This is a genomic window from Glycomyces sp. NPDC050141 (assembly GCF_055586545.1).
The window spans coordinates 1-80,784 of the sequence record NZ_JBVJHZ010000025.1 but is presented as its reverse complement, the minus strand read 5'-3'; the positions used below and the strand labels follow the sequence as shown (position 1 = coordinate 80,784).

Below are 80,784 nucleotides of genomic sequence, written 5' to 3'. Positions count from 1 at the left end.
CCCCCCCCCCCCCCCCCCCCCCCCCCCCCCCCCCCCCCCCCCCCCCCCCCCCCCCCCCCCCCCCCCCCCCCCCCCCCCCCCCCCCCCCCCCGCGCCCGCCCCGGGCGCCCGCCGCCGACAAGGCGCATCCCGTTGGACCGCAATCGGGTTCGCCGCGCCGCTCCTCGCCTACCTGCTCGTGTTCTACGCGTACCCGCTGTGGCGCAACATCGAGCTGAGCGCCCACGACTACACGGTGCGGGCCTTCGTGCAGGGCAACCCCGAGTTCGCGGGCCTCAGCAAGTACGCGGAGGTCTTCGGGTCGGAGTCCTTCGGCACCGCTGTGCTGAACACGGCGCTGTTCACGGTCGTCTCCATCGCGTTCCAGTACGCGATCGGGCTCGCGCTCGCGGTGTTCTTCCGCAACAACTTCCGGCTCTCCGGTGTGCTGCGCGCGCTGTTCCTCGTGCCGTGGCTCCTGCCGCTCATCGTCTCCTCGTCCACGTGGGCGTGGATGCTCAACAGCGAGAACGGGATCATCAACTCCGTGATCGAGGCGTTCGGCGGCGAGCAGGTCAACTGGCTCACCTCGCCGGACACCGCGCTCACCGCCGTCATCATCGCCAACATCTGGCTCGGCATCCCGTTCAACCTCGTGATCCTCTACTCAGGACTCCAGCAGATCCCGCAGGAGACCTACGAGGCCGCCTCCCTGGACGGCGCGAGCGCGCGCGAGCAGTTCTGGCACATCACGCTGCCGCTCCTGCGCCCCGTCTCCGCGATCACGCTGCTGCTCGGCTTCATCTACACGCTCAAAGTCGTCGACGTCATCTGGATCATGACCACCGGCGGGCCCGGCGACGCCTCGCTCACCCTCGCCGTGTGGTCGTACCGCGAAGCGTTCGGGACCGGGCAGCCCGACTTCTCGCCCGCCGCCGCGATCGGCAACCTGCTCATCGTCATCGCGCTCGTCTTCGGCTTCGTCCACCTGCGCATCCAGCGGAACGGAGAACGCCGATGACCGCCTCGAGGACATGGTGGAAGACCGGCCTCGGCGTCGTCTTCACCGCGATCATGCTGTTCCCCGTCTACTGGATGGTGAACGTCTCGCTCACGCCGACAAACGAACTGCGCCAGACCAACTGGTTCCCGGCGCACCCGACGTTCGAGGGGTTCGAGTCGGCGCTCGCGCAGCAGCTCCCGGCGCTCGGCACCAGCCTCGCCATCGGCGCGGGCTGCGTCCTGCTCACCGTCGTGATCGCCGCACCCGCCGGGTACGCGCTCGCAATCCTCAACCTGCGCGGCGGGCGGGCCCTCAACTTCCTGCTGCTGGTGGCGCAGATGATCCCCGCGGTCGTCATGGCCATGGGCTTCTACGCGATCTACGTGCGCCTGGGGATGCTGAACACGGTGTGGGGCCTCGTCATCGCGGACTCGACGATCGCCGTCCCCTTTGGAGTCCTGCTCTACACCACCTTCATGGCGGGCATCCCCAAGGAGCTCATCCAGGCCGCCCGCGTCGACGGCGCCGGGGCCTGGGGCACGTTCACCAAGATCATCCTGCCGGTGAGCCGCAACTCGACGCTCACGGTGTCGCTCTTCGCGTTCCTGTGGGCCTGGTCGGACTTCATCTTCGCCTCGACCCTCAGCCGCTCCAGCGAGTACGTGCCGATCACCCTCGGGATCTACCAGTACATCGGCAACAACACGACACAGTGGAACGCGATCATGGCTACCGCCGTCGTCGCTTCGCTCCCCGCGGCGATCCTCCTGGTCGTCGCCCAACGATATGTGGCCGCCGGTGTGACCGCCGGTGCCGTGAAGGACTGAACCAGTGCGAGACAACATCGTCCCCGTCGACCCTCCCGGCGGCCTGCGGGGGCTCGGCCTCGGCGAGTTCCGCCTCGACGGCGGGTTCTGGGGCGGCCTCCAGGCCGTCAACACCGCCGCCACGCTCCAGCACTGTCTGGAGTGGATGGAACGCCTCGGCTGGATCGCGAACTTCGACCGCGTCGCCCGAGGCGACACCGGCGGGGAGCGGCCCGGCTGGCAGTTCTCCGACTCGGAGATCTACAAGCTGATGGAGGCCCTGGCCTGGGAGCACGGGCGGACCGGCGCCGAGTGGGCCGAGGAGGCGTTCACGGCGCTGACCGAACGCGTCGCCGCCGCCCAGGACGACGACGGCTACCTGAACACCTGCTACGGCCATGCGGGACAGGCGGAACGGTACAGCGACCTGTCTTCGGGGCACGAGCTGTACTGCACGGGCCATCTGCTGCAAGCCGCGGTCGCGCGGGTCCGCACGGTCGGAGAAGACAAGCTCGTCGAGGTCGCGCGGCGGGCCGCGGACGAGGTCTGCCGGACCTTCGGCGCCGAGGGCCGGGACGGCATCTGCGGGCACCCCGAGATCGAAGTCGGCCTCGCTGAACTGGGGCGGGCGCTCGACGAGCCCCGCTACACCGAGCAGGCGCGACTCTTCGTCGAGCGGCGCGGCCGGGGCACGCTGAAGCCCGTCACGCTGCTTGATGCCTCCTACTTCCAGGACGACATCCCGGTCCGCGACGCCGACGCCTGGCGCGGTCACGCGGTGCGGGCGCTCTACCTGGCCGCCGGAGCGGTTGACGTCGCCGTCGACACGCAGGACACGGAGCTGTTCGAAGCCGTTGCGCGCCAATGGGGGAGGAGCGTCGAGCGGCGCACGTACCTCACCGGCGGCATGGGCTCGCGCCACCAGGACGAGGGCTTCGGCGAGGACTGGGAGCTCCCGCCCGACCGCGCCTACTGCGAGACCTGCGCCGGGATCGCCTCGAACATGGTGTCGTGGCGCCTCTACCTTGCGACCGGCGACGTGCGCTACGCCGACCTCATGGAACGCACCTTCTACAACGTCATCGCGGCGTCCCCGGCGGAAGACGGCAGGGCGTTCTTCTACGCCAACCCGCTCCACCAGCGCAGCGCCGCAGCCGATGTCCGCCCCAACGAGGTCAACCCGCGCGCCGAAGGCGGCGTCCGCGCCCCCTGGTTCGACGTCTCGTGCTGCCCCACAAACCTGGCCCGGACCCTCGCGAGCTGGCAGGCCTACGCCGCATCGGTCGACGGCGACCGGGTCTCGCTGCTCCAGTACGCGAACGGCGACATGCGGATCGAGGTCGGCGGCGAGGCCTTGGCGCTCCGGATTTCCACCGAGTACCCGCGCGAAGGCGCGATCCGGATTGAGGTCCTGGAAGCTCCCTGCGCCGGAGTAGAACTGCGCCTTCGGGTTCCGGACTGGGCCGAGGGCGCGAGCCTCGCCAACGAGTCGGCGGCGTACGCGGTCGAACCGGGCTGGGCCGAGGTGCGGGGCCCGCTGGAACCCGGCCGGGTCATCGAGTTGAACCTGCCCGTGGAACCCCGGTTCACCTGGCCTGATGAGCGGATCGACGCCGTGCGGGGCTGCGTGGCCGTGGAACGCGGGCCGCTTGTCCTGTGCGTCGAGTCGACCGACCTGCCTGAGGGACACGTGATCGAGACCCTCCGCGTCGACCCCGCGCACCCGCCTCAGTCTGAATCGGACGGAGCGGTCGTCCAGGCCAGCTCGTCGCCAGCGCCGACGGCCCCGAACCCGGGTGTGCCGTACCGTTCCACCCTGCAGTGGAACACCGAGACGCCCACTGCCGAACTCCAGCTGATCCCGTACCACCGCTGGGCCCAAAGGGGCAGCGCGACCATGCGCGTGTTCCTCCCAACGCTGTAAGCAAGCGGCCCTTGGCAAACCCCTTGGCCAAGGGCCGCCGCATCCGCCCGAATTGACCGCTACTCCCGGGCCGCCGCCCGGTAGCTTTCGAGGATTGCTACCGCGCGCTGCAGGGACTTCGGGCGGCCGAACCAGTGCAGGCACTTCAGGGCGCTCGGGCGGTGGTTTCCGGTGGCCGTCTGGATCTCGACCTCCCAGGTGTGTTCGTCGCCGCCGGTCTGGATCGCGGTGATGTCGTTCCAGGCCACGCGGATCTCGCCGATGCTCTGGACGAAGGTGACGCCCTCCGCGTCGATGATCATCCTGCAGCGCAGGCCGAACGCATTGCCGATCGTGCCCGCGACGATCACCAGGTACAGGCAGCCGCCGAGCAGCGTCTCGATGATGCCTTCATTGTTGCCCTTCATGACCAGGTAGACCGGCACCGCGACCGAGAAGTACCCGAGCAGGACCACGCCCAGGAGCTTCCGGGCGACCGCCGCGCGGCACCGCAGGGTGCGAGGTTCGTTCACGGGACCCGAGCCTAGGGGCCCGACGTGAACACCAGAAGCCGCCGACCGCATCTCGCGGTCGGCGGCTTCAGCCCCCTTGCTACACGTCGGAGCGCTTGAGCCGCAACGCCGCCGCTCCGACCACCGCGACCACGTACCCGAGGAACACCGTCAGCCCCGCCCAGGGCGACAGCGCGTCACTCGCCTGCGTGACCGAAGTAAAGGCACCGGCCGCGCTCGACGGCAGGTACTGCACGACATCGCTCCAGCTGTCCGGGACCAGCAGTGCGGCGACCCCGCTGAGCAGGAACATGACGCCGAAGAGCGTGGTGATCGCGCCGGGCGTCGAGCGCATCAGCGCACCGAGCCCGATGCCGAGCAGGCCGGAGCCTGTGAGGACGACCGCCGTCCCGATCACGGCCCGCGCCACGCCCTCGTCCGACCAGGAGGCGCCGCCGTCGCCGATGATCGCCTGGCCCGCGGTGAACGCGATGGCCGCGCCAGCGAGGGCCACGGTGAAGACCACCGCGACGAAGACCGCGATCTTCGCCCACAGCACCGGCAGCCGCTTCGGCACGGCTGCAAGCGAAGAGCGGATCATGCCCGTGCTGTACTCGCCTGCCATGAGCAGCACGCCGAGCGTGCCGAACGCGAGCATCGCGAAGTTCGTGCCGGTCAGGCTCGCGCCGACCACGTTGGTGGGCTCGTTGCCGGGAGGGCCCTGCGGGTCCGAGCCGTCGCCGAACATCGACGAGGCGAGCAGGCCGAACCCGACGAGCAGCAGCACCGCGACGACCAAGGTGATCACGGTGGAGCGCACGGACCAGAACTTGATCCACTCGCTCTTGACGACGCGGGCCAGGCTGACCCGCTTGCGCGCCCGGGTCTCGCGGGCCGCGACCGGTTCGAGGGTTGCCGTGGTCATCGTGCTTCTCCGATCAAGGTGGACTGGTATTCGACGGCGTCCTTGGTGAGCTCCATGAACGCCTCCTCCAGCGAGGGGCGAACGACGTGGAGCTCGTGGATCGCTATCCCTGCGGCGGCAGCGCGGTCGCCGATGTCCTCGGCGGACATCCCGGTGACCTCGAACAGGCCCCGGTCGACGCTGAGGACGGTGGTCCCAGGCCCGGCGATGAGGTCGTGCAGCGCGTTCGCGTGCGGCGACCGCACCCGGACGCTCTCGTTGGCGGCGGTCTCGATGAAGCCGGCCACCGAGGTGTCGGCGATCATGCGGCCCTTGCCGATCACGATCAGGTGCTCGGCTGTGAGCGCCATTTCGCTCATCAGGTGTGAAGAGACGAACACGGTGCGTCCTTGTGAAGCGAGATCACGCATCAGGTTCCTGATCCACAGCACACCCTCGGGGTCGAGGCCGTTCGTCGGCTCGTCCAGGATCACCACGTCGGGGTCGCCGAGCAGCGCGGAGGCGATGCCCAGGCGCTGGCCCATGCCGAGCGAGAACCCGCCGACCCGCTTGCGGGCCACTTGATGGAGGCCCACGATGTCGATCACCTCGTCGACGCGGGACTTCGGGATGCCCGTGGTCGCGGCCATCGCGTGCAGGTGCCGGTACGCGGTGCGCCCGGTGTGGACGGCCTTCGCGTCGAGCAGCGCGCCCGCCTGGTGGAGCGGGTCCAGGTGGTCCTCGTACGGCCGCCCGTTGACGGTGGCGGTCCCGGCGGTGGGCCGGTCGAGGCCGAGGATCATCCGCATGGTGGTGGACTTCCCGGCGCCGTTGGGGCCGAGGAAGCCGGTGACGATGCCGGGCTTGACGGTGAAGGTGAGACCGTCGACGGCGGTGTGGTCGCCGTATCGCTTGGTGAGGTCGTGTACTTCGATCATGCGGTCAAGTCTCGGTTCCGGCGGCCGTAGTCGTCGTCCTCCAGCCATGGGCGGTTGGGGTACTGCAACGGCGGTAGGCGGCGCGTTCACCGCTACTGCGAGTGGACGATGACCTGGGAACTCGTTCGCGCGTACGATTCCGGCATGGCATGGGGGACGACTCGGGCGTGGACGCGGAGGCACGCGACGCTCATCGACACGCTCTTCGCGGTCGCGTTCGTCGGGCTGTTCTTCACGGGCTTCTTCTTCGGCGACGGACACGGCCCCGCCGCCCGCGCCGACTTCACCATCGCCGACTCGGCCCCCGCGCACGTCATCGCCGGAGCCACCGCGCTGTTCGCCCTGGCGGCCCGGCGGCACTGGCCCGAGCGGCTGCTCGTCCTCGACACCGCGGTCTCGGTCGGCATCATGATCGCCACCGGGTACCGCCATCCGCTCTTGATCGTGACCTGGCTGATCGTCGCCTACACGTTCGCGCGGCGCACGAGCCGGCGCCGGGCGTGGCTCGTCGCGGGCGCCTGCATCGCGGCCATGTTCCTCGCCTCGGGCCTGTTCGGCGACGGCGGCTGGACCGCCCCGGACAACTTCGGCGTCACCGCCTGGTCGATCGCCGCCGTTGCGATCGGCGACGCGACCCGCAGCCGCCGCGCCTACATCGAGGAGGTCGAGGACCGCGCCCGCCGCGCGGAGGAGACCCGCGAGGAGGAGGCCCGGCGCCGGGTCGCCGAGGAGCGGCTGCGAATCGCCCGGGAGCTGCACGACGTTGTGGCCCACCACATCGCGGTGATCAACGTGCAGGCCGGCGCGGCCGCGCACGTGCTCCAGACGCGCCCGGAGGCGGTCGGTCCTGCGCTGGCGCACATCCGGCGGGCGGCGGACACGGTGATGCAGGAGCTCGCCTCGGTCGTGGGCGTGCTGCGCAGCCCCGAGGAGCCGGGGGACGACAAGCCGACCGAACCGACCCGCGGCCTGGCGCGACTTTCGGAACTGCTGGACTCGTTTGCGGCGGCCGGGCTGCGGGTCGAGCACCGGCAGCGGGGTAACGCGCGCGACCTGCCCGCGGTGGTGGACCTGGCCGCGTACCGGATCGTGCAGGAGTCGCTGACGAACGCGCAGAAGTACGGGACCGGCCGCGCCGAGCTGGCGATCGAGTACGGGCCGGAGTCGGTCCAGATCGACGTCGTGAACGCGATCGCCAAGGGCGCCAAAGCGACCGGCTCGGGCTACGGTCTGGTCGGGATGCGCGAGCGGGCCGCCGCGACGGGCGGTACCGTCACCGCCGGGGTCGTGGACGGGCGGTTCGCCGTGCACGCCGAGCTGCCCGCAACCGCTAAGGAGACGCCGTGACCATCCGGGTCCTGCTGGCCGACGACCAGGCGCTCATCCGCGCGGGTTTCGCCATGATCATCGGTTCCGAGCCCGATCTCGAGGTGGTCGGGGAGGCCGCGAACGGCCGCGAGGCGGTCGAGCTGGCCCGTTCCGAGCGGGCCGACGTGGTGCTCATGGACATCCGCATGCCGGAGGTCGACGGCATCGAGGCGACGAAGCGGATCGCGGCCGACGACGATCTCGCGGGCGTGCGCATCCTCGTGCTCACGACGTTCGAGAACGACGACAACGTGGTCCTCGCGCTGCGCGCTGGCGCGAGCGGGTTCCTCGGCAAGGGCGTCGAGCCCGCCGACCTGGTGCGCGCCATCCGGGTCGTCGCCTCGGGCGAGGCGCTTCTATCGCCGAAGGCGACGCGCAGCATGATCGGCCGCTTCCTCAGCCAGAACGAGCCCGGCCCGCTGCCGAGCCCCGAACCGCTTGCGGCCCTGACCGAACGCGAGCGTGAAGTCCTCGCGCTCGCCGCGCACGGCTTGTCGAACGACGACATCGCCGCGAAACTCTACCTCTCGCCGCTGACCGCGAAGACCCACGTCAACCGGGCGATGACGAAGCTCGGAGTGCGCGACCGCGCGCAGCTGGTGGTCATCGCGTACCAGACCGGCCTGGTCAGGCCCGGGGACCCGCTCCCGTAAACATCACTTTGTTCATTCGAACAAGATCATGTTAGATTCGGGGCATGGGTACCGCCGACCGCCTCGACCTGACGCTCCGCCTCGTCCAGGGCGCCGACCGCGTCTCCGTCGCCGAGCTCGCGCAGCGCCTCGGCGTCTCCGAGATGACCGTCCGCCGCGACCTCGACGAGCTCGAGCAGCGCGGCTTCGTGCGCCGCGTGCGCGGCGGGGCCGTCGCCACCCGCGCGATCGAGGAGGACGACGGGTACGCCGTGCGCGCGACCTGGCAGGCCGCGACGAAGGACCGGCTCGGCGCGGCCACCGCCGCCCTGGTCGAACCCGGGTCGCGGGTACTGCTCGACGCCGGGACGACCACCGTGCACGTCGCCGAGCACCTGGCCGCGCGCGGCCCGCTCACCGTCGCCGTGCTCAGCCTCCAGGCCGCCGCGGTCCTCGCCGACCGGCCCGGGATCGAACTCCTCGTCATCGGCGGCCGCTCCCGCCCCGGCGAACGGTCCCTCGTCGGGCCGCTCGCCCTGCGCACCTTGGCGTCCCTGACCTTTGACCGGTTCATCATGTCGATCGGCGGCGTCCACGCCGACCACGGCTGGTCCGAGTTCTCCCTCGACGACGCGGCCGTCAAGCAGGTCGGGCTCGAACAGGCCGCCCGCACCGTCGCGGTCGCCGACGCCACCAAGCTCGGCGTCCGCGCCTTCAGCCGCGTCGCCCCGCTCGAAGCGGTGCACCAGTTCGTGACCGACGCGGCCGCAGGCGACGACGCCACCCACCCGGGCGGCCCCGCCACCCTGCGCGCGCTCCGCGAATCGGGCGTCGACACCCGTCTCGCCTGAGCCCATCTCATTTAGGGAGACAACATGACCGATACGCCGCGCCCGCTGATGATCCTCGTCGCCGGGCCCTACCGCTCCGGCACCGGCGACGACCCGGTCAAGCTGGAGGCCAACGTCAGGGCGATGAACGAGACCGCCCTCGACCTCTTCCGCGCCGGGCACCTGCCCGTCACCGGCGAAGCCCTCGCCCTGCCGCTCTTGGCGACCGCGGGCGGCGCACGGCCGGGAGACGCGCTGTTCGACGAGATCTTCCACCCGATCGCCGAACTGCTCCTCACCCGCTGCGACGCGGTCCTGCGCATCGGCGGCCCCTCGGCGGGCGCCGACATGATGTGCAACCAAGCCCGCGAGCAGGGCAAAGCCGTCTACACCGGCCGCGACGAGATCCCGGCCGCCCGATGACCGCGGGCATCGACACCCCCGACCGCCGCGGCCGCACCGGTCTCGACCGGCACGGGCGCGACCTCGACGGCAATGCGCGCGTTCGCATCCGCGACGTCGAACTGCTCTCCAGCGACTGGTACGTGCTGCGCAAGACCACGTTCGACTACCAGCACGGCGACGGCCACTGGAGCCGCGAGCAGCGCGAGACCTACGACCGCGGCGACGGCGCGACCCTCCTCCTGTACGACGTGAAACGCCGGACTGTCCTGCTCACCAGGCAGTTCCGGCTCCCCGCGTACGTCAACGGCCACCCCGACGGGATGCTCCTGGAGACCGCCGCAGGGCTCCTGGACGACGACGACCCCGAGACCGCGATCCGCCGCGAGGCCGCCGAGGAGACCGGGCACCAGGTCGGCGAGGTCGAGCACGTCTTCGCGGTCTACATGAGCCCTGGCTCGGTCACCGAACGCGTCCACTTCTTCGCCGCGCCCTACGAGGCCGCATTGGACGAGACCTCGCACGGCGTCGCCGCCGAAGGCGAGGACATCACCACCGTCGAGCTGCCATTCGACAAGGCCCGCAACATGATCCTCACCGGCGAGATCGCCGATGCGAAGACCGTCATGCTCCTGCAGTGGGCCGCCCTCGACGGGCCCTTCGCTCAGGGCCCGCCGAAGGCGCCGTACTAGGCGGCCGCAAGGGCGGGCTCCTCCTGGGGCGCTTCGGCTTTCGCGCCCCGCAGGTTGAACGCCCCGATCACCACCGCGATCACCGCCGCCGCGAGCGGCACCAGGAACGCGGCCCGGTAGCCGTCGAGCAGCGCGCCCGGCTCGCCCGACGCGGTCGCCGCGACGTTCACGGCCGCGACACCGGCGAGGCCGAGGGCCGCGCCGAACTGAAACGAGGTGTACAAGAGCCCGCCCGCGAGCCCCTGCTCCGACTCGTCGATCCCGTTGGTGGCGATGATGGTCAGCGGCCCGTACGCCAGGGTGAACGCCAGGCCCATCGCGACCAGGCTCGGCAGCATCCCGACATAGGACGTGTCCGCACCGGCGGTCTGGAAGAGCGCGAACGCGAGCGCCGCGAACCCCAGCCCGGCGAGCAGCACCTTCGCGTTCCCGAAACGCTGCACCAGCTTCGGCGTCACCGTCGGTGCCAGCGCCACGTCGATCCCGATGACGAGCATCGCAAGGCTCGCCTCGATCGTCGACCAGCCGCGCAGCTCCTGCAGGTACAGCGCCACCAGGAACTGGAAGCCGAAGAACCCGGCCATGAACAGCATCCCGATCAGGTTGGCGCGCACCAGCGACCCCGACCGCAGAATCCCGAGGCGCACCAGCGGCGCCGGGTGCCGCCGCTCGACGACCCAGAACAGCGCGAACAGCAAGAAGCTCAACGCGACCGTCACTATCGTCCATACCAGACTCACGTGCGAGGCGCGCTCGACGCCGAGCACGAGCAGCACGACCGCCGCCGTGATCGTCAGGCCCCCGAGGAGGTCGAAACGCTGGCCGCTCCGCTCGGGGCGCGGCGACTTCGGGATGAGGACGAGCGCCGCGACCAGCAGGACCAGCGTCAGGCCCACCGGCATGAAGAACACCCAGCGCCAGTCCAGCGCGGTCAGCAGGCCGCCGATGACCATGCCGAGCGTGAACCCGCCCGCGCCGATCGCGCCGTAGACCATCAGGGCGCGATCGCGTTTCGGTCCTTCCTCGAACCCGGTGGTGATGATCGAGAGTCCGGCGGGGGTCATGAACGCGGCGGCGAAGCCGGTGATGAACCGCGCCGCGATGAGCGTGGCCCCGTTCTCGGCGAGCCCGCCGAGGCCTGAGAACAGCAGGAAGACGACGAGCGCGGTCAGGAACACCTGGCGGCGGCCGAGGATGTCGGCGGCCCGGCCGCCCAGCAGCATGAAGCCGCCGTAGCCGAGGACGTACGCGCTCACGACCCACTGCAGCGACCCGGTCGAGAGGCCGAGGTCGGTGCGGATCGAGGGCAGGGCGATGTTGAGCATGGCGATGTCGATGCCCTCCAGGAAAATGGCTCCTGAAAGGACGAGCAGCACACCCCATTCGCGGGCTTTCATCGTGGCTCCTTGGGAAGTGGTGGATTCCTTGGCCCGGCAATCATCGATCCGGACGCCGCCGGGAACAACGGCGAAGAACGCAACGTTCGGTAAGTCAGACTTACCGATACGGAGGAGCCCGATGGAACGCGACGAGCTCGAGTGCTTCCTGATCCTGGCCGAGGAACTGCACTTCGGCCGCACGGCAGTGCGGATGCGGCTCTCCCGCGCCCGCGTCTCCCAGCTCGTCCAGCGCCTCGAACGCCGCCTCGGCGCGCCCCTGTTCGAGCGCACCAGCCGCTCAGTCGCCCTCACCGAGCTGGGCGCGCGCTTCCGCGAGGAGGTCGAACCCCACCACCGCGCCATCGAACGCGCCCTCGCCCGCACCGCCGCGGCCGCGCGCGGCATCGGCGGGACCCTCCGCGTCGGCTTCGCCGACTCGCTCACCGGCGAGATCGCGATCCGCGCGGCCGACGACCTCCGCGCCGCCTACCCCGAACTGGCCGTTGAGATCTGCGAGATGTCGTACACCGACCCGTTCACGCAGCTGCGCGACCGGTACTACGACGTGCAGTTCATGGAGCTCCCCGTCCGCGAAGACGACCTCGGCAAGGGCCCGACGCTGCTCACCGAGGCCCGCGTCCTGGCCGTCCCCACCGGCCACCCGTTCGCGTCCCGGCCCTGGCTCACCTTGGACGACCTCGCCGAGACCGCCCTCCTCGCCATCGAAGGCGACGTCCCCGACTACCGCCGCCCACCCCGCGCCACCCCGGACGGCCGCCCGATCCCCGCCGGGCCCGGCACCACCAGCCTCCAGGAAGCGCTCATGCTCGTCGCCGCAGGCAAGGGCGCCCTGCTCACCGGCGCCCACACCGCCGCCCACCAGCCCCGGCCCGGCATCGCCTACCTCCAGATCCTCGACGCCCCGCCCGTCCGCTACGGCCTGGCCTGGCGCGCCGACGAACGCACCGCCGCCGTCGAGGCCTTCGCCGCCCGCGTCGACACCGCCATCGAAGCGCGCGAACAACTCGACGTCCCCCGCGACCTCTCGGTGGCCGCCGCCTAGACCACGCCGCCCGTTTCGCGAAGAACGCGCATTGACTTCATATTGATTGAAATCTATACTTTCTCTCGTGTGAGCGCTACCACACCTCACGTACCGAAAGGGTTGGGATTCAAGCAAACGCAAGCGAATTGACGGGTGACCTATGCCTGAAATCGACTACACACAGCCATCGTTCAACTACCGAAAGAGCGGTACGCCGCTCCTGGAGAAACCCGGCAGGACGTCCTCACTGGACGAACGGGACGCGCGCCTGTTCCGCCGGTTCGGATGGGGCCCCTCCCGCGACGTCCCGCGAACGGCAATCCACCGCGTCATCGAGAGCCACTCGGCCGCAAGGCCATCGGCGACCGCCGCCGAACACCAGGGTGGGCGCCTCACCTACGGCGAGCTGGAACGCCACGCCAACCGGCTCGCCGCGCGACTCGTCCGCGAAGGCGTGCGCCCCGGCGACCGCGTCGCGCTCGTCGTCCGCCGCGGCCTCCCCATGCTGGTCGGCATCCTCGCGATCCTCAAGACCGGCGCGGCCTACGTGCCCCAAGACGCCAAGATGGTCCGGACCCCGGCACTCCGGCACCTCCTCGACGTCTCGGGCTGCCGCATCGTCCTCACGCAAACCGATGCGCCCGTGGCACTCCCGCCCGGGCTCCTCGGCATCGACATCGACGAGACGATGCGCGAACGCACCGAAGCGGCGCCGCCGCGCGTCCACACCGACCCCGGGAGCGCCTGCTACATCCTGTTCACATCGGGCACCACCGGTACACCCAACGGGGTCGCGGTCACCCACGCCAACGTCGCGAACCTCCTGCTCACCGAGCCGGGCGACCTCGGCATCCGGCCCGGCACCACCGTGGGCCAGATCCTCAACATCGCGTTCGACATGGCCGCCTGGGAGATCCTCGGCTGCCTCGTCCACGGCGGCACGCTGCACATCCGCGGCGACGATATCGCCGCGGCCGCAAGGAACGTCGAAGTCCTCATCGCGACCCCGACGATCCTCTCTCGTATCGATCCCGAAGCGTGCCAACGCATCCGCACTGTCGCCGTCGCAGGCGAGCCGTGCCCGCCCGCGCTCGCCGACCGCTGGGCCGCGCGCGCCGTCTTCTACAACGGCTGCGGCCCGACGGAGACGACCATCGTGAACACGATGCAGCGCCACCGTCCCGGGGGCCGCCTCACGATCGGCCGGCCCACCCCCAACAACACGGTCTACATCCTCGACGAGCACCGGAACCCCTGCCCGGTAGGCGAAGTCGGCGAGATGTGGGCGGGCGGCGACGGGGTCTCGGCGGGCTACCTGGCCAATCCAGGGCTGAACGCCGAGCGGTACGCGCCCGACCCGTTCCTGGGCGGCGGCCGCGCGATGTTCCGCACCCGAGACCTCGGCCGCTGGACCCCCGACGGCGAGCTCGAACACCTCGGGCGCACCGACGACCAGGTCAAGGTCCGCGGCTTCCGGGTCGAACTCGACGCCGTATCCGCTGTGCTGGAAGGGGTTCCGGGCTGCGTCCGGGCTGCCACGGTGAAGCTCGACGACCGCACGCTCGCGGCGTTCGTCCAGCCCGCCGCGGTCGACCCAGTGCTCGCTCGCAAGGCGGTCGCCGAAGCGCTGCCGTACTACTGCGTCCCTGACGTGATCCACGTTATGGAAGCGCTCCCGCTCACGGATCGGGGCAAGATCGACAAACCGCGGCTCCTGCGCCTCGCCCGCATCGGACGGGAGGCGACAGCATGACACAGCTCAAGACCGACCGGATCGACGACGTCGAACTCCCGCCGCTCCTCCCACTCGCACGGCGCGCCTTCAAACACCCGGCGCTCATGCACTTCAACCGCCTCGCCGCCGCCGTCATCATCGTGAACCTCGTGGTCCTGTTCACGACCGACATCACGGCCGAGACCGCTTCGCGCGCAGCGCTGTGCAACTTCGCCCTCGCGATCCTCATCCGCCGCCAGCGCCTCATCAACCTGCTGTTCCGCCTTGCGACCGCCGCGCCGGTGACGTGGCCGCTCAAGATCCGGTGGACGCTCGCGAAGGTCTACCACTTCGGCGGCCTGCACGTGGGCGGCGCGCTCGCGGGCTCGCTGTGGTTCGGCGCCTTCACCGTACTGGCCACAGTGGAGCGCGTCGGTTCGCCGATCCTCGTCCCGGCCTACGCCCTCGTGGCGCTGTTCGGGGCGATGCTGGTGACGACGATCCCGAAGCTGCGGGCCAAGAACCACAACCGATTCGAGCTGGTCCACCGCTTCGGCGGCTGGCTCTCGCTCGTCCTCTTGTGGGCCATGACGATCGCGCAGATCCGGTCTGGCGGCGAACCCGCCCTCGCGGTCCTGGAGTTCTGGGTCCTGGCGGCCATCACGATCGCGGTCATAGCGCCGTGGACACGCCTGCGCCGCGTCCCGGTCGACATCAAACGGCCGTCGTCGCACGTGGCGATCGCGCGGTTCACCCACGGCCGCAAGCCGTTCGCGGGGTCCTCGACCGCGATCAGCCGGTCGCCGCTGCTCGAATGGCACTCGTTCGCGAACATCCCGTCGCCCGACGAGCACGGCTTCCGGCTGACGATCTCGCGAGCGGGGGACTGGACGGGCCGGTTCATCGACGACCTGCCGTCGCACGTGTGGGTCAAGGGCATCACGACCGCTGGCGTGGCGAACATCGAAGTCCTGTTCCGCAAGGTCGTCTACGTCGCCACGGGCAGCGGCATCGGGCCGTGCCTGCCGCACCTGCTCGCGCAGGAGGTCCCGGCGCTGCTGGTGTGGTCGACGCGTGCGCCGCGTGACACGTTCGGCGACGAGCTCGTCGACGAGATCCTTGCGGTGCAACCGGACGCGCGGATCTGGGACACCGCGCGGCACGGCAAGCCCGACATGATCCGGCTCGCGTGCGCCGCCTACCGCGACTTCGGCGCCGAAGCCGTCATCTGCATCTCGAACAAGAAGCTCACCTGGCAGGTCGTCCACGGCCTCGAACGCCGGGGCATCCCCGCGTACGGCGCCATCTGGGACTCCTAGGAAGGAAGCGAAAGTGCGACTCAAGATCGAACGTGAAGGCCGGGTCGTGCTGGTGCGCCTGCACCGGCCCGAGGTCCTCAACGCCCTCGACACCGAACTCATGACCGAACTGGTCGGTGAACTGACCACGCTCGACGCCGACCCCGGCATCGGCTGCTTCGTGATCACCGGCTCCGAGCGGGCGTTCGCCGCGGGCGCCGACATCACCGAGATGGCCGGGAAAACCGCCGCCGACATGATCGCCGAGGACTACTTCGCGGGCTGGGAGTCCTTCGCGGCCTTGCGGACACCGAAGCTCGCCGCCGTCTCCGGGTACGCGCTCGGCGGCGGCTGCGAACTCGCGATGATGTGCGACATGATCATCGCGGCCGACAACGCGAAGTTCGGCCAGCCCGAGATCACCCTCGGCGTCATCCCCGGCATCGGCGGCACGCAGCGGCTCACCCGGCTCGTCGGCAAGGCCAAGGCGATGGACATGATCCTCACCGGCCGCCTCATCGACGCGCATGAGGCCGAGCGCATCGGCCTCGTCTCCCGCGTCGTGCCCGCCGACCGCCTTGCGGCCGAAGCGAACGCCGTCGCCAAGCAGATCGCCTGGTACGGGAAGCTCGCCGCGATGGCCGCCCGCGACTGCGTCGACCAGGCCCTGGAGACCGGGCTCGCCGAAGGCATCCGCTACGAACGCAAGGTCTTCCACGGGCTCTTCGGCACCGAGGACCAGAAGGAAGGGATGCGGGCGTTCAAGGAGAAACGCGAAGCCGAGTTCACCGGCCGCTAGGCACCGGCGCCTGGTCGAGCGCCCTCACCCGTTGAGGAACCGCTCGACCAGGCCCCAGCGCTGCAACTGCGCGACCTGCAGACGCGACCACGGCGACAGGTCCGAGTCCTCCCGCTCGGCCCGGGCGACGTACTCGGCCCAGTCGACCCAGCCGAACTCGCCGACCTCCGCCGCGTCGGGCTCGGGCTCGCCCGCGACCCAGCCCAGGAACACCGGGCAGATCTCGTTCTCCACGACCCCGTTCGACTCGGCCCGGTACCGGAACGTCGGCAGCGCGCACACCAGCCCGACAGCCCTGATCCCCAGCTCCGAGTCCAACCGCCGCGCGACCGCCGCCTCCATGAACTCGCCGGGCCCGGGGTGCCCGCAGCACGTGTTCGTCCAGACCCCCGGGAACGCCCGCTTCGAATCGGCGCGCCGCGTCACCAGCAGGCGCCCTTCGGCATCGAACCCGTAGCAGGAGAACGCGAGGTGCAGGGGCGTCGCCGCCCCGTGCACCCGGTCCTTGCGTTCCGTCCCGACCGGCGTGCCGTCCTCCCCGAGCAGCACGACCGTCTCCGCCGCTTCCCCCACACGAGCCCCCCGTAGTCGATCGGGCACCGATGGTATCGCTCGGGCGGCGCCCTGCCACGGGCGCGGCGCTACCATTGGCTGACTTGCCCCGATTTCCGCCCGCCTAAGGAAACGCCCATGCGCCGCCTGTTCAGCTTCCCCAACCCCGTGAACGAGGTCTCCGCCCGACTCGTGGCCGCAGGCGTGGTCGCCATGAGCGCCGCCGCGCTCGCGTTCCAGCTCGAATGGCTCGTCGCCGTGATCGCGCTCGGCTTCATCGCCCGCGTCGCGACCGGCCCGACCCTCAGCGTCCTCGGCCAGCTCGTCACCCGCGTCGTCACCCCGCGCCTGCCCGCCGCCGAGAAGCCCGTCCCCGGCCCGCCCAAGCGCTTCGCCCAGGGCATCGGCGCGGCCTTCTCCATCACCGCCGCGATCCTGCTCTTCTCCGGGCTCGAGCTCGCCGGGTGGATCGTCCTGGCCGCCCTCATGACGGCCGCCGCCCTCGAGGCGTTCTTCGCGTTCTGCCTGGGCTGCAAGATCTTCGCCCTGCTCACCCGCGTCGGCCTCATCCCCGACAGCGTCTGCGAGGCCTGCAACAACATCCAGGCCCGCACCGACGCCGCCCTCGAACGCGCCTGATCCCACCTGGGCGATGCCCTTGACCCGACGCCGATACATTGACAAACTCCGATGTAACATCTGGGAGCGCTTCCCCAGATACCGGCAACCGAAGGGCAGACCATGCAAGCGAACCGAAGGCGAAAGCTGACGGCGATCATCGGCACGGCCGTAGCGGCGCTCAGCGCCGGTGCGATCACGATCGTCGCGTCCCAGGGCGCGAACGCCGCGCCCGGCTGCGAAGTCGACTACAACGTCGTCAGCAGCTGGGGCTCCGGCTTCCAGGCCAACATCAGCATCACCACCGCCCAAGCGGTCGACGACTGGACCGTCGAATGGGACTTCACCAGCGCTGTCTCCGGCATCAGCGCCTGGAACGTCACCAACCCGACCCTCAGCGGCTCCCACTTCACCGGCTCCGACGCCGGCTGGAACGCCACCATCGCCGCAGGCCAGACCCGCGAGGTCTTCGGCTTCACCGCCAACGGCACCCCCGGTGACATCGCGAACGCCGAACTCAACGGCGCCCTCTGCGGCGAAGGCGGCGGCGAGCAGACCACCGAGCCCGAACCCACCGAACCCACCGAGGAACCGACCGACCCCGCCCCCGCGGGCACCCCCGTCGAAGCACACGGCAAGCTCCAAGTCTGCGGCACCAAGATGTGCGACGAATCCGGTGCGGCCGTCCAGCTCAAGGGCGTCTCGAGCATGTGGCTGCACTGGCAGACCCAGCCGTACGCGCAGAACCTCTCCGCGCTCGAATGGATGCGCGACAACTGGAACATCGAGGTCTTCCGCGTTGCCATGGGCGTCGAACCCGAAGGCGCGTACCTCTCCGACCCCGAAGGCTGGAAGGCCGAGGTCGAGACCGTCATCAACAACGCCGCGACCGCGGGCGTCTACGTCATCGTCGACTTCCACGCCCATGCCGCGCACCAGCACACGGCCGAATCAGTCGCGTTCTTCAGCGACCTCGCCGACCGCTACGGCCACCTCCCGAACATCATCTGGGAGACCTACAACGAGCCCGAGCAGGTCTCCTGGAGCGGCACCGTGAAGCCGTACCACCAGGCTGTCACCGCCGCGATCCGCGAGCACGACCCCGACAACATCATCGTCCTCGGCACCCCCACCTGGTCCCAGGACGTCGACGTCGCCGCCGCCGACCCCGTGGCGGGCACCAACCTCATGTACACCCTCCACTTCTACTCCTGCACCCACTCCCAGTGGAACCGCGACAAAGCCGACGCCGCTATCGACGCCGGCCTCGCCCTCTTCGTCACCGAATGGGGCGCCAGCGCCGCCGACGGCGGCCTTGACGGCCGCACCTGCCTCACCGAAGCCCAGACCTGGATCGACTGGATGGCCGCCAACGGCATCTCCTGGACCGCCTGGAAACTCGACGTCGGCACCGACTCCACCAACCTCCTGAGCACCGGAGCCCCCCTCACCGGAGGCTGGGACAACTACCTGCACGGCCACGCCCCCTTCGTCATCCAAAACCTCGACTAGCCGAAATCAAAGCGGCCCAGGCCTTTCAGCCTGGGCCGCCTACCCTTGGGGGTCCCCCTATTCGGTGGCGGCGAAGCCGAAAAGGACAGTAGTGTGAGCGGTGCCGACCGCGGGACTCTGGTGCGACTCCCGGATCCGTCTGTTCAACGCCAATTCGCCTTCGTGCCACTCATTCCCCGGTCGGCGCCCCCACCTCTCGAGACCCCGGACGCCCCAATGGAACTCGTCGCCGACCGCACCGCCGCTGAAGACGTGCTGCTGTTCGTCAGCGCCGCCATCGCCTCGACCGGCCAGCGCGAGTTCCATTCCGACGCGGACGCCCAGCAGTGGTCCATGGAGTTCCTGCACGAGTACATGCTCGTCAACTACCGGGACCTGTACGCGGCCACGCTCACGCTCGGCGTCAACGACCGCAACGCCGCAGCGATCGTCATGCGGCTCCTGCAGACCGGACGAGACGCGAGCGAAGACCAGCGGGCGGTCGAAGGCCGGCTCATCGCCAAGTCGCTCGCCCGCATGCCGACGAACCGGGTCTACCACCTGTTCACGGCGTTGCGGAAGGCCCGGGTCAACAACCGGCGCACCCGCGCGGTCATGCGCGAATGGCTCACCGCCCGCCCCGACCCCGCCTTCGAGGCCGTCAAGTACCGGTCCGCGTTCCTCGGTGCGGTCCGCCACGCGCACTTGAAGATCGACGACCTGCCAGGCGGGGAGCTGGACGCGTTCCTGTTCCGATGGCATGCGGCAGGGCGGTTCAGCACCCCGCTGTTCGAATCCTGGCGGCGCGCGCACTTCGACCGGCGGGCCGTGTTCGAGCTGCCGTACACGGTGGCCGAAGGCTTCGCCGCCAAGCACCGGATCGGTCGCCCCGAGTTCCTGGAGAAGATCGCGCCGCAGCTCACGCGCGGTGAACGGCTGCGGCTCCAGCGGTCGGCCGCCCGGATCGGAGCGAGCCATCTCGTCTCGGGTGTCGCCGACCTCTCCCGGATGCCGCTCACCAGGCTCGCCGGTTATGTGCTCGCGCTGCCAGTGAAGGAACGCGAGGAGCGGCGGCTGGAGCTCACCGACGCGCTCCGCGCGGCGGCCCTCCGCGTTGCGGGCCTGCGGGCCGGGACCTGGGGCCGGGTCGCGGCGGTGCTCGACGACAGCTATTCGGCGAGCGGGTCGAGCGAGAAGCGTCGGCGGCCGCTCGTCGCAGCGCTCGCGGCGCACTTCCTGCTGCGGGAACTCGCCCGCGACTATCGTCCTTTGTGGTTGTCGGGCAACGACGACCCGCTGATGGTCCGCGCCCGCGGCGTCACCGCGCTCGGGGAGCGGATCCTCGACGGGCTCGAGACGCGTCCCGACCTGCTGGTGGTCGTCTCCGACGGCTGGGACAACGCGCCCGCCGGCATGGCCGCCGAAGTGCTGCGCGTGTGGGAGCAGCGGCTCGACCCCGAGGGGAAGACCGCTGTGGCCCATCTGAACCCGGTGTTCGACGCCGCGGGACTGGAGGTGCGCCGCCTCGCGCCCACCACACCCACCGTGGGCATCCGCGACGCCGAGGACCTGCCCGAACTCGTCGCGTTCGCCCGCTTCTCCACCGGCCGCACCGGGCTCGCCGAGCTGCGGGCGCACATCGGGACGCGGGTCGAACGCTGGCTCGGCGAGGAGACGCCATGCAGCGCTTGACCCTCGACGGCCTCCAGACCCGCCCCGGCCAGGTCTGGGGCGGCATCCGACTCGTACCGCTCGTCCGCCCGGAGCCGATCACCTCACTGCGGCTGCACCCCAACGGGTTCTCCGACGAACCTGCCCGTGCGTACGAGCCGCGCTGCTGCTACTCGCCGCACGGCCTCGTCGCCGAATGGACCGACGACGGCACCGCCGTCCCCGCCCTCGGCACCGCGTTGCGCATGCCCTCCAAGACGGTGCGCAAATCCCTGCGGCCGAAGGCGAAACCCGAACGGCGGACCCGCGTGCGCTTCGTCCCGCACCAGACCGCGCTGGAGGCCTTCCTGCCGCTCACCTTCCCGGCCATCGCCTGGAAGGAATGGTCCACGCGGGCGTTCCGCCGGGCGCTCCCGCAGCATCGGGAAGGCCTGTACGCGGGCTACGACGTGGAAGGGCTCGCCGACGCACTGCGCATCTTCGAGATCCACCATGGACAGTGCGGCGTCCTGCTGTACGTGGCCGACGCACTCGCCGCCGCCGTCGTCACCCCGCACCCGGACGACTACCGGGCACTGCACCCGACCCTCATCGAGGACGGGTTCGGCGAACTCGTCTGGCGGTACGCGCACCTCCACGGCGACAGCCCGGACTACCGCGTGCGCCTCGACGCGGACGCCGTCGGCACGCCCGCCGACCTGCGCGCCGCGATGGACACCGCCCACCGCGAATGGACCGGCTTCCACGACGGCGTCATGGCCGCCGGGCTCCTCGACGCCGACTACGTCTTCACCGCCAAATACCAGATGGAGCGGTACACCCTCCAGCGGTTCCGTCCGCGCTTCGAACCAGGCCGCGAAACCCATGTGGGCGAAGCGATCACCGACGACGACGGCCGCCTCGCCTACCTCCGCACGTTCCGGCTCTCCGAAGCCCAGTCCCGCCGGGGCCGCCTCCTGCAGACCCTCTCGGAACACGGCTGGAACCTGGAGGCGTCGGCCGCCGCCATGGGCATCGTGGTCCCGGCCCTGGCCGCACGCCTCGACGCTTCCGGCTACGGCCTGCTCCTCCGCCAGGACCACCTCGACCACTACCTCTCGATGGACCGAAAAGGCACGCGATGACCGACCCGAAGACCCTGACCCTGTGGCGTCCCTGCGGCCCGGCCGAGCTCGCGCTCGTCCGCGAATCCGGTTGGACCGCATGGCCTCCGCGCCTGCCCGACCAGCCGATCTTCTACCCGGTCCTCAATAAGGAGTACGCGGCCAAGATCGCCCGCGACTGGAACGCCCCGCGCGACGGCGTCGGGTACGTGACCCGCTTCCAGCTCGACGGCGCCTTCGCCGAGCGCTACCCCGTCCAGCAGGTCGGCGGCAGCACGATACTCGAACTGTGGGTCCCCGCCGAAGAACTCGACGCCTTCAACCGGCACCTCCTCGGCCCCATCGAACTCGTCGCCGAATACCGGGCATGAACGGGCGGCCCGCGAGGGCCGCCCGGTCATCTACATGGTGGTTCGATTAGGTGAGGGTCCAGCGCTGGTTGGTGGCGCCGGTGCAGGTCCAGAGTTGGACCTTCGTGGCGTTGGTGGTGGCGAGGCCCGCGACGTCCAGGCACTTGCCGGAGGCGGCGTTGGTGATGGAGCCGTTGGCGTTCAGGGTCCACTTCTGGTTCGATCCGCCGTGGCACGACCAGATGATCGCGGCGGTCCCGTTCGCGGTGCCTCCGCCCGAGGCGTCAAGGCACTTCTTCGAGGAACCGGAGTAGACCGAGATCTCGCCGTTCGCGTACGTCCACTGCTGGTTCGCGCCGCTCCAGCAGTCGTAGATCTGCAGTTGCGTGCCGTTGGTCGTGGACTGGTTCGGCACATCGAGGCAGCGGCCGGAGCCGGTGCCGCGCAACTGGCCCGAGTCGCTCCCGCCGCCGCTGCCGCCGCAGTCCGCGGTGGGGTTGGTGTTGGTCAGGAGGCCGAGGCGGTACGGCAGCTGCGAGTACTCGCCGCCGATGTTGGGATTCCTTCCCTGGTAGAGGTACTGCATATTGCAGGGGTCGATTTCCATGGTCTGGTTGCCGTCGACGCGGACCATCTCGCCGTGGCTGATGTCGTTCGTCCACGATCCGCCGGGGAATGAGACGTTGGCGGACCCGGCGAACGGGTTGGACTGGGTGTCGGCCAGCGGGGTCCACTGCGAGAAGTTCGCGTCGAGCCGAGTGGAGGTCCAGGACCGGAAGTAGCGGACGCCGTTCGAGCCGATGCCCTCGACGATGAGCATGTACAGGCCCGAGTCGCCGACCTTGTAGACGTTGGTGGCCTCGAACAGGCTCTGGTTGGGGGCCTCCATGAACAGCTCGACGTCGCCGAAGCCGTTCGGGAACTCCGCCACGGTCGTCTTGGCGCGGTAGAACTTCTGCTTGTCGTTGTTGAAGTACAGGTAGCAGTTCACCTCGTCGCAGGCGACCCAGTAGTCGAGGATGTACGACGACCCGGCGTCGGCGATGCCGTGGTTGCTCATGAAGTTCTTCGGCGCCGAGACGCTCTGCGGCTGCGACGGGTGCGACAGGGTCGAGAACGACGGCAGGCCCGTCTGGTAGATCAGGTACCACTGGTTGTCGGGCTCGAAGTAGAACACCTGCGGGGCGGCCCGGTAGCCGCCGCCGATCGGGGTCTGGGACAGGTGGTACTGCTGCGCCTGCCCGGCCTGGGACCAGTCGGTGAACCCGCCGAACGAGGTCAGGGACCAGCCGCCGTTGGTGTCGGCGGTGGTGGCGTACACGTAGTACTTGCCGTCCTCCTTGACCACCGACGGGTCCTTGATCGACACGAGGGTCCGGCCGGGGGCCGTCTGCTGCGGGGCGACCAGCGGGCCGGTCGAGCTCCATTGGAAGGGTGCGGGCAGCGGTGCGGCCTGTGCCGGGGCTGCGCTCAAGGTCGCCGCTGCGAGCGTGCCTGCCAGCGTCGCCGCCAGCAGCGCGATCCACGATCGCCATCGAGTCGGGTGTCTCATGGGTTGCCTCTCTGATCAGGACCCCTGGTGGTTATCGCTAACAACTCCAGGGGTCTTCGAAAGTTTCGGTCGTCTTACCGAACGCTAGGCGTGCACTCAGGATAGACATCAGGTTCGTCATATGTAAATAGTTCGATGTCATCGGACGGCCGTCGAACCGCCCGGATGCACCGCTTGACGAGACATCGAACTATATCTATAGTTCAAATCACTTAAGTTTCGAGGTTCATCCGGAAACTTTCGACGCCTCGGAGGGCGTGCGCGCGGCAGTCCCGGTATCGCCGGCCGCACCGCCTCCTGAGCACCTGAAACCACAGGGAGCACCATGACCGACAATCCAACGAGGCGACGGCACCGCGTCTGGTCCACAGTCGCCGCAGTCGCGACCGCGAGCCTCGCCGCCACGACCGCCCTCGTGCTGTCCTCCGGGACCGCACACGCCGCGACCACCCTCGGCGCCTCAGCCGCCGAGAGCGGCCGCTACTTCGGCGCGGCCGTCGCGGGCAACCGCCTCAGCGAGGCCGCCTACGCGAACACGCTCGCGGCCGAGTTCAACTCCGTCGTCGCCGAGAACGCCATGAAGTGGGACGCGACCGAGCCGAACCCCGGCCAATTCAACTTCTCCGGAGGCGACCAGATCGTCTCCTGGGCGCAGGCCCGCGGCATGAAGGTCCGCGGCCACACCCTCGTCTGGCATGCGCAGCAACCGGGTTGGGCCCAAAACCTCACCGGCCAGAACCTGCGCAACGCCATGCTCAACCACATCGCCGGCGTCGCCAACCACTACGAAGGCGACGTCTTCGCCTGGGACGTAGTGAACGAGGCCTTCGAGTGGGACGGCTCGCGCCGCCAGTCCAACCTCCAACAGCAGCTCGGCAACGGCTGGATCGAGGAGGCCTTCCGCGCCGCCGACGCCGCCGACCCCAACGCCCGGCTCTGCTACAACGACTACGGTACCGACGCCATCAACGCCAAGAGCACCGCGATCTACAACATGGTCCGCGACTTCAAGGCCCGCGGCGTCCCGATCGACTGCGTCGGCTTCCAGTCCCACCTCGCCCACAACGAGAACCTGTCCAGCTACCAGGCCAACCTCCAGCGCTTCGCCGACCTCGGCGTCGCCGTCGAGATCACCGAACTCGACGTCGGCCAGGGCACCGGCCAGGCCGCCACCTTCGAGACGGTCACCAAGGCCTGCATGGCGATCGCCCGCTGCACCGGCATCACCGTCTGGGGCGTCACCGACAAGTACTCCTGGCGCACCGACAACCCGCTCCTCTTCGACGGCAACTACCAGAAGAAGCCGGCCTACCACTCCGTCCTCGCGGCCCTGAACAACGGCACCCCCGGCGGCGGCGACACCGGCCCCGTCGTCTCCGCCGCGTCCAACCGCTGCCTGGACGTCCCCAACCAGTCGACGACCAACGGCACCCAACTCCAGATCTACGACTGCTGGAGCGGCGCCAACCAGCAATGGACCTACGCCAACGGCGAACTCTCCGTCTACACCGGCACCTCCAAGAAGTGCCTCGACGCCTCCGGAGGCGGCACCGCCAACGGCACCGCCGCCATCATCTGGACCTGCCACGGCGGCACCAACCAGAAGTGGAACCTCAACTCCAACGGCACCATCACGAACGCCGCCTCAGGCCTCTGCCTCGACGTAGCAGGAGCCGCCACCGCCAACGCCACCAAAGTCCAACTCTGGACCTGCACCGGGGCCACCAACCAACGCTGGGCCCTCTAACACCCATCCCCAATAAGAAAGCAAGGCCCGGATCTTCAGATCCGGGCCTTCCTTCGTCTTGCAGCGCTGCTCTGACGTAGTACGGCGCCCTGGGCACGTCGGGCGTGTCAAACCTTCAGTCGTCCCGCTTTGTGTCAAACTCCAGCCTGGCTTACGGCTCTGGCGGAAGGTGACCTGTTCCAGAGCCCCTCATGACTTCGAGGTCCATGCCCTGGTTATGGGCTTCATCAGAAGGCAAGATGTGCCGAGCATCACCAAGGTCCTTGACGGAGGCTTGCGAGACTATGAAAGAATTTCGTGTGCAAGGTTCATTGCAAGGCAAAGACGGAGACGACATGGTGAATGAGCGCGTCACTGAGGACTTGGTAAATGGCTGGCTGCGGGAGCTCGGCTACTTTGAGGATGAAGAATCAATTGTTGTCGAGAAGCAGCAATCCGCAATCAAGGCGATTCGTTCCGCGCTTTCGAAGGCATCTAAGACCGGCAAAGGCGGCATTGGTTATCCGGAATTCATTATCACTGCCCCGGATACCCCTGATATGGTGGTGGTAATTGAATGCAAGGCTGCGGTTGGCAAGCATGAATCGCGGAACAGGGATAAGCCTGCTGAATATGCCGTAGATGGCGTGCTTCATTATGCCGGGCATTTGTCTGCCGAGTACACCGTAATCGCGATTGCGGTAAGCGGTGATTCCAAATCACACAGGGCTTCATTCTTTCTTGTGCCGAAAGGTGAATTCGAGGGCAAGGTCTTGGTCGCCCCTACTGGCGCGGAAGTGAACCAGATGATCGGCATGGAAGATCTCATCCGGGCTGCTTCTTTTGATCAGGTGGTCCACAAGCAGCGAGAGCGCGACCTCATTCAATTCTCGCAAGAAATGCATGCATTTATGCGCGATGAGGCTGAGATGAGTGAGCAGGAGAAGCCGCTTGCGGTGGCCGGTACACTAATCGCGCTTAGCAACGAAGTCTTCGCCAAGACTTATGACCATTACCCGGCACATGAGCTTCCAGGGTACTGGATGCAGACTATTAAGAATGAAACCAAGAAAGCCAAGATTCCGACGCCAAAAGTCGACAATATGACCCAGCCGTTCACAAATATTGAGGTCCATCCAGAACTGAGGAAGCCGACGAAGGGCTACCCAAAAGGGCTGCTGAATGAGATTGTGCGGCTTCTGGCTGACCGTGTCTTGCCTTTCATGACGATCTATCGGGACTACGATGTAGTCGGTCAATTCTATGGTGAATTTCTTAAGTACACCGGCGGCGATGGCAAGGGTCTTGGAATCGTTCTTACGCCGAAACATGCAACTGAACTGTTTGCGCTCATTGCAAATGTTACGAAGGATGATGTGGTTCTCGACCCCTGTGCTGGCACAGGTGGTTTCCTGATCTCTGCAATGATGCAAATGACAAAGACTGCCACGACGCAAATTGAGATCGATTCCATTAAGCGCGATAGGCTAATTGGTGTCGAGCAGCGAGCAAGTATGTATGCGCTAGCGGCCTCTAATATGATTCTCCGCGGAGACGGCAAAACAAACCTGTACCAGGGATCTTGTTTTGACTCAGCAATCATAGAAGCGGTGCGTGGTCATAAGGGCGGTAAAGGTAAGTCCCTCCAGCCAAATATCGGCTTTGTGAATCCTCCCTATGCTAAGTCAAATCAAGATCTCTCGGAACTGCGTTTCGTTGAGAACATGCTTGACATGCTCAAACGTGGTGGAACTGGAGTTGCGATTGTCCCCGTATCCTGCGCAACCAAGAACTCATCCGAAAAGTTCGACATCCTTTCAAAACACACCCTTGAAGCAGTAATGTCCATGCCGCCGGAAATCTTTCATCCGGTCGGCGTCGTCACGTGTATTATGGTCTTTACTGCAGGAATACCGCACTCACAGTCAAACAAGAAGACCTGGTTTGGCTACTGGCGTGACGATGGTTTTGTGAAGGTTAAGAACCTTGGTCGAGTTGATCGTGAGCATGCGTGGACAAGCATTCGCGATCGATGGGTGGAATCCTGGCGAAATCGTGAGGTACATCCAGGCGAATCGGTTACTGCAGCGGTGGGCCCGGATGATGAGTGGGTTGCTGAATCTTACATGGAAACAGCCTATGACTCACTTTCCCGAGTGGCATTCCATGAATCATTGCGCGACTATTCTCTCTTCGCAATGAAAGAGGCTCAACCTACTGTCGACGCGGTCGTGCCCACTCAAACTTGGGCTGACTTTACCCTTGGGGATCTGTTCCTCATTCAAAAAGGGCAACGTGTTACCAAAGCGGACCGGAATCCTGGCGCTACCCGTTTCATCGGAGCTACAGAGAAGAACAATGGCGTGACCGATATGGCTGATCTGAAGCCTAACTTCCAAGGTCACTGCCTAACTGTTGTTTATAATGGTAATAGTGTAGGGAATGCATTTTACCAGGATCGACCATTCTTCGCCTGCGATGATGTCAACGTACTCATACCCAGGGAGCAGATTTCGCGATTCTGCATGTTGTTCATTGCTGCCATTATCAAACATGGTCGCAGCAGATTTACGTATGGATACAAATGGACTCTCGCCCGTATGGTGTCCACCTCCGTAAGGCTTCCAGCGAATTCTGAGGGTCTACCTGACTGGCAGGCAATGGAGAATCTCATGAAGGAACTCCCATTTGCCACCGCGGTTGACAGTCTTACCTGAAGGTCAGTGCCGACCAGGTCTCGTCGCCGTTCACGCCGCCGCTGCCCGAACACCGCAGTCATTTGGGGCCCGAAGTGCCGAACACCGGGCCGTATATAACGGCCCGGTGTTCGGATAATGCTGCAGATTTGGCACAGTCCCTGCTGCTACGCCTGGCTACCGTTGAGAAGCGTCCGACGGTTGCCAGCTTCGTCCCCTTCACGTGGCGACCCGTCTTCCGGATGCTCGTTTTGGTTACGGTGACTCGGGAGTGCGAAGCAACTCGATCACATTCCGAAGTGCGGTAGCAGTGTCGAATGTAGAGGAAGTAAGTAGGTCATCTGGAATCGATACATTGAATGCGTCTTCGAGTTCGATGAGGAGCCCCACGGTTCCCATCGAATCTAGGCCCAGGTCAGACAGCCGGTCGTTTGGATCCAGCGGTACTCTGGGGTCGAGGAGCGGGAGGTAGGGGCGGATCATCTGGTCGTACTCATTCATCCATTCGTTCAAGTTGTTTGCTCCTGTGTGTTAGTTGGGGTACTGGGGTTTCAAATGACGGTCACTGCGCGGTCCAGTAGGCTGAGAGCCCCGGTCGCAGTGAGCAATCGATCGTTCGCATAGTTGAGGCTTGCGGAGCGCAGATCACGGAGGCGTCGTTCGAGTGCCAGTGCCGAACCCCTGCGGTATCCGAGCGAGAGACCGGCGAGTTGGACGAGCCTGTCGACCGAACGGTAGGTCAGCTCGGATCCCGCGACCTTCAGCGTGTTGATGTGAATCTGGGTCTGCGGCGTGTCGACGCTCGCGCCCTGTCGCCGGAGCTCGAGCACTTCGTCGACCACCCGATGGAGGTAGGCACCGACGAGCTCCAGGTCGATTCGGATCCTCGCCAGCCGTTCTCTGAACAGATCAGAAGAGACGTCGATGCTTCGCGGCCTGCCAGATGAACGCAGCAGCGAGGTGAAATCCGACGTGGCCGCCCGCGCTGCTCCCAGCCAACAAGAAGCCCAGGCGATGTGCCCGGTCGGTGCCATCGACTCAACGGCGATCGGACGAAATCCGCCGGGAGGACCCACGACCTGAGCGTCGGGGACGGCTCCAGTGAGCGAGATCCCCAGGCTCTCCGTGCCGCGCATGCCGAGGGTGTCCCAGTCGCCCGTCTGTTCGACGGTCAGCTGGGACCGGTCGGCGTAGATCAGGCTGACGCTGTGATCGGCGGCTGTAGCCGAGGATCGCATCGTGATGAGGAACCCGTCGGCGTGCACTGCCCCGGTCACGATGGGCGCGTCGCGGTGAACGACGAGGTTTTCCCCCGCCTTCTGTACCGGTGAGGAATTGGACAGAAGCGTGCTGCCTGCGGGACCGGTGGTCACTGAGCCGAGGTAGAGGCTGCCCTGGACGATACGTGGGAGCAGCGTCTCGGCCAGGCCCTTCGATGCATGCCGAACGAGCACATCGACTTGCTGGCAGTGCATCGCCCAAGCCATGGCCGTGGACAGGCAGCCAGCAGCGAGGACCTGTGCGACCTCCGCGAGATCCGCGAGGTCGCCGCCCATCCCGCCGAACTGCTCCGGCACCAAGAGCCCGAGTAGCCCGTTGTCGCGTAGTCGTTGCATGCTTGCCGCGGGGAACACAGCGGCGCGGTCCGCCTCGGCGGCATGCTCAGCGAGGACTTCCACCGACTCCCGTGCCAGCTCCACCGGTTTCCGAACCTCACGCCCGTTCATGGCCCGCCTGTTCTGCATCACGTGCTTTTCTGAGTGCGCTTCTGCTGCAATGTGTCCGAGTCGCTGACACGATCATGTCGCGTTCGAGCACGATCTCCGGGGGCGCCGACCGGCTAAGGAACGAATGGAGACTGGCGCTGAGCCCGTAGGCGCCGGTATTGGGGAACATCAGCAGGTCGCCCGGTGCGATGAGTGGAAGTTCGACGTTGAGACCGAGGACATCCGCTGGCGTGCACAGCGGGCCGACCAGGGTGGCTGTCTGCACAGGGTCGCCGCTCGGCTCGGGCACGGCGCTCGGGCGGAGGAGTCTGCCGAGGCCGGCCATGCCGCCGAGGTGATTGATACCCCCGTCGAGCACGACGAACGTACGCGTGCCGGAGTACTTGACGTCCATGACCGTGGCGGCATAGCTGCCGCAGTCGCCGACGAGGTAGCGGCCGGATTCGAAGGCGATCCGTGGCCGGCCGCTGCGCCATTCCGGCAGGTGTTCGTCGAGGGTCGCTTCGAGTGCGGGTTTGAGCGTGCGGTACACAGGGCGGTCACCCGGCGTCGCGTACGGCGCCGCGAAGCCGCCGCCGAGGTCGAGCATCTCGAGCTCTACGCCCAGTGCGTCCGCCGCGGTGCACGCGTGCCGAACGCTGCCGACAAAGGCCTCCAAGAGGCTCTCCTCGTCGCGGGCATTGCTGACCGGGAAGAGGTGGAAGCCCGTGACGAGTGTGTGATCGGTTGCGGCGAAAGCGTTCCGAAGCTCCTTGATGTCGTCGAGTTCTACACCGAACTGCGATGCGGTGCCGCTCATGCGCAGGCCCGTGGCTCCCGAGGGGTGGCCGTTCAATCGGACGAGACATTCGGCACGGATGCCCGCAGCGGCCGCTGCCTGCCCGACCCGGAGGTAGTCCTGCACCGACTCGACCGAGAAGCGGCGCACGCCCTTCTTTGCTGCATAGGCGATCTCGTGCTGGGATTTTCCCGGGCCCGTGTAGAGGCATTCATGTGCAGGCGCTCCGCCGTCGAGTGCGGCGTCGAGTTCGCCAGGGGAGCTGATCTCCGGCCTGGCGCCGAGCCCGATCAGCGTCCTCACAAGATCTGGGTGCGGGTTGGCCTTCAGCGAATAATGGAGCAGCGAGGGCGCGGGCAGCGCGGCCGTCAGATCCCGCCAAGCCTCGACGACGTTCTCGAGTCGGTAGATGTACAGCGGGGTCCCATATTGCGCCGCCAAGGACGCGGCCTCGTGAGTGGTCATCCGCGCACCTGCTCGGCAAGGCGCGCGCGGTCCACTTTTCCGTTGGAGGTCAGGGGAAGCGATGCGAACACTATGCACACACGCGGAACCTTCGCCGGCTCCAGCGCTTCTCGGAGGCGTTGCAGTACCGCCTCCGAGCGAAGGTCCGAGACCACGCACAACACCGCTTCGTCAGCCCCGCGAGGCGGCAGCACCACCGCTCGGCGGACGCCGGGGACGGTGTTCGCCGCCTGCTCGATCTCGGTGGCGCTAGTACGCACGCCGCGAGATTTAAACTGGTCGTCCCGACGGCCGCTCAGATAGACGAAGCCCTCGGCGTCGAGGTGCCCCCAGTCGCCGGTATGCAGCCTGACAAGGCCGTCGTCTCCGCTGCGGAACACCTCTCGCGTACGATCCGGCTCCCGCCAGTACCCGGCCATGACATGCGGGCCCGTGACCACGAGTTCGCCGGTCTCAAACGGTGCCAACACCCTTCCTGTGGGATCGATTGCGGTCACGGTGGTCCCGTCAAGAGGGAGGCCTACCGAGCCCGGCCGTGAGAGGTCGCCGTCGGGCAACCCGATGGTGACGCGCTTGCATTCGGTGAGACCGTACATGAGCTGCACTGCGGCCCTGGGAAAGCATTTCCTCAGCGAGATGAGGCGGTCGGGGTCCAGCCGCTCGCCGGTGTTGGTGAACAGGCGGACGGTCCTGTCGGCGCCTCTGCGACGGGCGAGCATGATCAGCATGTCCGCGAGCGCGGGGACCAACGGCACGACAGTGGCTCCGACAGACTCGATGTCCTTGAGGAGCATGGCATCGGACCCGGGGGACGCGAGGGCGATCGCCGCTCCGGCTTCCGCGCAGAGGAAGACCTGGTACAGCCCGTAGTCAAAGGACATCGGCAGGCGTGTGAACACGACGTCGTCAGGGCGGTAACCCAAGCGGGAGGCGATAGCGGCGACGGCGAACGCCACCTGCTCATGTCGGCAGAGCACGCCCTTGGGCTGTGAAGTGCTGCCCGACGTGTAGATGAGTATCGCGGGATCGGTGTGGTCAGCGATCGACCGATCGAATGCGAGCGGCGACGCGGGGAGGCTGCCCCATACCTTTCGAGGGGAGAAGGTGCTCCGCTCATAGGTGGTCGGCGGGTGTTGATCAGAGACGGCAAGAGCGGGCCCGGCGTCGCCGAGCAGGTAATCGCGCTCCGGAGCCGTGAGTGAGGCGGAGACTGGAACGCACACGGCGCCGATGGCGAGGCAGCCGTATAGCATCGCGGCGAACCGGCGATCGGGCAGTGCGTCCACTGCGATCCGATCCCCCTTTTCGACGCCGCGGTCAAGCAGCCATTGCGAGAAGCGCCCGGCTTCATGGAGCAGTTCGGCGTACGTGAAGGAGCCCTCTCCATCGAACAAGGCGACAGCCTTCGGACCGCGTCTCGCAGCGGTCGCCAGTAGCCTGTGCACCAGCGCAGGTCGCTTTTCCGACGAAAGGCCCCCTTGATCGGAGCCGTCGATTGCGGCCACGTCCATCGATCACCCGCCTTGAAAAGTTTGCCGGAGCGTCATGTGGTCTGAACGGCAATGACCGTACACGCGATGCTTGCTTAGGGACAGATTCGCAACTGAGACATGAATACGCGACACTGCCGGCCTGGACCGTTGAACGCCGGGTCTGTAACTTCGATCAGGCGTCGCGATGAATGGCCTGGCGCTGCCCGACACGATGCCTGCTCACAAGGAGATCGTTCGCATGGTTGTGGAGTCAGAGTCCTTCCGCAGTGCCATCTCACGTGTGCCGTTTCCAGTCGCGATCGTCACCGCGCTCGGTGCGGACGGCGGACCGGTCGGATTCACCGCGAGCTCAATTTGCTCTTTGAGCGTGTCACCGCCCTCATTGCTCGTATGCGTCGACCACACGACCCGGTCATGCGGCGTGATGCGCGACTGCGAGGAATTCGGAGTCGACTACCTCTCGACCGAGCACCGGGCCGTCGCGCGGCTCTTCGCCACCAGCGGCGCGGACAAGTTCGGTTCACCGCACGTTGTCGCCGGTGACGACGACCGACCGCGCATCGCGGCGTCGCTGCTGCACTTGCGGTGCAAGGTCGAGCGGCGATTCGACAGTTTCGACCACTTGGTTGTGATCGGCAGCGTCCACTCGGTCAAGGAGCACGACGGCCGGCCGCTCCTGATCGAACGTCGAGCATTCACATCCCCGGAGACCGTCGACAGGACCCCGCCGAACGTCAGGCGATTACGGGACAGGTGTGGCATACGGGATGCGCGTAGATTGCATCGCACGCGTCTGCGCAATGCGACACAGCAAATCCGAAGGAGAGGTCGACATCGGATGCAGGTTTTCTCAGTAACTCCAAAATCCGTTGCTCCACTGCAGACCGGGTTTGCCAAGCAGATGGCAGAAACCGCAAGGAAATGCGACGATGCGGGCTGGACTGGGCTCCTTGTCCCGCACAACCTGCATGAAGTGGATCCGTGGCTGGTCGCCGGGCATCTGGGCTTGCTGTCGGACTCGCTCATCCCTCTAGTCGCAGTTCAGCCTTCGTCCCTCCCGCCGCATACGGCTGCGGCGGCGGCTGCGGCCTTCGCGAGTTTGTACGGGCGGCCGCTCAACTTCAACCTGGTCGCCGGAGCGCGGGAGGACGAGCTCAGAGCGACAGGTGACGGGCTGTCCCATGACGAGCGGTACGACCGGCTCCTGGAGTACGGCCGGGTCCTGCGTGCATTGGTGCGCGGCGAACGCGTGGACCACCGCGGCCGCTTCTACCGGTACGAGGGGTATCGGATGTCGCCGTGTCCGGACGTCCTCGCCCAGTGCAAGTTCTTCGTCGCCGGCTCGTCGGCGAAGGGTCTCGGTGTCGCCATGGAGATCGCCGATGTGGTGGTCACGCATCCGGGTCCTGTCGACGAATGGCGTCGCAAGTTCCTGGACCCGCTGCGTTCGGCCGGCTACACCGGCGAGATCGGCATCAGGATCGGTGTCGTCGCCAGACCCAATCGACCTGAGGCGTGGGCCACGGCGCTCGAACGCTATCCGGAGACCCGCAAGGGAAAAATGGAGACGGTGCTGAAGGCGCGGTCGTCGAACGCATGGGCAAGGCAGCTCGCGGAGAGCGCGATCCGCGGTGACGCACAACAGGATGGCGTGTACTGGCTGGGAGCCTTCAAGAGTGGACGTGTCAGCGCGCCGTTCTTCGTGGGCTCATATGAGGAGGTTGCCGCCCTCATTGGAAAATATCGTCAGTCCGGGGTGGGCCATGTTCTGCTGAGCGGCAGCGAAAGCGTCGATGACTTCGCGCATATCAACGCCGCACTCGGTAAGACTGGTGCAGACCGGTTCGAGAAGCCCGGTTCCTGAGCAGCGAGACCATCAGCGCGCGGCGCATCGACTCCCGACGAGCGGATCGCGGGACAAGCCATTTTGTCTTCAAACTTCATGGTCTGCATAACACTGGAGGTCAGTTACACCTGTCCATTGAATGCGGGACATGCGTATTCGGCAAAATGACTGATAGCTTTCTGGATAGACATTCAGTGGTGTCGCTCCTGATTGGTGCGGCGGGGATTTTGGCGCATGGAGGCAAATGTGGAAGCTTACCAAGAACGAGTCGTCGACTATTTCGCCGGCAAGGCCGAGGCCTATGACGATGTCATTCATCAGGACTACTGGCGGTTGTCGGACGGTCTGCTGTGGGAATGCATCGAGACTGAGGTGATCGACGACCGCGGCTCCAAGCTGCGGTTGCTCGACGCCGGAGGCGGGACGGGTCGATGGTCGGAGAAATTCCTCACCGCACTGCCCGAGTCTCACGCAGTCGTCTACGACTTGAGCCCCGACATGCGCATGCAAGCAGCGAAGCGAGCCGAGCGGCCCGAACTCGAAGGCCGATTGAGCGTGGAGGCCGGCGATCTCGATTCGCTGGACGAGGCCTATGGCGCGGATGAATTCGACGTCGTGTTCTGCTTCCATAACGTCCTGGGATTCGTCGCCGATCCGCAGCGCGTGCTTCGGCATTTCAGCCGCGTGCTGCGGCCAGGCGGCAAGCTCGTGATGGTGGTACCCAACGTTTACCACATGGCGTACTTCTCGCTAGCCATTGGCGATGTGGACGGAGCGGAGCAGATCGCGGCGGAGGGCCGGGGCAGATTCACCGCGGAGATGCCGACGATCACCGCGTTCAAGCCAGCGCAGTTGCGCGCGATGGCCGAGCATGCGGAATTCGGCGTCGACCGGATGATCGGGTTCCCCGTGGCGATCTATCCGGGATATCAGGAGACGCAACTGCATGGGAACACCGAGCAGCTCGGGGACTTGCTCAGCGACCCTGACCGATTTGAGCGAATCAAGCAGATCGAGAGCCGCCTGATCAGAGAACCTGAAACGGTCGAACGCGGCAACAACCTCCTGATGATCGCCACTCGGTAGCAACGCTCGGACGCGGTTCGCGGACTCGGAAGAAAGGACAGGAAGCACCTATGAACGACAAGCGATACGCGGGCGTCGTCGCGCCTCGCACCTGGGGGAAGCCCTCTGAGCATTTCGTGTCGGCCATCGAATCCGACTGGTACATCGGACTTACCCGAATCTACGCGGCCATCGTGCAGTCGACGTTTGAGTTCTACGAGAGCCGTAGCATCGATCCGGTCTTGATGCCGGTCACGGTGGGATCGGTGTCCAGCCCGATGGGACGAGGAAGCGACAGCCTCCCGGTGAAGATCGACCTGCTGGGCACGCCGACTTACCTAGCGGACTCGATGCAGTTCCAGCTCGAGTTCATGCTGCGGCACGGTTTGACAGGCGCGTACTACATCATGCCGACATTCCGGGGGGAAGCGGCCGACGAGACGCACTTGAACCAGTTCTTCCACTCGGAGGCCGAGGTTCTCGGCGGTCTCGATACGGTCATGCACCTGGTCGAATCCTATGTTTCGGCCTTGGGGCAGGGTTTGCTGAATAGCAAAGAAGCCGGCCGGTTCGAGCAGATGGCGGGTGGACTCGACCATGTAGTCCGTCTTGTGGAGCAGGATGAGATCCCGCGGGTCACCTTCGAGGAGGCGCGAAAGCAGCTCGGCGATTCCGCCTTCACGGAGCTCGAGCCGGGCGTTCCGGGCATCACTCGGGAAGGCGAGCTGCGCCTCATCGAGCAGTATGGCGGCGCGGTCTGGCTCTCTCGTCCTCCGAGCCTCTCTGTGCCGTTCTACCAGCGGATCGACGCGGACGGCAACGCTGAATGCGCAGATCTGCTTCTCGGAATCGGCGAAGTCGTAGGCTGCGGGGCGCGGCATCGCGATGGGTCGGACGTGCGGGAAGCGCTGCGCGCACACATGGTCGACGAGCAGGAGTATGAGTGGTATGTCCGGATGAAGGACGAATACCCAATGGAGACCGCGGGCTTCGGGCTGGGGATCGAACGGTTCGTAGCCTGGGCGCTGCGGCACGACGACGTCCGAGATCTTCATGTCATGCCCCGCATCCGCGGCGTCGAGTCCTGGGTCTAGCTATGAGCGATGCGGTGGAGGGTGTCCGGCCGAAGCTCCGTGGACGCCCGCTTCGTCCCGGCGACGTTATCCAATTGGTGTCGCCGGCCATCGACGGTCCCTCGCAGTTTCCGACCCCTTACGGCAGGGGCGTCGAACAGCTTCGCGCACATGGATACACGGTAAAAGAGTCTCCGGGCGGCGCGGCGACGCCCGAGGCACGCGCAACGCAGATCAACCTGGCGTTTGCCGACCCGGACGTGCGCGCCGTCATCTGCACCATCGGCGGGACGACGAGCGCGGAGACTCTCGATCTCCTCGACTACGAGACCATCCGCCGCAACCCCAAGATCTTCTGCGGATACTCCGATATCACCAGTGTTCACCTCGCCCTACGCCAGCGATCGGGCCTAGTTACGTTCTACGGTCCGGCGGTCATTCCGCAGTGGGGTGTCGTCGGCGGTCCGCTGAGTTATATGGTTGCGCACTTCCGATCGGTCCTGGACAGTTCGGCGTCCTATCCGTTCGCCGTCCCGACCTCCGACTTCGCGGTGCACGACAGCGACTTCGGGCGAGCCGAAACCACCGGAACGCCCCTTCGTCCGACCTTCGGGCAACACCGAGCGGTGCTCAGACAGGGACGTGGCACAGGAGAGCTCATACCGGTCTGCCTTCCCACCTTGGCGAGCCTGATCGGCACACGGTGGGAACCGGACTGGCATGGAGGGATCCTCCTGCTGGACATCCCCGAATTTCCGTACACATTGGATGAAATACGCTCCGATCTCGGCCTGCTGCGCGGAGTCGGCGCGTTCGACCGGTTGTCCGGGTTGGTGATGGGTCGACTGCGAATGCGCTCACCCGATGAAACCGAGTGCGTCCACAGTCTGATCCTGGAATACGTCGAGGGTGGTGACTACCCGGTTCTGGCGGATTTCGAAGGCGGCCATACTGATCCGCTACCAACCCTACCGATCGGAGTGGAAGCGGTATTGGATGGTGCGGCGCTGATCCTGGCGGAATCGGGAACCATGGACTTATAGCTCCCACTCGATGGGTACCGAACGAAGAAGGTCGAGGAGACGATGACGAACCGAATGAAGCGCAACGCAGTCCGCGTACTACTAGCCAATCCCGCCAAGGAGATCCTGCTCGTCCACGGCCGGTCCCTGGTGGACGCGAGTGCGGGCCGCTGGTGGTTTCCGGTGGGCGGAGGGATCGAACCCGGCGAATCTGTGGAAGAGGCGGCCAAGCGCGAAGTCTTGGAGGAGACCGGTATCGCCGACCTCGAACTCGGCGCCACCGTGGGTTTCCGGACCTCGACTTTCCCCTACCTCGAGGACACGCTGCTCGAACAGTACGAGACCTACATCGTCGCCACGACAACCGCCACTGACCTTGACTACAGACGCTGGACCGACATCGAACGCGAGCAGCTCCTGGAGATGCGCTGGTGGTCGAGCGATGCGCTCCTCAAGACCGACGAGCGCATCGTGCCCGATCGGCTCCCGGAACTCTGGGCCGACCTCAAAGACGGCCGCTACCCCGACCAGTTGATCGACATAGGTGAATGAAGAAAGCAGGCTGATGATGACACAGACTGAGCGGGACCGGATGGTGTACGACCGGATCTGGCAGTCGCCTCCGAACTCACGACCCTCGGACACGGCGGTGCTTATGATCGATCGCCTGCTTGCTTCAGCCTCCGGGGGGAAGGCAGAAATTGCCGACCTCGGCTGTGGCAGCGGCAGACACGCCCTCTACGCGGCCGGTCAGGGTGTCGTGGTGCACGCGGTTGACCATAACGCAGTCGCGATCGAGCACCTGGAATCGGTTGCGAAAGCGCTTCCGGTCAACGCCGTCCAAGCGGACCTGCGAGCCTGGCTCGACTCCGCAGAACCCGATTCACTCGATGGCATCATCTGCTTTGACGCGATGCACCACACCGACGGCGATTACGACAACCAGGTCCACCTGCTCAGCCGCATGGCCGAGGTGACCCGGCCGAAGGGCCTAGTGCTCATGACATATCTGGCCGACATCTCGTTCTCAACCGGTGAAAGGCCCGCACACCGCGTCGAACTCGACCAGGAAACGGCCACACGGCTGCTCGACACCTTGATCGCACAGGCGAGACCGCTGGTGCAGAAGACCAAACGAATCCGTCGCCCTCAGGCGATGAGCCGCGACGATGCAACCGGCAGTCTCGTACCCGCCGTCTACGAAGCCACGAGGGTCCTCAGACTGTTCGAGATCGACAGGTGATCCATTGAGCGGCGAGATGGTACAAGTTCCCGGGTGCCGAGCAGTGGTGGACCTGGGGGGCCTGCGGGTAGCCGCTGGGGCGACGACGCGGTGGGGCGTCCTTTTCCGCAGCGACCGGAGTAGGAACGTCGACGAGTCCTCCGCCGACGCGCTGGTGCGGATCGGTGTGGAGGCAGTAATTGACCTCCGAACCGAAGAGGAGGCCAGGAAGCGCCCGGCGCTTTTGGCGGGCGCCCCTGGCATCAGCCATGTTCGCATCGAACTCGGAAGCGAACTCCAGGCTCCCGGCCTCGGAGACATCGACTCGCTCAGTCCGCTGTACCGGGCCCTGATCGACGACCGCGCGGAGCACTTCGTCCGGGTCGCCGAGGCGGTGGCCGCGATGGAGGGGCGGCCGACGCTGTTCCATTGCACCGCCGGCCGGGACCGGACCGGTCTGACGGCGGCAGTCCTGCTTGAGGTACTGGGCGTGGCGCGGCGTGAGGTCATCCGCCAGCAGCGGATGGTCTGCGAGGCGATCGCGCCCGACGTCGCTGAGCGCCGTCGCCGGTGGATCGAGAAGGGACGATCCGCCGAGGAGTTCGACCGGTTCAATGACGGCGAGATGCACGCGCTGGCGATGGCGCTCAACCGCATCGATGAGCGATACGGATCGGCGACCGAGATGCTGCTGCGGCACGGTGCCTCCCCGGATCTGCCGCTGCGCCTGCGTTCAGGCTTGCTGGCTGCGGGCCACGGATCCCAGCAACTCCATACAGGATCTCCCGCCTGATTGGCCGACGCCGGCAAACGCCTGAAAGGACAAAGAATGGACGCATCCCGGAATTTGCACGCGACTTGGCTCTTCTTGAAGCAAAGCAGTGTCGCAGCCTCGGACGCCCGCCGCCAAGAATCGGCTCTCCAGCTTCTGGATGACGGTGACTTTGACCCTGATCTACTGATCGGACTCGCGGCCCGGCAGGGGCTCGTGCCGTCGCTGGCATCCTTCTTCGGCGATATTGACCGATCGATTCGATTGCCGCACAAGACAAGACAGATGCTGCGCGATGCATTGCTGTTCAACCGGTTGAAGGCCCGCGAATACCTTGCCGAGGCCTCCCGGATTGGTGAGGCGCTCGCCGAGGCCGGTGTGCCGTTCGCATTCACAAAGGGCATCGTCGCGCAACTCGAACTGTACGACGAGATCGGGCAACGCACATTCAACGACATCGATGTCATGGCCGTCCCTTCCGACGGGGACCGGATCCACGAGGTCCTTCAGGGCCTCGGTTACGTCGACGACCGTTGGTACGACGACGTGCACCGGGAATGGCACGCCGTGCCGCGATCGAAGCAGCTCATCTACTCCCTGTACCGGGACCACCTGCAGCACCATTACCGGGTCGACGACCGTTCGCCGGTCAGCTTCTGTGTCGACGTGGCCTTCACCTTCACATGGGCGCGGAGCGAATGGGACGTCCCGCTGGGGCCTGCTCTTGAGAACTATCGTGAGGTCGTCCACGACGATCTCGGCAGCATGGGTCCGTTGCGAGCGCTTCCAAAGGCGCATGACCTGCTGTTCCACATGCTGCACTTGTTCCGTGAGGGATGGTTCGAGCGCACGATCAAGTCCAAGGACCTGCGTTTGGCGCAGTTTGTCGACATCGTCTTCGCTTGGGAGGCCATGAGCCCGGACGAGCAGCGCGCGCTGCGCGAGCTCATCGCGGATCGCGGGGTCGGCCTGCCCGCAGCGTGGGTCGCTTTCCATACCGACGCACTTTTCGGGACCGGGCTCGTCGAGGAGCTGGGACTCGCGCATCTCGCGGTCGAGGAATGGACCAACAGTGCATCCGGCGCCAATTCCTATCTTCGTTGGGAGGGCACCATGGAGGAACGGCTGCGTGGCCGGTGCACGCACCTCGAGAGGATCGACGATGTCGGATTCTTGAAGGAGCTCGGCTTGGGTGCGGGTGCATCTGCGTGATGAGCGGGACCGGTGACAGCGAACCCGAGATGGTTCTCGGCGAGCAGGCGGCGAGCAGCCCCGGCGGTAACGACCAGACGCGCCCCCCCAGCCGCATGCTCGACTGGCTGCGATCGGTCATCGGAGACCGGTTCGAGATCAAATTGATCTCGAGCTCGAACAATCCGGTCTGGTCGGTGGACGTGGACGGCGAACGATTCGTCGCGAAGTGGCTGAGGGACACCTCCAGCGACCTTGAACTGGAACATCGCGTCCTCACATCGCTGACGCCGCTGAGGCAGTCACGTGATGCCGGCAGCGTTCGAGTGCACGTCGACAGGACCGGCTACCTGCTTGCCGAGCTGGTCGAAGGCGTCTCGCTTGACGCTGTGCTGCAGAAGGGGGACCCGAGCCCGGAGGAGGCCCGGTCGTGGTTCGCCGACTGGCAGGGACTGCTGGACGCAATCGCAGCGATCCCAGTGCACGGCTTCGGGAAAGCCGACGTTGACGGGCGAGCCCCGGAGAGGACTTGGACCGGTTTCCTCAGGAACTACCTTCAGTCTCAGCACATCAAGGGCCCGCGGATGCACTCACTCCGGGGACGTCAACTGGAACGGGCACTCGACGAAGTCGCCAACGAACTCGACTTGCGGACGCTGGTCCCGAAACTGATCCCGGCGGACGTGAACAACCGGAATTTCATCGTCACCCCTGACAGTGTCCTCGTCAACATCAACCTGCCCGTCCATTGGAACGGCGACCCTCTGAAACCGTTTGGTGAGGCGCTGATCCATTGGGAAGGAACGTCACTCGGGCTCGAAGCGAAAAAGCAGGCCCCCGGTCCCGAGCGCCTGCTGCACTTCTACGCGGCCTATCACGCGTACGTGATCCTCGTTTTCGTTGAGCGGTTCAGCCCGGTTCCGGTCGAGGAAGCGACTCCGTGGGGTCGGCCCACCCCGGTCCTGGAGTTGCTCGACCGGCATTTGCATTCGATGAGAGGACAGTCATCATGACCAGCGACGTCATAAGTGCCGTGCTCGGCCACCGACGCAACGCCGCCCGGGTGCGCGTCTCCGGAAACGCGGCGCAATTCCGTACGCTCGTAGAAGCATGCGCCCCATGGATCACCGTATGCGACGACCGCGACTCGCCATTCCACATCTCCATGCGTCCCGAGTTCGCGACCGCGGACCGGCACACGACTCTCGACTTCAGCGCCGAGGGCGAACCCGTGCGGCGGGTGCGCGTCTCGGACCGGGGTGAGATCGTCGTCGACGCACAGGACGACGCCTGGATCGTCCTCCAGACCCTCAGAGCCGTCCGCAACCTCCTTCGATGGCAGACCTTCACGAAGGACACTTTGTTCCTGCACGGGGGCATGACCGTGTTCGACGGAAGGGGCGTTGCCTTCGTCGGTGCCAAGCGCGCAGGCAAGACCTCTTCGATCCTCGGCTCGCTATGCGCGGGAGCGGATTTCGTCGTGAACGACGACCTCACGGTCGTCGAGGACGCAGGCGAGTTCGTCGGTTACGGTTGGCCGCGTTCTATCGGCATTCGCGGCGACTCGATCACGAGCCTGCGCGAGGGGTTCCCCGAGCTGATAGCCGGATACCGGTCCAGCGACCACCCTGCCAACCGGTTCGGTCGCGCCGACGCTCCCGACGATATACCCGACCTGATATCGCTGCGGCCATCCGAACTCGCCGCTGCGGCACGCGCTGAACTGCTGGTCGACGCACGGCTCCGGATGATCGTTCTGCCCCGCTTCGAGGACGGGCCGCGGCCGGGTTTGGTCCGGTTCACACCAGAGGAGGCGTTCGAGCGGCTGCTGCCGCATGTCGAGCACGAGCCGGTGAAATACGACCCGTTCATGCGGGACTGGTTCCCTTCGACGCTTGCCCCCGATCCGGTCCGCTGGCTGGAGGCCATCACCGGGCGCCTACCGGTCTATGCCCTCACTCAGAGCATGGACCAGCTTGAACACGCGGCGAACCTGGTCAAGAAGGCCGTCGCTTCGCTGGACGAGGAGTGACAGGTCATGCCTGTGAAACGCAAGCCGGCGATGCTCGGGTACTTCAACTTCGACGAACGGAATCTGGCCCTCATCGGAGCGAAGTACGGACTCGACGCCCTCGATTCGTTCTTGCCGTTCCTCATCGACGGGGAGACCTGCACTCTGCTCGAGGTGCGGTCTGAGACGAGCCGGAAAGCCGTGATCGAGGGCGGAGGTGAGCGTTACTTCCTCAAGCAGATCCCGTGGTACGCCGATGACGACCGGATCCTTCGCACCAGCCATGCCATCCAGAACGGCCTGCTGAACGGCGCGATGCCCACCGCGCGAATCGTCCCCACACTCGACGGCGGCACCTGGGTCGCCATGGACGGGGTCAAATACGTGCTGTTCGAGTTCATCACGGGTCGGCGCTACAACGGCAGCGCGCGACACCGGGACGCCGTCGCTTCGACACTGCCGCATCTGCACGGCCTCGACGTCGAACTCCCCGAGGCGCTCCGCGAGGACTGGCTCACTCTTGTCGGCGACCACCTGGCCCTGGGCATGGACGTGCGTGGAGCAGATGACGACGCACGGGCGCTTCTCGAAGACCTTGCGGACTTCCACCGGGAATCTACGGCGATGGCACTCGAGATCGGCTGGAAGGAACTGCCGGACGTGCCTGTGCACGGCGACATCAACCCGTGGAACTTCGTGTTCCAGGAAAACGGGGAGATCGCGGCCGTGATCGACTTCGACAACTGCGATCTCGGCAAGCGGGTTCGCGACGTGGCGGAGGGCGTCTTCACCTTCTGCGGTCTCCAGTACGCGAACGACAGCACGACCTTCGGCGCGCCGTACCGTGCCGAGCTGGAGGTGCCCGAGGCGAGGCGCTTCATCGAATCCTATGAGCACGCAGCGAGTTCGCGCTTCGAAGGGAACGAGATTCGCGCCCTCGACCTCGGGCTCCGTCTGGTGTTCACCGAGCTGACCTCCTTGGGCATCATCCGCGGCGACATCTCGCCCGATCGCGACGGCGACTACGTGCGCAAGAAGACGGCGGAGTTCCCGCTGTTGAGCCGAATTCTGGGAGGTGTGCGTTGAAGTCGAAGGCCAGGGTGGCCGACCGAACCGTGCTGGTTGCGGGCGGCAAAGGCGGGGTGGGTAAGACGACGATCGCCGCCGGCATCGCTGATATGCACGCTGAACGCCATAGCGTCGGCGTCATGGACTCGGATATCTCCGGGCCGAGCATCGCAACACTCTACGGGCTCTCTGAACCTCCGAAAGTGCGGGACGGACGCATCGTTCCGAAAGCGAGCAACGGTGTCAACGTGGTTTCCACGGGCATGTTCGGCGCTGCGGACAAGGCATTCGCGTGGACCGGGCCGCTGCTCCGCGGCGCGCTCCGCCAGCTCATCCATGACGTGGACTGGGGCTCACCCGACTTCCTTGTGATCGACACTCCGCCGGGAACCAACGAGGTGCATCTAGAACTGTTGCGGCTCTTGGAGATCGACCAGGTGATCATGGTGACCGGGGTCGATCCGCTCGCTGCTGCCGACACACAGCGCTGCCTTCGTTTCTACAGCGAGGCCGAGCTGCAAGTCGATCTGGTCGTAGAGAACATGACGACACGGTCCTGCGCCGAGTGCGGGAGCGTGATGGAACTCGGCAACGGAACCGGCGTGTGGGACGGACCAACGATGCGCCTACGCCACCATCGGCGCGCTGGCTCGATGGACCTGGTGAAGGCCGTTTCGCAGGAGATGGCGGACCGGCCGGAATCTGAGCTCCTTCGATGACGTGCACGTCGACGACAGGGGGTCGTGGGCGAAATGGCTGACCGCCGATTCGCGTCCCCGCCGCATACCGGCACGCAGGATGGCAGCCTGCTCAATCAGGTCGCCGAGCGGCTCTGTCGCAACATCGAGGCGCTCAAGGTACTGAGAGCGCTCCGAGCGACTGGTCAGGCTGCGACTCTGCCGGAACGCGACGTGCTTGCGAAGTGGACGTCATGGGGCGGCATGACACCGGTATTCATGCCGAAGCTGCCAGCGGTCGAACGGGCGGCCGGCCAATTCGATGAGCAGCGAGCCGAGCTCCGGTCCCTGCTGACCGAGCAGGAGTGGCGGCGAGCCCGCAGCAGCGTCGCCGACGCGTATTTCACGGACGCCTCATACGCGCAAGCGATCTGGGCGGGCATCGGTTCAGGAACCGCAGATCGAGCCCTTGAGCCCGGCTGCGGCATCGGCACGTTCATCGGCTGTGCGCCTGGCGGCATCGACATGACGGGGGTCGAGATCGACCCGGTCACGGCGGAGATCTGCTCCTGCCTCCACCGGGACGCGCTTGTGCTCAACGAGGACTTCTGCAGGTCCGCACTCCCAGGGGAGCCATTCGATTTGGTGGTGGGCAATGTCCCATTCGGCAGGAAGCTGGTCGGGAGCGCCAATGGAGCGACCGGAAGGCATCCGCTGCACGACTTCTTCATCATCAAGGCCCTGACGCTCACTCGACCGGGAGGACTCGTCGCGGTCATCACCTCCCGCCGCACGCTCGACCAACCGGACCCGGCCTCGCGGGACGACATGGCGGGTCTAGGCGAGTTCCTGGGTGCTGTCCGATTGCCGACTGGAGCCCATTTCGACACCGCCGGGACCGATGTGGTGTCCGACATCGTCGTGCTCCGCAGACACCGCGAGGGCCGCCGCATCACTGACGATCCCGGCTGGCACGACGTTCGCCAGATTCAGACGGCGTCCGGAAATCCGCTGTTTATCAACCGATACTTCGACACGTTCCCGGAGCACATCATCGGCGAAGTCTACAGCGGAATAAAGGTCAACGGCAGTCCGTATCTGGGCGTGGCGAATCCGCATGGGACGACCCATCTCGCCACCCGGATCCAGGAGCTCATGTCGCAGTTTGTCCGCAACTCGCTGTTACCGCTTGTACGCGATACGCCATAAGGTGAAAGGAAACGACGGGCACTATGGGCAGATCGATACTAGTGCTGGGGACCGGCGCGAACGCGGGGAAGACCGTACTCAGCGTCGGGCTCAGTCGGACACTTATGCGACGAGGGCTGAAAGTCAAGCCCTTCAAGGCGGTCGCGATCGCCCGGCCTCGGCCGACGATGCCGTCGATCGGACGGTTCGAGATCGGGATCCCACACCATTTCCAGGCGACCGAGCAGGACTTCGCCTTCGAGATGAACCCAGTACTCATCATGCCGCAGGACGCGCGCACCGGGGAGCTGTATATCAAAGGCGAGCCCGCGGGGATGGTGCGTTACGGCAACAAGGATGTCGCACTGCTCGGCGATCTCGGAGCCGCGACACTGCGGCGGGTCATGGCCGCGATCGAGGACAGCTACGACGCCTTGGCGCGATCCAGCGATGTCGTGGTGATCGAGGGCGCCGCGAGCCCGGTGGAGTTCGATCCCGAGGCGGATGTCCCGAACATCGCCGTCGCCCGGTACTCGGAGGCCGCGGTGCTGCTCTGCGGCCAAGGCGTTAGCGGAGCATCGGCGGCCATGATCGGCACTATCGACTGCCTCCCAGAGGAGGTACGGTCGAGGCTGGCGGGCTTTGTGCTCACGAACTGCGCCGATTTCGACCTCGCGAGCCGTGCGAGCGCGTTCGTCGAGCGGCGCACAGGCGTGCTTTCGCTCGGCATGCTGGCGCACCTCGACCTCTGGGACGGCCCGGTGGCCACGCATCCGAGCGGCGAGGCTGCGTACACGCCGTGGGCCGCCGAGATCGAGCGGGGCATCGGCGAGTGGATCGGGCGGATCCTTGAGGAGGAAAGGGCGGCAGGGGGTGCGCTCGCCTCGGCGTCGGACAAATGTCAGCGCCCACCGGGCCTCAGGATCGACCTCAGAGCGCTCGAATCCTCTGGGAAGCAGAGCGAATAAGGGCGTTGCCCACACAGGCTCGGCGAGATGCGCAGACCGCGGTCGGCTGGTTGAGCTCGACACCCTCGGGTCCGGGCCGGGTCCCTTGAGCCGGCGATCGTTTCCAAGTACTCGCGGTGCATCGGCGGGATCGGCGAAGCCGTGGTCTCCCTTTAGGCCAAGGCTTAACGTCCGGTGAGATTCAGGCTGACTCGGCCGATGCCCACGGCTCCGAGGTTTCGTGGGACACCGCCTCCGAGCTCGACAAGTGGCGCTCATGGCTCCTGGAGCGGGTCTCGGCAATCGGCGAACGCCTCCCAGATGATCTTGAAAGACTATGTGTCCGCCTCTACAAGTACACCCGGCACCATTGCACTTCTCCAGATGGGCAACGCTTCCAGGCAGTTCATCCGCACTTCTTCGAGATTTGAAACGGTCCGGATCTTCGGGATACGAGCGGTGAGTTCGGCGCGGCCGTCCGGCCGCTGAACCACAGCGACTTCGACCGCCGCAGCCCCTGCCGCCGCTGCCACCATCGTCTGTGTAGAGGCCAGGTTCACCCAACAGTTGTCGATGTAGGCCCATCCGTCGTCAGTGGTCAGCTGAGCGCGCCCACTACGTGTCTCGGACACATTGAAGTCCCGCTGCGCGCCTTCGACGATGAGTTTCTCGATTGCCCGCAGCGTGGGCTCGAACTGCTCCGGCGCAAAGAATTTCGTGTCGGCCGTGATGGAGAGCTTGTTATTCCTCAACCCGAAATAGAGGGCCAGGCCCCGGTCGGCGCTGTTGTTCCAGGAGAACACGCTCGGCGGAGCATCTGCAGGGTTCTGCCCGAGTCGGGCCTGGCTCTGGAGTTCAGGCCCGGTGGCCCACCATCGCGGGTTGTACACGCAGTCTTCCAGGATGCTGATTCCCCGGCTGTTTCCCACCTCGGTCCTCGTCGCCCACTGTTTGTCGGGCGGGTACGCGGCGTACCGATAGGCGTTGAGCATTGCCAGGTGTGTGGTCTTCAGCAGTTCCCAGAACGTTCCGCCCCGCAGGTCGATCCTGATAGGTACGGTCTGCGAGTAGTTAGCGACCGAGGAGGCGTTTCGCCGGGTCCTGTTCGAGTAGATCAGGAACATGCAGTTGGAGTCGTGCCGCGTCAGGTTCGCGATGACGACCGAGAAGGCCGCGAAAGCCGCCGCAGAGGGATTCACTTGGTGGTCCGCGTACATCTTGGAGACCGCTGGGAGCAGCGAAGGGGCGTCCAGCGTCCCGGACCAGTATCTCGGGTGTTCCGTCCGTTCGCACCGCTGCCAGAACATCGTGGAAGGAAAGCGACTGTACTGCTCGGCGAAGTACTTCAGGGACCGCTCGCCATGGCTGATCGCTTCAGGTGTGCTTTCGAACCGGACCTGGTCGCTGGGCTGCCAGGTGTCGTGAGCCGGGTCCCCTGGGCCCGCACCGGACGGATCCATCGAACCAGCGAGTTCGCCCCGCACGATCTGCAGCCCCCCGCCGTCGGCGACCATGTGGGACAACCCCATCGCCAGTAGTCTCGGCCGATCCTCCTGCATGGCGATCACGGCCTTGAGAAGTGGTCCGCGAGCGAGGTCGTAGCGATGTTCCCTAAGCTCCCGGACAGCGCCGTCCGACCAGGACGCCAGATCGGTGCCCGTTGCTTCTCGGACGTAAACGCGGAACGTTCCCTCGCTCACGAGCCTCTGCGTCGGCCTGCCGGAGTCATCGGTACCGAATTGGGTTCTCAGCGACTCATGACGGTTCACCAGTGCCTCGAGTGCTCGGAATACTGATTCCAGATCTGCCGACTCCGGCACCGGCTGCAACCAAATCTGGTTCAGGTGCTGGTCGACGGGTTCGACACGCTTGATGCTTTCGCGCATAAACCACTGTCCCCAGGGAAGGACTGAGGGTGCAGACGCGGCGCCGGAAAAAGAGAGATCCACGCTGTAATCGCCCCGCGGAGCCTCGGGCTCTGGTATTGACTGCACGCCTGCCCCTGTCACCGACGACTTTTCGCCGTCAACCCATATCGAACCTGATCCGAACCAGCCTATAGGGATTACGACCGAGCGAGCGCCGCTCGGTTGAGGCGTAAAACCGTGGCACCGCGGCCCGCAGGACCCTGCTACCTCAAGGATGAACGAACGCCGATGTAGTCCTGATCACCGCAATAGAAACATTGACACCGTTGCATCTAGTAACTAAGCTCTGAAAATATCGGAAACTTTCCGATAATATTAGATTTCGTTTCCGGAACACTTGTGCTGAAACCCCCGGCCCTGTCTCCGAGCCTGCTCGCCCCTGGGCGAACTTCCCGGCATCTCGGCAGACGGCACCCCCGTGCAAAGGAGATTGAAAGTGATCACCGTGTCGATCGCCGAACCCCATGCTGTCCAGCGAATCGGCCTCAAGGCCCTGCTGGACAGCCACCCCGCACTGAGCGTGACCAGCGCGACGGAGGACCCGCGCCACATCAACCCCCGGGCCTCGGACGTGATGGTCTTCAGCTACTGCGCAGTCTGCGATCTGCCCCCCGTCGCGACCGTCGATGCGCTCGCATCCGAATGCCGGCTCGTGTTGTACTCAGGAAAGGAGTCACCGCTTTCGCTGCTGGCCTACCAGTATTCGAACGTTCATGCCCTGCTTCACCAGGCTGATCCAGCTGAGCAGCTGTTCGATGCGATCCGAACTGCGAAAGCAGGAGACCTCAACTCTCGACAAGTGCCTAAGACGCCGATCTCCGCCCTCTCGGGGCGAGAGAGCCTGGTCCTCACGCTAGTGGGGGACGGCTATACGAACGAGCAGATCGCTCGTAGAATCGGCATCAGTAAACATACTGTGGACACCTACCTTCGCCGGATCCGCAGCAAGCTGAATCTTGGTAACAAGGCACAGCTCGCTCAGGCGGCCGTCCACTATTCCGGAATCCGGAGTTCGGCACCAGCAGAGGACTCCATGCCTTCCACTTGATCGAACGGGCCATGCGAGTGGTGCTTCCCGCACCACGCACCGTTCGCGGCATCTACGCCCTAGCGGTACTGCTTTGCCTGGCTCTCATACAGTTCCGCATACGGGCCCTTCGCAGCCATGAGCTCGTCGTGGCTTCCCTGCTCGACGATCTGCCCGTCCTGGAGCACCACGATCAGGTCAGCCATCCTCACGGTAGAGAAGCGATGCGACACCAGCAGGGTGACAGTGCGCCCCGCTTCGGTACTGCGGGCGTACAGCTCATGGATGTCGTGCTCGGCCTGCGGGTCGAGAGCCGCGCTGGGTTCATCGAGGACTTGCAGGTTCGGCTCGTCGCGCATCCGCGCACGTGCAAGTGACAGTCGCTGCCATTGGCCGCCCGAGAGCTCCTGGCCCCCAATTGAACGGTCGAGTACCGTGTCGGCACCGTTTGGAAGCCGGTCGACGAACGCCGCCGCCCCCGCGTCCTCGATCGCCTTTCGGATCTTCGTTCCGTCATTGATCTGCGCCAGGTTGCCCAGGCCAACGGCCTCAGCGACGCTGGTGCGCAACCGCATGGAGTCTTGGAACGCTCCGGCGCCCCGGGAGCGCCATTCGCTCGCGTCGAGCTCGCGCAGCGGTACGCCGTCGAGCAGTACCTCTCCCTCTGTCGGGGTGTACATGCCGGTAAGCAACTTGACGAGCGTCGACTTGCCGGCGCCGTTCATACCGACCAGCGCCACTGTCTGACCTGCCTCGACGACGAGGTTGACATCCCGAAGGACCGGTGATTCGCTACCTGGATAAGTGAAGCCGACCCGATGCAGCTCGATGCGATGTGTCCACGGTGGCAAGGCGCTGGTGCCGTCCTTGCGGGAGGCGTCCCGTGCGTAGTCGCGCAGCCAGACGTAGTGTCCGGCGGCAGTGGCGGCCCTGGCGACCTGCTTCATGTACTCGACCGCGCGGCGAACCTCTCCTCGTAGCCGGGTCGCTAGCGTGGCTGCCAGCACCAGCCCACCGAGACTGGCGGCGCCGACCCCGACTAGATTCACCGCCGCAGCGATCGTGGCGGCGAACCCCGCGGCGTACAAGCTCCAACCGAGCAGTTCCAGTCCGGTAGCGGCGAGTGAAGTGCGCAGCTGCAGGCGGATGCTGCGGCGTCGTGCGGCATCCGCCCGCGCATCGATGGTCTCCGCTGCGCCCATGACTCGGATTTGATGCGCGGTGCCGGGCTCGATCGACAGCAGGTGCAGGCGCTCATCCAGGCGCTCGTCAGCAGCGGCAAGTCTGCGCGAACGCTCTCGTCGGCGCTGGGCGGCCATGCTCAACCAGATCGGCGGAAGCGCCAGCAGCACCAGCAAGCCGAGGGTCGAGTGGATACTGGAAAGCACGATCACGCTGAGGGCGACGCTCACGACCGCCGACACGGTGCGGCCCAATCCATACCCGGCACGCGAGAGATCACCTGTGCTCCTGGCCAGCAGCGTGAGGCGATCGTGGTAGTCGGGCCGCTCCAGGTGATCGAGCGTGCGCAGCCCGGTGGAGATAGCGAGGACTTCCTCGTTCAGCTTCAGATCGACCTTATCGCCGATCTCCTGGTAGAGGTTGATGATGATGCGGCCGCCCGCGGCGTTCGTCGCCCACGCGAATCCGCCGATCGCGGCCGCCATGAGAAACGTTGCCGCTGAGGTATCGAGGGCGCTGTCGATCAACTGCTGCTGGGCGAGGCCGAATGCCACCGCCGCGGCCGCTTCGACCACGATGAGGGCCGCGACCACCGTGGCGGCCTTGGGGTCAGCGCGCCAGGAGAGCACTGCGGTGTACCGCGCGAATCGCAATAGCTGTCTCATATCGAAGCTTTCCGTTGAAGCGGGGTGGGATCGTGCTCAGTGAACTGGGAGGATTGGAGGGCGAAGAGGCGGGCGTACTCCCCATCCAGCTCGAGCAACTCCTCGTGGCGACCCTGTTCGATGACACCTTCGGGGCCGAGCATCACGATGCGGTCGGCATGGCGGATGGTGCCGAGCCTGTGGGAGATGAGGACGATCGCCGCATCCGAGATCGCGGCGGTCACTCGGTCAAAGAAGGCCGCTTCGGACGGTGCGTCGAGGTGTGCTGTGGGCTCATCGAAGATCAGCAGGTCCCTGCCGTGCGCAGATGCGAAGAGGGCGCGGGCGATCGCCACCCCTTGCCATTGGCCACCAGACAGGTCCATGCCATCGTCGAACTCGGGGCCGAGGTTGGTGTCGACACCGTTGGGGAGGTTGTCGACCCAGCGGTCAATCCCTGCCTCGCGGGCCGCTCGGAGTATGCCTTCGCGGTCGTCCGAGTGCTCGCTCGCACCGATCGCGATGTTGTCCGCCACGCTGGCGGGAATGCGGACGAAGTCCTGAAAGACCACCGAGATGCGCTGTTGCCAAAGGTCCGGCGCGATGTTGGACAGATGCTCCCCGTCTACCCGGATTGCCCCGACATCTGGCCGGTATAGGCCGGTAAGCAGTTTGATAAGCGTAGTCTTACCGACCCCGTTGCGCCCGACCAGCCCTATCACCTCGCCTGCCTTGATGGTCAAGTTCAGATTCTGCAGTACGGGTACGGCACCGCCAGGGTAGGTGAAACCAACGCTCTCGCAGTTGATGCTTGTAGCGAACCGGGTGGGCCAAACTGGCGCAGCGCATTCCCGGTCGGCTTGGAGGCGGAGCCGCTGGAGTGCTCTGATCGCGCCCCTTCCGAATTCGATATCGGAGGCCTCGAGGCCCATCGAGGAGATACCGAAGATAACCCAGCTAGCCAGGATGCACGCCACCATCTCGGACAGACTGATTGTGCCGGCGCGGAGCGCGAACGCGGGGGCGGCGAGCGCGGCGAACGCGGTGGTAGCCGTCATCGCGCCAACAGGTCCCTGGCCGAACATGACTTTTCTACGAAGCGGCCACAGCGGTTCGAGGTACTCGAGGAAGGCCTCGGACCGCCTGGCCACCAGCCAGCGCCCGAGCCCGAACATGCGGATGTCTTTGCCCGCCTCAGGGTCGCGACCGAGCTCGGTCCAGTAGACCGAGCGGCGCCGGTAACGTTCGCGAGCATCCCAGGCTGCGTCCAGTCCCATCCACTGCCGCCGGACTAGTGCCCGGTTGCACATTGAGACCGCGAGCAGTGCTATCCCAACCGCAGGGGAAAGCATGGAACTCAATAGCACTGTGGCGATCACCGCAGACAGCAAGCGGAACAGCAGGATGAGCTGCCCGGTCGCTGCCGAACCGGGGGAGCGCAACCGGCCTTCCCCGACATCGGAAGCCCGCAGGAGATCATCCGCCACTTCAGGACGGTCCAGCTGGGATGCGGTCAGGCCGCTCAGCGACAGTGTTCGAACTTCGCTGCGAAACGCCCGGTCTATCTGTCCGTTCGCCGACGTTTTGACCGCGTCGGCCAGGGAACGCAGCGCTTCCTCCGCGATGAACAGTATCGAGACGACCGCGATCGGGGCAATCAGCCTGCTCCAGGCAAATCCAGCTGAACCCTCCCCAGGAACAGCCGCTTCGAGTCTCGCTACAAGCCAACCAAACGCTATAGCCGAGACGTTCGGGACGATCGCGACAAGGAGCAGGCAAAGCGCGAGCGCTCCTGCGCTCCAAGGTGCCCGCGTCAACTGAGTGAGCAGACCCATTCGTTCTGCGAGGAAACCGCGAAGCGCCGCGATCACATTGGCTGGGCGGCTTCGCTGGAGATGCGGGGAAGCGTTGGCTGCTGTTCGATGAGGCATTGTTGTCCGATCGACGAATGGGTATATGGGCGTGCAGTGGCACGAGGCCGGCAGCACATGGTGTCCCAGGGGACCGGCGCGGGCTTGAAAAGACCGGCTGCCGCGTGGCCACCCCTGGTGAGCGCGCGGAATGCGCAGTAGGTGTCGGCATCGGCGTTGCCGTTTTCGCTGCCGGTCAGGAGGACCTTTGGCGCCCGCGCGGAAGTACTCTCCGACGCGCGTTGCACCCTCTTCATGGGCCTCACGGGATAGAGCGCACTCTCCTGCCTGCCGCCAAGCCAATAGACATCGTCTTGCAAGCTCTTGCTGGCGGAGGCACGGTTGGCTGGTTCACGGACCCATATGTTGGTGGACCGCGTTTTCAACTCCATCTTGAGCGCGCCTCCGTGTCTCGCCCCGAGCCGTTCGCGAGCGAAATGCCGCATTTCGTTCTCTCGCGCACTGGCCAAACGGAGTGGGCGAGCATCCAGACTCGCGAACTCTGTCGCCACCGAAGTATGGGGAGGAATGGAGGGCGGCTGGACCGCGATCCGGGGGATGAGCCGCTCCGGCCAAACCCCGATGTAGGCAGCTTCGAGCCATGGATCGATGAACGGGGTATCAAGCGGGCTGACCGACTGCAGAGCGACTGAACAAACCTGCATCTGCTGTCGACCTGTCCTTCAATCGGTCCTGAGCGTCGCAACGCTGTTTGCGATTCCGGCTCAACCTATGCGAAGCTGGACACCTGCGCATGTCACGCGATTCCAGGACGCTCACCGCAGATGTTCCGGTACGAATCTGCTCAGGGACAATGAAATCTCGTTCGACTGCGACCAGCGGGTCGCCGTCCTGCTCTGCAACGAGCTGCAGCGCAGGGTCTCCGGGTTGATCCCGAGCTGGTCGGCGTCCCAGCGACTCCCGGCAGATCCGGACCGCTCATTCCTTCACAGGCTGCAATCGTGTCCACTGACTCGGGTGCGTTCTCGCTGGTCATCGCACAGCGCATTGAGATCGACTGGCAGTACGTCGAACACCTCGAAGCGTGGAACACCGAACGGATCGCGCTGATCCGCTCCGTCCGTCGCGAGGCCGGACAACTCCCCAGATACAAGGTCGTCACCTCGCAGTCCGATCCGGCGCTGCGGGAAGACAACCGGGTTGTCGTGATCGTCGCGGTCACCGATGGGCCTGATACCGCGCCACCCGGAGGTCTCTAATTTCATGTCCAGCATCACAGGCTTGGGTCAGATAGGGGCCTTCGGCGCTGGGGAGGGCAAAATATTGGCACAGATTTGGCACAAATACCCGTACAGGGCCGGTTTCGGCCGGGTTTGTTGGACACAGTGGGACGTCCAAAAAGAACAGTCCCTGACCTGCTTATCTGCAGGTCAGGGACTATATCTACTGGTTATGAACTTGCAGGAGTGACAGGACTCGAACCTGCAACCCTCGGTTTTGGAGACCACGCGCGACAAGCTCCCTGACCTGCAGGAATAAACATCCCCCGAATCATGGAACCTCCACCCAGCCTGCGTGCCGTGGGCCCGAGCTGCCCTCGCTTCTTCACCTGGCTCAACACCTTCATGTGGATCGGCTATGGTCTCGGCACCGCCGTGGCGGCTCGACTCACCGGTCCCCGAGAGGGCGCCACCAATGCATTCATCACCCTGCGACGGCGGCACTGGCCAAGACGCTCCTGGCAGTCCTCGTGAGCCGCGCCCGTACCGGCTCGATCGCCGAGGCCCTTCGAAGAGACACCCGCAACCACATCATCTACCTGTACACCTCGACCAAACTGCTGCTACCTGAAGACCCCGTCACCGAATCGTTTCCTCGGGAGGACTTCGACAACGACATTCCGTGTCAGCGCGATTTCGTCTCAGACGTCTCGAACGCGACATCGCCCTCGAGGTAGCGCTTCGGGGTGGTGCCGACGGTTCGGCGGAACGCCGCGAGGAACGCGCTCGGGGTCGCGTATCCCACCGCGCGGGCGACACGGACCACCGGCTGGCCTTCGGCGAAGAGCGCCAGCGCGGCGCGCAACCGCACATGGGTGCGCCAGCGGTCGAAGCTCATGCCGGTGTCCTGGACGAACAGCCGGGACATGGTGCGTCGGCTCGCGCCGGCCGCGCGCGCGTGGGCGTCGAGGCTTCGCCGGTCCGCGGGGTCGGCCAGGAGTGCTTCGGCCACTACACGGACGCGCTCGTTGACAGGGAGCGGTACATCGATGGGCATGGTCGGCAACGGGCGCAGCAAGTCCAGCACGACCGCCTCGGCCCGCAGCCTCGCCGCCTCCTCGATGTCGCCGCGCTTGAGGTAGGCGATCAGGTGGGCAAGCAGCCCGTCGACACCTACCGGTGTGGGCTCGGTCCAGTCGAGGGGGCACCGGTCCGGTTCGATGTAGAGGCTGCACAGCAGCGCCTCACGGGTCGCGCCGGTCCGGTGGACCACCCCGGCGGGCAGCCACAGCGCCCGGGTGGGCGGAAGCACCCAGTAGGTGTTGTCCACTGCGATGCTAAGGACGCCGCTGCGGGTCCAGGCCAGCTGATGCTGCGAGTGGTGGTGGGGGAGGATCCATTCGCCCGACGCCAGAGGAAAGTCGCCGACGACGATCGCGCCGACGCCGGGCGGGACGATGCCTTCGAAGGACGCGGCCATGCGCTTCATCCTATGGCCTCAACGCGACATCATACGGCCTCGTAGCGCATTGCGGTCAACACTGCCTGCGCATACCGTCGTCGCATGCCGATCATTCGCCCGCGTTTTCGCCCTATGCACGCCGCAACACCGCAGGTCACTGGCGGGGAGTGCCAACTATGACCATAACGTCGACGCTCACTGCGACCACTGCTCGCCGCGGCCTGGCACTGGCAGTGCTGTGCTTCGTGCAGTTCATGCTCGTCCTCGACGACAACGTGGTGAGCATCGCGCTGCCCGCCATCCAAGGCGATCTCGGCTTCAGCACCGCGGGCCTGGCATGGGTCGTCAACGCCTACTTCCTCGCCTTCGGCGGCCTCCTGCTGCTGTCCGGGCGCATGGCCGACCTGTTCGGGCGCCGACGCGCCTTCCTCACCGGCGTCGCCCTGTTCGGTGCGGCCAGCCTGGTCTGCGGCATCGCCCAGGAGCCCTGGCAGCTCGTGACGGGCCGATTCGTCCAAGGCGCGGGCGCGGCCATGGCGAGCCCGGCCGCGCTCTCGCTGATCACGCTGTTGTTCCCCGGCAAGGAGGAGCGCGTCAAGGCGATCGGCATCTGGGGCGGTATGGCGGCGCTCGGCGGCACGATGGGGCTGGTGGTCTCCGGGGTGCTGACCGGTCTGGCCTCATGGCGCTGGGTCTTCCTGATCAACCTGCCCGTGGCGGCGACGGCCCTGGTGCTGCTCCCGCGCCTGGTCGCCGAGAGCCGCGCTGCGGCCCGGACACGCCTCGACGTGCCCGGCGCGGTGCTGGGGACCGGTGCCGCCGTGAGCCTGGTCTGGGGCCTGCTGCGAGTCGGGGAGACCGGTTGGGCGGACAGCGCCGCGATCGGCTCCCTGCTCCTGGCCGCCGTCTTGACCGCGGCGTTCCTCGCGGTGGAGTCGCGCACGGCGGCACCCCTGGTGCCCTTGTCGTTCCTGGCCTTGCCGAGTCGCGCCGTCTCCAACGCCGCGACTCTGCTGTTCTCTGCCGCGTTCTACGCGATGGCGTTCCTGCTCATGATCCACCTGCAGACCGTCCTCGGCTACGGGCCGCTTGAAGCCGGAATCGCCTATCTGCCCTACTGCGCCGGCATCCTCGCAGGCATGTGGTTGTCCACCCGCGTGGCGGTCAGGCTCGGGCCGAGGTGGACGCTGACGACATCATTCCTGCTCAGCGCCATCGGACTGCTGATGCTCGCCGGTGTGTCGCCCGAGGACGGCTACGCCTCCGGGATCCTGCCCGGCATGCTCGCCACGAGCCTGGGATGCGGCCTGACCCTCCCCGCCCTGTCAGTGGCCGCGCTGGCGGGCACCACCGAAGAAGATGCGGGACTCGGCTCGGCGATCTTCAGTTCCGTCCAGCAGATCGGCGGCGCAGTGGGCGTGGCAGCACTGGTCTCCCTGGCCGCGAGTCGCAGCGACGCCTTGACCGGCTCGGTCGAGCCCCTGCTGGCCAGAACGGCGGGGTTCTCACTCGCGCTCACCGTGGCCGCCGCACTCCTGGTGATCGGAGCAGTCGGCATCGCCGTGCTCCTCCAGTCCCGCTTCACTGCAGCTCTCAACGAAGCCCACACAGCGCCAGCAGGCCCGGATAAGAACCATGCCGCGCATCCTTAGCGGTCATCGCCAGTGGCTCAAACCGATGGCGGCGCGCGCCGACGCGTGCCTGAGTTAGGCGATGGTGGCGGAGCTGGTCAAGTGTGTGCGGACGAACCTGGAGCGCGACGTCTGCGCGGCGGCCGCGCGTGCTGTCGCGGGACACCGGCTACGACGCGAACATGAGCCGCGCCGTCCTCGAGGTGCGCATCGCCGCCTGCAGGGCATGTGGGATGAGTGCGAGCGCCACGCGTCCATGCACAAGCACTACGCAGAGGCGTGACGGTGCGTTCGAAGACCGCTCAGCCGCGGGGCTCAGGGGAAGAGGATGGCAGGCGCACCTCCCTGCCCTGTTTTCTCCGGCACGATGTACCGGAGAAATTCGCCTCGGCTTCAGCCGACGTCGATGCCCTGCTCTTCGAGCCAGGCGAGGGAGTCGACCTTCTCGCCGTCGAGCAGCACCTCGAAGTGCAGGTGCGGGCCGGTCACGTTGCCGGTGCTCCCGGTGAGAATGATTTCGTCGCCCTTGGAGACCTCGTCACCGACGTTCACGAGGACTTCGGAGGCGTGGGCGTAGCGCGTCTCGATGCCGTTGCCGTGGTCTACGAAGACCACGTTGCCGTAGCCGCCTGCCTCGTTGCCGACGTAGGTCACGGTGCCGTCGCCGACTACCGAGATCGGGTCGCCCTCGTTGCTGCCGAAGTCGGTGCCGCCGTGCAGCCTGCCGTCGCGCATCCCGTAGAACGAGGTGATCCGCGCGTCCGTTGGGGAGGTCCACGGGTTCGCCGCCTCGGCGGCCGCTGCGGCTGCTTCCGCGGCGGCGCGCTCGGCCTCTTCAGCGGCCACACGGGCCGCTTCCTCGGCGGCGGCCTGCTCGGCCTCCTCGCGAGCGGCCTGCTCGGCCACCCACTCGGCCTCCATGCCGGCGAGGACGGTGTCGACCCGCCATTCGGATTGGACGATCGTGTCGTTCTGCTGCTCTTCGGCCTCCGCGGCCTGCGCCGCGGCGTTCTGGCCGGAGATCGCGGCGAGTCCGGATCCGATGAGGATCGCGGCGGCGAGGCCGCCGATCACGAAACGCCAGCTGTCACGTTCGCGGCGGATTCGGCGACGCCGGAGCACTGCCCGGAGTCGGCGGCTGGTCAATTGCTTGCCAGCGGATTCGCTGGTGTCGTCATGTTTGCCCATAGCGCGGGGAAACGTACCCGACCCGAATTGGACAATCGGCCCGAGACCTGCGAATACAACGCCGGAACTGGTCCTCTTGCGGCAGAGGTCGGCACCCCGGGGCGGCCGCGCCTCCTCCGAAAGGACGAGGAGCATCACTTGTAGTGATTGCTCGTTCACAAATAGCAGGGTCGCTGATATCGGTATGACCGTGACGTACGACGCCGCCTGAGCTTGGAAAGTCCCGGCAAAGTTGCTGGTTGCTGGTTGCTGGTTGCTGGTGGTGCGTGGTCGGCCGCGCCTGAGGTGGTCGGGAGCTGGGGCGGATCAGTGAGTTGGGCGCAGTCCTGCCAAGGTCATGTCCACGAGTCGGCCGACGGCCGCTTCGGAGTCGAGGTCACCCGCGGCTGCGATGGCGTGAAGGCAGTACGCGGCGAGTTCCCTTGGTGGGCTGTCGTTCCGGACGTTTCCTGATGCGGCGGCTTCGGCGAGGATGTCTGCGAAGAGTTCGGTGAGCTGCTCTTCGACTGGGGCGACATGTTCGGGCCGGTGGACTAGTGCGGAGAAGTCGGTGCCGTGTCGGGCGCGCCAGAAGCAGATGCGCGCGTAGGCCCCGAGGACGGCTTCAAGCCCGGCTTCGGGGTCCGGAGCCTGACCGCGAAGGGCCGCAAGCTGGTCGAGATGGGCGGCGACGTGTTCCTGATGCCGCGCGACCAGGATCGATTCGATGTCGGGGAAGTATTTGTACAGCGTGGCCCGTCCGATGCCGGCCCGTTGGGCGATGGCGGACATCGTCACGGCGGTCAGTCCGTGCTCCTCGACCAGTGACACGGCGGCATCGAGGATCGCCGCGCGCACCGTGCGACGGTGGTCGTCGATCGTCTCGGTCCAGAGCTTCGGCACCATCCAACGATACACCGCGACGCGTATAGGACACTCTGATTTGACAGAGACACTCTGTCTCGATAAATTGGAAGTTGTCACACGAACCCCACTCAGGAGGCAAGCATGCCGTCGTCCGAACGTGAGCCCGCCGAGATCACCGGGCCGCCCCGCTGGGTCAAGATCGCCGCGATCATCGCAGCCGCAGTCGTCCTGATCGTGCTGGCAACGCTGCTGTTCGGCGGTGGCGAGCACGGTCCGATGCGGCACGGCCTCGGGGCCGCCGCCGAGTACGCCGGTAGTCGCGGATGATCATGTCCCCGTCCCTGCGCAGGACCGTCCTGGTCTTCCATGTGGCCAGTTCGGTCGGCTGGATGGGGGCGGTCGGCGTATTCGTGGCCCTTGACCTTGTCGCGAGGCTGGAGGGGAACCCGGAGATCAACCGCATCATCTGGCTGGCGCTCGACGCCACCGGGTGGACCCTGCTGGTGCCGTTGGCAATCGCAACGCTGGCGACCGGGGTGGTCTCGGCGCTGGGCACCCAGTGGGGCCTGCTCCGCCACTACTGGGTGCTCTTCAAACTGCTCATCACCGCGTTCGCCACACTGATCCTCATCATGCAGACACCGACCTTCGCGGGCCGCGCCGAGCAGGCGGCCGATCCGTCCGTCGACCCCGGCGCGCTGGGCAGCGAACTGCTCCACACCGGCGGCGGACTGATCGTGCTGTCGCTCGCCTTGATCCTGTCGATCTTCAAGCCCCGGGGCATGACCCGCTACGGCCAGCGGAAGCGCTGGCGCGACTCCAAGGAGCGGGTCGCGGCGTTATTGAACATTGTTTTCAACGTCGGTAGGGTATGCGGATGGAGATCGATCACGTCGTCCTCGCCACCCGCTCCAAGGAAGAGGCCGAGCAGGCGCTCGACCGGGCAGGCTTGGGCATCGCCCGCGGCCGGGTGATGCCGGGCCTTGGTCTTTCCAATCTCGTTGTGCCGCTGCGCCACGGCCAGCTACTGGAAGTCCACTACCCGAACGGCGAGACCCCCGCGCCCAGTGCCCCGCCACTCCTGCGGTTCGACACGGAAGCACTCGACGCCCATCCCGAGGACACGCTGATCCCGGTGGCCTGGCTCGTGGCGATCGACGAGGAGCAAGCGCTCCGCAGGCTCGCTGCCCGCAATGAGATGTCGCTGATCGAGGCACCAGCGGAGGGGCCGGGCTTTCCTCCATACCTGCTGGCCGGCTTCGGCCAGAACTTTGCGCGGCGCTTCCTGCCCTGCCTGATTCACTGGTCGGAGGGGTTCCCGCCGCTTGAGGCCGAGCACCGCCATGCGCCTGTGGGCATTAACCGGATCGACGTGTCCGGGCCCGCCGACGTCATCGAGGACTGGTGCGGTGAGAAACCTGACGTGCTGCGCAGCGTGCCGGGGACCGCGGGCCTGCTGCGCGTCGAAGTCGGGTTCGCCGATGGGGAATCCGTCACCCTCGGCGTCGCCGAGACGGCGTGATCATAGGGCCCGCGGCCTGAAACTGAAGGGGCCCAGACCTTCAGCGGTCTGGGCTCCCTCAGTTGCTAGGACTCCGGCGTGAGCTTGACTCGGCGCAGCAGCTGGGCGTTGAGGGCGACCACGATCGTGGAGGCCGACATCAGCACGGCGCCGACCGCGGGGCTCAGCGTGATCCCGATGCCGGCCAGGACGCCGGCCGCGAGCGGGATCGCGACGATGTTGTAGCCCGCGGCCCAGCCGAGGTTCTCAATCATCTTGCGGTAACTCGCCTTCGAGAGCCGCCGGACGCCGCCGACGCCGCGCGGGTCCGAGGACGCCAGGACCACCCCGGCGGACTCGATCGCCACGTCGGTGCCCGCACCGATCGCGATGCCGACGTCGGCCCGCGCCAGTGCAGGTGCGTCGTTGACACCGTCCCCGACCATCGCCACCCGCAGCCCTCGTGCTTGCAGGTCGGCGACGGCCTGGTCCTTGTCGGCGGGCAGTACTTCGGCGAACACCTCGTCGTCCTCGGTGAAGCCGAGGTCGGCGGCGACGGCCTCGGCCACGGCCTTGGCGTCGCCGGTGATCATCGCGATCTTCTTGACGCCGAGCGAGCGCAGGTCGGCGATGGCCTGCTTCGCCTCGGGCCGGACCTCGTCCTCGAGAGCGAGCGCGCCGAGCACCGTCGCCCCGCCTTCGAGACCGATGAGGTAGAGGACCGTGGCGCCCCGGCCCGACCAGGTGTCGATGTCGCCAGCGAGTTCGCTCGGCGGCTCGATGTCCAGCTCGCGCAGCAGTGCCGGACCGCCGACCGCGTACCGGCGTCCGTCCACGGTGGCCTCGACGCCTTTGCCGGTGCGGGAACGGAAGTCGGAGGCGCGGGCGCCTTCGCCGTGCTCGTGGCCGTGGTAGGCGACGATCGCGCGGGCCAGCGGGTGCTCGGAGTCGGATTCGACGGCCGCGGCCAGGTGCAGCACCTCGTCCCGGTCGGTCCCCTCAGCCCCGGCAATCCCGGCGACGGTGTGCTCGCCCTTGGTCAGTGTCCCGGTCTTGTCGAACAGGACGGCGTCCACAGTGCGCATCCGTTCGATCGCGAGCCGGTCCTTCACCAGGATCCCGGCCTTGGCCGAGACGGCCGTGGTGATCGAGATCACCAGCGGGATGGCCAGGCCGAGCGCGTGGGGGCAGGCGATGACCAGCACGGTCACCGTCCGGACGACACCCGAGGTGACGTCACCGAGCAGCGACCAGACTACGAAGGTGATGACACCGGCGGCCATGGCGATGTAGAACAGCAAGGCCGCGAACCGGTCCGCGAGCACCTGGCCGCGTCCGCGCGACTCCTGCGCCTGCGAGACCAGGCGCTGGATGCCCGCGAGGGCGGTGTCGTCGCCGACCGCGTCGATGCGCACGCGGATCGCCGAGTCGGTGGCGACGGTGCCGGCCACGACTCGGTCGCCCGGACTCCTTGGGACGGGCCGGGATTCGCCGGTGATCATGGACTCGTCCATCTCGGCTTCGCCCTCGGTGATCTCACCGTCGGCGGGGACGCGGGCGCCGGAGCGGACCAGGACCACGTCGCCGACCCCGAGTTCGGACGCGGGGACGGTCTCGGTCGACCCGTCGCCGGTGACGCGCTCGGCCTCGTCGGGCAGCAGCGCCGCCAGCGCGGCGAGCGCACCTTGCGCTTGGCCGATGGCCTTCATCTCCTGCCAGTGGCCCAGCAGCATGATCGACACCAGCGCGCCGAGCTCCCACCAGAACTCGAGGTCGAACAGGCCGAGACTGGTTGCGAGCGAAGCGATGTACGCGACGGTGATGGCGGTGGCGATCAGCAGCATCATGCCGGGCGCCCGGTCGCGGATCTCGCGGACGCCGCCCGCGAGGAAGGGCCAGCCGCCGTAGAAGAACACGAACGTGCCGAGCACGGGCCCGACGAATTCCATCCCGGGGAAGTCCAGTGTGTACCCGAACCAGTCCATGATCATGTGGCTGGTGACGATCAGCGGGATCGTCAGGATGAAGGTGAGCCAGAACTTGTGGCGGAACATCTCCGGATCGTGCCCGGCGTGCTTGTCGTGCCCCTCGTGTCCGCTGTGTGCCTCATGACCCTTGTGCGTGCCGCGGGCCTCGGGCTTTTCAGCGGTGGCGGTCGAACCGTGCCCGGCGTGCTGGCCGTGTTCGCCATGCCCTGCGTGTTCGCCATGCTCGGCATGGGCGCTGTCGTGCGCATGGCTGTGGTCGTGGTGGTGTTCGTGGTGCCCCGTGTCGTCGCCGTGGGCGTGGTGACTGCTCACTGGAGGCTCCTTCCGTATCGGTGACCGTCCTCGTGACCATATACCCCCTGGGGGTATGTTGGCAAGCCGGTTCAACCACTTCACTCGCGGCGGTATTCCCCTGATGTCCCGGCCGAAACCGCCGTCACCTCCGGTATGCGCTCGCGAAGAATACTAACCTAGATAGTAGTTTCGTTCTCGAGTCTTGACAGCAACCCAGGAGGAGCGGATGCCCGCACCACGGTCCGATGCCAGTGACAGTCGTGAAACCGACGGCCGGTTCCGCACGATGGCCCGGTTGCTGCTGGCGCTCTCGGGAGCTTCGCTGCTGGCCGCCGCACTGGTACTGGCCTGGATCGTCTCCCACGACGGCGCCGAGTCCGAATCGCCTGCTGAGCTGTCGCATGTTCACGGACTGGGGGTCAATCCCGCCGACGGACTGCTGTACATCGCCACTCACGACGGCCTGTTCGTCATCGATGAGGGCGGCACGCTCGCGCTGGTCGGCGAGGGGCGCCAGGACACGATGGGGTTTACCGTGGCTGGCCGAGACCAATTCCTGGCCTCAGGGCATCCGGCTCCGGGCGAGGACGGGCCCGCGTCGCTGGGACTCATCGAGTCAACGGACGCGGGCGTCACGTGGGAGCCGGTGTCGCTGCAGGGCCAGGCCGACTTCCATGTGCTCCGGTACGCCCACGGCATTGCATACGGCGTCGACGCGCTCTCCGGTCAGCTGCTGGTCAGCGCAGACCTGGTCGACTGGGAGGCGCGCGGCGCTCAACCGCTGTTCGACCTCGCCGTCAACCCCCTTAACCCGGATTTCATCATGGGCACCGGGCCGGAGGGGCTGGTGCGGTCACTGGACGGTGGTCGGACCTGGGAGCCGGTCCAAGCGGAGCCGATGGTCTTCCTCCATTGGTCGAACAACGGCCTGCTGCGGGGCGTCGGCCCGAACGGCGAGATCTACGTGAACTTCGACGAGGGCAAGACTTGGGAACCGGCGGTGGAGTCGGTGGAGGCGTCCCCGGCAGCGTTCACCGCAGCCGGGGACGCGTTGTTCATCGCCACCGAGGACGGCCGGATCCTGTCGAGTGCCGACTGGGGCTGGAGCTGGGAGGAGATCTTCCGCCCAGCGTGATCCCCGACGACGGCCGTTGCTCCAGGTCAGGCCCGTGCCTGCGCCAGCTCCTTCACCGGGACGGCCGAGGCCTTGGTCGATCCTGTCGCCCGCAGTGCCACTGCGCAGCACAGGCCCAGCCCGGCCAGTCCGATCCAGGTCAGCGCGGGCGCACCGGCCGTCGCGTCCAAGGCCGCTCCGACGGCGAGGTTGCCCACGGTGATCCCGATGCCCGCCATGGTGTTGTAAAGGCCGTAATACGTGCCGACATGCCGTTCCCCGGCGAGGTCCACGATGGCGTCCATCTCGAACGGGTAGACGACCATGGTCCCCAGCGCGAGCAGCAGCGCGCTGATCACCGCCGCTGTGACCACCGCGGCCGGCACCGGAGCGAGCCACAGCACCACCGCTGGGGGGAGGAAGCCCGCCGCGAGCAGGCACATGCCGGTGACCAACGACTGCCGCCGATCCAGGTGCTCCTTGCACCACTTCGTGATGCGCACCTGTCCCACCAAAGTGGCTATCCCCGAGACAGCGAACAGCGCCGTGGTGGCCACCGCGGCGACCGATGCGGCATTCTCCTGGAGCAGCAGCGGCAGTGCCAGGTAGACCTGGAAGTTCAGCACGTACGAGCCGATCATGGCGAGCCCGAACAGCAGAAACGGCCGATTGGCGAAGACGGTCCTCCAAGTGCGCCATACCGGTTCGGCGGTCTCGGCCTCACCCGCCAGATGCTCGGGCCGGTGCGGCGGCAGCGCCCGCAGTTGCAGCAGCGTGAGCACCGCGAAGATCGCGGCCGCGACGGCGCACGCCAACCGGAAGTCCGCCACCGCCACCAGGATCAGCCCGATGATCGGCCCTGCCAGGGTGCCCGTCTGGTAGAACACGTTGAACACCGCGAACGACTCCACCCGCCGGTCCCCCGACCGGTGCGCCAGATACGCGCGGACGGCGGGGTTGAACAGCGCCCCGGCCAAGCCGGTCGCCGCCATGCCCACGATGAGGCCGGGCAGCGACCCGGTGAACGCGAGCAGCCCGAAGCCCACGGTGCGCAGCGCGCAACCGGCAATGATCATGGGCCGGTAACCGAGCCGGTCGGCCATGGTGCCGCCGAGGAAGAACATGCCCTGCTGGCTGAGGTTCCGCACCCCCAGCAGCAACCCGGCGACGCCTGCCGCCAGACCGAGGTCACCGATCAGGTAAGCGGCCAGGTAGGGCATGAGCATGTAGAAGCCGACGTTGATGCCGAACTGGTTGACGCACAGCAGCCGCACCACTGGATCAGTGGCGCGCACTTGGCTCAACAGGCCGGTCACGCGCTCACCCCCGCCGCGAGCGGATCGACCACCGTGGTCGACCGCGTCCACGTGAGGGCCTCGGTCCGCAGGGGATCGTCGATGGTCTCGGGCGAGTCGGCGAGCGGGGCATCGAGGAGGCCGTGCAGGCGGCAGTACTCGTCGTTGAACACGGTGTCGGCGTACCGGTGCGGCCCGTCGGGGAAGACCGCCACGATCCTGGCTTCGGGATCTGAAGTGCGGGCGATCCAGTCGGCCACGAGGGCGACCGCGCCGACGCTCCAGCCGCCGGTGGCATAGGACGTCCGCGAGAGCTTCCGGCAGGTCGCGACCGCTTCGGCCGGCGGGACCCAGTGGACCTCGCTGAAGGAGTCGTAGGCGACGTTCCGCGGGTAGATGCTGCTGCCCAGCCCGCGCATCAGGCGCGTGCGGGCGGGCTGGCCGAAGATGGTCGACCCGACCGTGTCGACACCGACCAGCCGCACCTCCGGATAGAGCTTGCGCAGCATCCCGAAGATCCCGGCCGAGTGCCCGCCGGTCCCCACCGCGCACACCAGCACGTCGATCCGTCCGAGCTGGCAGGCCAGCTCCAGCGCCAGCGGCTCGTACGCGGTGACGTTGTCGGGGTTGTGGTACTGGTCGGGGCACCAGGCTCCGGGCTGTTCGGCCAGGAGTTCCTTGACGCGGAGCCGCCGTGCCTCCTGCCAGCCGCCCACCGGATCGGGCCGGTCGACGAGGTCGACCCTCGCGCCGTACGCGGTCAGGAGCTGGACCATCGAGGGCTCCATGCCCGGATCGGTGACCACGGTCAGCGGGTGGCCCAGAGCCATGGCGCTGAGCGCGAGGCCGAGACCGAGCGTCCCGCTGGTCGACTCGACGATGGGCGCGCCCGGAGCGAGTTCGCCGCGGCTGCGGGCGCAGGTGACCATGTGGAAGGCGGCGCGGTCCTTGATGCCGCCGGGATTGCGGCTCTCGAGCTTGGCCCAGAACCCGCGCGGACCCGGCGTGAAGCCGGCGCCGATGCGGAGCACCGGAGTGTTCCCGATCAGGTCGAGCGGGCTGTCGTACCGCTTCTGGGAGGTCAGCGGCTGAACGAGCCGCAAGTCCTCGTGTTCGATCGTGCGCATGGCGAAGTCAGCGGACATGGCGATGTCTCCCTTGACGTTTGCGTGAATGTGGCCGTTGAGCGTGCCGCGCAGTTCGCGGCTCGGGCAGGTGAATCCGGAGGCGCACAAGAAGTCGGCGAGTACGTCCAGGGCAGGACGCGATCACTGTTCGAGCGGACCGAGACAGGTCCGGATCGGCAGCAGACGGGTGGCGGCGCGGGGTCCTCCTGCGCCCATGTGGACAAAGCGCATCCCCCGGAGGACACCGCCGCCGTGACGGTGGAGTCCGGGGCGCGTACCCCCTGGTAGACGCGCCCCGGACCGGTCGGTTACAGCCTGGCCTGGATCTCCTGCAAGGTGGCGATCTCGGCGGTCTGGGTCTCGATGATCGCGGTGGCGATCGCGGCGGCCTCGGCGTTCTGACCCTCGGCGTGGTGCTCCTCGGCCATGGTGATCGCGCCCTCGTGGTGGGCGATCATGAGCTCGACGAACAGCCGGTCGAAGTCGGCGCCCTGGGCGGCCTGGAGTTCGGCCATCTGCTCTTCAGTGGCCATGCCGCCCATGGACATGCCCTCGTGGCCCTCCATCTCCGTCGGCTCGCCCCATCCTTCAAGGAGGGCGGTCATCTGGTCGATCTCAGGCTGCTGCGCGGCGGCGATCTCGTCGGCCAGCGCGATGACCTCGGCATCGGCGGCCTGGCCCTGGGCGAGCTCCGCCATTTCGACGGCCTGCTCGTGGTGCGGGATCATCATCTGCGCGAAGGTAACGTCGGCGTCGTTGAATTCGGCGTCGGTCGCAGACTCGGACTCCATCGAGTCCATGTCGTGGCCGCCCTCGTCGCCGTTGTCAGAGCAGGCGGCGGCGAAGGCCAGGGCCGCGAACGCGGCGATACCGGCGGACAGCGCGCGGCGCGCGGTGAAGGTCTTGCTCATGGTTGTGAAACTCTCCTGTCGAAGGTGTTGTCGCATTGAAGGGTCGAAGCGGTCCGTGGACCAGCGGTTCGGCCTAAATGCGGAACACCGAGAGTTCCATGAAGGACAGTCTGCCGCCGGGAGGCAGCGAGACCGGCACGTCGAAGGCGGCGCAGCGGATACGCATCGCCCAGTGGCTGTCGGCGACCAGACGAGCGAGCCGCCAGATCGCCCACAGCGACACCGCGAGCGCGAGCCCGGAGAGGATCGCCATGCACACCTGCATGATGTCCATCCCCGAGCCGAACGGGTGGTCGTGTTTGCCCTTGTCCTCGTGGGCTTCAGTGGAAGCGTGAGCGTCGATCGCGGCGGCGACCGAGGAGGTCTCCGGATGGCAGATGTCCTCGGCGCAGGCGTGGCCAGTGGAATGCATCAGCGCGACTCCGACGGCCACCACGATGAGCGTGGCCTTCCAGAGGGCCTGCAACCAGGTCACCGAGCCAACCTCCCTGTGGCCCTTGGGAAAAGGCCACGTGGTTCCTGCGATTCGATACTTCGAGGGCGTAGGACGCGCTCATGGTAGCCGACCCGCAGACGCTACCGCACCGACCCCGGGAAGGCTGTGTCATGTCCCGTTTTGCGGCGTGTCCAGCCGCATGCTCCATTCGTGGATCCGGCGGCCCGCGTCGACCCCAACCACTCCAGTCGGCGTCCCGGCGAGTGTCTCGAAGACGGTGAACAGGGAAGCATCCGGGGCGGTGCGCTCGACCGCACCGGGAACCTGGATCCCGGCGCCCGCGATGGTCGTGCCATGGATGCGGACCGAATAGCGGCTGCTGGGCCGGTAGGGGCCGGGGTCCTCGCCCGCCCCGAGGTCGTGGAGCAGTGAGCGGGCGGCGTGGGTTCCTTGCGCGGCGGCGTCGTCCCAGTGATCGATCCGAAAGCGCGGACCGCTGTGGAAGCGGTGCAGGGCGACCCCGCCTGCGGCATAGAGCAGTGGCTTGCCGCTGATGCGGAGCCGGTCGTTGACGGTGAGACCTTCGGCGGTGATCGCCCCGGGTGCTGATGCGACGGTTCCGTGGGCCACGATCAACAGGTCCGACTCGATGAACCGATCATCGTCAAGCAGCAGGTCGACCTGGCCCGAGTGGCGCTTAAACGCGGCAACGGAGTGTCCGAAGTGGGTTGTGACGTGGTCGCGGTGGAGGTCGGCGACGTGCTCGGCGATCGCGCGTCCGAGCACCGGCACGAGCGGGGTCCGGGCCCGGGCGATGAGGGTGATCTGGTGGCCTGCTTCGCGGAGCAGGCTCGCCGCCTCTGAGCCGACGAGTCCCGCGCCGAGAATCGAGACGCGGCGGGGCCCGGAACCGAGGCTGTCGCGGATGGCCTCGGCGTCCCGTGCGGAGTGGAGCGTGGTCACTCGCCCCGCCGCGACGGCGTCGGCGAGCCCTGGAATCGCGGTGTCGAGCAACCTGGGTCGGCTGCCGGTAGCAACGATCGCAGCATCGAAGTGCACTTCGACGCTAGAAGCCAGGCGGACCGACGAACCGGAGGCATCGAAGCCGAGGGCCGTGTCGAGCAAGCGCTCGGCGCCTTCGGCCGACGGCAGCGCCGTCTGCTCGGCAGTCAGAAGGCCGGTCATCAGACCCTTGTCGACAAGCGTGCGGTTGTACGGTGCGACCCCTGTCTCGCCGATGATCAGGACCCGGCCTTCGAATCCGTGGCCGACGAGGGTCCGGGCGGCGGCATTCCCGGCCGCACCGCCGCCGACGATCGCGATCGTGCGCTCGCGCATCGCGGACTCCTTCCAGGAGGATTTACATGAGATACCCCCGTAGGGTATACATGACAATCGAAGATACCCCGAGGGGGTATGCCGAGTGAATGGAGTTCCAATGTCTGAGCACGACCACCACCACGGTCACGACGAGCCCGAGCAGGCTGCGGGCCACTGCCACGGGCACGGTGCCTCGGCTGAGCAGGTCGCCGACGCAGGGGCTGACGCGATCGCTGAATGTCCCGTCATGATCGGCAGCACTGTCGTGAAGGCCGACGCCGAGGCGGCGGGCCTGTTCCGCGACTACGAGGGCCAGCGGTACTGGCTGTGCTGCGACGCCTGCGGCCCGCTCTTCGACGCCGACCCGGCCAAGTACGCGACCGCCGCTGCTTGAGCGGAACCCGAGGGCCCGTACGCATTGCGCTACGGGCTCTTCCTACGGCCGATAGAGGGATCGCAGGCTGGCGACGAGGATGTCCGGCGCCTGTCCGGTGGTGAGGCGGCCGGCGGTGATCTCGTCGGCGGCGGCGTGGACCAGGCTGTATAGCGCCGTGATCAGCCACGACAGCGGCAGGTCGGTGCGGAAGGCGCCTTCGTCCTGGCCGCGGGTGATGAGCGCTTCGATGCGCCCCAGGATCGGGTCGTGGCGAGAGCGAAGCCATTGCGGGGACACGTCGCCGATGATGTTGTCGCGTAGGTTCCGGTTGCGCTCCATGAGGTACCACTGCTGGCGCAGGATCCGTTCGAGCGCGTCCTCCGCGGGACCGTCGGTGTCGACGGCCTCCCAAGTCGCATTGGTCTCTTCGAATGCCCGCTCCATGAGGGCTTTGGCGAGTTCGGTCCGTGAGGGGAAGTGGCCGTAGAGGGTCACGCGCCCGACCCCGGCGGCTTCGGCGACCTCCGCGACGCTCACACCCGGTCGGGAGCTGTAGAGCTTGAGCCCCGAGTCGAGGATCTTGTCGATGTTGCGCTGGGCGTCGGCACGGCGACCGCTGGGCCGCCGTGCCGACGCGGTGGTCTTGCCGTCGGCCATGCCTGAAGGGTAGCTAGTGGCCGTGGGGGCCGGCGCCGGTCTCGACCTTCCCGGCCGGGACGAGCAGCAGCGCGATGAGCGCGGCTACGCCTGAAGCGATGGCGCAGACCAGGAACGCGTCGGTGAACCCCGAGAGGGTCGGGGCGCTCGCGCCGATGCTCGCGGCCGCCACTGTCGACATCACCGCCACGCCGACCGAGCCGCCGAGTTCGTGGAACGTGGTGACCATCCCCGAGGCGACGCCGGCCTCCTGCGGGTCCACGCGCGAGAGCGCGGTGGCGTTGGCGGTGATGAAGAGGGTCCCGAGGGCGAAGGCACCCAACGCGAGTCCCGCCACGACTGCGGCCGCTCCGCTGTCGTCCTCCAGCATCGCCAGCCACGCCGATGCGGCCGCGGCGAGCACCATCCCGGCCACGGCGATCGGCCGGGGCCCGGTCTTCCCGATCAGGTGTGCCGCCAGCTGCGCGCCGATCGTGGTTGCGACCGCGACCGGCAGGAAGAGCAGGCCGGTTCGCAGCGCCGAGTACTCGGCGAAGTCCTGGAGGTACAGCGAGCCGAGGAAGAAGAACGAGATCAGCAGCGCGGTCGCCATGAGCATCAGGAACGCGCCGGTGACGACGGTGCGGCGGGCCAGCAGCGCCACGCGCATGAGGGGCGCGGCGGTGCGCCGCTCGACGAGCGCGAAGACCGTGTACAGCACGACTGCGGCGGCCAGCGAGGTGAGCGTCGTGGTCGAGGTCCACCCGTCGTCCCCGGCTCGGACCAGGCCGAAGATGAGCGCGGCGGTGGCGGCGGTGACGAGCAGCGCGCCGGGCACGTCGACGCGTTCGCGCTGCGGTGCACGGGTGTCGGCGGGGAGGACGCCCGGCAGGAGCGCCAGGATCACCGCGCCGATGGGGACGTTGATGTAGAAGATCCACTGCCAGCCGGGCCCGGCGGTGAGCACTCCGCCGATGAGGACGCCGAGGGCCGCACCGCCTCCGGCGATGGCCGACAGCAGTCCGAGTGCGCGGTTGCGTTCAGCGCCATGGAAGGCGGTGGTGACGGTGGAGAGGACCGCGGGCGCCATCAACGCAGCCCCGAGGCCTTGCGCGAGCCGCCCGCCGAGCAGGACCGGGCCGCTCTGGGCCAGGCCGGCGGCGAGCGAGGCCGCGGTGAACAGCGCGAGTCCGATCAGGAGCATGCGGCGGCGCCCGAAGAGGTCGGCGAGGCGGCCGCCGAACAGCATGAGGCCGCCGAAGACCAGGGTGTAGCCGGTGACGATCCAGGTCAGCGCCTCCCGGTCGAGGCCGAGTTCGCCGCCGATCGTCGGCAGCGCGATGTTGACGACGGTGATGTCGATGATGAGCATCGCCTGCGCGGTGCACAGCAGGGCCAGCATGAGCCAGCGCCGCGGTAGCGGCGGTGCCTCGGTCATGGTCTCGGGGTGGTGGGTGGCGGACACGATCACTCCTTAACTCGAACATTTATGTACGAGTTTGAGCGTACCTGGATTTCGAAAGAACTCAAACACGAGTGTTCAAGTTATCGGTGTCGGCACCAGTGAGCGCCCGTCGGCCTACACCCGCCGGGGCAGGCCTCGCCGCCGCTGCGCCCGCGGTCGTAGCCATGAATGCCGTCCTCAGCCCGATGTGCGCCGCGCCGCAACGCGACAGGCTTGCGTCGCATCCAAAGACCAAGCGACGGAAGCGAGAACGACATGATCCTCATTACCGGTGCCACGGGCACCGTCGGCCGACCGCTGGTGGCGGCGCTCGCCGCGCGCGGCGTACCAGTACGGGCCCTCACGCGCGACCCCTCGCGGGCGCGGTTCCCCTCCGGCGTCGAAGTCGTCGCGGGCGATCCGTCTCAGCCCGAGTCGATCGCCGCGCACCTGGGGGGCGTGCGGGCGGTGTTCCTCAACTCCACCGCGACCCGGGACGCCTCCAGCGAGTTCGCCGATCTCGCGAAGCGGCACGGCGTCAGCCGGCTGGTCGCGCTGGCGGCCTACAACGTCGAGCAGGACCTCGCGCTCCAGCCCTCGCGGTACATCGGCGACCGCAACCGCGAATGCGAGGCCGCCGTCGAGGCCAGCGGCCTGGAATGGGTCAGCCTGCGACCCCAGGTGTACGCGAGCATGGCGGTCCCGCTGTGGGCCGGCCAGCTGCAGCTCGGCGACACCGTCGAATGGCCCTACGCCGACTTCGCCGAGGCCGTGGTCGACCCGCGCGATGTCGCCGAAGTCGCCGCGCACGCGCTCACCACCGACGACCTGCTCGGACGCAAGCCGGTCCTGACAGGACCCGATTCGCTCACACACGCCGAGATGGTGGAGGTCATCGCCGACGTGACCGGGAGGACGCTCCACTACCGGGAGTCGTCCGCGGTCGACTTCGTCGGCCGCGTCGCGGCGATGGGCCTCCCGCCCGAGCTGGCGGCGTCCTTCGTCGCTCGCTTCGCCGCGTTCGACGGCCAGGCCCCGGCACTCACCGACGAGATCCCGCGAATCCTGGGCCGCCCGGCCCGCTCCTACCGCGACTGGATCACCGACCACGCCGCCGCCTTCGGGGCGTCAACGCGATGACCGGTTCCGATGTCAGTCCTCCGGATTCCGGCTCTTCACGTCGAGAATGCGCATCAGGCTGACGCGGAGTGCTTCCTGCGATTGGGTCGAGTCCATGCGGCCTGTGGCAGTTTCCCGCCCTGCCGCGTGGCCGAGCGCAATGACAGCTGCTGCCAGCCATTCAGGCGGGGCCTGCGGGTCGAACTCGCCAGTGGCTTGTCCTCGGCGGATGACGCGCATGAGGCGGTCGACGACCGGCGAGTGCCGGGTCAGGTCCGCCTCGGTGTCGACAAGGGGCACGGCCAGTCCCATGAGACTGCGATAGCGCTGAGCCACTTCGTTTCCGGCTTCGATCAGCCGGATGAGCGCTTCCGCGGCGGGCCCCTGGTCGAGATCGGCGGCGTCCATGGCTGCCACGGCCTCGCCGGTGATCCGGTCGAGCGCTGCAGTGAGCAGCTCTTCGCGGGAGGCGAAGTGGGCGTACACGGTCTGGCGAGTGACACCGGCGGCGCTGGCGAGCGCCTCCATGCTGAGGCCGGGATCCTGGTCGAGCAAGCGGGTCGCCGCGTCGAGGACTGCTTCGCGATTGCGGGCGGCGTCGGCCCTGCCCCGTCGGCTGCGCGCGGAATCTTTCAAGTTTGACACCTTGTCAATATTACCATCAGCGTTATATCTTACAAAGTGTCAAAGTTAGGCTCTGCGACGTGATGGGAATCGACATGACCGCAATGCATGAAACCGACCCGAAGCAGTTCATCGGCGATTTCTTCACCAACTTCACCGACGAGGTCGTGCACGGCGAGGGGGATCCCGGACCGGCCATGGACCGCTACTACACGCCCGACATCGTGCAGTACGCCGACGGCATCCGACTCGACTACGAGAAGCTTCTCGCGCACATCAAGCCGGTCCGAAAGAACCTGGTCGAGGGCCGCTTCGAGGTTCATGAGGCGGTCGCCGACGGTGAGCAGCTCGCCGCCCGGTTCACCATTCACGCCCAGATGCGCAAAGGCTCGGCCATCGCCACCGAGGTTCACTTCTTCGGACGGTTCACTCCAGACGGCCGACTCGCCGAAGCACGTCAGCTGACGCGGGTGCTGCCGGACCCGAAGAAGGCCGGAAACGACTGAACCGAGCGCGGTGGCGAACCCGGCGGCACTCGTCCACATGGTAATCGGACCTAATGCCCGCCCGGCCGACCTGTAGCTCTCGACTCGGCGCCATCGGGATGGCGTCGCAGACCAGGGATCCGGTGGCCGGCGGCGAGATAGACCGCGACGGCGGCGAGCGCGAGGGCGCCGATGCCGAGGTACATGACCGTGCCGTCCCACTCGGCGAGGAGCAGGCCGCCGAGGAAGGGTCCGGCGAAGCCGCCGAGCTGGGTGAAGGACTGCGCGCCAAAGTAGGCGCCGCGGGCTGCGGGCGGGGCGATGCGGTCGATGAGGGCGAACTCGGAGGGCACGATGTAGACCTCGCCGAGGCTGAACACCACCATCGCAACCACGAAGTGCCACAGGGTGGCCGAGAACGCGAAGCCGGCCATGCCCGCGAACAGCAGCAGGCCCCCGGCGGTGATGGCGGTGACCGCCTCAAGTCGCAGCACGAACCGGGCGGCGAGCAACTGGAAGGCGACCACCGTGACGGCGTTGGCGGTCATGACCGCGGCGAGGATCTGCATGCCGTTGTCGAAGCTGATGTCGAGGTCTTGGGCGAGCAGCGCGGAGATGCGCAGCTGCACTGACTCCAGGAGCAGCCCCGCGAACAGGAGGATCAGCAGGCGGCGGTCGGTGGCTACGGCTCGGAGGCTCCCGAGTAGTCGCCCGGCCGCTGGCAGGTCGTCGACCGGGGCGGAATCGGCCGGGGCGCGGTGGGCGGCGAGGGCGAGTGCCGCGAGGTAGAGACCGTAGGTGATTGCAGCGGCGGCGAACGCGATGCGGGCGCCGGAGAGCCCGAGCGCGACGCCCAGGAGCGGGCCGATGGCGTAGCCGGCGTTGGTGGCCAGGTATTGGTGGGAGAACCATCGCACCCGGGTGCCTTCGGCGAGCAGGTCACCCAAGAGCGCCTTGCTCACCGGGGCGAAGACACTGCTGGAGAACGCCAGCGCCGCATTGCAGGCTATGACGGTCGCCAAGTGCTCTGCGGCGGCGAACCCGGCGAACGAGACGACTACGCCGACGAGTCCGGCGAGCAGCACTGGGACGCGGCCGAAGCGGTCGGACAGGGTTCCCCCAAGGAACCCGGCCGCGATGGAGAAGCACACCGAGGACCCGATGACCAGGCCGACGGCCGCCGGTTCGAGGCCGAGTTCGCGGCGCAGGAAGATCGCGAGGAACGGGATCGTCACCGAGTTGGCGAGGCTCATGATCCCTGCGCCGGCGACGAGGAGTTTGGCGAGGACGGGGGTGGGGGAAGTGTGCATGGTGGTGCCTTCGGAATCTGGAGGTGCGTCGACGGGGGGAGGCCCGGCAGGCTTCGGCCTGCCGGGCCTGGTGCCTCGTTAGGCGAGGTAGCCGAGGGCGGCCATCATGCCGACTTCACCGTGGTAGAGGTTGTGGCAGTGGAGCATCCACAGTCCGGGGTTGACGGCGTCGAAGTCGACTTCGAGCGTCTGTCCGGGTAGGACGATCGCGGTGTCCTTGCGCACGCCGGTCTCGGCGAGGGCGAAGGTGTGGCCGTGCAGGTGCATGGGGTGCCACATGGCGTCGCCGTTGATGAACCGGAGCCGGACCCGCTCGCCCTCCTCGACCGGGTACGGGTTCGCCAGATCGTGTGGGCGGCCGTTGATCGCCCAGTCGAAGGCCGCCATGGAACCGGTGAGTTCCAGGTCGATGATCCGGTCGGGTGCCTTGCCCGCCAACGCGACCGGTTCGGCCGGGGCGAGTTCGGCGTAGGAGAGGACGTGACCGGTCAGCTCCGCCGGAGCGAAGTCGGCTGCCGGGGCCTCGCCGGTGCCGGTGCGCACGAGTGCCCGGCTGCTTGCGTTCTTGCCTTCGGCCTCGGCGACGAGCGCGAAGACGCCGTCATCCAGGGTGACGACGACGTCGTAGCGCTCGCCCATGCCGATGAGGATCGCGTCGGCCTCGACCGGCTCGCAGGGGAAGCCGTCGGTGTGGGTGACGGTGAGCCGGTGGCCGGACAAGGCCACCCGGTAAGCGGTGTCGGCTCCGGCGTTGATGATCCGGATCCGCACCCGCGCACCGGGTTCGGCCGTGAACACCTCGGGGTCGGCCGGGACGCGGCCGTTGACGAGGTGGTGCGGGTAGCGGACGTCTCCGGCGTCGGCGCCCAGCAGGTCCGACTCGGCCCCGTGCAGCAGGAACGAATCGGCCGTGGGTGCTTGGCCGTGTCCGTCGTGGCCGCCGCCGGAACCGACCTCGTCCATGTTCATCCCTTGGGCGAGTTCGGCGAGGACGTCGTCGGGGGTGCCGGTGACGCCGTCCATCCAGTCGTCCAGGACCACGGTCCACTCCAGATCCCAGGTGACGGGTTCGTCGGGATCCTCGACGATGAGCGGCGCGTACAGGCCCCGGTCGAGCTGAGTGCCCATGTGCGGGTGGAACCAGTACGTGCCCGCATCGGGGGCGGTGAACTGGTAGGTGTACGTGGCGCCGGGTTCGATCGGGGCCTGGGTCAGGTCGGGGACGCCGTCGGCGTCACACCGCATCTGGAGGCCGTGCCAGTGCACAGTCGTGGCCTCGGGCAGGCCGTTGGTGACGACCGCCTTGACCTGTTCGCCCTTGGCCACCCGGATCGGCGTGCCGGGGATGACGCCGCCGTAGGACCAGGTGGGGACGATCAGGCCGCCGAGGTCGACTTCGGCGGCGACGGGGTTGAGCTGGAATTCCCGGACGGCGCCGGGGTTGCGGGCGGCCTCGGCCGCGGCGACCCGCTCGGAGTCAGGGGCGACGAACGAAGGGCTCGCGGGCTCCTCACCGGAGCAGGCGGCGAGGGCGGCGGCGGGGAGCGCGGCGGCTCCGCCGCGCAGCACGGAACGACGTGTCAGTGCACGCATGATGGATTGCCTTTCGGATGGTGTTGCTATGGATGCTGATTCGGCGGCTTATCCCCAGGCGGGGGCCGAATCTAGATCCGCAGCACCGCGATCCGATTGAGCAGCAGCGAAGTCGGCCTGAGCCGGAAAGGTATTGGGCGCCATCGGCTTCGAACGGGCTCGGCCACGATCGCCGCAGCGAACACCACGAAGACAGCGAGCACCCGGAAGAGCAGCGGGCGCAGGAATGCCACGACGACCCGGATCAGCATCCCGCCGCACAGGGCCATGACGCCCAACAAGGACAGCAGCCCGCCTGGGGCCTCATCGCCTTCCGGTTCGGCTTCCTCCTGGCCGTGATGGGACATGCCCGCGTGGTGGTGCGCCATCTCCGAGACCGAGCCCGGCTGGGCTTCGATGTCGTCGGAATGCCCGCGGTGACCCCACGAGAACATGGCCACCAGACACACCATGAGCATCGCGATCAGCGCGATACGCGCGATCTTGCGAGCCATGGCATCACCCTGGTATTCAAGCGAGGCAAGCGGAGCTAAGTGGAGCTCCACCAGTGAGGCGTCTGCTGGAAGATTGCGAGCACTGGACGCCTTCAGTTCGGCCACTATACCGGGCGGGGGTATCTGTTCGCAATGCTGGCCGGCGTTGCTCAGTCGAGCCATCCGAGGCGGGCGGCGAGGACGCCGGCTTGGAAGCGGCTCGCCGCGCCGAGCTCGCTCATCAGTTCGGCGACGATTCGGGTCACGGTGCGCACCGAGACGCCCAGGCTGCGGGCGATCGCCTCGTCTTTGGAGCCGGAGGCGAGGAGGCGCAGGACGGCGGTCTGCTGCTCGGTCAGGCCGGAGCCGTCGGTGCTGGCCAGGACCTGGTCGAGCTCGGAGGCGGTGATCCAGCAGTACTCGAAGAAGTCGACCAGCGGTTCGGCGAGGAGGCGGTCGCGGATGACGATCGCGCCGATCTCCTCGTCGCGCGGGGCGTCCACGATGGCGAGTTCGCGGTCGTAGACGAGCATCCGGATCGGCGTGATCGGCGCGGCCCGGATGAGCATGCCCGCCTCCATCTTCCGCAGCATGTACTCGCGCAGCGAGGCCTGGCGCAGCGTCTGCTGGGCGTAGAGGGTCCGGACCGAGATGCCCCGGGCGCGCTGCTCCTTGGTGCGGCGCAGGCCGTCCTCGAAGTACCGCTCGTCCCATACTGCATGCGGGTGCATCGCCACGAGTTCGCGGCGGCTCGACTCGGCCGCGTGATCCAGAAGCGACTCCATACGGGCGCGGAAGGTGTCGTCCCTGGGCAGGATCTCGACAGCGTTGCTGCGCCCCTTGGCGGCGAGTCGCACGTAGTCACTCGCGACGGAGAACGCGGCCTGCTGTCGATCGACCAGGGCCGCAAGGGTTTCAGCGAGCTGAGTGCGACCCTCGCCGAGGATGCGGGTGAGAGCCGCGGCCGCGTCGACAGCGATCTCGGCGGTGCCGTCGAGGAGCCCGAGCTCGCTAAGTCGGCGGCGGACTTTCGGCACGTCGGCTCCAGGCAATCCGACCGCTGCTACCGCCTGCGCGAAGGTCTCACCGTGCTGCAGCATCCGGGCGTAGACCGCTTGCGCTGACTGGTCGTCGGTGGTGCCGCCGAGGGGTTCGACCATGAAGGGCTCCTATTCGGTTCGTTGTCCGGTTCCCGCCATGACGTGCACCGGACACGCCGATCCGTGGACGGGCGGGACGGGCTCGGACAGGCTTGGTGCAAGCGTCCGCGAGGGTACCCGAGAGGGGTATCGCGCCGGGCGATCACGCTGCCAGAGGAGATGCATTGATCACTGTCGACTACAGCCTTGTCGCGTTCCGGGTGACGCAACTGAATGCGGAGACGTGCGCCGGTTGCCTTGCGGGTCTTCGCGAGGAGCTCGCGGGTCTGGCAGGTGTGCTCGCCGTGGACATCGCGGCCGAGCAGGGCAAGGTGTGCGTCATCGTGGACGACCTCACCGCCGCCGAGTGTGCTGCGGACACGCTCTTCGAAGCGGGGTGGAGCACGATGTCGCCGCGAAGCGATCTGCAACACAGCTGTTGATATACCCCCTGGGGGTATGTTAGAAATACCTCCACGCGGATCCCCGGCCCTCGGAGGTCTTGCGCACCAACGGAGTAGTGCCTCTCTGGCATACCCCCTACCGGTATAGGAGACGGACATGTCGTCCACCACGACACCCCCGGCCTCGCGGCGCTGGATAGCCCTCGCGCTCATCGCCCTCGCCCAGTTCATGGTCATCATGGACACCTCGATCATCGGCGTCGCCCTGCCCAAGATGCAGGCCGACCTCGGCTTCACCCCCGAGAACCTCTCCTGGGTCTTCAACGCCTACGTCGTCGTCTTCGGCGGGCTGCTGCTCCTGGGCGGCCGCCTCTCCGACCTCCTCGGCGCCCGCCGGGTCTTCAGCCTCGGCTGGATCATCCTCGGCATCGGATCGCTCGCGGCGGGCCTCGCCGGCAACGCGGCCGTCGAACTGGCAGGACGCGCGGCCCAGGGCGTCGGCGCGGCGCTCATCGCGCCCTCGGCCCTCACCCTGCTCATGATGCTCTTCGGCGCCAACCCGAAAGAGCTCATGAAGGCCTTCGCGGTCTACGGCGCGGCCGCCCCGGCGGGCGGCACCGCAGGCGTGTTCCTCGGCGGCGTCATCACCGAGTACGCCTCCTGGCCCTGGGTGTTCTACATCAACCTGCCCATCGCCGTCCTGGCCGTCGCCGCAGCACCGGCGCTCCTGCCCGGCGGCGCGGGCACCCGCGGCTCGATCGACTGGCTCGGCGCGGCCACCGCCACGCTCGGCCTCGGCGGCCTGGTCTTCGCGATCGTGCGGGCACCCGAGGTCGGCTGGGCCTCGCCCCAGACCTGGGGCGTCCTCATCGGAGCCGCGGCGCTGCTCGCCCTGTTCTTCACCGTGCAGGCCAAGCGCCGCGAACCGCTCATGCCGCTCTCGGTCTTCCGCGCCGCGAACCTAGGCGCGGCCAACCTCGCCCAGGCCCTGCTCGGCGCGGCGTGGATCCCCATGTGGTTCTTCCTCAACCTGTACCTGCAGCAGGTCCTCGGCTACTCGGCCTTCCCCTCGGGGGCGGCGCTGCTGCCGATGACCGCGCTCATCATGATCGGCATGGTCGTCATCGCACCGCGCCTGACGGCGAAGTTCGGCCCAAAGGCGATGATCGTCACCGGCCTGGTCCTGCTCGCGGCGGGCCTGGGATGGCTCTCGCTCGTCCGCCCTGACGGGACGTTCGCGGCGGACGTGCTCCCGGCCTCGCTCGTCGCCGCGCTCGGCATGTCGCTCGCGTTCATCCCTTCGCTGCAGATGGCCATCTCCAGCGCCGCACCCGAACAGGGCGGCCTCGCCTCGGGGATCGTGAACACGAGCTACCAGATCGGCTCCGCGCTCGGCCTCGCCACCATCACCGCCATCGCGGTCCCGCTCGGCGCCAACGAACTCGGCGACCCGGTCGCCTTGACCGACGGCTACTCGGCCGCGTTCATCGCCGCCGCAGCCGTGGCCCTCGCGGCGGCTGTCGTGGCCGTGGCGACGGTGCGCCGGAACAGGGTGGAGGTGGCCACTGCCGCTTGAACCTGAATCAGGAAACAGGCGGGGGGGGGGGGGGGGGGGGGGGGGGGGGGGGGGGGGGGGGGGGGGGGGGGGGGGGGGGGGGGGGGGGGGGGGGGGGGGGGGGGGGGGGGGG

74 protein-coding genes and 2 pseudogenes are annotated in these 80,784 nt (G+C 67.0%); 47 read left to right on the top strand and 29 right to left on the bottom strand.

The genetic code is table 11. The features are described 5' to 3' along the window. Positions 1-178: 178 nt before the first annotated feature. From ACZ60M_RS16145 to ACZ60M_RS16135, 3 genes are read left to right on the top strand one after another with little or no spacing between them, the layout of a single operon-like run. Positions 179-1,000 carry a carbohydrate ABC transporter permease gene (locus tag ACZ60M_RS16145; protein ID WP_465418765.1) on the top strand — a complete coding sequence of 274 codons (822 nt, stop codon included), beginning with the start codon at positions 179-181 and terminating at the stop codon, positions 998-1,000. After that, complete coding sequence (locus ACZ60M_RS16140) at positions 997-1,809, top strand: carbohydrate ABC transporter permease (protein WP_465418763.1); 813 nt, start codon at positions 997-999, stop codon at positions 1,807-1,809. Before ACZ60M_RS16145 ends, ACZ60M_RS16140 begins: the two co-directional genes overlap by 4 nt. Before the next feature lie 4 nt (positions 1,810-1,813). Further along, positions 1,814-3,712, top strand: a complete 1,899-nt coding sequence (locus tag ACZ60M_RS16135; RefSeq protein WP_465418761.1) for a glycoside hydrolase family 127 protein — start codon at positions 1,814-1,816, stop codon at positions 3,710-3,712. Between the two features lie 59 nt (positions 3,713-3,771). Here ACZ60M_RS16135 and ACZ60M_RS16130 read toward each other — a convergent pair whose 3' ends face one another. The 3 genes from ACZ60M_RS16130 to ACZ60M_RS16120 all read right to left on the bottom strand — a co-directional run bounded on the left by ACZ60M_RS16130 (position 3,772) and on the right by ACZ60M_RS16120 (position 6,045). Next, on the bottom strand, positions 3,772-4,224 hold the full coding sequence (locus tag ACZ60M_RS16130) for a PH domain-containing protein (protein WP_465418760.1): 453 nt from the start codon (positions 4,222-4,224) through the stop codon (positions 3,772-3,774). Positions 4,225-4,303: 79 nt separating this feature from the next. Further along, positions 4,304-5,128 (bottom strand): ABC transporter permease, encoded by an 825-nt coding sequence (locus tag ACZ60M_RS16125; protein ID WP_465418758.1) that lies wholly within the window; start codon positions 5,126-5,128, stop codon positions 4,304-4,306. Continuing rightward, positions 5,125-6,045, bottom strand: a complete 921-nt coding sequence (locus ACZ60M_RS16120) for an ABC transporter ATP-binding protein (RefSeq protein ID WP_465418756.1) — start codon at positions 6,043-6,045, stop codon at positions 5,125-5,127. The genes ACZ60M_RS16125 and ACZ60M_RS16120 overlap by 4 nt, the downstream gene beginning before the upstream one ends. Before the next feature lie 144 nt (positions 6,046-6,189). Here ACZ60M_RS16120 and ACZ60M_RS16115 point away from each other — a divergent pair, with 144 nt between their 5' ends. From ACZ60M_RS16115 to ACZ60M_RS16095, 5 genes are read left to right on the top strand one after another with little or no spacing between them, the layout of a single operon-like run. After that, positions 6,190-7,392, top strand: a complete 1,203-nt coding sequence (locus ACZ60M_RS16115; protein WP_465418755.1) for a sensor histidine kinase — start codon at positions 6,190-6,192, stop codon at positions 7,390-7,392. Next, on the top strand, positions 7,389-8,066 hold the full coding sequence (locus tag ACZ60M_RS16110) for a response regulator (RefSeq protein ID WP_465418753.1): 678 nt from the start codon (positions 7,389-7,391) through the stop codon (positions 8,064-8,066). Before ACZ60M_RS16115 ends, ACZ60M_RS16110 begins: the two co-directional genes overlap by 4 nt. A gap of 44 nt (positions 8,067-8,110) precedes the next feature. Then, the gene (locus ACZ60M_RS16105) at positions 8,111-8,896 is read left to right on the top strand and encodes a DeoR/GlpR family DNA-binding transcription regulator (RefSeq protein WP_465418751.1); all 786 of its coding nucleotides are present in this window, start codon (positions 8,111-8,113) and stop codon (positions 8,894-8,896) included. Between the two features lie 24 nt (positions 8,897-8,920). Beyond that, a complete protein-coding gene (locus tag ACZ60M_RS16100) occupies positions 8,921-9,298 on the top strand; it encodes a DUF4406 domain-containing protein (protein ID WP_465418749.1) in 378 nt (125 codons plus the stop codon). Next, complete coding sequence (locus ACZ60M_RS16095; RefSeq protein ID WP_465418748.1) at positions 9,295-9,969, top strand: NUDIX domain-containing protein; 675 nt, start codon at positions 9,295-9,297, stop codon at positions 9,967-9,969. The genes ACZ60M_RS16100 and ACZ60M_RS16095 overlap by 4 nt, the downstream gene beginning before the upstream one ends. Here ACZ60M_RS16095 and ACZ60M_RS16090 read toward each other — a convergent pair. Next, positions 9,966-11,366, bottom strand: a complete 1,401-nt coding sequence (locus tag ACZ60M_RS16090) for an MFS transporter (protein WP_465418746.1) — start codon at positions 11,364-11,366, stop codon at positions 9,966-9,968. The two genes, ACZ60M_RS16095 and ACZ60M_RS16090, sit on opposite strands and share 4 nt — an antisense overlap. 121 nt (positions 11,367-11,487) lie before the next feature. On the opposite strand from ACZ60M_RS16090, the gene ACZ60M_RS16085 reads away from it, so the two are divergent. The 4 genes from ACZ60M_RS16085 to ACZ60M_RS16070 all read left to right on the top strand — a co-directional run bounded on the left by ACZ60M_RS16085 (position 11,488) and on the right by ACZ60M_RS16070 (position 16,204). After that, entirely contained in the window at positions 11,488-12,411 is a 924-nt protein-coding gene (locus ACZ60M_RS16085; protein ID WP_465418744.1) for a LysR family transcriptional regulator, read from the top strand. Between the two features lie 142 nt (positions 12,412-12,553). Next, positions 12,554-14,146, top strand: a complete 1,593-nt coding sequence (locus ACZ60M_RS16080; protein WP_465418742.1) for an amino acid adenylation domain-containing protein — start codon at positions 12,554-12,556, stop codon at positions 14,144-14,146. Then, a complete protein-coding gene (locus ACZ60M_RS16075) occupies positions 14,143-15,426 on the top strand; it encodes a ferredoxin reductase domain-containing protein (protein ID WP_465418740.1) in 1,284 nt (427 codons plus the stop codon). Before ACZ60M_RS16080 ends, ACZ60M_RS16075 begins: the two co-directional genes overlap by 4 nt. 13 nt (positions 15,427-15,439) lie before the next feature. After that, positions 15,440-16,204, top strand: coding sequence for an enoyl-CoA hydratase-related protein (locus ACZ60M_RS16070; RefSeq protein ID WP_465418738.1), 765 nt, complete (start codon positions 15,440-15,442; stop codon positions 16,202-16,204). A 24-nt stretch (positions 16,205-16,228) separates the two neighbouring features. Here the strand turns inward: ACZ60M_RS16070 and idi are convergent, their stop codons facing one another. Beyond that, a complete protein-coding gene (gene idi / locus ACZ60M_RS16065; protein WP_465418736.1) occupies positions 16,229-16,852 on the bottom strand; it encodes an isopentenyl-diphosphate Delta-isomerase in 624 nt (207 codons plus the stop codon). Between the two features lie 42 nt (positions 16,853-16,894). Between idi and ACZ60M_RS16060 the strand changes: the two genes are divergently transcribed. From ACZ60M_RS16060 to ACZ60M_RS16040, 5 genes are all read left to right on the top strand, one after another. Beyond that, the gene (locus ACZ60M_RS16060; RefSeq protein ID WP_465418734.1) at positions 16,895-17,395 is read left to right on the top strand and encodes a DUF4395 domain-containing protein; all 501 of its coding nucleotides are present in this window, start codon (positions 16,895-16,897) and stop codon (positions 17,393-17,395) included. A gap of 102 nt (positions 17,396-17,497) precedes the next feature. Then, positions 17,498-18,886 carry a cellulase family glycosylhydrolase gene (locus ACZ60M_RS16055; protein ID WP_465418733.1) on the top strand — a complete coding sequence of 463 codons (1,389 nt, stop codon included), beginning with the start codon at positions 17,498-17,500 and terminating at the stop codon, positions 18,884-18,886. A 216-nt stretch (positions 18,887-19,102) separates the two neighbouring features. Beyond that, entirely contained in the window at positions 19,103-20,557 is a 1,455-nt protein-coding gene (locus tag ACZ60M_RS16050; protein WP_465418731.1) for a hypothetical protein, read from the top strand. After that, positions 20,545-21,660, top strand: a complete 1,116-nt coding sequence (locus ACZ60M_RS16045; protein ID WP_465418729.1) for an ARPP-2 domain-containing protein — start codon at positions 20,545-20,547, stop codon at positions 21,658-21,660. The genes ACZ60M_RS16050 and ACZ60M_RS16045 overlap by 13 nt, the downstream gene beginning before the upstream one ends. Next, positions 21,657-22,010, top strand: a complete 354-nt coding sequence (locus ACZ60M_RS16040; RefSeq protein ID WP_465418727.1) for an ADP-ribosylation/crystallin J1 — start codon at positions 21,657-21,659, stop codon at positions 22,008-22,010. Before ACZ60M_RS16045 ends, ACZ60M_RS16040 begins: the two co-directional genes overlap by 4 nt. A 46-nt stretch (positions 22,011-22,056) precedes the next feature. Here the strand turns inward: ACZ60M_RS16040 and ACZ60M_RS16035 are convergent, their stop codons facing one another. Then, positions 22,057-23,541, bottom strand: a complete 1,485-nt coding sequence (locus ACZ60M_RS16035; protein ID WP_465418725.1) for a non-reducing end alpha-L-arabinofuranosidase family hydrolase — start codon at positions 23,539-23,541, stop codon at positions 22,057-22,059. Between the two features lie 325 nt (positions 23,542-23,866). Here ACZ60M_RS16035 and ACZ60M_RS16030 point away from each other — a divergent pair, with 325 nt between their 5' ends. The 3 genes and pseudogenes from ACZ60M_RS16030 to ACZ60M_RS16020 all read left to right on the top strand — a co-directional run bounded on the left by ACZ60M_RS16030 (position 23,867) and on the right by ACZ60M_RS16020 (position 27,984). Continuing rightward, complete coding sequence (locus ACZ60M_RS16030) at positions 23,867-25,288, top strand: endo-1,4-beta-xylanase (RefSeq protein WP_465418723.1); 1,422 nt, start codon at positions 23,867-23,869, stop codon at positions 25,286-25,288. Positions 25,289-25,623: 335 nt separating this feature from the next. Further along, positions 25,624-27,462, top strand: a pseudogene (locus ACZ60M_RS16025) (HsdM family class I SAM-dependent methyltransferase); the annotation flags it as partial. Between the two features lie 3 nt (positions 27,463-27,465). Continuing rightward, entirely contained in the window at positions 27,466-27,984 is a 519-nt protein-coding gene (locus tag ACZ60M_RS16020) for a restriction endonuclease subunit S (RefSeq protein ID WP_465418771.1), read from the top strand. A gap of 234 nt (positions 27,985-28,218) precedes the next feature. Here the strand turns inward: ACZ60M_RS16020 and ACZ60M_RS16015 are convergent, their stop codons facing one another. The 4 genes from ACZ60M_RS16015 to ACZ60M_RS16000 are packed head-to-tail and all read right to left on the bottom strand — an operon-like array spanning position 28,219 to position 32,444. Beyond that, positions 28,219-28,476, bottom strand: a complete 258-nt coding sequence (locus tag ACZ60M_RS16015; RefSeq protein WP_465418722.1) for a phosphopantetheine-binding protein — start codon at positions 28,474-28,476, stop codon at positions 28,219-28,221. A gap of 38 nt (positions 28,477-28,514) precedes the next feature. Further along, positions 28,515-29,663, bottom strand: a complete 1,149-nt coding sequence (locus ACZ60M_RS16010; protein WP_465418720.1) for an acyl-CoA dehydrogenase family protein — start codon at positions 29,661-29,663, stop codon at positions 28,515-28,517. A 13-nt stretch (positions 29,664-29,676) separates the two neighbouring features. Then, a complete protein-coding gene (locus ACZ60M_RS16005) occupies positions 29,677-30,933 on the bottom strand; it encodes a type III PLP-dependent enzyme domain-containing protein (protein WP_465418718.1) in 1,257 nt (418 codons plus the stop codon). Then, on the bottom strand, positions 30,930-32,444 hold the full coding sequence (locus ACZ60M_RS16000) for a class I adenylate-forming enzyme family protein (RefSeq protein WP_465418716.1): 1,515 nt from the start codon (positions 32,442-32,444) through the stop codon (positions 30,930-30,932). The genes ACZ60M_RS16005 and ACZ60M_RS16000 overlap by 4 nt, the downstream gene beginning before the upstream one ends. A 166-nt stretch (positions 32,445-32,610) precedes the next feature. On the opposite strand from ACZ60M_RS16000, the gene ACZ60M_RS15995 reads away from it, so the two are divergent. The 14 genes from ACZ60M_RS15995 to ACZ60M_RS15930 all read left to right on the top strand — a co-directional run bounded on the left by ACZ60M_RS15995 (position 32,611) and on the right by ACZ60M_RS15930 (position 46,529). Next, a complete protein-coding gene (locus tag ACZ60M_RS15995; protein ID WP_465418715.1) occupies positions 32,611-34,290 on the top strand; it encodes an LLM class flavin-dependent oxidoreductase in 1,680 nt (559 codons plus the stop codon). A 228-nt stretch (positions 34,291-34,518) separates the two neighbouring features. Continuing rightward, on the top strand, positions 34,519-35,358 hold the full coding sequence (locus tag ACZ60M_RS15990; protein ID WP_465418713.1) for a class I SAM-dependent methyltransferase: 840 nt from the start codon (positions 34,519-34,521) through the stop codon (positions 35,356-35,358). A gap of 50 nt (positions 35,359-35,408) precedes the next feature. Further along, entirely contained in the window at positions 35,409-36,431 is a 1,023-nt protein-coding gene (locus tag ACZ60M_RS15985) for an amino acid--tRNA ligase-related protein (protein ID WP_465418711.1), read from the top strand. 2 nt (positions 36,432-36,433) lie between these two features. Then, positions 36,434-37,453, top strand: a complete 1,020-nt coding sequence (locus ACZ60M_RS15980; RefSeq protein ID WP_465418709.1) for a S66 peptidase family protein — start codon at positions 36,434-36,436, stop codon at positions 37,451-37,453. Positions 37,454-37,507: 54 nt separating this feature from the next. After that, complete coding sequence (locus tag ACZ60M_RS15975; RefSeq protein ID WP_465418707.1) at positions 37,508-37,984, top strand: NUDIX hydrolase; 477 nt, start codon at positions 37,508-37,510, stop codon at positions 37,982-37,984. 103 nt (positions 37,985-38,087) lie between these two features. Next, on the top strand, positions 38,088-38,675 hold the full coding sequence (locus tag ACZ60M_RS15970; protein WP_465418705.1) for a class I SAM-dependent methyltransferase: 588 nt from the start codon (positions 38,088-38,090) through the stop codon (positions 38,673-38,675). After that, positions 38,602-39,447, top strand: a complete 846-nt coding sequence (locus ACZ60M_RS15965; RefSeq protein ID WP_465418703.1) for a tyrosine-protein phosphatase — start codon at positions 38,602-38,604, stop codon at positions 39,445-39,447. The genes ACZ60M_RS15970 and ACZ60M_RS15965 overlap by 74 nt, the downstream gene beginning before the upstream one ends. A gap of 36 nt (positions 39,448-39,483) precedes the next feature. Then, positions 39,484-40,638, top strand: a complete 1,155-nt coding sequence (locus tag ACZ60M_RS15960; RefSeq protein WP_465418701.1) for a nucleotidyltransferase family protein — start codon at positions 39,484-39,486, stop codon at positions 40,636-40,638. Beyond that, positions 40,638-41,630 carry a protein kinase family protein gene (locus ACZ60M_RS15955; protein ID WP_465418699.1) on the top strand — a complete coding sequence of 331 codons (993 nt, stop codon included), beginning with the start codon at positions 40,638-40,640 and terminating at the stop codon, positions 41,628-41,630. The genes ACZ60M_RS15960 and ACZ60M_RS15955 overlap by 1 nt, the downstream gene beginning before the upstream one ends. Next, positions 41,627-42,649, top strand: coding sequence for a hypothetical protein (locus ACZ60M_RS15950; RefSeq protein ID WP_465418697.1), 1,023 nt, complete (start codon positions 41,627-41,629; stop codon positions 42,647-42,649). The genes ACZ60M_RS15955 and ACZ60M_RS15950 overlap by 4 nt, the downstream gene beginning before the upstream one ends. Before the next feature lie 6 nt (positions 42,650-42,655). Further along, complete coding sequence (locus ACZ60M_RS15945) at positions 42,656-43,714, top strand: phosphotransferase enzyme family protein (protein WP_465418695.1); 1,059 nt, start codon at positions 42,656-42,658, stop codon at positions 43,712-43,714. Beyond that, positions 43,711-44,415 carry a P-loop NTPase gene (locus ACZ60M_RS15940; RefSeq protein WP_465418693.1) on the top strand — a complete coding sequence of 235 codons (705 nt, stop codon included), beginning with the start codon at positions 43,711-43,713 and terminating at the stop codon, positions 44,413-44,415. Before ACZ60M_RS15945 ends, ACZ60M_RS15940 begins: the two co-directional genes overlap by 4 nt. A 33-nt stretch (positions 44,416-44,448) precedes the next feature. Continuing rightward, positions 44,449-45,582, top strand: a complete 1,134-nt coding sequence (locus ACZ60M_RS15935) for a class I SAM-dependent methyltransferase (protein WP_465418691.1) — start codon at positions 44,449-44,451, stop codon at positions 45,580-45,582. Between the two features lie 23 nt (positions 45,583-45,605). Then, positions 45,606-46,529, top strand: coding sequence for a P-loop NTPase family protein (locus ACZ60M_RS15930; protein ID WP_465418690.1), 924 nt, complete (start codon positions 45,606-45,608; stop codon positions 46,527-46,529). A gap of 314 nt (positions 46,530-46,843) precedes the next feature. Here the strand turns inward: ACZ60M_RS15930 and ACZ60M_RS15925 are convergent, their stop codons facing one another. Then, positions 46,844-48,457, bottom strand: coding sequence for a condensation domain-containing protein (locus ACZ60M_RS15925; protein ID WP_465418688.1), 1,614 nt, complete (start codon positions 48,455-48,457; stop codon positions 46,844-46,846). Between the two features lie 415 nt (positions 48,458-48,872). Between ACZ60M_RS15925 and ACZ60M_RS15920 the strand changes: the two genes are divergently transcribed. Then, positions 48,873-49,484, top strand: coding sequence for a response regulator transcription factor (locus ACZ60M_RS15920; RefSeq protein ID WP_465418686.1), 612 nt, complete (start codon positions 48,873-48,875; stop codon positions 49,482-49,484). Positions 49,485-49,543: 59 nt separating this feature from the next. Here ACZ60M_RS15920 and ACZ60M_RS15915 read toward each other — a convergent pair whose 3' ends face one another. Next, positions 49,544-51,274 carry an ABC transporter ATP-binding protein gene (locus tag ACZ60M_RS15915; protein WP_465418684.1) on the bottom strand — a complete coding sequence of 577 codons (1,731 nt, stop codon included), beginning with the start codon at positions 51,272-51,274 and terminating at the stop codon, positions 49,544-49,546. Between the two features lie 32 nt (positions 51,275-51,306). Beyond that, positions 51,307-53,124 (bottom strand): ABC transporter ATP-binding protein, encoded by a 1,818-nt coding sequence (locus ACZ60M_RS15910; protein ID WP_465418682.1) that lies wholly within the window; start codon positions 53,122-53,124, stop codon positions 51,307-51,309. Between the two features lie 1,037 nt (positions 53,125-54,161). Here ACZ60M_RS15910 and ACZ60M_RS15905 point away from each other — a divergent pair. Further along, the gene (locus ACZ60M_RS15905) at positions 54,162-54,419 is read left to right on the top strand and encodes a hypothetical protein (protein WP_465418681.1); all 258 of its coding nucleotides are present in this window, start codon (positions 54,162-54,164) and stop codon (positions 54,417-54,419) included. Between the two features lie 646 nt (positions 54,420-55,065). Here ACZ60M_RS15905 and ACZ60M_RS15900 read toward each other — a convergent pair. Then, positions 55,066-55,869, bottom strand: a complete 804-nt coding sequence (locus ACZ60M_RS15900; RefSeq protein ID WP_465418680.1) for an AraC family transcriptional regulator — start codon at positions 55,867-55,869, stop codon at positions 55,066-55,068. 149 nt (positions 55,870-56,018) lie between these two features. Here ACZ60M_RS15900 and ACZ60M_RS15895 point away from each other — a divergent pair, with 149 nt between their 5' ends. Continuing rightward, positions 56,019-57,494: an MFS transporter gene (locus ACZ60M_RS15895; RefSeq protein WP_465418678.1), complete on the top strand. Its 1,476-nt coding sequence runs from the start codon at positions 56,019-56,021 to the stop codon at positions 57,492-57,494. Positions 57,495-57,525: 31 nt separating this feature from the next. Next, positions 57,526-57,741: pseudogene (locus ACZ60M_RS15890) on the top strand (four-helix bundle copper-binding protein); the annotation flags it as partial. A 125-nt stretch (positions 57,742-57,866) separates the two neighbouring features. Here the strand turns inward: ACZ60M_RS15890 and ACZ60M_RS15885 are convergent. Both ACZ60M_RS15885 and ACZ60M_RS15880 read right to left on the bottom strand, forming a co-directional pair. Beyond that, entirely contained in the window at positions 57,867-58,661 is a 795-nt protein-coding gene (locus ACZ60M_RS15885) for a M23 family metallopeptidase (protein WP_465418676.1), read from the bottom strand. Positions 58,662-58,967: 306 nt separating this feature from the next. Beyond that, positions 58,968-59,546, bottom strand: coding sequence for a TetR/AcrR family transcriptional regulator (locus tag ACZ60M_RS15880; protein WP_465418674.1), 579 nt, complete (start codon positions 59,544-59,546; stop codon positions 58,968-58,970). A gap of 102 nt (positions 59,547-59,648) precedes the next feature. On the opposite strand from ACZ60M_RS15880, the gene ACZ60M_RS15875 reads away from it, so the two are divergent. Genes ACZ60M_RS15875 through ACZ60M_RS15865 form a run of 3 tightly spaced genes read left to right on the top strand, consistent with a single transcriptional unit; the run spans position 59,649 to position 61,029 of the window. Further along, positions 59,649-59,834 (top strand): hypothetical protein, encoded by a 186-nt coding sequence (locus ACZ60M_RS15875; RefSeq protein WP_465418672.1) that lies wholly within the window; start codon positions 59,649-59,651, stop codon positions 59,832-59,834. A gap of 41 nt (positions 59,835-59,875) precedes the next feature. Then, the gene (locus ACZ60M_RS15870) at positions 59,876-60,481 is read left to right on the top strand and encodes a DUF2269 domain-containing protein (RefSeq protein WP_465418670.1); all 606 of its coding nucleotides are present in this window, start codon (positions 59,876-59,878) and stop codon (positions 60,479-60,481) included. Further along, a complete protein-coding gene (locus ACZ60M_RS15865; RefSeq protein WP_465418669.1) occupies positions 60,385-61,029 on the top strand; it encodes a VOC family protein in 645 nt (214 codons plus the stop codon). The genes ACZ60M_RS15870 and ACZ60M_RS15865 overlap by 97 nt, the downstream gene beginning before the upstream one ends. Positions 61,030-61,094: 65 nt before the next feature. On the opposite strand, the gene ACZ60M_RS15860 is transcribed toward ACZ60M_RS15865, so the two are convergent. Beyond that, a complete protein-coding gene (locus ACZ60M_RS15860; RefSeq protein ID WP_465418667.1) occupies positions 61,095-63,308 on the bottom strand; it encodes a heavy metal translocating P-type ATPase in 2,214 nt (737 codons plus the stop codon). A 208-nt stretch (positions 63,309-63,516) separates the two neighbouring features. Here ACZ60M_RS15860 and ACZ60M_RS15855 point away from each other — a divergent pair, with 208 nt between their 5' ends. Then, positions 63,517-64,425 (top strand): F510_1955 family glycosylhydrolase, encoded by a 909-nt coding sequence (locus ACZ60M_RS15855; RefSeq protein ID WP_465418665.1) that lies wholly within the window; start codon positions 63,517-63,519, stop codon positions 64,423-64,425. A 26-nt stretch (positions 64,426-64,451) separates the two neighbouring features. Here the strand turns inward: ACZ60M_RS15855 and ACZ60M_RS15850 are convergent, their stop codons facing one another. The 5 genes from ACZ60M_RS15850 to ACZ60M_RS15830 all read right to left on the bottom strand — a co-directional run bounded on the left by ACZ60M_RS15850 (position 64,452) and on the right by ACZ60M_RS15830 (position 69,511). Beyond that, on the bottom strand, positions 64,452-65,699 hold the full coding sequence (locus tag ACZ60M_RS15850) for an MFS transporter (protein ID WP_465418769.1): 1,248 nt from the start codon (positions 65,697-65,699) through the stop codon (positions 64,452-64,454). A 17-nt stretch (positions 65,700-65,716) separates the two neighbouring features. Continuing rightward, positions 65,717-66,844, bottom strand: a complete 1,128-nt coding sequence (locus ACZ60M_RS15845) for a PLP-dependent cysteine synthase family protein (RefSeq protein ID WP_465418664.1) — start codon at positions 66,842-66,844, stop codon at positions 65,717-65,719. A gap of 290 nt (positions 66,845-67,134) precedes the next feature. Continuing rightward, positions 67,135-67,737 (bottom strand): DUF305 domain-containing protein, encoded by a 603-nt coding sequence (locus ACZ60M_RS15840; RefSeq protein ID WP_465418662.1) that lies wholly within the window; start codon positions 67,735-67,737, stop codon positions 67,135-67,137. 73 nt (positions 67,738-67,810) lie between these two features. Beyond that, positions 67,811-68,212 carry a hypothetical protein gene (locus ACZ60M_RS15835; protein WP_465418660.1) on the bottom strand — a complete coding sequence of 134 codons (402 nt, stop codon included), beginning with the start codon at positions 68,210-68,212 and terminating at the stop codon, positions 67,811-67,813. Between the two features lie 129 nt (positions 68,213-68,341). After that, entirely contained in the window at positions 68,342-69,511 is a 1,170-nt protein-coding gene (locus ACZ60M_RS15830) for an FAD-dependent oxidoreductase (protein ID WP_465418658.1), read from the bottom strand. Between the two features lie 100 nt (positions 69,512-69,611). Between ACZ60M_RS15830 and ACZ60M_RS15825 the strand changes: the two genes are divergently transcribed. Further along, positions 69,612-69,887, top strand: coding sequence for a YHS domain-containing protein (locus ACZ60M_RS15825; RefSeq protein ID WP_465418656.1), 276 nt, complete (start codon positions 69,612-69,614; stop codon positions 69,885-69,887). A gap of 42 nt (positions 69,888-69,929) precedes the next feature. Here the strand turns inward: ACZ60M_RS15825 and ACZ60M_RS15820 are convergent, their stop codons facing one another. Both ACZ60M_RS15820 and ACZ60M_RS15815 read right to left on the bottom strand, forming a co-directional pair. Beyond that, positions 69,930-70,526, bottom strand: a complete 597-nt coding sequence (locus ACZ60M_RS15820) for a TetR/AcrR family transcriptional regulator (RefSeq protein WP_465418655.1) — start codon at positions 70,524-70,526, stop codon at positions 69,930-69,932. Between the two features lie 13 nt (positions 70,527-70,539). After that, positions 70,540-71,943 carry an MFS transporter gene (locus ACZ60M_RS15815; RefSeq protein WP_465418767.1) on the bottom strand — a complete coding sequence of 468 codons (1,404 nt, stop codon included), beginning with the start codon at positions 71,941-71,943 and terminating at the stop codon, positions 70,540-70,542. A gap of 282 nt (positions 71,944-72,225) precedes the next feature. Here ACZ60M_RS15815 and ACZ60M_RS15810 point away from each other — a divergent pair, with 282 nt between their 5' ends. Further along, entirely contained in the window at positions 72,226-73,089 is an 864-nt protein-coding gene (locus tag ACZ60M_RS15810; RefSeq protein WP_465418653.1) for an NAD(P)H-binding protein, read from the top strand. Between the two features lie 12 nt (positions 73,090-73,101). Here ACZ60M_RS15810 and ACZ60M_RS15805 read toward each other — a convergent pair whose 3' ends face one another. After that, entirely contained in the window at positions 73,102-73,704 is a 603-nt protein-coding gene (locus ACZ60M_RS15805; RefSeq protein WP_465418651.1) for a TetR/AcrR family transcriptional regulator, read from the bottom strand. Between the two features lie 83 nt (positions 73,705-73,787). Here ACZ60M_RS15805 and ACZ60M_RS15800 point away from each other — a divergent pair, with 83 nt between their 5' ends. After that, complete coding sequence (locus ACZ60M_RS15800; protein WP_465418649.1) at positions 73,788-74,198, top strand: nuclear transport factor 2 family protein; 411 nt, start codon at positions 73,788-73,790, stop codon at positions 74,196-74,198. 50 nt (positions 74,199-74,248) lie between these two features. Here ACZ60M_RS15800 and ACZ60M_RS15795 read toward each other — a convergent pair whose 3' ends face one another. The 4 genes from ACZ60M_RS15795 to ACZ60M_RS15780 form a co-directional block, all read right to left on the bottom strand. Next, on the bottom strand, positions 74,249-75,487 hold the full coding sequence (locus ACZ60M_RS15795; RefSeq protein ID WP_465418647.1) for an MFS transporter: 1,239 nt from the start codon (positions 75,485-75,487) through the stop codon (positions 74,249-74,251). 78 nt (positions 75,488-75,565) lie between these two features. Then, positions 75,566-77,080 (bottom strand): multicopper oxidase family protein, encoded by a 1,515-nt coding sequence (locus tag ACZ60M_RS15790; protein ID WP_465418645.1) that lies wholly within the window; start codon positions 77,078-77,080, stop codon positions 75,566-75,568. A 71-nt stretch (positions 77,081-77,151) separates the two neighbouring features. Next, entirely contained in the window at positions 77,152-77,574 is a 423-nt protein-coding gene (locus ACZ60M_RS15785; RefSeq protein ID WP_465418643.1) for a DUF2946 family protein, read from the bottom strand. 149 nt (positions 77,575-77,723) lie between these two features. Next, positions 77,724-78,713, bottom strand: a complete 990-nt coding sequence (locus tag ACZ60M_RS15780) for a helix-turn-helix transcriptional regulator (protein ID WP_465418641.1) — start codon at positions 78,711-78,713, stop codon at positions 77,724-77,726. A 164-nt stretch (positions 78,714-78,877) separates the two neighbouring features. Between ACZ60M_RS15780 and ACZ60M_RS15775 the strand changes: the two genes are divergently transcribed. Then, complete coding sequence (locus ACZ60M_RS15775; protein WP_465418639.1) at positions 78,878-79,135, top strand: hypothetical protein; 258 nt, start codon at positions 78,878-78,880, stop codon at positions 79,133-79,135. A gap of 118 nt (positions 79,136-79,253) precedes the next feature. After that, positions 79,254-80,672: an MFS transporter gene (locus tag ACZ60M_RS15770; protein ID WP_465418637.1), complete on the top strand. Its 1,419-nt coding sequence runs from the start codon at positions 79,254-79,256 to the stop codon at positions 80,670-80,672. The last annotated feature ends 112 nt before the right edge of the window (positions 80,673-80,784 follow it).

What these genes read in the sequence shown, in the direction of transcription:
- ACZ60M_RS15970 (WP_465418705.1), top strand. Translation starts at nt 38,088, where the DNA reads ATGATCGATCGCCTGCTTGCTTCAGCCTCCGGGGGGAAGGCAGAAATT.
- ACZ60M_RS15790 (WP_465418645.1), bottom strand. Translation starts at nt 77,080, where the DNA reads ATGCGTGCACTGACACGTCGTTCCGTGCTGCGCGGCGGAGCCGCCGCG.
- ACZ60M_RS16090 (WP_465418746.1), bottom strand. Translation starts at nt 11,366, where the DNA reads ATGAAAGCCCGCGAATGGGGTGTGCTGCTCGTCCTTTCAGGAGCCATT.
- ACZ60M_RS16105 (WP_465418751.1), top strand. Translation starts at nt 8,111, where the DNA reads ATGGGTACCGCCGACCGCCTCGACCTGACGCTCCGCCTCGTCCAGGGC.
- ACZ60M_RS15975 (WP_465418707.1), top strand. Translation starts at nt 37,508, where the DNA reads ATGAAGCGCAACGCAGTCCGCGTACTACTAGCCAATCCCGCCAAGGAG.
- ACZ60M_RS15910 (WP_465418682.1), bottom strand. Translation starts at nt 53,124, where the DNA reads ATGGGTCTGCTCACTCAGTTGACGCGGGCACCTTGGAGCGCAGGAGCG.
- ACZ60M_RS15840 (WP_465418662.1), bottom strand. Translation starts at nt 67,737, where the DNA reads ATGAGCAAGACCTTCACCGCGCGCCGCGCGCTGTCCGCCGGTATCGCC.
- ACZ60M_RS15930 (WP_465418690.1), top strand. Translation starts at nt 45,606, where the DNA reads ATGGGCAGATCGATACTAGTGCTGGGGACCGGCGCGAACGCGGGGAAG.
- ACZ60M_RS16085 (WP_465418744.1), top strand. Translation starts at nt 11,488, where the DNA reads ATGGAACGCGACGAGCTCGAGTGCTTCCTGATCCTGGCCGAGGAACTG.
- ACZ60M_RS16000 (WP_465418716.1), bottom strand. Translation starts at nt 32,444, where the DNA reads ATGGACGTGGCCGCAATCGACGGCTCCGATCAAGGGGGCCTTTCGTCG.
- ACZ60M_RS16095 (WP_465418748.1), top strand. Translation starts at nt 9,295, where the DNA reads ATGACCGCGGGCATCGACACCCCCGACCGCCGCGGCCGCACCGGTCTC.
- ACZ60M_RS16005 (WP_465418718.1), bottom strand. Translation starts at nt 30,933, where the DNA reads ATGACCACTCACGAGGCCGCGTCCTTGGCGGCGCAATATGGGACCCCG.
- ACZ60M_RS15995 (WP_465418715.1), top strand. Translation starts at nt 32,611, where the DNA reads ATGAATGGCCTGGCGCTGCCCGACACGATGCCTGCTCACAAGGAGATC.
- ACZ60M_RS15935 (WP_465418691.1), top strand. Translation starts at nt 44,449, where the DNA reads ATGGCTGACCGCCGATTCGCGTCCCCGCCGCATACCGGCACGCAGGAT.
- ACZ60M_RS15810 (WP_465418653.1), top strand. Translation starts at nt 72,226, where the DNA reads ATGATCCTCATTACCGGTGCCACGGGCACCGTCGGCCGACCGCTGGTG.
- ACZ60M_RS16125 (WP_465418758.1), bottom strand. Translation starts at nt 5,128, where the DNA reads ATGACCACGGCAACCCTCGAACCGGTCGCGGCCCGCGAGACCCGGGCG.
- ACZ60M_RS15960 (WP_465418701.1), top strand. Translation starts at nt 39,484, where the DNA reads ATGGACGCATCCCGGAATTTGCACGCGACTTGGCTCTTCTTGAAGCAA.
- ACZ60M_RS16055 (WP_465418733.1), top strand. Translation starts at nt 17,498, where the DNA reads ATGCAAGCGAACCGAAGGCGAAAGCTGACGGCGATCATCGGCACGGCC.
- ACZ60M_RS15800 (WP_465418649.1), top strand. Translation starts at nt 73,788, where the DNA reads ATGACCGCAATGCATGAAACCGACCCGAAGCAGTTCATCGGCGATTTC.
- ACZ60M_RS15885 (WP_465418676.1), bottom strand. Translation starts at nt 58,661, where the DNA reads ATGGGCAAACATGACGACACCAGCGAATCCGCTGGCAAGCAATTGACC.
- ACZ60M_RS16075 (WP_465418740.1), top strand. Translation starts at nt 14,143, where the DNA reads ATGACACAGCTCAAGACCGACCGGATCGACGACGTCGAACTCCCGCCG.
- ACZ60M_RS16050 (WP_465418731.1), top strand. Translation starts at nt 19,103, where the DNA reads ATGGAACTCGTCGCCGACCGCACCGCCGCTGAAGACGTGCTGCTGTTC.
- ACZ60M_RS16080 (WP_465418742.1), top strand. Translation starts at nt 12,554, where the DNA reads ATGCCTGAAATCGACTACACACAGCCATCGTTCAACTACCGAAAGAGC.
- ACZ60M_RS16040 (WP_465418727.1), top strand. Translation starts at nt 21,657, where the DNA reads ATGACCGACCCGAAGACCCTGACCCTGTGGCGTCCCTGCGGCCCGGCC.
- ACZ60M_RS15895 (WP_465418678.1), top strand. Translation starts at nt 56,019, where the DNA reads ATGACCATAACGTCGACGCTCACTGCGACCACTGCTCGCCGCGGCCTG.
- ACZ60M_RS16115 (WP_465418755.1), top strand. Translation starts at nt 6,190, where the DNA reads ATGGCATGGGGGACGACTCGGGCGTGGACGCGGAGGCACGCGACGCTC.
- ACZ60M_RS15785 (WP_465418643.1), bottom strand. Translation starts at nt 77,574, where the DNA reads ATGGCTCGCAAGATCGCGCGTATCGCGCTGATCGCGATGCTCATGGTG.
- ACZ60M_RS16120 (WP_465418756.1), bottom strand. Translation starts at nt 6,045, where the DNA reads ATGATCGAAGTACACGACCTCACCAAGCGATACGGCGACCACACCGCC.
- ACZ60M_RS15820 (WP_465418655.1), bottom strand. Translation starts at nt 70,526, where the DNA reads ATGGCCGACGGCAAGACCACCGCGTCGGCACGGCGGCCCAGCGGTCGC.
- ACZ60M_RS15880 (WP_465418674.1), bottom strand. Translation starts at nt 59,546, where the DNA reads ATGGTGCCGAAGCTCTGGACCGAGACGATCGACGACCACCGTCGCACG.
- ACZ60M_RS15830 (WP_465418658.1), bottom strand. Translation starts at nt 69,511, where the DNA reads ATGCGCGAGCGCACGATCGCGATCGTCGGCGGCGGTGCGGCCGGGAAT.
- ACZ60M_RS15945 (WP_465418695.1), top strand. Translation starts at nt 42,656, where the DNA reads ATGCCTGTGAAACGCAAGCCGGCGATGCTCGGGTACTTCAACTTCGAC.
- ACZ60M_RS15855 (WP_465418665.1), top strand. Translation starts at nt 63,517, where the DNA reads ATGCCCGCACCACGGTCCGATGCCAGTGACAGTCGTGAAACCGACGGC.
- ACZ60M_RS15845 (WP_465418664.1), bottom strand. Translation starts at nt 66,844, where the DNA reads ATGTCCGCTGACTTCGCCATGCGCACGATCGAACACGAGGACTTGCGG.
- ACZ60M_RS15770 (WP_465418637.1), top strand. Translation starts at nt 79,254, where the DNA reads ATGTCGTCCACCACGACACCCCCGGCCTCGCGGCGCTGGATAGCCCTC.
- ACZ60M_RS15825 (WP_465418656.1), top strand. Translation starts at nt 69,612, where the DNA reads ATGTCTGAGCACGACCACCACCACGGTCACGACGAGCCCGAGCAGGCT.
- ACZ60M_RS15795 (WP_465418647.1), bottom strand. Translation starts at nt 75,487, where the DNA reads ATGCACACTTCCCCCACCCCCGTCCTCGCCAAACTCCTCGTCGCCGGC.
- ACZ60M_RS16020 (WP_465418771.1), top strand. Translation starts at nt 27,466, where the DNA reads ATGAAAGAGGCTCAACCTACTGTCGACGCGGTCGTGCCCACTCAAACT.
- ACZ60M_RS15985 (WP_465418711.1), top strand. Translation starts at nt 35,409, where the DNA reads ATGAACGACAAGCGATACGCGGGCGTCGTCGCGCCTCGCACCTGGGGG.
- ACZ60M_RS16045 (WP_465418729.1), top strand. Translation starts at nt 20,545, where the DNA reads ATGCAGCGCTTGACCCTCGACGGCCTCCAGACCCGCCCCGGCCAGGTC.
- ACZ60M_RS15865 (WP_465418669.1), top strand. Translation starts at nt 60,385, where the DNA reads ATGGAGATCGATCACGTCGTCCTCGCCACCCGCTCCAAGGAAGAGGCC.
- ACZ60M_RS15780 (WP_465418641.1), bottom strand. Translation starts at nt 78,713, where the DNA reads ATGGTCGAACCCCTCGGCGGCACCACCGACGACCAGTCAGCGCAAGCG.
- ACZ60M_RS16030 (WP_465418723.1), top strand. Translation starts at nt 23,867, where the DNA reads ATGACCGACAATCCAACGAGGCGACGGCACCGCGTCTGGTCCACAGTC.
- ACZ60M_RS15955 (WP_465418699.1), top strand. Translation starts at nt 40,638, where the DNA reads ATGAGCGGGACCGGTGACAGCGAACCCGAGATGGTTCTCGGCGAGCAG.
- ACZ60M_RS16060 (WP_465418734.1), top strand. Translation starts at nt 16,895, where the DNA reads ATGCGCCGCCTGTTCAGCTTCCCCAACCCCGTGAACGAGGTCTCCGCC.
- ACZ60M_RS15815 (WP_465418767.1), bottom strand. Translation starts at nt 71,943, where the DNA reads ATGACCGAGGCACCGCCGCTACCGCGGCGCTGGCTCATGCTGGCCCTG.
- ACZ60M_RS16140 (WP_465418763.1), top strand. Translation starts at nt 997, where the DNA reads ATGACCGCCTCGAGGACATGGTGGAAGACCGGCCTCGGCGTCGTCTTC.
- ACZ60M_RS15965 (WP_465418703.1), top strand. Translation starts at nt 38,602, where the DNA reads ATGCAACCGGCAGTCTCGTACCCGCCGTCTACGAAGCCACGAGGGTCC.
- idi (WP_465418736.1), bottom strand. Translation starts at nt 16,852, where the DNA reads ATGGTAGCGCCGCGCCCGTGGCAGGGCGCCGCCCGAGCGATACCATCG.
- ACZ60M_RS15900 (WP_465418680.1), bottom strand. Translation starts at nt 55,869, where the DNA reads ATGAAGCGCATGGCCGCGTCCTTCGAAGGCATCGTCCCGCCCGGCGTC.
- ACZ60M_RS16035 (WP_465418725.1), bottom strand. Translation starts at nt 23,541, where the DNA reads ATGAGACACCCGACTCGATGGCGATCGTGGATCGCGCTGCTGGCGGCG.
- ACZ60M_RS15875 (WP_465418672.1), top strand. Translation starts at nt 59,649, where the DNA reads ATGCCGTCGTCCGAACGTGAGCCCGCCGAGATCACCGGGCCGCCCCGC.
- ACZ60M_RS16100 (WP_465418749.1), top strand. Translation starts at nt 8,921, where the DNA reads ATGACCGATACGCCGCGCCCGCTGATGATCCTCGTCGCCGGGCCCTAC.
- ACZ60M_RS15950 (WP_465418697.1), top strand. Translation starts at nt 41,627, where the DNA reads ATGACCAGCGACGTCATAAGTGCCGTGCTCGGCCACCGACGCAACGCC.
- ACZ60M_RS15980 (WP_465418709.1), top strand. Translation starts at nt 36,434, where the DNA reads ATGAGCGATGCGGTGGAGGGTGTCCGGCCGAAGCTCCGTGGACGCCCG.